Consider the following 115,343-nt stretch of genomic DNA (forward strand, 5'->3'; position numbering starts at 1 on the left):
GGATATGAATAACTTTGACGCCAGCGATGACCCCACCTATCAGGTCATGGCGGTCGAGGTGTTCAACCCCGCCAATGACGGTGTTGGGTCCGGTCAGGTTTGGGATGCGACAGAACGGTAAAGTCTATATTGAGCAATGACAACTTCGAACCCGTCGACATTCAAAGCCAAACTTCAACGCCCGGCAAAGCCGGGCGCTGATGCTTCCTGGACTTTCCTCGTGTTACCCAAAGCGGTCAGCGACACGCTGCCTCGGCGCGGGCGGACGTCGGTGTACGGCACCCTGAATGGTCATCCTTTTCAGGCGAGGCTTGAGCCGGATGGGCAGTTGAGCCATTGGCTCAGGATCTCTCTGGCATTGCGAGAGGCGGCGGGTGCAGAAGTGGGCGACACGGTAACGGTGACCTTGGCACCCGTTGAGGTGGAGCCCGAACCCGAGCTGCCGGGTGATCTTCAAAACGCCCTTGCGGCGGCTCCGTCGGCAACGGAAGCCTGGGAAAGTACTACCACTCTGGCACGAGTAGACTGGATACACTGGGTCGAGTCGGCCAAGCAGGCGAAAACCCGGGCGCGGCGGGTAGAGAATGCCTGCGACATGTTGGCCTCAGGTAAAAAGCGGGTCTGCTGTTTTGACTCGTCGGGGCATTACAGCAAAAGCCTGAGTGCACCCGAGGCCGATCAATAATGACCGAGACGTCTTATTGCTGTCCCTCGCCTTGTTCGCTCCGCTGCTCCCTGATGTAAGTCATTAACTGCTCGACCTGGTCGGACCTCAGTATGCGGTTCAATCGTGATTCCAGAACAATATCGGAATAGACGGTTGTAGCGCTGATCTCTTCCTGCGGCGGCAGGGTTTCGCTCAACTCCTGTAACGCCTCGTCCGCTTTTTCCCTATCTTCCCGGAACTGATTCATTACCTCCATGACGTCGTTACGCCGACGCAGGGTCAGGTCCATCTGTTGGAAAATATCGTCCAACTGGATGTTTTCGTAGAGGTCGCCGTGATTGTCAGCCAGGGCTTGGGGCAGCGATAGCGCGATGAACAGGGCAGATACAGAGAATAGTGCACGAATCATGACGTTTTTCCTCAGGGCCTGTGGTTGGTTCGGTATCCGAGGAAGCCATTGGCTTCGCCTTAGTTACAGTATTGATCATGGCGCACTGTTTTGGGGCCGGTTATGGTGGATTTATAGACGATTTGGTTTGTGGGCGGTGACTGCTTATTGCGTTTGGGGATTTAGAGAGGGGGGGACCGTCGCAGACGGCTATTCTGCGACGATCTCGTTGATCGGTTTACTGGTAGACCCGCACGTAATCGATATACATGCGCTGGGGGAACTGGCTGGTGCCGTCGGGTTCGCCGGGCCAGCTTCCGCCAATGGCAATGTTTAGCAGAAAGAAGAAGGGGTGATCGTACACCCAGTTGCCGTATTGTTCCACCTCCGAACGAGTCACACTGTAGAAGTTGATGTCGTCCACATACCAGTCGATGCCGTTTTCATCCCACTCCACAGCGTATACATGGTAGTTGGCGTCGGCGGACTCGCCCAGGTCGTGGGTGCCGTTGATCGGGGTGTCGCCGGAGTAGCCCGGGCCGTGCAGGGCGCCGTGGGTCAGGTTGGGCTCGAAGCCGACATGTTCCATGATGTCGATTTCGCCATTGTTGGGCCAACCGACCTGGTCAAAGTCATTGCCCATCATCCAGAAGGCAGGCCAGATGCCCTGGGTTTGGGGTAGCTTGATGCGGGCTTCCATGCGCCCGTACTCGAACTCCTGCTTGCCTTTGGAAATCATGCGGGTTGAGGTGTAGCTGCAGTAGCCATACCAGCACTCGTAACCTTGCGGGTTTTCCTGGCGGGCCTCCAGAACCAGTACATTGCTGTCCACGTCGGAGTCGTACTGAATAAAGGCGTTGTCGCCGCCGGTATAGTACTGCAGCTCCTGGTTGCCCCAGCCCCAGCCACCGGTCTCAAACGTCCAGTTATTGCTGTCGATAGTGTCGAACTCATCGCTCCACACGGGCTGAGGGGCTGGATCGGTGCCGCCACTGCCCGGTTCGAAACGCACCCAATTGAGGTTGAAGTTTCCGCTTTGAACCTTGACCCGCACGGTGTGCTGCCCCGCCGGCAGAGCGATGGGCCAGGAGGTCAGGGTAGTCCAGCTTTGCCAGCCACTGGTATTGCCGACGTTCTGGGTACCAACGATTTCAGAGCCGTTCAGGTCGATGGTGAACTGGCCACCGCCGATGTCCGAGGCGACGCGGGAGCTCACTGTGTAGGTGTCGGCGTCCAGGTTGATGGTGTATTCCAGCCATTCCCCGGCCTCGATCCAGCCGACATTGTAGCCGCCACCGTCGTCGGTACTGGCTTCAATGTCGACATCGCCGCTGCGATAGGCGCCACCCGTGTTGCCTGCCGTGGTGTCGTAGGCGTTGATATAATCTTCGGCCTGCAGTGTTTGCACGCTGCCTGCCCCGCCGCTCTGGCCGTAAATTTCCAGCTCCCAAATGGAATAACCCCATTCATTACCAGCACTGCGGCTGATGCCGTTCATGCGCACGTAGCGGAAGTTGCCCGCGACATTGATGGTATCCGTTCGGTCTCCGAATGTGCCGCCGGTTTCTGTGGCCAGCGTCGTCCAGTTACCTCCGTCGTTGGAGCCAAGTATCTGGTAGGTGTCCGCGTTAGCCGCTTCCCAGTGAATGACGACGCTGGACAGGGTGTACTGTTGTCCGAGGTCGATGGTGATGTGGGACGGGTCAGTCTGCGCCGCTGAAGCCCAACGGGTGTTGGGGTCGCCATCAATAGCGTTGCTGGCCGCTAAATCCTGGGTGCTGGCGGAAGCAGTGGCATTTTGTGCCAGGTTGTCGTTTTGTGCCTGAACGCTGACGCTGATCATGAGTAGCAGTGCGCTGAAAAGCGCGGGAAGGTGTCGATACATCATTATTATCCTCGCTGTGCAAGTGAGTTTTATTGAGATGGCCGTTGAACGGCATTGCCAGCTAAGCACAGGCGGGTGATGTGGGTATCTCACTTTGGGGGCGGGGCGTAAAGTGGGACGGGGAATCTGGTCAGTTTGTGGGGTGGATCACAGGATGTGGTGTGGTGGATATCGGTGGATGACGCTTCGCTCCGAAACGTCGGACCGATCTACCCGACAGGGACTCGGCAGTTGCTGCCGGGTTAGTAGGGTGGATAAGGGGCCAAAGGCCCCGTCATCCACCGCTTTCCATCGTTCAGCTTAAAACTCGCTGGTGCAGGTCTCGCCACGGAATGCCTGAGCGACGCCTTCGAGGGCGGGCTTGGCAGTCAAGTCGGCGTTGAACAGCAGAGGCCAGACATCGTCGTAGTCATTGCCGGTGGCGTTGGCGAACTGGTTCATCAGCCAGCTTTCGTCATCGGTAAGGCCCCAGACGGTGAAGCCGCCGCGTAGTTCTTCCGGAACAACCTCCAGGTAAACTTCGGCGATTTCACAGAACCGCAGCTTCTGGGCGCCTGCCAGTTCGGCGTCATAGGTCAGGGTGTCCGGCGCATTGCCACCGTAGGGATTGACCACGGCAACGTCCAGTTCGGTGACTTTCACTTTCAGGTCCATGTCCACCACGTCCTGGAACGCGTCCCGGAAGTTGGTGATGCTCGGGTAGTCCATGTACACATGCATCTGGAAGCCGACGCCATCGATGAGGCCCAGGCCGTCGAGGTGCTCGGCAATTTCCAGGGTCTTGGCCAGGCGACCGGCATTGGCGGTGTTGTCGTAATCGTTGTAGTACAGATCAACGTCCGGCTGGGTATCCCGTGCGGCCTGGTACATCACTTCAATATACTCGGGCACTTCACCTTCAGCAGGCGGTGCGTAGTTGTAGAACAACGAATGGCGCCATCCGTCTTCCGTACCGGTATCTACCGCTTCGTTGACCACGTCCCAACTGACCACCACTTCGGGGTCGAAGTGGTTGAGAATGCCTTCGACGTGGGCGGTCAGCATGTCTTGCCAACCTTCGCCGTAATCCCGCATAAACTCGGGCACCTGATAGTCCGGATGCCAGAGCAGGGCGTGGCCGTGTACGGTCATACCGTTGCTCTGGGCGAAGTTGACCAGCTGATCGGCATCACCGAAGGTGAAATTGTCTTCGGTCGGATGCAGGTAACTCATCTTCATGATGTTGCCAGCGGTAAGCTGGTTGAAGTGAGTGGCGATGACATCCTGACGTTCAGTAGCATCGCTGTGGTTGAAAATACTGTAGTTCTCGTTGGCGGCCGAAACGGCGACGCCGACGGGGAAGCTGGTGGGTGCTTCCGCATACAGGTTGTAATCAGCAGTCACGCTGAAAACACTAGGTTCGCTACTGCTGCTGGAGCTTTCGCTGCTCGATTCACTGGATGAGGAACTGGAAGAACTCGAGGAAGAGCTTGAAGGCCGGTCGGGAAATTCCAGTTCGGGTCCGCTGTTGCCGCCGCCGCAGGCGGACAGGCCCAGCGCCAGCAGGGCGGTGGTGAGCAGAGTAAAGCGGTTTTTCATTGCGATTGGCATGGGATCACCTGGTTATGGTTATTGAATCGGTCGGGCTCTGATCGCTTTATCGGCCCGTTGTAGTCAAATATACCACAAGAGTTCAGGTTGACCAATGGCTGTTGAGTGGACGCACAAAAAAAGGGGCGCAGCCGCGCCCCTCAAGGGTTTCAGCGCAATAATCTGCCTAGGGGGCGCTCACCCCGCAATTTGATAACGCTGTCCATTGCCCATTTTGGTAGCAGGTGTTGCCGCCGGTCATGGTCAGGTCGGGGGTCTGAGCGCCGCCATTGTCGTTGAATACAACATTGAGGTCGGTGAGCTCAGCGCCGGTGTCGTAGCAGTAAAATCCATTGTTGGCTTCCAGTGCGACCCCGGGCCAGTTGCTATCCGCCAATACACCGCTGGGGCTGGCATTCCAGAAGTGCATGTGCGGGTTGCTGTAGCCGTTGGCGTTGTCATAGCAGACGTAGGTGCTCTCGCTGGGCGAGGGGCTCGTCTGAGTGCCGTCGTCGACCGTAAAGCCGCACTGCTCCAGGCTCTGCCACTGGCCGTTGCTGTAGCAACCGTCGCCGGTGTAAGTCAGGTCGGAGGTCTGGGCACCGCCGTTGTCGTTGAACACGATGTTCAGGGAGCTGAGTGCCGCGCCCGGATCAAAGCAATGGTAGTCACCCTGGGCAGTCATGGCTTCGCCGGGCCAGGTCGTGCTGGCCAGGGCGCCGCTGGGGCTCGGGCTCCAGTAGTAGATGTGCGGATTGCTGTAGCCTGTCTGGTTGCTCAGGCAGATGCTGTTGGCGTTGATGGTGTCAGGTTCCGGCTCGGGTTCCGGTTCGGGATCGGTACCCACGCGCGCATCGCGGTGGATGGCGGCGGCGGTCATGCCGTCCAGGCTGACGTCCACCTGACCCTGAGCGTTCACCCAGAGGATTTCGCCGGAGCAGCTACCGTTGTCGAAATCGCCGTCGATCACGTTGCAATACTCACCTTCCGGCAGGTTGGTGCTGAAGGTGCGAGTCAGTTGGTTGCCTTCCCGGTTGATGATGACAAAGCCGGCATCGCCACGCCCGAAGGCAATCTGATTGCTCCCGTTATCCCACCAGTTGTTGACCGGCTGATCGCCAACGGCGGAGCGGAAAGCCACCATGTTGGCGATGGGGCGCCAGCGGTGTTCGCACTTCCAGTCGGAGCCATAGCAGTTCAGGTTCCCGTTGTTGTGCACCGGCGCGCTGGGCGGGCCCGCCTCGCTGTCCGAGAAGTCAAAGCTGGACATGACTTTAGGGTAGCCATAGGGCCAGGCGAGCATGAAGACGTTGCTCAGGTCGTACAGTGAGCCGTCTTTATAGGTCAGCACATTGCTGCCGCCGGCACCGTGGCCGCGCTGATTGTCGTGATTGTCGGTAAAGACCACCGCGGAACCACCGCTGATAAAACCCCAGCTCTCGCCGAAGTTCTGCAGCCAGTTCAGTTGGCCGTTTTTAAATTGATTACCCAGCTCGGCGCTGTACCGGAATTCGGTCACGTCGCCGCCACTCAGGTATTCACCGGCACTGACCGCTTCGCCGCCCAGATCAATCACTTCCTGAAAAATATAGGGGTTGCCATTGAGGCGGCTGGTGATGGCGTTAATGTCCGTCGGGCTCATATGTTTGGACGCATCCAGACGAAAGCCTTTGACGCCGATGTTGATCAGGTTATTCAGATAGTTGGCCAGGGTTTGCCGGACGTACTCTGCTCCCGTGTCCAGGTCCGGTAGGCCTACCAGCCGACAGTTGCGCACCGCCCAGGCATTGCTCGCGTAATCGCTGCCGCTGATGTCGCAGGGTGCGTGGAAGTCGTTGGTGGAAAATTCCGGGTAGCTGGTGCCGTAGGAATAATTGCTGCCGTTGGTGCCTACGCCGGAGCCTGCAGCGGTGTGGTTGATCACGGCATCGACATAGATATCCACGCCGACAGCGTCACAGCGTTGCACCATGTCGATAAATTCAGCGCGGGTGCCACTGCGGCTGTTGTCGATGGTAAAACTCACCGGTTGATAACGGGTCCACCAGGCGTCGCCCTGGATGTGTTCCTGGGGTGGTGATACCTGGATGCCCGCGTAACCTTTTGGGCCCAGGTGCTGTTCACATTCGGTGGCGATGTCGCTCCAGCGCCATTCAAACAAGTGGACGAAGGTGTCGCCGGGGGCGGGCTGGGCAAAGGCGCCAGAGATACTGAATAAAGTGATCGACAGGGCACCGGCGAGCCAGTGACACAATCGCGGAAGTAAGGGGTTATTGTGGTTTTGCATAAAACCTCCATTCTCGAAATGTCTATTGGTGTTATGGTTTTTTTAACTTGCCACATCGCGCAAGTTCGGGAGGTTGGGATGACATCAGCGACTGATTATTGTGGTCTGTGTCGCTCAGTTTCATTGGAAAGCCTTTTGGGTCGCCTGGGCAAGATGAATACGTATGCAGATTCGGGACGATGGGATGTAATCGACCTCAATGTGCACTGCATCACGTTGGGTGAATCGTCCGTTTGACGGAGGTCTGCCGGGAGGCGGTGGTTTCGTTTTTACATGTAAAATTTCTGTGGTATCTTTGAGCGATAATTTGCACTCAGGAGTGACCATGGCCAAGCCTTCTACCGCACAGGATTCACCGGGTAGCAGTTCCAATGATGAAACCGAACGCAAGTATCGTGCACCGGCCCTTGAAAAAGGTCTGGATGTGCTCGAGTTGTTGGCGCGTGAGGGCGTACCGCTGACGACCTCTCAAATTGCGTCGCAGTTGGGACGTTCGGTGAGTGAGTTGTTCCGGATGGTGTTGACGCTGGAGTATCGGGGTTACATCGCCCAGTCTGAAAACGGGGAAGGTTACGAGCTTACCAATCATCTTTTCACTCTGGGTATGGCTCAGGCGCCGACTCGCACCTTGCTGGATGTGGCATTGCCGATTATGAAGGAGTTGGCTCAGGACGTGGGGCAGTCCTGCCATCTGGTGGTTGCCTCGGGTGATCAGGTAGTGGTGGTCGCACGCATTGAAAGCCCCCGGGATCTGGGCTTTGCCGTGCGCCTGGGGTATCGACGCCGGGTCATTGAGGCGGCGTCGGGGCTGTTGCTGTACGGATTGCGCTCGGAGCAGGAGCGGGACGCCTGGCGCCCCGCGCTGGAGGCGTCGGACGAACAGGGGCGGAGAATGCCGTCGTTTTTGGCTGAGGCTGAGCAAGCGGCGGCTCAAGGCTATATGTGTCGGGCCAGTGATTTCGTGGATGGCGTGACCGACGTCGCCTGTCCGGTGATGGGGCGGGAAGGCCCGGTGGCCGCACTGATCGTGCCGTTTATTCAGTGCAAGCCCTTACCCTGCACACAGGAAGAAGTGTTGGAGCGGCTGAAAAACGCCACCCATCGCATCGGCAGTCAACTTGGCGGCGTATAGAGCCGCCGGTCGCGTTTATCAGGGTGGCTTACGCCCAGAGTTTTCCGGCCTGAACCAGTTCGCTGAGGAGTGCGATATCCTGCTCGGACTGAGCACTGGCTTTCAGCTCACGGGTTTCCGGTGCAATGTCAGCGCACAGGCATTCAGCCAGTGCACGTGAACAGGCATACTGTTCTCCATCCACATAGAGAGTCGCCTGATCGCCGTCGGCGCAGTAGGCAAAGCGACTGGCCGGGTGCCGCTCCAGTTGCGCTGTGTGGGTCCAGCCCTGTTCGGTGTCATCGGGAGCTTCCGTTTCCAGGTCGGGATATTTGGGAGCGGTCATATACCGGCCGAACCAATCCTGAATGGCCTCGGGCGTCAGGTGGCTCTGAATCAATGCGTCCAGTGCGTTCAGGGTGTCCGCCGGAATTTCGCCGGGGTTTTCCGCAGGGGCCAGTGCCGGGTCCCGGTACCGTTGGTCGTTTGTCAGCCGGCTGGCGATATCCTGGCTCAGCTCAGTAAAGATATCCGCCACGCTCGGAGCGCGAAAGCCGATGGAGTAGGTGATGCAATCGTCGCCTTCCGCGGTACCCCAGTGAGCGACACCGGGCGGAATATAGAGCATGTCGCCCGGTTCCAGCACCCAGTCTTCCGTGCCCTCAAAGTCTTGCAGAATATTCAGCGCGGTACCTTCCACCTTGGGACTTTGGCTGTCGCACGTCTGCCCGATGCGCCAGCGGCGCTTGCCGTTTCCCTGTAGCAGGAAAACATCGTAGTAATCGAAGTGCGGGCCGACGCTGCCCTGATCCACCGCGTAGCTCACCATGATGTCATCCAGCCGCCAGTCGGGCAGGAAGCGGAAGTGGTGCAGCAATTCCTGAACCTCCGGCACCCATTGATCCACGGCCTGAACCAGCAGAGTCCAGTGGCTGGGGGGCAGGGCAGCGAAGTCGTCTTCCTCGAAAGGCCCCTGGCGGAGTTCCCAGGGCGTTTTTCCCTTTTCCAGCACCAGGCGCGATTCCACCTCGTCTTCCAGTGCCAGGCCGGCGAGTTCATCGCCGTCCAGGGGCGATTCAAAATCCGGAAAGGCGTTGCGGATCAGTAGCGGTTTCTGTTGCCAGTAATCGCGCAGGAAAGTTTCGACGGGCATATCGCCCAGGTGGGTCAGGGGCATGGTGGGGGAGACCGTTGTTGTGCAGGGTTGATGGTTGGGTTACGGAGTTTGGTTGCGGCGGATGCGGGTTATACCGCTGCGCTCGGCTCCGCCCTACGCAACCTCTGTGCTATACGTAGGGCGGATAAGCGAAGCGCATCCGCCGTTACCTGAACTAGATTTTCTTCGCCTGCGCCTCGGCATTCCCAATGTAATTCCCCGGCGTCAACGCCCGCATGGCAGCCTTGGCGTCTTCGGGAATATCCAGCCCGTCGACAAAATCATTCAACACCTGCTGGTTGATGGTCTGCCCGCGAGTCAACGCCTTGAGCTTCTCGTAAGGCTCTTCAACGTTATAGCGACGCATGATGGTCTGGATGGGCTCGGCCAGCACTTCCCAGGCGTTGTCCAGATCCGCTGCCAGGCGGGCGCGGTTGATTTCCAGCTTGCCGATGCCTTTGAGGGTGGAGGCATAAGCGATAAAGCTGTAACCAAAACCCACACCCATATTGCGCAGGGCGGTAGAGTCGGTCAGGTCGCGCTGCCAGCGGGAAATTGGCAGCTTCTGCGCCAGGTGGGTAAACACCGCGTTGGCCAGGCCCAGGTTGCCCTCGGAGTTTTCAAAGTCGATGGGGTTCACCTTGTGGGGCATGGTGGAGGAGCCCACCTCACCGGCGATGGTTTTCTGCTTGAAGTAACCCAGGGAAATATAGCCCCAGACGTCCCGGTCGAAATCGATCAGGATGGTGTTGAACCGGGCGATGGCATCGAACAGCTCAGCGATGTAGTCGTGCGGTTCGATCTGGGTGGTGTAGGGGTTCCAGGTCAGGCCCAGGCCTTCGACAAAGGTCTGGGCGTTGGCGGCCCAGTCGATGTTCGGGTAGGTAGCCAGGTGGGCGTTGTAGTTGCCCACGGCGCCGTTGATTTTGCCCAGCAGCTCGACCTGCTCAATCTGCTTGATCTGACGGCGCAGGCGCGCCACCACATTGGCCATTTCCTTGCCCACGGTGGTGGGGGAGGCGGTCTGGCCGTGGGTGCGCGAGAGCATGGGGTCGGCGGCGTAGTCGTGGGCCAGCTTGGCGATGGCATCGGTGATCTGCTGTGCCTGAGCCAGCATCTGTTCGCGACCAGCCTTGAGCATCAGGGCGTGGGACAGGTTGTTGATGTCTTCACTGGTGCAGGCGAAGTGCACGTACTCCAGTACCGCTTCCAGCTCCTTGTTGCCGGCGAACTGCTTTTTCAGAAAGTATTCCACGGCTTTCACGTCGTGGTTGGTGGTCCGCTCGATCTCTTTGATCTGCTCCGCTTCGGCCTCGCTGAAATCGGCCACAATGGCATCCAGCTGCTGATGGGTCTCTTTGCTGAAGGCCGTCACTTCGGCGATGTCGGGGTGTTCGCTCAGGCGCTGCAGCCAGCGCACTTCCACCGCCACTCGGCAGTGAATCAGGCCAAATTCGCTGAAAACCGCGCGCAGATCAGCGGTTTTGCTGCCGTAGCGGCCATCGATGGGGGAAACAGCGTTCAGGGGCGTGAGTTGGTCGAAGGTTGCGGATGCCATGGGAGTCTCTTGCTTGGGTTCAAACGGATTGGAAAAGGCGGGCATTGTACCGGAAAATGGGTGGTTTTGCGCGTTGTATGGGCCGAGCGCAATGGTGACGGCGGATGCGGCGGGGGTTGGTTACGGCGGATGCGGCCTTTGGCCTTATCCGCCCTACGCGACCTGCTGTGCTATCCGCATTCGCCGTTACCCATACTAAACGGTCAATGCAACTCCGCCTTTGCCTCACGCAACAACCGGTCAACCGTCTGGGCCAACTTTTTGCGCTGAAAAATCAACTGCCACCGGCTGCCACCCACCTGCCGCCACAAGGTGGCCGAACGGATGCCCGCCAACAACAGGGCGCGGACCTGATTGGCGATACGGGCCTGTTGCAGATACCCCTGATCCCCGGTTACCTGAATGCGAAAGCGGAAGGTGCTGATGGTCTCCTTGTACAGGTCCCCCAGGTTACCGATCACATTCTCGTGGGTGCTGGAGAACAGCTCAGCCTGTCGGGCGGCCTGCTTCAGACGTGTGCCCAATACGCCCAGCATGTCCTTGCGCGCACTGAGTTTGCGCTGCAGGTGCAGTACCCCAAGGCTGTAACGCAGGGCGTCTTTGTGTTGCTGGTTGCCGGGCTCCAGGGTGGCCTGGAGGATTTCCAGCCCGGGAATGAGGTGGGCGAGGGTGTTCCCGTACACCGCCCGGGTGTTGGGCGGGTCCATGGCGAACAGGCTCTCGATGGTGCAGCGATAGGCGTCGCTGGGTACGTAGCCGGTTTTGGCCAGTTGTTCCACGAGGCCGGCGGCCTGGAAGAGGCCCGCCAGGGCGATGGTGGCGTTTTCGAGCTTGTCAGTCACGGGGGTGTTGGGTCCTCGTTGGTGGTTAAAATGGTAAACGCATCATTTTTGGTGGTTGTTTGGGGTGTTGGTTGCGGCGCGTTGGGTTACGGCGGATGCGCTTCGTTTATCCGCCCTACGCATACCTCGGTGGTTCGCGACAACCCGCGATCGGTGCGGGTCCCGCCCACTGCGGGTCGCGTAGGGCGGAGCCGAGCGCAGCGGTATGACTCCCATCCGCCGCTCCCCAAACGCGAATTACACCGCCCGCTCAATCACCGCGCCCCCCAGGCACACATCGCCATCGTACAACACCACCGACTGCCCGGGGGTAATGGCCCGCTGAGGTTCACCAAAGGCAATACGTAACCGGTCGCCCTCAACGGTGACCTCACACGCCTGGTCGGCCTGGCGATAGCGGGTTTTGGCCGTGCAGCGGAATACCGGTGCGGGCGCTTCGCCGTTGATCCAGTGAATCTGGCTCGCCTCCAGCCCGTCGTTGTACAGCAGCGGGTGCTCGCCCTGCACAGCAATCAGCACATTGCGCTCCAGGTCCTTCTGCGCCACAAACCAGGGCGCTTCGCTCGCACCGGCCACGCCGCCAATACCCAGGCCCTGGCGCTGGCCGATGGTGTAGTACATCAGGCCGGCGTGCTCGCCGATGACCTGGCCTTCGGGCGTCTCGATGGTGCCGGGCTGGGCGGGCAGGTATTGCTGCAGAAAGTCCTTGAAACGGCGCTCGCCGATAAAGCAGATGCCGGTGCTGTCTTTCTTCTTGGCGGTGGCCAGGCCGTGTTCTTCGGCAATGCGACGCACCTGGGGCTTCTCGATATCCCCCAGCGGAAACAGGCTGCGGGCAAACTCGGCCTCACCGACCGCGTGCAGAAAGTAGCTCTGGTCCTTGTTGGGGTCCAGGCCTTTCAATAAATAGGTGCGCCCGTCCCGGTCCTGACGGCGCACATAGTGACCGGTGGCGATCAGTTCACCGCCGAGCATTTCGGCGTATTCAATAAAGACTTTGAACTTGATTTCCCGATTGCACAGGATATCCGGGTTGGGAGTACGTCCGGCTTTGTATTCGGCCAGGAAGTGCTCAAATACATTGTCCCAGTACTCGGCGGCAAAGTTGGCGGTGTGCAGCTTGATGCCGAGCCGGTCGGCCACGCGCTGGGCGTCCGCCAGGTCGTCCTTGGCGGTGCAGTATTCGGTGCCGTCGTCTTCGTCCCAGTTTTTCATAAACAGGCCCTCGACCTGATAGCCCTGCTGCTGCAGGATCAGGGCGGTGACCGAGGAGTCGACGCCGCCGGACATGCCGACGATGACGCGGGGTTTGGTGTCTGCTGTCATGAGAATCCGGTGTTGTTCAATCAGTTGTGCTGCTGACGGTGCAGAAGCTCCAGCGGATAGCGTTTGCCGCTGAGGTACTCGTCGACGGCGTCCAATACCATGGGGCTGCGCCACTGGGCTTTACAGGCCAGAAGCTCATCCCGGGTCAGCCAGCGCGGCTCAATGATGCCGTCATCCAGGGGTTGCTCGGGAATTTCCTTCAGGGCCTCGGCCACAAAGGTGTGCCTCAGGTAGGTCACGCCATTGGCCGGCGCATTGTACAGGCTGATACTCAGCAGGGCGGTGGGCTTCACCAGCCAACGGGTTTCCTCAAGGGTTTCCCGAATCGCCGCCTCGACCAGACTTTCCCGGGGTTCCAGATGGCCGGCCGGTTGGTTGTAGACATCGCGCTCATCGGCGTGTTCATACACAAACAGGAAACGGCCGTCCCGCTCCACCACAGTGGCCACGGTCACGTGGGGTGCCCAGGTCATAAGAATCCTTGTCGTCGGGGAATTTGCAAGCGAAAGGCACAGTTTACCGGATTTGACGCCCGGCGGCACGGGGGCGAGTCAGGTTGATGGATGGGGAATCGGTAAGGGCGGGTAACCGCGAAAAGTGAAAAGACGGGTAAAGTCCTTGGGACCTTGCGGTTGGAACCGCTAATATCCAAGTATAAAAACACATCCATTAACAATAATTACGATGACAACAAGGTGAGAGAGATGATTCGCATGACCCGAACTCAGCTACTTCGGTGGCTGGTCGTACTGCTTTCCGTGTACCCGCTGTCCGCACTGGCCGACGCCCCATCCCGTTCCGAAATTGAAGCGACCATGAAAGACGCCACCCGCTTTATGCGCGAGGAGGTAAGTTTTCGTGGCGGATACCTCTGGTCCTACCTGCCGGACTTCTCCCGGGTCTGGGGGGAGCTGGAGGCCAAGCGCACCATGATCTGGATTCAACCTCCGGGCACCGCCACAGTGGGGCATCTCTACCTCGATGCCCTGGCCGCAACGGGGGACCGCTATTACTACGAGGCGGCACAGGAGGTGGCCAACGCCCTGATCTGGGCACAGCACCCCTCCGGCGGCTGGAACTATGTGGCGGACTACGCCGGGGAGGAATCCCTGAAGCACTGGTACAATACCGTGGGGAAGAACGCCTGGCGGCTGGAGGAGTTCCAGCATTATTACGGCAATGCCACCTTTGATGACGCGGGCACCATGGAGTCGGCGAAGTTTCTCCTGCGCCTGTATATGATTGAGCGGGACCCACGCTATCGCCCGGCTCTGGAACGGGCGATCCAGTTTGTCCTCGACAGCCAATACCCGATCGGTGGCTGGCCCCAGCGCTATCCCCTGCGTTACGAGCACTCCAAAGATGGCCAGCCGGATTACACTTCGTTCCTGACTTTCAATGATGATGTGGCCCAGGAGAACATTGAGTTCCTACTGCTGTGCTATCAGGCCCTGGGCCGCTCGGACTTGCGCGAGCCGGTAATCCGGGCCATGAACAGCTTTCTGGTCACCCGGATGGGGCCGCCCCAGCCGGGCTGGGCCATGCAGTACACGCTGGAGTTGGAACCGGCCGGGGCACGCACCTATGAGCCAAAATCCCTGTCGCCGGGTACCACGGCAGCCAATGTCTATCAGCTGATCAAGTTTTACCGTCTGACCGGTGATACCAAGTTTCTGGCGCCGATCCCCGCCGCGCTGGATTGGCTTGATCGGGTGCGCCTGCCCGAAAGTGAGCAGCGAGATGGACGCACCCATCCCACCTTTGTGGAAGTCGGGACCGGAAAAGCCCTACACACCCACCGGCGGGGCTCCAACGTGACCAACGGCGAGTACTATGCCGATTACAGCCCGGACGGCGCTCTCTCCCATTATCGCTCCACCCGGCATATCGATGTCGAGGCGCTGTGGTCCCTCTATCGGGCGGTCAAAATCATGCCCCGGGAGGAGGCCACCCGAGGCTCACCGTTGCTGGAGCCCCAAAGCGCCGACTTGCCCCGCTTTTTCACTCTGGGCAATGTCAGCGTGTCCGACCTCAATACCCGGGCTCAGGAGGCGGTGGATACCGGTGACCTGGCCGCCGATGCGGCCCGGGTGCGCGCCGGCCTGAACGACCAGGGCTATTGGCCGACGCCCCTGCGCTTTACCTCCAACCCCTATATCGGGCCGGCCCCGGAAGCGGTTGCGGCGGGCGATTTTGGCAGCCGACACGTGGGGGATCAGTGGGATACATCACCCTATCGGGCGGAGGAGCCGGTCATGGGAATTTCCACGGGGGCGTTTATCAGGAACATGGGGGTGTTGATTCGCTACCTGGAGGCGCAGAGCGAGTGATGGCGCGGCTCGCGTCATTTGCGCGTACAGGGAAACTCTGGCAAGGTTGACGACCTTAATGATCTCGGCCCGCGGGCCAGCCGTAGCAGGCGTAGGTCGGGTTAGCGAACCGTAACCCGACAGACAAAAGTAAGTCGGATTAGTGGAGCACAACCCGACGAACCACCGCCTTGTGCCTTTTTGTCGGATTACGCGCTGTGCGCTAATCCGACCCACTGGCGGGCCGGGTAAAAAAAGGTTTGCAATTGGGGCCGGTTTGGGCAAAATTGCGCGCCTTTCGCACATCTTCTCCCTCCGGCTCCCGGGGGTCTCGCCAACGTTAAACAGAGGTAGGTTGCTGCATTGACTGAATCCAACGAATCCCAGGCCTGGTCGGCACGCCATTCATCTGAATTGTATGGCATCGAAGAGTGGGGAGGCGGCTATTTTGGCGTCTCACCCGAGGGTGAAGTGGTGGTACGCTCACCCAGCAATGGCCAGGCGGGAGCGACGGTATCCCTGATGGATATCGCCCACGGATTGCAGCAGCGCGGGCTGGAAATGCCGGTTCTACTGCGGTTGGAAAACCTGGTGGACAGTCGGATCAGCATCCTGAACGAATCCTTTGCCCAGGCGATGGAAACCACCGGCTACCAGGGCTGCTACCGCGGTGCCTTCCCGATCAAGGTGAACCAGCAGAGCCATATCGTGGCGGAAATTGCCCGCTTTGGCGAGCGCTACAACCACGGGCTGGAAGCGGGCAGCAAGGCCGAGCTGATGATCGCCCTGTCGACCCTGCAGAACCGGGAAAGCCTGATCATCTGCAATGGCTATAAAGACGCCGAGTTTATCGACCTTGGCCTGCAGGCCCGCAAACTGGGCTTCAAGTGCTTTTTCGTGCTGGAAACCCCCGCCGAAGTACCGCTGATCATCGAGCGCAGCCGCGCCCTGGGCGTTGATCCGCTCATCGGTGCGCGCCTCAAACTCTCGACCAAGGTCGAGGGACATTGGAGCGAGGACAGCGGTGATCGCAGCCTGTTTGGTCTCACCGCCATCCAACTGGTGGAGGTGGTGGATAGCCTGCGCGAAGCGGGCCTGTTGCACTGCTTTCAGCTGCTGCACTTTCACCTGGGCTCCCAGATTCCCAATATTCGCAGCATCCGGGCCGGTGTGTTCGAAGCCTGCCGCTATTACATCGACCTGGTAGCCGAAGGCGCGCCGCTGGGCTATATGGACCTCGGCGGCGGTCTGGCCATCGACTACGACGGCACCTGCAGCACCAGCGGGCACAGCCGGAACTACTCCGTTCAGGAGTATTGCGTGGACGTGGTGGAAGCCATCCAGCAGGCGCTGGACCCTCACGATATTGAGCACCCGGTGATTGTCACCGAATCCGGGCGGGCCACCGTGGCCCACACCTCGGTACTGCTGTTCAATATTCTGGATGTCGGACATTTTGACCCGGCGCCGCTACCGGAACACCTGCCGGAAGACAGTCATGCCCAGTTGGCCAACCTGTGGCACGCCATTCGGGTGATTGCGCCCAACAACCTGCAGGAAAGCTACAACGACGTCACTTATTACCGGGATCAGATCCGCGATATGTTCCACCGGGGCGAAATCAGCCTGCGGGAACGAGCGTTCGGGGAAAACCTGTACCTGGCCGGTCTGCAGAAAATTGCCGCGCTGCTGCCGGAGCTCAAGCGCATCCCGGCGGAGCTGGAAACCCTTCCGCAGCAATTGGCCGATATTTACTATGGCAATTTCAGCGTATTCCAGTCGCTCCCGGACTCCTGGGCGATTGAACAGGTGTTTCCGGTCATGCCGATTCATCGGCTCAATGAAAAGCCCACGCGCCAGGCAATCATTGCCGATCTGACCTGCGACTGTGATGGCAAGCTGGATCGCTTTGCGGGTCCGCACGGCAATACCGAAACCCTGTCCGTGCATCCGGTCAAAGCCAGCGAAGAATATTATCTGGGGGTGTTCCTGGTGGGCGCCTATCAGGAAACCCTGGGCGACCTGCATAACCTGTTTGGTGACACCAACGTGGCGAGCATTCGCATCAACAACGAAGGCGGCATGGAGTTTGTGCACGAGCTGCACGGCGACAGCATATCCGATGTGTTGAGCTATGTGGAATACGACCCCCAGGCGATGTTCAAGCAGTTCCGCGCCACCGCCGAACAGGCCGTGCGCGACGGGCGCATTACGGTATCCGACCGACAGGAAATGTTGGCGGCGTTTACCGATAGTTTGCGGGGTTATACGTATTTTGAGCGGTAGCTTAAGGTAACGCCGGGTGGTGTAGGGTAGCGGCGGATGCGCTTCGCCCTCTGATGCGTCGGACCGACCCGCCCTACGTTCGCTACTGTGGTATTGGCGGTGTATCTGGGGTTTGGTTACGGCGGATGCGGGCTTCGCCCTTATCCGCCCTACGCGGGTTTATACCGCTGCGCTCAGCCGTAGGGCGGATAAGCGAAGCGCATCCGCCGTTGCCACAAGATCTTCCTTCTCGACAATTTGAATATTGCTTTCAGGAGCCAACACTATGGCAAAAGTACTCATCATTGGCGCCGGTGGCGTCGGCGGCGTGGTTACCCACAAATGCGCCCAGGTCCCCGAAGTGTTTGAAGAGATCGTGCTCGCCAGCCGCACTGAAGCCAAGTGCAAGGCCATTGCCGAGCAGCTTGATCGGCCGATCAAAACCGCCCAGGTGGATGCGGACAATGTCCCCGAATTGGTGGCACTGCTGAACCAGGAAAAGCCGGACCTGGTGATCAACGTGGCCCTGCCATACCAGGACCTGACCATCATGGACGCCTGCCTGGAAGCCGGTGTGCACTACCTGGACACCGCCAACTACGAGCCACCGGGCGAAGCCAAATTCGAGTACAGCTGGCAGTGGGCCTATCAGGAAAAATTCGTCAAAGCGGGCAAAATGGCACTGCTGGGCTCGGGGTTCGACCCGGGTGTGACCAACGTCTATACCGCCTATATCAAAAAGCATCATCTGGATGAGATTCACACCCTGGATATCATCGACTGCAATGCGGGCGATCACGGTCACCCCTTTGCCACCAACTTCAACCCGGAAATCAACATCCGGGAAGTGACCGCCAAGGGGCGTTACTGGGAAAATGGTGGCTGGAAGGAAACCGATCCGCTGAGCGAAAAGCGCTCCTTTGATTTCCCTCACGGCATCGGACCGAAAAACTGCTACCTGATGTACCACGAAGAGCTGGAGTCCATCACCAAGCACTTCCCGGAAATCAAGCGGGCCCGCTTCTGGATGACCTTTTCCGACAACTACCTCAAACACCTGGAGGTGCTCGAGAACGTCGGCATGACTTCCATTGAGCCGGTCAACTTCGAGGGCAAAGAGATCATTCCGTTGCAGTTCCTGAAGGCCCTGCTGCCGGACCCGGCCAGCCTCGGCCCTCGCACCAAGGGCAAAACCTGCATCGGCTGTCTGGCGCAGGGGATGAAAGATGGCAAGCCCAAGACCGTTTACATCTACAACATCTGTGATCACGAAGCCTGCTACGCGGAAGTGAAGTCCCAGGCCATTTCCTACACCACCGGTGTGCCCGCCATGATCGGTGCCAAGATGATGCTGGAAGGCAAGTGGATGAAAGACGGGGTGTGGAACATGGAGCAGCTGGATCCGGATCCGTTTATGGATGACCTGAACCAGTACGGTTTGCCTTGGCAAGTGGAAGAAGTCACCCAGAAAACGGGCATGGAAGACTGATGACGGCGTCGTTCAAACACTTTGATCCTCAGCGCGTTCCATCCCCCTGTTTCGTGGTGGATGTCGCCGCGGTGGAGGAGAACTTGAAGCTCCTCAATCGTGTGCAACGCGAGAGCGGGGCCAAGGTGCTGGCGGCGCTCAAGGCGTTCTCCTGCTGGCGCCTGGGGGACCTGACCGCCCGCTACCTGTCCGGCACCTGCGCCAGTGGCCTGCATGAAGCGCGCCTGGGACGGGAATACTACGGCGGTGAGGTGCACACCTACTCGGCGGCGTTCCGGGAGTCGGATCTGAAGGAAATCCTAGAGATCTCCGATCACGTGGTGTTCAACTCCTTCAGCCAGTGGCGCCGGTTCCGCGATCTGGCCCTGGCCGCCCAGCAGCGTCGCCCGGAGCTGCGTTTTGGTCTTCGGATCAACCCGGAACACTCGGAAGGGGAAGTCCCGCTGTACGATCCCTGTGCGCCGGGCTCCCGCATGGGGGTGCCGGCCAGTCGCTTTGAGCCTGAGCTGCTTGAGGGGATTTCCGGCCTGCACTTTCACACCCTGTGCGAGCAGGATCTACCGCCCCTGGCGCGGACGGTCAAAGCGGTTGAGGAAAAGTTTGGCCCCTGGTTGGAGCAGATGGAGTGGGTGAACTTCGGCGGTGGCCATCATATTACCCAGCCGGGTTATCAGGTGGACGCCCTGATTGAGCTGATCAAGGACTTCAGTCGTCGTCACGATGTGCAGGTCTATCTCGAGCCCGGCGAAGCCGTGGCAATCCACACCGGTGTGTTGGTAGCCGAGGTTCTGGACATCACCTGGAATCAGCTGGACCAGGCCATTCTGGACACCTCGGCGACGTGCCATATGCCGGACACGCTGGAGATGCCCTACCGCGCGGATATCTGGGGTGCCGGAGAGCCCGGCGAGCTGGCCCATACCTATCGATTGGGTGGCATGACCTGCCTGGCGGGGGATGTGATGGGGGATTACAGCTTCGCCGAGCCGCTCAGGGTAGGGCAGCGGTTGCTGTTTGACGATATGTCCCACTACACCATGGTGAAGACCACCACCTTCAATGGCATTCCGTTGCCATCAATCGCCTTGTGGGACTCCCGCACGGATGAGCTGGAAGTGGTGCGTCAGTTCGGCTACGAGGATTTCAAGACCCGCCTGTCCTGATGGGCTCGGCGGGTCTGTGATCCGGCCTGTTACTCGTTGTCGCCATCCATGGTGTCGCGCATTTCATCGGCCGCTTCACGGCTCTTTTCCTTGGTGGTTTCCCAGCCTTCCTGCATGGTGTCACCCGCCTCTTCTGCACCTTCGCGAATAGCGTCTCCGGCCTCGTCAGCCTTCTCCTTGGTGGCTTCCCAGGCATCGCCGGTCGCTTCCTTGGTTTCGTCCCAGGCTTCGCGGGTGGTTTCGCGGGTTTCCTCGGCCGCTTCTTCCACGGTATTCTCGGCTTCTTCCTGTGAGCAGCCGGTAACCACTGCGGCCATCAGGGTCAGACTGGTGAGCCAGATAAGGGTTTTCATAGCATCAACTCCTGTGATTGGGTTCTTGTTGGACGTGGTTTTACCGGAAGCGCGACATCGCGCCCCCGGACAGTGTGACGACGCTGAACCACAAGCGTTCCGTCGGTTTGTGTGAACTGGCCTGCAAAAGCGGCCAATAGCCGCGAACAGGCTTATTGAGTGTAGTTCCTCCGTTGCGGCTTGCAAGCCTTTGCTATCGGTAGCGGCGTTTTTTTTATACAATGTCGCCAGTCAATAGATCGGTCATTTGAGGTGTTTTCAGGTATGACGATTGAGCAGTTTGAAAGTTGGTCACTGGTGCTGGGAATTGGTGGCCTGATTCTGTTCATGCTATTTATCGTCTGGGACCTGGCCAAAGAGTCCAAAGCGGGGCGGTTCGGCACCTTCATCCTCTTCCTGGCCCTGGCACTCGGGTTGGCCGGTTTTCTGATCAAGACCATTCTGGTTGAAGTCATCAATCCATAATATCGTTCGGGAAGGTCGCGCATGCTGCAACTGTTCGTTCCCACCTCCAAAGTCCAGAAAGACCGCCAGATCATGCGCGACACCGATGCCCGGGTTGCTAAGTACAGCCGTCGCGGGCTGGTGCTCAACTTTATCGTCGCGGTCTCCTGTCTGGTGTTTGGTGACTTTTTCCAGAACTACCAGAATCTGTCGATTGTCCTGATCGTCGGCCTGCTGCTGGTCACCTTGCTGCGCGCTTATTACCTGTTCCGCTTTGACACCCTCTACGCCCGGGCGCCGGCGCGCTGGCGCAATCAGTATTTCTTCGCGTCGTTTCTCGGCGCCGGTTGGTGGGCCTTTATCCTGGTCAGCCTGACCTGGCTGAACGGGATGCGGGATGAAACCCTGATCATGTGGCTCTACTCGGTGGTGTTCTACTCCAGCGTGGCCAACGTGTTCGCGCCCTATCGGCGTTTCCTGACCACCTACCTGTTTATTGGTCAGGTGCCCGCCGCCCTGACGGCGGTGTTGTTGTTCAGTGTCGAAGGTTACCTGTACGGCAGTATTATGCTGGTGTTTTACACCATGCTGAGCCACCAGGCCAAAGTGACCTCCAATACATACTGGGAGCGGCTGGAAGCCAACTACGCGCTGCGCGAGCGGGCCAAAGGGCTGGAGTTCGAGCAGCGCAGTTCCAAGGCGGCCATCGAGCTGAAGAACGAATTTCTGGTCAACCTGGGGCAGGAGTTTCGCTCCTCGCTCAACGACATTCTGGGCACTCTGGCTCTGGTGGACGACGAGCAGATGTCCGAGCGCCACCGGGAACTGTTGTTGCTTGCCAGCAAGGCCGCCGAGCGGCAGCTGGATCTGGTGAACAATGTGGTGGACTTCTCCAAGATCACCACCAAATCTCTCGAGCTGGAAAAAGTGCCGTTCAATCTACGCCGCCTGTTGGAAAAGCTGGTTCAGGACTTTGCTCTGGAGGCCCACCAGCAGGGGATTGAGCTGAACTACGTGTTTGACCAGGAGTTGCCTCGGCGAGTCGAGGGCGATGCCACCCGGTTGGGGCAGATTTTCGGCACCCTGATGACCTATGCGGTCAAACATTCGGGTATGGCACAGATCTTCGTGGAGGCAGTGTTTCACCCCGGTGAGAATGAATCCGGTGAGCTGCAACTGGTGATCAGTGATGCCTCCCGGACCGCACATGATGAGGACACTGACGAGCGCTCCGATCAGAATCTGCGCGGTATCGGTCTGTCCATCTGTAAAGGCCTGGCCGAATGCATGGGCGGCAGTGTCAATCTGGTGGAGAACCGGGAGTCCGGCAAGCGCATTGTCATCAATGTGCAGTTGGACGTGGTGGCCTATCAGGATGTTGGCCAGCAGGAACAGCGCCTGCGCGGCAAGAGAATCCTGCTGGTGGATATTCCGGAAGTGGTGGCGCTGGATCTCGTGGACCAGCTTGCGCGCTGGGGCATGAAATCCACCCGGGTGTATGGTCACACCCAGGCGATCAAGCAGTTGAAAGCCAGCGCACAGAGCGAGCAGCTTGAAGACCTGGTACTGATCTACAACAAGCTCGACAGCTTCGATGGCCTGGTCCTGTCTCGGAGTATTGCCACCGAGCCGGCCCTGAGCGGTCTGGCCCAGATCATTGCGATGAGTCTCCTGCAGCGAGACAGCGACGAAACCAAGAACCACTTGCACGAGTATCCGCAGGTGAGTTGTATCGAAAAACCCATCATGCACCGCAAGCTGTACGAAACGCTGGTACACCGGCTGCTGAGCCACGATACCTCCGAGGCCTTGTTGGCCGAAGAGGAAGACGATGGCATCAATCCGGTGGCGGGGCGCCGCGTCCTGTTGGTGGAAGACCAGCGGGTCAGTCAGATGGTGGTATCCGGCATGCTCAAAAAATTGGGTTGCCAGGTCCATGTGGCGAGCAATGGCAAAGAGGCCTTGTCGGCCATTGGGAAAGAAAAGTTTGATTTGGTATTGATGGACTGCGACATGCCGGAGCTGGACGGGATAGCGGCCACCGAGCGTATCCGGGAGGCGGAGGCGGATGACGGTGGCCGCCACCTGCCGATCGTTGCCATGACTTCATTCACCGCCGACGAAGACCAGGACCGCTGCCGCGCGGCGGGTATGGATGATCACATCAGCAAGCCTCTGCGCTATGAAGCGCTTCAGAGTCACCTGGAACAGTGGCTGGGGAAGGGGAGGTAAACCTTCCCGGTATCGCGGTCAGTCCGGTAACGAAGGCGACTCGGGCGGCGTGTCCGTCTCAGGGACCGGCACCTCTTTCGAAGACTGGTCCGCCGGTACCAGGCTCAGCAGCACTGAGCCACTCTCTGGTGTTTCCTCCCGTCCCGCCACAAAGGGGCGCAAGTCCCCATCTTCACTGATGCTGAACAGCAGCAAAGTACCGCGGGTTTTACTCTTCTTGAAGGCCTCGAAGGTGAACTCCTCGGTCAGCCGGGTAACCCGAACTTCAGCGCCCTCGCCAATCAGGCTGGCGAGCTTGGCGTAGGTGGCGCGCTCGGTGAACAGGGTAGCGCCTTTGAGGTCGTCGGCCACGTGATGCTTCTCCGCCTTGTGATTTTCAGACGTGTGGCGAATGGTGTAGACGTTCTCGCGCCCGAACTCGTTGCGATAGTGCATACAGGCGATCACGTTCAGTTCACGCAGTGGTGACAGAGCCAGCAGTTGTCCAATGCCAGTCAGTTCCAGACGCTGGCTGGCGTATTCCGAGGTGGGGTTGCCGTAAAAGGTGCGCAGCCCGGCCATGCGGGCGGTGCGGATATTCTCCCAGTTGGAATCGCACACCATGACTGGCAGCTTCTGTTCCATCAACGCTTTGCCGATGGTTCGCGCCACGGCGTTGGCACCGAGAATCAGCACGCCCCGCGGTTCCGGTTCCACCGCTTTGAGGGCGCGGGCCAGGGGGCGGGCAGTGGCACTCTGGAAGACCACGGTGCCGAGAATGATGGCAAAGGTCAGAGGCAGCAGCCAGTGCGCATCCGGGTGTCCCTGCTCCTCCAGGCGCAGGGCAAACAGGGCGGACACCGCAGCCGCCACAATACCCCGCGGGGCGATCCAGCTGAGCACAATGCGCTCGCGCCAGTTGACCGGTGAGCCCAGGGTGGCGAAAGCCACCGACAGTGGCCGTGCAACAAATTGAATGACCAGCAACAGGAGCAGTGGCGCCAGGGTAAAAATACCAATGAGCTGTTCCTGGGGCAGGCGGGCGGCCAAGATGATGAACAGCCCGGAAATGAACAGAATAGTCAGGTTTTCCTTGAAGTTGAGGATGTTGTGAATGCGCACATCCTTCTGGTTTCCGAGCCACATGCCCATCACCGTAACCCCCAGCAAACCCGACTCGTGTGCCAGGTGATTGCAGAAGGTAAACACCATGAATACCAGGCTGAGCGTGGCAAGGTTGTGCAGATACTCCGGCAGCCACTGACGGGCCAGAATTTTACCCAACAGATAACCGGCCGCCAGCCCGATTACCATGCCGACCACAATGATTTCCAGAAACAGCAGTACGCTGTGGCCAAAGGCGGCCGCCTGGCTTTGAGTGGCAATGAACTCGTACACCACAACCACCAGCAGGGCACCCACCGGGTCGATCACAATCCCTTCCCAACGCAGAATGTTGGCCACCCGCTCGGAGGGCCGGACACTGCGCAGTAGCGGCGTGATGACCGTAGGGCCGGTCACCACCATCAGCGCCCCGAAGAGAATGCTGAGATCCCAACCAATGCCGAACAGATAGTGGGTGGTGACCGCGACAATGGCCCAGGTGATGGGGGCGGCGACCGTGATCATGCGGCGCACCACCGTGCTCAGACTGCCAAGCTCGCGGAAGTTGAGGGTCAGGCTGCCCTCAAACAGAATCACCGCGACCGCGAGCGACACCAAGGGGAACAGCAGGTCACCAAAGAGCGCGTCCGGGTCCAGCCAGCCGCCGACCGGGCCCAGAATCAGGCCGGTAACCAGCAGAAACAGAATCGCCGGCAATCGGGCCTGCCAGGCCGCCCACTGGCAAAATAAAGCGACGATCCCGATCAGGGCAATCGCGAGTCCGGCGTTTTCCATAGTGGCTATCCTTTTGTTTTTTTGGCCTTTTAAATCGGGCCTTCAGTGCTTTGGGCGTGGTCGTCCGCGATCAGGGTTTGCAGTTGTTCTTCAGTCAATGAGGAAAGCCGAGCCCGCAAGCGGGCCTCAATGTCGGGCAGGCTGGCCTGTACCACTTCCTCAATCAGAGCTGCGCGGGATAGAGGTCGGTCGGTAGGAGACTCGGTCCGGGGTTGCGCAGGCGGGTTCGCCGCGAGCTCCTCCACCAGCGGCGGTGGCCGGTTGCCGTGCAGGCGGGCCCGGATATGCTCGGGCAGAAAAGGGTTTTCGCCCGTGGCCCGGGTAATGCTGGCCGGACGGGGTTTAGCCGAGTGCACACCGGTTGCGTTGGAAGACTGAAACAGCGACGGCTGCCGTGGGCGATCCGCCGGTAGCGGCTCAATGGCCTCGATCACCTCGCTGAGTATGGGAATATCATCTTCGTCTTGCAGCAGTCCCTTGATGGATTCCAGCTCATCCAGGAGCGTATCTTTGGTATCGCCTTTGCGCTCGGCCATGGCTGTACGCTCGATTACAGTTGTTGGTGGCGAACAGGATAACCCCGGGACTTGTAAAAACTGAAGTGCTCCCGGGTGGTTTTGAGTACCTCCGGCGCCTGAATCACTACTTCGGCCAGTCGTTCAAACTGCTCAAAGTGGGAGGGCACAGCGGTACGCAGGTTGATCAACACATCGCGATGATCACCGCATTGCTCGGAGTCGGTGATTTCCACGGGCGCCGCAGGCGCGTCGGTATCCCCGAGACGCCGGTGGGGCAGAAAGCTGTCCTCCGGTTGCGCCCACAGGTGCTCGTCCAGGGCCTTGGCCTGCTCGGTATTGTCGACGGCAATCAGCACCCGGTGCCCGAGACGCGAGGCCTTGTCGGCCAGGCGGCCGACAAAATGCCAGCGCGCCTCGGGCGCGTCCGACGGCAGAATGTAAAAATCGATCCGGTTCATGAGGCCTGACTGAGCAGGTAGTGCATCAGCAGCGGTACCGGCCGACCGGTTGCGCCTTTGGCCGCACCGGAGCGCCAGGCGGTACCGGCAATGTCCAGGTGCGCCCAGGCATACTTGCCGGTGAAACGGGACAGAAAGCAGGCGGCGGTGACACTGCCGGCTTCGCGGCCACCGATATTGGCCATATCGGCGAAATTGCTGTCCAGCTGCTTCTGGTACTCATCCCAAAGGGGCAAGCGCCAGGCGCGGTCGCCGGCGGTTTCACCGGCCGAGAGCAGGGCTTCCGCCAGTTCGTCCCGGTTGCTGTACAGGCCGGTGGCGTGGTTACCCAGCGCAATAACGCAAGCGCCGGTGAGCGTGGCGATGTCCACCACGGCCTTGGGCTTGAAGCGCTCCACATAGGTCAGTGCGTCGCACAGCACCAGACGGCCTTCCGCGTCGGTGTTCAGCACTTCAATGGTCTGGCCCGACATGGAGGTGACGATATCCCCGGGCTTGGTGGCGCCGCCGCTGGGCATATTTTCGGCGGCGGCCACTACCGCGACCACATTGAGTTTGGGTTGCAGCTCGATCAGCGTCTGCATACAGCCGAACACGCTGGCCGCGCCACACATGTCGAATTTCATCTCGTCCATACCGGCGCCGGGCTTCAGGCTGATACCGCCGGTATCGAAAGTGATGCCTTTACCTACCAGTGCCACCGGCGCTTCGGTTTTGGCGGCGCCCTTGTATTCCATGACAATCAGCTTGGCCGGTTCGTCGCTGCCAGCGGAGACGGATAGGAGCGAGCCCATGCCCAGCTCTTTCATCTGTTTTTCATCGAGCACTTTCACACTCAGCTTTTTCTGGTTGCGCGCCAGCTTGCGCGCCTCGGTGGCGAGGTAACTGGGAGTGCAGATGTTACCGGGCAGGTCACCCAGCTCGCGGGTGAAGTTGGTGCCCTTGGCCAGGGCGACGCCTTCGCTCAGGCCGGCATTGATTTCCGCCGCCTGGGATTTTTTGGCGCAGCCGAGTGTCACTTTGGTGGGTGCGAAGGGCGAGGCCTCACCTTTCTGGCTTTTGCAGCGGGTAAACCGGTACTGGCTCAGCCCCAGCGTGTAGGTTACCTGACGGGCCGTCCAGCGCAGATCCCGGTCCTCGACGGTCACGCCGTTGAGGCACAGGGTCAGGGATTTTGCTGGTGTGGTTTTCAGTGCCTCCACCGCTTTGCCCAGGGCGCGCTGGAAGCTGGCGGCCTTGGGGGCTGCACTGCCCAGGCCGAGCACCAGGACGCGTTTGGCCGTCGTTCCCTCCGGTGTGGGCAGCAGGAGCGTTTCGCCCTCCTTGCCCTTGAAGCCGTCGCGCTTGCACAATGCGGCCAACTGCCCGGCCTGCTTCTCCAGCGCCTCGGCGGCGGGAGACCACTGCTGATTTTCGAAAGCGGTCACAATCAGGCAGTCACTGCGGTCGGTAAGGGCATTGACGACTTTGGCCGTGGTTTGCATGGCGGTACTCCATTGCGTTGGGGGTCGAGACAAATGCGGTCGAGTAGGGGATAATGCCACCCCTCGGAATCGGCCGCAGGCTGATGTCTCAAGTTTACGCGATCCGCGACGCAGGGCAAATTGTGTCGGGCGGGTTGCCGATCTTTTTTTCGCGGTCGCTCATGGCGAGAGTGACCGCTTGAGCGACAGACGGGATGCGTGTGTGATTATTTTTCGCTATCTCAATCGTGAGATTCTGGTGACCACTCTGGCGGTCAGCAGCGTGCTGCTGCTGATTTTCATGAGTGGCCGCTTTGTCAAATACCTGGCCGATGCGGCCGCCGGTGAGCTGGCGGTGGATGTGCTGTTTACCATCATGGGCTACCGCCTGCCGGGCTTCCTCGAGCTGATCATCCCGCTGGGCTTTTTTATTGCCATCCTGTTGGCCTACGGTCGGCTCTACACCGACAGCGAGATGGTGGTGCTGTCGGCCTGTGGTATCAGTCAGGCGCAGTTGGTGGTCATTACCCTGATTCCCGCCTTCATGCTTTCTTTGTTGGTGGCTCTACTCAGCCTCTGGATCAGCCCCACCGGCGCCCGCGCCACCGAAACCATCTTGGCCGAGCAGCGAACCCGCAGCGAGTTCGACACCATCCAGCCCGGGCGCTTTCAGGCGCTCGGTGATTCCAACTCCATGGCCTACATTACCGAAGTCAGCGATGATCGCACCCGATTGCAGACGCTGTTTGTGGCCCAGGGCGGCCGGGAAGCGGGGGCCGAACGGCACTCGGTTCTGGTGGCGGAATACGCCGAACAGGCCATGCACCCGGAGTACGAGCAGCGCTACCTGTACCTGCACCAAGGCCGTCGCTACGAAGGGCAGCCCGGCGCGGCGAACTATGAAGTGACCGAGTTCGAGACTTTCGCCCAGTACATGAAGCCACCGAATATCGAAGCGAGCATGCGCGGCGAGTCCGACACCTGGAGCACGGCGGAACTGATCGGGGCAGAGGACCTGGAACGACGCACCACCCTTCAGTGGCGGCTGTCGCTGCCGGTGCTGGTATTGGTGGTGGCCCTGATGGCGGTGCCTTTCAGCCGCACCGATCCGCGCCGCGGTCGCTACGCCAAAATGTTGCCAGCCATTGTGCTGTACATGTTGTACCTCGGGACGCTGAGCGGTTTGCGTGGCGCATTGGAATCCGGTAGTTTCCCCTTGATGCCCGGGTTTTGGCTGGTACACGGGGTGTTTCTCGCCATTGCCCTGCTGATGCTGAGCTGGCAGAACCTCAAACTGGGGCGTCAGAAACGGCGGTCAAGGAGGGCAGCACATGCGTAAAATCAGTCGCTATATCGCCCGGACCGTATTCGCGGCCATCGCTCTGGTCCTGCTGGTGGTTCTCTCGCTGGATCTGATCGGTGGCTTTATCGACGAAGTGGCCGACCTGCGGGCGGACTATGATGTGTCCGAAGCGCTGATCTATATCGCGCTGACCATGCCTGGGCGCATCTACGAATACATTCCCTACGCCAGTCTGATCGGCTGTCTGGCCGGCCTCGGTCTGCTCGCAAGCTCCAGTGAACTGGTGGTGATGCGGGCCGCCGGTGTATCGGTGGTCCGCATCACCTGGTTGGTACTCAAGCCCGTATTTGTGTTTATTGCCATCGGGTTGATGCTGGGCGAGTACGTGACCCCCTACACGGATCAGGTGGCCGAGAGCCGGCGCGCGGTCGCGTTGGGCGGGCAGCGGGCCCTGAATACCGAGCGCGGCCTCTGGCACCGTGAGGGCAACGAGTTTCTGTATTTCAACGCGGTACAACCGAACGGGATCCTGCACGGCGTCACCCGCTACCGGTTTGATGATGAGCGGCAATTGGAGCAGGCCAGCTACGCTGAGCAGGCAACGTTTCAGCAGGGGTACTGGCAGGAAGAGGGCGTGTCGGTCACTCACTTCGAAGAAGAGGGCACCCGGGTGGACGCCTACGCGCTGCGGCGCTGGAAGACTGACCTGACCCCGGATCTGCTGAATATCATCGCCTTGCCACCGGAGGGGCTGTCGATCCGCAATCTGGTTTATTACGTGGATTATCTGGCGGAGCAACAACTGGAAAACAGCGAATACCGGTTGGCCTTCTGGGAAAAAGCCCTGCAACCTCTGGCGACCATCAGCCTGGTGTTGGTGGCGATTTCGTTCATCTTTGGTCCGCTGCGGGAGGTGACCATGGGTCAGCGTATTTTTACCGGGGTGGTATTCGGTATTGCCTTCCAATTGACCCAGAGCCTGCTCGGGCCTTCCAGCCTGGTGTTCGGCTTTCCGCCGCTGCTGGCGGTGCTGATCCCCATCGCCGCCTGCGCGGCCTTCGGCCTGTTCCTGCTAAGCCGCACCCGATAGGCACCTATAGTCACTTTGACTTTTTCTGGGTCGAAGGTTAGGCTCTGAACCGCCATGGAGGGCGGTCGTGATCCATGGCACCAAAAATTACATGACAGAAGGACTCGGCATGCTAACTCTACGTATGATACCCACCTCCTGGTTCTGCGCGTGGTTGATTTGGTCAACTCTTTTGTTGACTTTGATGGCCTGCGGTCATCAAGCGCCCATTATTGTCGATAAAGGCGCCAACGATCCCCGCGAGTATCGCTACCTCGAACTGGATAATGACTTGAAAGTCCTGTTGGTGCAGGCGCCGGACACTGAAGTGTCTGCCGTATCGCTGTCGGTCAACGCTGGCAGCTACCACAATCCCGATACGTTTCCCGGCCTGGCCCACTATCTGGAACATATGCTGTTCCTGGGTACGGAGGCCTACCCAGAGCCCAATGCTCTGCAAGAATACCTCGAATCGAATGCCGGTTTTGCCAATGCTTACACCGCAAGCGATCACACCAGTTATTTTTTTCAGGTGCCCAATGACCACCTTGACCCGGCGCTAGATCGTTTCAGCCACTATTTCAAAACCCCGCTGTTTGATCGCGAATACAGTGACAAGGAACGTACTGCCATCCACAACGAGTGGTCCATGGGCAAAAGCCAGGATTCACGCATTCTGCATCAGCTCATGGGGTTGACCGCCAATCCCGAGCATCCGGCGGCGCGCCTGAATGTCGGGAATCGAGAAACCCTGCCTGGCGATCCGGATAGCGGCCTGTATGAGGCGATGTTGGCATTTTACGAGCGTTACTACGGCGCACGGAATATGACCCTGGTCTTGGTGGGGCATAAACCGCTAGAGGAGCAGGAATCGTTGGTCCGCCGTCATTTTGCTGCGGTGCCCCAAGGAGACGCAGTGGATATGTCAGTTGCGGTGCCGGGTTTGCCACCGACGACCCACGGTAAGCACATTTACTATCGGCCCCAGAAGGATCTGAAGCAGTTGGTCATTGAGTTTCCTATCGATAATAATATGGATCGGTGGCGCTCAAAACCCAATGAATACCTGATTAATCTGATCACCTCGGAAGAGCCGGGCACGTTAGGGCACTACCTGCGAGAGGAGGGGCTGGCGAATGTTCTGACCGCCGGTGCTCAGCCAAATTTCTATGGCCCGGATGGTGTCTTGCGTATCAATATTGATGCCACCGAACGGGGCATGGAGCAGCGTGATCGCGTGATTGCTGCGACGCTTGCCTATCTGGCACTCATCGAGCGCGATGGCTTGCAGGAGCACTACTACGAGGAGGCCCGGCTGCTAGCCAAGCGGGAGTTTGCTCGCCAGTCGCCACCCCAGCCCATGCAGCAGGCGGTGCATGCCAGCGCCCTTATGCACCGGTTCCCGGTTCAGTACGTCAATAGCCTCGGGGCCCGCTATGCTGATTACCAGCCGGAATGGATTCGTGCGGTACTCGCGCAATTGACGCCCGAACGCATGCGCCTGTGGCACATCAGCGACGGTGAGCCGGTTGATACCGACATTCCTCACTATGTTGGCCGTTATGCCGTGCGTGATATCACCCCAACAGATCTGACACGCTGGCACGAAAAGGCACAGAACATTGAGCTAACGCTGCCACCAGCCAATGAGTTGGCTCTGGGGGACGACAGTGAAGACATCAGTCATGACATTCAACGCTTCACTCATCTGATTAGTGAGCCCGGCGTGGACGTCTGGTTCCGCCATGCCGAACATCACCAGGATGGTAACGGACTACTGCACTATGTGTGGAATACGGACCTGGGAATGACCGATGCACATCACTACGCGCTGGGCGCCTTGGTGAATGGATTGCTCTCTGAAATGAGCACCAGTCTGGTCGATAGGGCCGGGCGCGCGGGTATTCATATAAAATTCGACCGCTCTGAAAACAATATGCAGACGCTGACGTTACGCGGGCCTACCGAAAAGCACCCTGAGCTCGCCAATCAGCTGGTCGACAATATGGCGGCGCTGGACTTTACCGAGAGTGACCTGGAGCGCGAGCGTGATCGACTGCAGGAATGGCTACGCGGCGATCAACAAGATCCGCCCATGCAGCAAGTTCAGCGTTGGCTGGGCTGGCAGGTGCGTACTCCGGAGTGGGACCGTGACGAGATACTGGTTGCCAGCGAGTCGGTCACGGCTGAGCAGGTGCGCCAGTACCTACAGACAGTTCGTCGGGTGAGTACTCTGCGGCTGTATGCCTACGGCCATTACACCCCTGCGCAGGTCAAGACTCTGGCGCGCCACGCTGAGCGGGCTCTCGGGCCGGATCGACAGCCGGGGCCGGTCTACGTGCAAACCGCTACACCCCCTGAGCCAGGTGAGCGCATGTCAATCAAACGGGAAATTCCCCACAACGATGTTGGCTGGTTGCGTGCCTTTATCAGTAGCGATACCGATATGGAAACCCGGGCATCACTGTTGCTATTGAATCAGTTCATCAACAACCCGCTGTACACTCAATTACGTACCGAAGAGCAGTGGGGCTATGTGGTAGGTGCGGGCATTACGGTGTTTGCGGAGCATCCCGCTCTGATGGTATTGGTGCAAAGCTCGGATAAAGCACTGCCCGAGATTCAGGCTCGGGTGGAGCGCTTTCTGGTGGAATTCGAGCCGACGTTGGCCCAGGTACAGCCATCGCAATTGGAGGCGCTGCGCAACTCCATTATTGCGCAGGTAACCCAGAAACCGAATGACTTTGGCACTGAGGCGGGTCGTTACCTTGGAGACTTTTATCGCAATGATGGACGTTTCGACACCATCGACCGGCTAGTAACGGCCCTGAACTCGATTGACGTGGAGCGTCTGCGGGAGGACTACCGCACACTGGTTCTGGAAGAAGGTGCCGGTGTCGTTACCGTTCAGGCCAAGGGCAGTGGTTTCACTGACAGTGACTTTGCAGCCCCTTAGGATTTGGGCTCTTTGGGCATCAACCAAACGCGGGTGCCACTCAGGCGCCCGTGCAGGGTGTGGCCTTTCGGGTCCACCCACAGCCAGAAATAACCCAGCCCCGCAAGAAATAGCGACAAGGGCGCAAGCAGTCCTCGCATCAGCCGTTGCCGGGGCTCTGGCAACTGACCGGAAACCGCGTCGGTCAGCTTTAACCGCCAGGCCCGCATCCCCAGCGTCTGCCCTGAACGGCCCCAGAAGTAATAGAAAAAGCCCACCCATACCGCAATCAGTCCGATGAACACGGGAAGTCGCCAATAACCCCACTCAATGGCTTCGCGCTCGGCCGGCGCGCCCTGAATCAGCACGTTAAGCAGCGTCACCAGCGCACCGTAGGCCAGCCCCACGGCAATTAACAGCAGGCTGTCATACACCATGGCGGCAAAACGGCGAAGCAGTCCGGCGGGGCGCGGTGTGTTTTGGGAATCGGTCACGATGATAGGGTCCGGCGGTCGATGAATGTCAGGTGATTGGAGTTACAGTCGGTAGTGAATCAGCCATTCACCGGCGCGCTCCGCCGGTTGTCCGATGGAGATGGTGCCCGAACCGAACAACGGAAACTCTTCCCGTCGCAGGTACATTTCCGGCTGATCCGGGCCCGAGACGTAGGTGCCGTTGGTACTGTGATCCACCAGCACGAACTTGCCGCGCCGGAAAATCACATGGCAGTGATCCCGCGAGGCCAGCCCGGACTGAATGTGCAGGTGAGCCTTGATCGGGTCTCGGCCGATAATATAGGGCGTCTGCTCGGGGTGAATGGTCAGTTCTTCATTACCGAGTGTCAGGTGTAGTTGGTAGCGGCTCATTTTTCCGGCGATCTCTTCGATCGACATCACCGTGGTGGCGCTGTGGCTCTGGGTCGGGGTTTCCCACTGCAGGCGGTAAATCAGGCTGTGCCGGGTTTCGCCCTTGACCGCCACGCGGTCAAACTCCTGACAGTGCTCCCGGGTGACCCCCTGAAGCGCATCCACCAGCGTCTGGGTGAGCACAATCTGGTTGGCCCGGGCCACCTTGGCGACAAAAGCCGCGTCGTTGACCGCCTCCCCAAACACATCATTGTCATCCAGCAGGGCCGGACCAAAGGCAATACCGATACGTAGCGCCACCCCGGCATGGCGGGCTTCCCGCTGCATGGCAACGGCAGCGTCGCAGGCGGCCTGAGCGGTATCGAAGCGGGCCATCACCTCGTCCCCGAGGGTTTTGACCACATGTCCCTGATAGCTCTCGGTCACGTGCGTCATGATGTCGATGGCACCGTCCACTGAGCGCTTCGCTAACAGGTTGCCAAGACGCTTATACAGGGCTGAACTGCCCGAAACGTCGGCAAACATGATGGCTAGTGTCCGATTGATGGCGGTCATGAGACGGTAGGCTTCTCCAGTACGACTCGTAAAGGTGAATGATAACGCCTGGCGCCCCGAAAACACAGGTACCCGGCAAAATCCCTACCCATCCACCGGATCCAACCTCACCAACCCGTCATCATGCAACCCAACCAACAGGGGCTCGCCTTCCTCATTCACTCGAAACCGCCCATAACGGGCAGCCTCATAACGCTCGGCCTGTCCCTCCTGAAAAAAGAAGGCATTGGTGGCAAACAGAATCCGCCCATTGCGGTGCCGAAAGAACAGGGCTCGCTGATTGTCCTCAAGCGCTGTGTTCGAAGCGGCGAGCCGAACAAAGTGCGCCACACCCCGTTCATCCAGACGCACCACCGCATAACCCTCGGAAATCTCCTCCCGCTCACTGTCTGCCGGGCCATTGGAATCGACGGCGTCACGTATCTGATTGCCGATTTCAAAACGGAGGGTCATGTAATCCCCCTGCATCAGCGAGCGCGGGTCCACCGGGGCGAGCTCGAGATACATGATTTCACCCTGGGCCAGGTGCTGCTCCTTCTCATAAATGGAAAAATTGACGAGCACCAATATGGCCACGGCGGTGACCAGTGCTATTCCCCTACGCATCGGTTACGTCTCCAGGGTGGCTGGCCGACCAACGGTTCAAGCCATAACGCACGGCGAGAAAAAACAGTCCGAGAACCAGCAAAGTGAAAGATTTTTCCAGTAGGGTCAGGTCCAGACGGTAATAGTAAGTGGAAATGGAAAAAAGCAGAGACAGTACGCCCAGCCCCATCACGATCCGGTGGCTGATGGCAAACCCCAGCGCAATCAAGGCCGCGCCCTGTGTCAGACCGAAAGCATAAGATGAGGCCAGACAAAGAAGCACCAAGGTGACCGCACTGATAACCAATGCGCGTCCAGTCAGCGCCATTGGGTTCACGCGGATCACCCGGTAGGCCAGATAGCCAAGCGCGGCGTCGGTCAGCCACTCGCCCAGCCAGTGGGGAAACCAGGCGATTGCGAGGCTGTCTTCCACCAGCTCGGGAAAACGGATCAGGTACTGCATAACCAGCAGCCCGAGCGTCAGTCCCATGGCGATGCTTTTCAGGGCGTTGCGGTGCTGAGGGTAGTGAAATTCGTTCAGCCAAAATACACAGGTGATGCCCAATACGACGGGCGGAATACCGTACACGGCTCCCGTTTCCACGCCGATAAAAAACAGGGATAAGCCCGCAAACAACGCAGAAAATATTCGGTGCAACTGACTCGCCATCAGCACGGCAAGAGCCGAATGCAGGATCAACATGCCAACCCAGAACAGGGCGTTGATGTCATCAAGCCAGTAAGCGATCGCATAGGCGACCAGCAATTGACCCGCGAGGCTGGAGGCCAATACCAGTTGCTCGAGGAAAACACTCTGTCGGTGAAGCAATAACCCAAAAGCGCCACCGATCAGCAGTAAACCCAGCACCAGGGCGATGATCGGCTTATCCAGCGCCTGAATGAATCCCAGGCCGAGAAAACCCAGAAGAAACAGCGCGGCCAGCCAACCACCGATTCCCTGAAGAACAAGCAGATACCAGGGAATCACCGGCCCTTGATCATTGCCCGGCTTAAGGTCGATACCGGCTTCGGCGAGGCGGCGCTTTGCGTCAGTGTTCTGGTTCATGGTGCATAAGCCGGTTCAGATGAATCAGCCACTTCACCAGGGCCGTGGTCGAGCCGATGGTGATGGCGCTAAGCAGAAAGAAGACACCGTCTTCCTGCAGGTCGGTGTGCGCAATGAACAACCCGTCGATGACCACAATCACGGAGAGGCAGCCGCCGGCTAGCATAAACAGGTCAGGTTTGAGGTGCCGGTAAACGCCGTAAATGGCCGCTAACACCAGCGCGTAGATCAGTAGCTCGGCACTGATCAGGGTGTCCGAGCTGCCTATCAACGCCAATATGGTGGCCGCCATCCCGACGCCGGCGGCAATCAGGCGCTGAGCCCATCCGGTATCGAGCCAGGTCAATCGGCGGGCCGCCAGCTCCCACCCAATCAAACTCAGGGTATTGATCACCAGCAACGCCCAGGCCAGGCTGGTTTCCCCGGTCAGAATCCAGACTGAGCCGAAGGTCCCGTGATAGAGCATCGTGCCCAGGTTCCAGAGCCCGGTCACCAATACCCAGAGTGCGGGCAACCGGGCAATCAGCGCCCAGGGCAGAATCATCAGGCTCCAGGTAAAAAACAGCTGCCAGGGGTCCGCGCCGGTCTGATAGGTCTGACCAAACAGGGCCAGTAAACCACCCACCACCAACGCCGCGGCAAACAGTGCCGCTTTCGCCACCAGCCCTCGTCCACCTTTCCAGACATAAGCGCTCACGGCGATAAGCAGCGCCAGCTCAACCAGCGCAAACCTACCCAGATGACCCAGCTCGGTCCAGTTGTAAGCAATAAAAAACAGCAGCGCAAAGCCAAGCGCCAAAGCGCTGAGCCAGAGCAGAAGATGATCGAGGAAACGTCGCCAGCGGGGCAGGGAAGGATATAGGCCGAGCAACGTGGCCGCGTGCTGGTAATCAGCAGGAGCGAGTTCCTCCTGCTCAATCAGATGATCCAATTGTCGGCGCGCCGTATCCATGAAAGCAGGTCCGTGTTCGTTTTCAGGCAGTATCCACAAGCCAACCAACACCGTCAAGCACCCATGCCGCCCGTTGTCCATCGTGCGGCTAACACCCGAAATCTGCGTAGGGCGGATAAGCGCCCAAAGGCGCGCATCCGCCGTAACCCACCCCAACCACATCCACCGCCCCCTCGTAGGTCGGCTTAGCGCAAAGCGCGTAAGCCGACAATCTCCCACCCAAACCCTGCCACCCAGCGGCCGTCATCTCCAAACCCTATGGCAACCCATGCAACTTAGGTACACTCTCCACTCGTTATAAAATGCTCGCTTGAACCGACAGGGATCGCCCCATGCCCCGCTTTCTCCACACCGCCGACTGGCAGATCGGCCGCCAGTACAGCCGTTTCGCCGAAGAGGACGCCTCAATCCTGGCGGACGCCCGCTTCACCGTCATTGAGACGCTGGCTGCACTGGCCACCGAACAGGCCGTGGATGCCGTCCTGGTCGCCGGGGATGTGTTCGATGCTCAGAACTTATCGGATCGGACCATCCACCGCACCTTTCAGGTTATGGCCGGCTTTACCGGCCCCTGGCTGCTCCTCCCCGGCAACCACGACGCCGCCCTGGCGGAAAGCGTCTGGACTCACGCCCAGCGCCTGAGCGCCGTGCCGGACAATGTCGATCTGCTACTGACGCCGGAAGTCCGCGTCTATCAGGACCTGGGCTTTGCCGTACTGCCCGCGCCCCTGACCCAACGGCAGACCTACAACGACCTCACCGAATGGTTTGATCGTGCCGACACCCCCGAAGGCCTGCTACGCATCGGCCTCGCCCACGGCAGCGTCGAGGGCCAACTGGCCGAAGAAATCGACTCCACCAACCCCATTGCCGCCGACCGGGCCGCCACCGCCCGGCTGGACTATCTCGCCCTGGGGGACTGGCACGGCTACAAAACCATCGACGCCCGCACGCGTTACAGCGGCACGCCTGAGCAGGAGCGATTCAAAGACAATGGCGCCGGCCAGGCCTTGATTGTCGATATTGAACGGCCCGGTGCTGAGCCTCAGGTACAGGCCCACACCACCGGCCAGTTCCAATGGATAAAGCACCAGGGCACCCTGGCCGCAGGTGTCGCCAGCGACCTGGATCGGCTGATCGCCGAGCTGGACGCTCTGCCGCCGCGCTCGGTGGTGGACCTGACGCTGGATGGCGAAGTTGACCTGTCCGGCTACCAGACGCTGCTGCACTACCTCGGTGGGGCCGAGGCCCGCCACCGCAGCTTTCAGTCTCACCTGTCCGGGCTGAACCTGATCCCCACCGAGGAGGATATCGCCGCACTGCACGCGGACGGTTACGTGGGCGAGGTTATTGGCGAGCTGCGCGAGCGGCAGGAAGGCCAGGGCGAGGAAGCCGACACCGCCCGCACGGCCCTGGCGATACTGGCCGGCATGCTGCGTGAAAATGGCACGACTTCCGAGAGCGAACAGGTGGAGAGCGCCCAATGAAGTTGACCCGTCTGCGTCTCGACCAACTCAAACAGTTCCGCCAGCCCCTGGAAATCCGCGATCTCACCGACGGCATCAACCTTTTTGTCGGCCCCAACGAGTCTGGCAAAAGTACCCTGGTGCGCGCCATCCGAGCCGCCTTTTTCGAGCGCTACAAATCCAGCAGCGTGGACGACCTTCAGCCCTGGGGCGACACGTCGGCCACCCCGGAAATTGAACTGGAGTTCGACTGGCAAGGCAAACACTGGACGCTCAACAAGCGATTCCTCGGCAAAAAACGCTGCGACCTCAAAGTCGGCAGCCAACACTTCAGTGGCGAAGAGGCGGAAGAAAAACTCGCCGAAATGCTCGGCTATCAATTCCCCAAACGCGGCGGCAGCAAAGCCGAACACTGGGGCATTCCCGGCCTGCTGTGGGTAGAGCAGGGCGCGGTGCAGGACATTCAGGGCCCGGTCAACCACGCGGGCGAACACCTGCAGTCGGCACTGGGCCAGAGCCTGGGCGAAGTGGCCAGCACCGGTGGCGACGAGCTGATCGCGCGGGTGGAAAAAGAGCGCGCCGAACTGCTGACCACCACCGGCAAGGAAACCAAAGACTACAAAAAAGTACTGGAGGACTACCGGCACAGCCAGGAACGCCTCGACGCCCTGAACCAGTCCGTCGAGCAGTATCGCCAACAGGTGGATCAGCTCGGCGTATTGATCGAACAAAAGCAGACCGTAGATGCCGCCCGCCCCTGGGAAGAGCAGCGCCGAAAAGCCGACGCTGCAAAACGCCAACTGAGCGAAGTCCAACGCTGGCAGAGCGAACAGCGACAGGACCAGCAGGCCCTGGACACCTGCCGCCAAAGCCAGGCGGTGTATCGCCAGCAACTGCAAGACTTTGAAAACCAGCAGCACCAACTCACTCAGCGCGCCGAAGACAAAGCCAAAGCCGAAGCCCAGTTGCAGGAATGCCGCGCCCGCCGGCCCCAGTTGGAAAAACGCCGCGCCGACGCCGAGCAAGCCTATGAGCGGGCACGGAGCTTGCGCGAGCAAGCCCGCCACCAGGCGGAACGCGCCCGGCTGCAACAGCAGATCGACGAACTGGCCGAACGCCAGCGCCAACAAGCGGACGCGCTCAAACAGGCCAACGAACTGCAAGCGGCCTTAAAGGAACTGCATACTCAGCAGCCCGCCAAAGACATTGACCCGACCGCGCTGGCCCAACTGAAACGCACCGAGCAGGCGCTGGCGGAACTGGTCATCCGACAGAAAGCCCTCGCGACCCGCTTGAACTACGAACTGGAACCGGAACAATCCATCACCGTCGGCGAAGAGACCGTCACCGGTGAGGGTGAAACCCTGCTGGTGGAAGCGACCGAGCTGCACATTCCGGGCATCGGCCGCTTGCGCATTCAACCCGGCGGCACCGACGTCGCCGACCTACTGCGCCAGCAGGAAGCCCTGCAATCCGAGCAGGCAAATTTACGGCGGCGTCTCGACGTTGCGAGCTTCGAAGAGGGCGAGCAGCGCGCCGCTGAAAGCCAGCGGCTGGCGCAAGCTATCAAGCGCGAACAGGCGCGGCTGGACATTCTCGCCCCCAAAGGCGTCGACGCCTTACGCACGACCGCCGAGCAGGACGTCGCCCGCCTGGAAGCACTGCGCGCACAGTGGGCGCAATTGCCCGAAGTGCAAGCCGACGTAACCTCCGAAGAAAACGCCGAGGCCGACCTGGAAGCGGCCCGCGCCGAACTCAAACGAGCAGAAGACGCCCTCAACCAACACCAACAGCAACAGTGCTTGGCCGAGCAGGCCAGTGCCAACGCCCACGCCGAATGGGACAAACTCAACGCCGAACTGCAAGCGCCGGATCGCAAGGCACGCGAAGAGCGCGCCAATAAGGAACTGACCGAGCTCAAAGCCCGGGAGCATCAACTCACCGCCGCCATCGACGCCCGGCAAAAGCAGATTGATGCCGCGCAGCCTGAAGTGCTTGAGCAGGACATCGAACGCTTTACAAAGTCCGCAAATGCGATGGAAACCCAGGCGCGAGAGCGGGCGCAAAGCATCCGCGACCTGCAAGTGCGCCTGGAAGAGCAGGGCGCCCAAGGCCTGGAAGAAAAGCGCGATGAAGAAGCGCAGATCAACCAGCGCCTGGCCCAGCGCCGGGATGAACTGACCCGGCGCGCCCGGGCGCTGGACCTGTTGCTCAACCTGCTCAAAGACAAACGCCAGGCGTTGACCCGTCAGTTGCAGGCGCCCCTGCAGAAACACCTGAACCACTACCTGAAATTGCTCTTCCCCCAGGCCCACTTGAGCGTGGACGAAAACCTCATGCCCACCACCCTCACACGCCCCCAGGGCACGGGAGAAGAGCAGGGTGATCTGCCGTCCCTAAGCTACGGCGCCCGGGAGCAGATGGGCCTGATCAGCCGCCTGGCCTACGCCGACCTGCTGCGCGAAGCCGGCAAACCCACCCTCATTATCTTGGACGATGCCCTGGTCCACAGCGACGCCCAGCGCCTGGACCAGATGAAACGCATCCTGTTCGATGCCGCCCGCCGACATCAGGTGCTACTGTTTTCCTGCCATCCGGAGAATTGGAGGGATTTGGGGGCTACGCCGAGGGATTTGCAGGGGTTGAAGGTGGGCGATAGTCTTTAGCCTGGCGGAGGCAGCGGGCAGGTTATAGGAGTGTAGAGGACGGGCCTTTTCTTTCAATCGTAAGGCCTGACCCATGATTTGATAAAAGGGAAGCGGCTGTTGGTATTACTGACTCCCGGAATAAAAAGGGAATTTTCTATAACTAATAAATCGTTGTCATATGACAACAAAAAAGCTTAAATAACCCTCGGAGGCAAAGGATGGCAAGACCAAAACACCCGAAACCGGCCATTGAAGCGGCGATCCAATACGCGGAGGGCCGTGGTTGGCGCTATAAGCCGTCAGGGAAAAGCGCCCACGCTTGGGGTGCGCTGCTGTGCCCTCATAATGACGGCGACTGCCGGTGTGGGCGCTTTTGCCGGAGCAGCATCTGGTCGACGCCCAAAAATCCCGAAACGTTTGCCCGACAGGTTCGCCAATGGGTCGATAACTGTATTCACGCGCACCAAGGTTCAGACGATGAAAACCTATAACTTTGTTCTGCATTTCGACTTGCCGAACGCCAAAGCGGACCCGGAAGGCTACCTCGATGCGCTGTTCGAGGCGGGCTGCGATGATGCGCTGGTTGGCACGGGTGAACCCGGTGTCATTGCCCTGGACTTCTGTCGCGAGGCCGAAGACGCAAGCTCGGCGTTGGTCAGCGCGGTATCGAACGTACTCACGGCCATTCCGGGCGCGCGATTGACCGAGGCGGGGCCGGACCTGCTTAACCTGTCGGAAATCGCCGAGTGGATATCAGAACAAGTGCAACCGGTCACCCGGCAAGCGATCAGAAAATACGCCAAGGGGGCCCTGGCCAAAACCACGGTACGATTCCCGGCACCAGCGGTAAGCAGTAGCTCGCCCGTATGGCATCTGGCCGACGTATTGGTCTGGATGAAAGAGAACAACAAGGTCGATGTATTAAAAGCAGCTCCATTACTGGAATCGACCCAGGTCATCAAAACATTCAATGCGGCCGTCTTAGCGTCATCGCTGGATAAAGCACGTGATGCCCGCCTGATAGAATTGGCGCACCGCGTCGCTTCGTAGGGCACCCACGCGGTCCACTTTATTAGAGCTAAAATACCGGAACTTTCGACAGCCTACTAGCTTGTTTCTCTCGACTGTTGGGGGCGCGATAAAAAGGAGCGAAAACGATGAGCCGATTCATGATTGGACTCGCGGCATTGGCTGTCGCGGGATGTGGGACAAACGTGCTTTCCGGCGGCGATGCCTTGACGGTCAACAACGCCTGCTCGGCAATGACCAATCTTGACATGGCGAACACCGAAATCACCAGCGCCGAGGAAAAACCGGTCGGTTCATTCAACTTCGGCGACGGCCCCGCCAGCACGACGGTGGAGCTGCCGGATCACTGCTATGTCGAGGGCATGAGCAATGAGCGCGAGGGCGCTGACGGCAAGACTTATGGCCTCGGTTTCGCGCTGGCCATGCCGGTGGACTGGAACGGCCGCTTCCTGTTTCAGGGCGGTGGCGGACTGAATGGCACCGTGCACCCGCCGCTTGGCGGCAATGCGGCCGGCGACACGCCGGCCCTGGCGCGCGGTTTTGCGGTGATTTCCACCGATGGTGGGCACAAGGGCGAGCACGGTTTCGATGCGTCCTTTATGGCCGATCAGCAGGCTGCGCTCGATTTTACCGGACAGTCCGTGGCCAAGGTGACCGAGCTGGGCAAGGAAATTGTGAAGGCGTATTACGGGCAGGCGGCGCACCATACCTATATTTCCGGCTGCTCGACCGGTGGTCGCGAGAGCATGCTGGCCGCGCAGCGCTACCCCATGCTGTTCGACGGCGCCGTGGTCGGCGCGCCGGCCATGCGCACGGGCAACTCGAATTTCGCCCTGCGCAAGGCGGTGGTGGCCTTTAACGAGATAGCGCCCCGTGACGAGGAGGGCAATCCGCAAGTTGGCCGCGCCTTTTCTCCGGCAGAGCGCCGCGCGGTGCATGACGGGCTTCTGGCGCAATGCGACGGTCTGGATGGTCTTGAAGACGGGGTCATCGCCAATGTCCGTGGCTGCGACTTCGACCCCAACCGGCTTGTCTGCGAGGAAGAGGGGGACGATTCGTGTATCTCACAGGCGCAGGCGGACGCGCTCGACAAGGCCTTCGCGCCGCTGGTCAACAGCGCCGGCTACGAGATCTATCCCGCCTTTCCCGTCGATACCGGTATGATCGAGGGGAGCATGACCTATATTCCCGGTGAGAACTTCTTCTCGCCCGGCGCCAGTGCCCAGCAGACCGAGATCGATATCGATGCCGAAGATGCGCAGCTGCGCAATGATCCGATGCAGTCGCGCACCGACAGTTACGGCTGGACCAACTTTTCCACCTTCATCAATCGCGGTGGGAAGATCCTCTTCTATCACGGCGTCAGCGATGCTTGGTTCTCGGCCTACGACACGCTCGGGTTTTATCAGCGGGCGGGTGAAGCCAATGAAGGCTGGAGCGAAGCCAGCCGTTACTACCACGTACCCGGCATGGGCCATTGCGCCGGTGGGGCCAATACCTACGATTCCGTTGATCTGCTGAGCGTAGTCGTCGACTGGGTGGAAAACGGCGAAGCGCCGGAGGATGTCATCGCCTCCCGTGAAAACCCGGAGCCCGCCAGCCGAAAGCTCTGCGCCTATCCGGAGCATCCGCACTATATTGGCGGTGATGAGGCGTCTGCCGATAGCTATGAGTGCCGGTAAAGGGTAAGCGTTGGTTGTGATGAAAAGAGCTCTGGCAACGCTACTGCTTCTTCCCCTCGGTGCCGTTGCCGGCGATCTTCAACCCTTTGAGACCGATGGGTGTAGCTCCTTTCCGGACGGCACAGTCCAGAATAACGAACTCTGGTTATCCTGCTGCATCGCCCATGACTATGCCTATTGGCAAGGCGGTACCTACAGGGACCGTATGGATGCGGATAATGAATTGAAGCATTGCGTTGCCGACGTAGGTGAGCCAGAAGTCGCGTTGCTTATGCTGGCAGGGGTCAGAGTCGGTGGTACGCCCTTTCTGCCTACCGGGTTTCGCTGGGGGTATGGTTGGCCGTATCTGAGGGGTTACAAAGCGCTGACTGCGGAAGAGTTGGGGCAGATACGCGCACTGGAAGGGGAGGGCGAACCCTTGTAGCCCCAGACGGCTGGCTCTGCCCCTCTCCGGAGCATCCGCACCAGGCTCTGGTGGAGCCTTCACATTTCAGCGACGTTTTAGTCACATTGACGCTGTTAACCTCCGAACGTTTCATCTACCCATTACGGTCGATTCTCGGAGGGAAGGCAATATGAGCAGGCGATATAGCAGTATAGGCAGGCGTTTGAGACAGGTATTGTGGTTGACGCTGTCGGTGTTCCTGATGGGGTTTCCACTTCTGACCCACGCCGCCGAGGCCCCCGGTGCGCTGACGATCGTTGTGAAAGATCAGACTGAGCGGCCGCTCTCGACTGTTCAGATCACGCTCACGGAGCGGGAAACCAACGCCACGCGATCAGTAGAAACCGACGCACAAGGTCGTGTTGTCGTTGAGCAGCTCGACCCCGGCCTCTACACGGTAAACGTCGCTAAAGGCGGGTTTGCTACCGCGTATGAACCCAGCATCCGTGTGATTACGCGCAAAAATGTCCAGATTGGCTTCGAACTCAGGCCGCAGACGATTGAGGAAGTGCTGGTTCGAGCACAGCAAGCGGATAGATCCGCCGTTGCCTCAGCGTCCAGCACCTATCTCGATAGAGAGGCGTTGCGCAGTGCGGTTGGCGGTGGCGCCGATCCGCTCCTCTCGCTGGACGGGTTGCCAGGCCTGGCATCCACCGGTGAATTCGCCAACTTTAGCGTACGCGGCCGTGGCCCTAGAGATAACCTGCTATTCGTAGATGACTTCCCGTTCGATAAGGCGGTGCACTTTGATGCATCGCTGGGTGAAGACGAAGATGTCGGAGGTGGCGGTCGTTTCTCGATCTTCGCGCCGAACGTGATCAGTGGTGCCGAGTTCTCACCGGGAGGGTGGGGGCCAGCCTATGGCGGTAAGGCGGCATCGCTACTGAAGCTGGAAGTGGCCGATGGCAATCCAAGCCCTTCAGCGAGTCTGCGCCTTGACCTTGCGGGCTTTGAAGTTGGCTACGACGGCCCTACCGGTATCACTGAAGACTCTACGATGCTCGTTTCGGCCCGACGACTGGATTTTGGTGCCTTATTTGAAACCATCGAAGAGCTGGATATTGGCGATCCTGTCTTGAGAGACATCATCGTCAAGTCGGTTGTACCCATCAACGAGAATCATACGTTCGAAGTTCTGTTGATGGATACCCACGAAGACTATACTCGCGGCGTCACCCATGTTTTTGAATCGCCCAACTTCGAGGATGCGGCGCTTCAGGATTCTGAACAGGACAGTGATCTGTACGGACTGACATTGCGGTCTTTGATTGGTGAAGACGCCGTTCTGACCAATAAGGTTTACTACCGAAAAAGCGACAAAATCAGTTCAGAGGGCGAAGCATTTCCTGATCAAGTGCCTGAGGGATCACCGGCGTCCAGCTTTCCGGTGCGCGAGGACATTATTACCATCGGTGAAGGTGAAACGGAGACCGGCTGGCGAAGCGATTTTGAGACCGTGAATACATGGGGTCTATTCAGTGCGGGTGTTCGGCTGACGCAAATTGAACTCGATTACAACACTGTCCTCGATGGTGACTGGAGCCGGTTTGTCTACGACAGCGATGATTTCCGGCCAGACCCTGAACAGCGCTATATTGTGCTGACTCCCGAGAATATCAACTCTTCAGTCAATCGGAAAGAAACGAGCTATGCGGGCTACGTGGATCAGGTTTTTGAAGTCGGTGATTGGGATTTTGGTACCGGCGTGCGGGTCGAGCGGGACGGATTTTCTGATGACAGCTTCGCCTCACCAAGGTTCAGCGTCAACTGGCGGCCGAATAAAACGGTTCGGTACTTTGCGACCGCAGGGCTCTTTCATCAGTCGCCGCGGTTCCTGGAGCTTGCCGCCAACGAGTCAAACGATCTTGAGAACGAAGAAATTACGCACAGAAGTATCGGTGTCAAGTATTTCCTGAACAATAATTGGTCGGTGTTGACGGAGGCCTATTATCAGAGTCTCGATAACCTGGTGGTCGACCAGGATCGCACAAGCGGTGTCTTTACCAATAGGGGGGAAGGCACATCGTACGGCGTTGATTTCGTGGTGAACGGTACCCTTCGTGAAGGTATTTACGCGACCGCAACCTACTCGTACAACGATATAGTCATAGACCGGAAGGATGGTCGCGGTGAAGTGGCCGCCGACTTCAGCCGAAAGCATGTTGCGACCTTCGGCCTGACCTGGGAAATCAGCGACCGCTGGAAGGTCGCCGGGCGCTATAAATACCTTTCGGGCCGGCCAGACGAAGAGTATATTATTCACTCAGACGTGCTGGGACCCGGACAGCCTCTGCGATACTCAAAAGAGATCACTGAGCGTAATGTTGGTCGTAAAGACGATTACAGCCTGGTGAACGTTCGCGTTGACTATCGGCGTGCCTTTGTCCCCATAGATGTGACATCTTTTCTCGATGTCATCAATGCAACGGCCGCGTCTTCGAGTGACGAGGCGGAGTTTGACTACCGCCGAGGCGTTGAAGTAGAAGACAGTAGCGAAGCCGAGCCGCTGATTGGTCTGCGGCTGGACTATGCTTGGTAAATGGGCCTGGTAAATAGCGCCAGGTAGCGGAGGGAAAAGATGGTACGCCAATTGGGTGAAGTGCCGATCAGAGCGCTGATTGTCGAAGACAACCGCGATATTTGCGGGAACATTGCTGCGTACCTTGAAAAGCATAGCTACGTCCTGGATTTCGCCTATGACGGTATAAGAGCCATGAACCTGGCGTTATCGAATACCTACGACGTGATTGTTCTGGACTTGATGCTGCCAGGGATGGATGGCCTGAGTTTCTGCCAGAAACTGCGAGCTGACAGCTCAGTAGGAACGCCTGTGCTTATGCTGACCGCGAGAGACACGCTGGACGATAAGATCAAGGGGTTTGAGGCTGGAGCCGATGACTATCTGGTCAAGCCATTCGCATTGCAGGAGTTACATGCGAGACTTCAGGCGCTGTACAAACGCAGTCACCGGCATACGGATAACCTGTTGACCGTAGGTGATCTGACGATGAACAGGTCTACGCTGCAAGTGCATCGGGCGGGGCGTCGCGTCGACCTTACGCCTGCCGGGATGAGACTACTGGAGCGATTGATGGAAGAGGCCCCGGCTGTTGTGGCTCGCGATGAGCTCGAAACGTTATTGTGGGCTGACGAGCGCCCCGATGGTGATGCGCTTCGCTCGCACTTCTACCGGCTTAGGCAGGCTATCGATGGCCCGTTCGACACCCCGCTGATTCATACGGTGCATCGCATCGGGTATCGAATTTCGGAGCGCGATCACTGATGTACCGGCAGAGCTTGCGCAAGCGTGTCGCCATTGCCTTTGCGATATGTGTTGCTACGCTCAGTGTGGTCTGGGGCTTGGCTTTCTTCGCTGCGATCAGGCTGAGCGAAGATCGTGTACTGGTGAATCAGTTACAGCGTGCCGCCGATAACTATCCAACTCTGATGGCGAACCCTCGCGGATACGATGATGCCTCTGGTTTGCCGGAGTCACTACGGGAGTGGGGGCAGACAAACCCCTCTGAGGGGTTGTACGAGTTCACTGCGGAGGAATTGCATGTCGCGGTAGTGTCTGCTGGCAATGAACAGAACAACGCATTTGTGGTATTGGACGTTGCCGGGATAGAGGCGGCATCGTCAGAGGACTGGTGGTGGCTGCTCCTTATCACGAGTGTTGTGGGTGCGCTCGGTGCTATCGGTTTCGGGCTGGGAATCATTGTGATGCGCAGGGCCGTTGCCCCTGTTTGGCAACTCGCCAAGATGGTCGAGGACATCGACCTGGAAAATCTATCGGCTGGAGATCATAAACGTATAGAGGCTAGCCGGTTCGGCGATGATGAGGTCGGCGTGCTCGCTGAGACCATAGAGAAGACGCTTGAGCGCATCAGCGCTTTTGTGGCGAGGGAGCGATACTTTACCAGCTCAGCCAGTCATGAGTTGCGCACGCCGATCACCGTGATAACAGGCGCGCTGGAGCTTCTGGAGCAAAGCGATCTGTCGACGACCGATGTGGAGGTGCTGGATCGAATAAGGCGTTCGACACTGGACATGAAAACCACGATTGAGATGTTTTTGTGTCTCGCTCGCGAAATCGACGACGGGCTGTACGAGGAGCAGTTTTTGGTGATGCCACTGGTAAGGCAAGCGATAGACCAGCAGCGCTACCTGTTGAACGGTAAGTTCGTGGATGTTGAGATCGACTTTATCGATGTTGAAATCGGTGATCTATCAAGATCAGTAGCCTGCGGACATGCACAGGCTTTTTCTATCGCGGTCAACAATTTGGTGCGTAATGCGTTCGAGCACACGCTCGACGGACAAGGGCCGGTCACGATTCACGTCGAGGAGCGAGTGCTATTTATCACCAACCAGGTACGCAGTGACGCTGATGAACAGCATACGCCGACCGAGGCGTCGTCGCCAAACGGGTATGGTTTAGGGCTGGGTATCGTTCAACGGCTGTGTGAGCGCTACGGCTGGTCGTTTTCATTGCGCGCTGATGAGGTGAGTGTGGCCGCCCGCCTTTCGTGGTGACGATGGTGGGGCCAATACCTACAATTCCTTGTGAGCGCCGGGGCGGCAAAAGCGCCCCGGTTACCGGCTTGGTTAGTCGGTCGCATCATCTACGGCATCGCCAGCATCATCGGCGGCGTCATCAATTGCCTCACCCGCTTCTTCTGCCGGCCCTTGCTCGCAACCAGTTATCAATCCGCCGCCGAGCAACATTAACAAAACCAAAGCCCAAACCTTGGGCTGTGTGGAAGACTTGATCGTATCTAGCATAAATAAGCTCCATTATTAAGTGAGCCGACACAATAAGTACAAAATCACGCAGTGGCAATAACCCAGGTTAAGAGCCAGCGGGACAACGTGGCCAATCCACCAGGGAGTCCAGGTACGTCCTGTTAAACCCGGAGAAGTCCACCATGGCATCCAGATCATTAATGGTGACCACGCCGTCGGAAAAATGCATCCACTGATTTTGCCGAAGCTCTTTCAGGGTTCGGCTGACATGCACTGAAGATAGCCCGAGCGCATCGCCGATGATGGTTTGAGTCAAAGGCAATTCAAACTCGTCGTCAAACTGATTCAAATGCACTTTCATTTCGAGGATAAAATGTGCCAGTCTCTGCGCCGCCGGGCGACGCCCCAGGTTGATCACCCGTTCTGTCAGCATAGCGTGCTCCAGGCCAAGAACCAGGAACAGCAAGTCGGTCAAACGGGGAGACTCGGCAAACACTTCGGTAATCCGTCGTTGGGGGAACGGGCAGGCTTCGACGTCGGTCAATGCAATGAAGTCCGACAGGGAACGGTTGAAGCCAATGTCGCGCACGCCCATCAATTGCCCGGGTAAAAAAATGTCTAACACCTGTCGCTGGCCGTCAGCCAGAACCCGGGTAGAGTAGGCCCAGCCTGATTGCAGGGTGAAAAAGCAGGTGGTTGAGCTGCCCGTCTCACAAATCAGATCGCCACTAGCGTAGTGCTTGGGGTCTTTTTCCAGAGTTCTGAGCAGGTTTTTTTCTTTGTCGGTTAAGTCAACAAGTCGACCAAACTGCTCAATAATGCAGCTAGAGTTGCTGTTCAACGCTCTTTCTCCCTTCTATGAGATCACTCACAAATAACCTGGCTTGTTTTCTACTCACTTAACGTAGGTTAACGCGCCCGACTGGACCCCGCCGTAGTATGGAAATACCACTTACGCAATACAAGGATACTAACTATGTTGTCATGGGCTTTAACATTTTTAATCATCGCGTTGATTGCCGGGGCATTGGGTCTGAGTGGCGTGGCGGGTGCTGCCACCAATGTCGCCTGGATCCTGTTCGTTGTTGGCCTCGTGATCGCCATAATATTTGCGATTTCCGGCCGTCGGCCGCCCGGTTGACTAAGGCCTCCAAGCTCGGCCAATTAAGCACTGGCAAGAGTGATTGTCAAATTGACGGGGGACGGCATCGGGCTGGTAGCCGTAGCCGGTCGCGTGGTGTTCGCCTGTTGTGAGCCTATTCACAAAACGGTAACCGGCGGCCACGCGCAACTAGCGGCTTCTCAGCCCGCTGATTAGACTTCGGTCTGGTTTCAAAGTCTGACCAAGGACGATGCGTATATGGACGACGCGCCACAACTCTATCTTTCCGGCATGGGCATGGTAAACGCCATTGGTGGCTCCGTTTCCATGGTCTGGGCGGCGGCCGGTGCCGGTATCAACCGATACACGCTCTCCCGCTTTGTCGACGATAGCGGCAACCCCATCCGGTTGGCGTCTGTGCCCGATGAAGTGTTTGACCACCCGGGCTGGGCGCTGGATGAGGGAGACTTTCACAGCGAACCGCAAGATCATGCCATCAAAATGGCGCTCCATGCCTTGGGGCAGGTGGCGGAGCAGGGCGCCTTTCCCGAGCAGGCGCCGCTGATTCTGGCCATGAACGAGCCCGAGCTGTGCGCCGACTGCCTTCCCCTGGATAAATTCAAAACCAACCTGGCTCTGGCAGGCCACGATTGGCTGCTGCCGGAATTGTTGCGAAGCCGGCACACGGGCCGTGCGGCGGGTCTGGAGGCCGTGGCCTTCGCCTATGACTACCTGGCGGAGGCCTACCCGCAAGGCATGGTCATTGGCGCCAGTGATTCACCGAATAATTACACCCGCCTGCGCATACCGGAACAGCAAAATCGGCTCCTGACCCTGGGCCCAAACGATGGCTACGCGCCGGGGGAGGGCGCGGCGTTTGTAGTGCTGACCGCAGACCCGGCGAGGGCTCTGGAGGAGAACGGGCAAATTATCGTCGTGCATCCGCCGGGTCTGGCACGGGAGATCGGACATTGGTTCAGCGACGAACCCTATCGGGGCGAGGGGTTGGACGTCGCGTTCAAAGCGGCGCTGGCGGACTACAACGGCCCGGCCATTCACAGTATTTACAGCAGCATGAACGGCGAGCGTTACTGGGCCAAAGAATACGGCGTGGCCATGACCCGCAGCGGGGACCGGCTGGGCGATGACGTCCAGCTGGTGCACCCCGCCGAGTATTACGGCGACCTGGGCTGCGCCACGGCCCCTTCGCTGCTGGCGCTGGCGGCAGTTGATCTGCTGAAGAACACCAGGGCGCAAAGCCATCTGGTGTACAGCTCGTCCGATGCCGGCCTGCGTGGCGCACTGATCGTGGAGAAACGCCCCAAGGCAATGGAAATCAGCAAAGGAGGAGCGATATGACACAGGTGGGCGAGGGCGTGTTTGTGCCCCAGCCGCCCATTAGCGGCGGCGATGAGGGTGACGAGGGCAAGAAAAAGCTCAGTGTTCGGCTGCTGTTGTTTTTTGATGGGACGGCCAATAACCGCACCAATGTGGAGGAGCGTGAAAATAACACTGAGGTGTATCAGGAGCTCCAGGATCAATGGCTTGGGCTGAAAGCCTACCAAAGCTACAACAATGGAAGGTCCAATATTGCTCTGTTGGAAGCGCAGGTTGATGACAGGACGCCACCTAAAGGTTTCGACTATGCCCGGAAATTGTATGTCGAAGGTGCTGGCACCGAGGATCGTGAGGCGGACCATCGCAAGGGGTTGGCGATGGGGACCGGCTCTACGGGTATAGAGGCGAAAGTTACAAAAGGGATCCGACTTGCCGTTGGAAACATACGTGAACTGTTTCAGAACTCCGGGGAGGACTCAACTCTGAAACAGTTGACCATTGATCTATATGGTTTTAGTCGTGGGGCTGCGAGCGCCCGCTATTGTATCCATAAGCTCATGGACGCAGGTGGTGAGCCCATATCCGAGCAGCTGGAGATTGAGGGATTCCCTGCCGATCAAATCGAAGTCAATCTGGTCGGGCTCTTTGATACTGTTTCCTCCCATGGGATGTCGTTCAATAACGATGTGAACGCACTCAAGCTGGACTCGATTCGTAGAGCCAAACGCGTTGTTCAATTGGAGGCTTCGGAGGAGTACCGGAGTAACTTTTCCCTGACTACCATTGATAGTGCTGGAGGGAAAGGGCAACGCATATGTCTGCCCGGCGCCCATAGCGATGTGGGTGGAGGCTACCGGTCTGGTCCCGAGGCTCAGATTGTCTATCGGGGGCATCAGCGGGACCGCCACAGCGATCGGGACTGGCTTCTGGCGCAAGGCTGGTATCGCCCGGAGGAGCTGGGGCTACCCACTTCCCGCAATACGTTGAGCCACGTTATTCATGCCGAGCGGGAACTGGTGAAAACCAGCTATAGCAAAATCCCGTTGGAACTGATGGCGGAGTTTATTCAGGATGAGGGGGTGAGTATGAATGAGCAGAAATTTCCGGAGCTCGTTGATTTGAGCGAAGAGTCTGACGAATTGCGGGAGCTGCAGAGTCGCATACAGGCTTACGTGGCATCGGGTAGTGAGTCGAGACCGGAACATTGGCAGGGTCGTGACCCTTTGCTTCGTATTATTCGCCATCAGTATCTGCATCTTTCTGCGCACTATTCGAGTGTGGGTATGGCGCCCAGACTTCACGAGGGCCAACGTAGGCGAAAATACCATGAAGGTTAAAACCCGGCGCCGATATACTCTGTTATCGGCACTGTTACTGTTACTCGGTTGTGAGGATTCTATGACCAAAGCGGAGTGGCTGGCGTCCGAGTCGGCGCCCAATGATTATCCGATGGAGGTGATCTCCGGAACTTTTCTGTATCCAGGCGAAGATCACGGACTTTACGTCCCCGACGGTAAAACGGTTTATCACGGTTGGGGAATGCCCGTATCTACCCACGTGACAGGGACGGATCAAAAGCCATTGCCGGATCGTTTGCGTATTACTTATTACTCCTACCTTGAGGACCAGTTCTATCGGGGTGAGTTTGATCTTCCCTATGAAGCTATTGTGAGGGGTTTCAAAGAAGGGTACAGCGACCATAAAATCCCGGCCGGCCACTTGACGTATCGGCGCATAACGGTGGGTATGGCGCCTGGCGGGAACGTCGCGGTTTGGCTGGTCGGTATTGGTAAAACCAAGGAAATATTTTTTGGAAAAGCTGAGCCCATTGATTACGACTGGAAGAAATACTGGTCCGACGCTTTTATGAGCGATCATCCAAAGCCGAGAGAGCAATATTTCGAGAAGTCACTGACGGTATTCCTGACGCCAGAGCAGCGAAAACGCCTCGAAACCGAAGGCATACCCTTCGACAAATGGGAGCGGATGCGCACCCGCTACCATTGGCGTCCCGAGTTCTTCCGTATGGCGGGGCCGGATTCCCCGGGAACGATCAATTACCTCAACGGCGAGCTCTATCACTTACGTTACCCCCTCAGCGAGGAAGACGCCGCAAAGCCCAGGCCCTTACCCAAGCGCATGAGTTTTCACAGCGGCAAGTATCTTTTCATCATCCATTTCGATGAAGACGAGATGCTGAACGTGTTCGAAAAGATGGCGGAAGGCGATAACCCGCTCTACCTGGATATCGCGCCGGGAATCCCCCGGTCAGAAACCGCCATCCGGGTGAGAAACCGGGACGATGAGCATATTGACCTTGAGAAGTTTACCGTAGAAGAAATCAACTAGCCTGAGGTTGGTCTCTTGGCACGCAATGCGTGCCCCGCGGCATGGGATTACGGCGGGTGGGCTATGGATAGCACCGAGGCCCGCGTAGGGCGGATAAGCGTAGCGCATCCGCCGTAACCCAACTATGATGATCCCTAGCAGAATCTTAACTGAGTTGTACCTTGGAGGCTGATCATGAGTAAGCCCAAAGTTTCAAAAGAAGAGCAGGAATTGCTTGACGCCGTAGAAGCTGGCGAGTTCGAATCAGTGTTGACCGAGTCTCGCAGAGAAGAGCTGGAGGCTGTTGCAGATAACACTTCAAAAAAAGACAAGCGAATCAATATCCGGATTTCCAATAGAGACTTGACGGCCATTCAGTCGCGGGCGTTGAGAGAGGGAGTTCCGTATCAGACCTTCGTGTCCAGTATCATCCATAAGTATATTTCTGGCTCCCTGAAAGATCTCACAGCGGACCAGCCTAAAAAACGGACGCATCGATAGTTGGCACCGCATGGGTACTTTACGGGATAGGAGTTGAGGTAGAGCTATCAAGAAGTGGTACCAGAGGCCGGACTCGAACCGGCACACCCTCGCGGGCGGGGGATTTTGAATCCCCTGCGTCTACCAATTTCGCCACTCTGGCACTGTCTAAGCCGCTATGTGCTTTAGTGCGGGTTTCAGGTCTTTACCAGCGCGTTGCGCTGGCCCTGCGGTCGCTCTCGGGCTCCTGCCCTTCGCGACATTTGTACATCCTGTACGGCATCTACCAATTTCGCCACTCTGGCACAGGTTTACTGCGTTGCGGGGCGGGATTATAGCAGCGTGCGGGGGTTCGTCAACCAAGGATTTTGGTGGTGGAAGGTTTGGGGCTTTGGGTTGCGGCGGATGCGGGCTTTGCCCTTATCCGCCCTACGCGAGGCTTCGGAGGTTGCGTAGGGGCCGAGCGCAGCGGTATTAATAAGCCCGCATCCGCCGTAAAGGCCCGTGATTTTGTGGCCAAATTCGGGGTTTTCCGGTACCCTTGCGGGCTTTTGAACCTGCCTGAATACACGTCTTATGCGCCGCCAGGATTTTTACTACGATCTGCCCGAATCCCTGATTGCCCGTGAACCGGCCGCCGAGCGACGCGGGAGTCGCCTGCTGGGGCTGGATGGCCCGACCGGGAAGGTGACCCACGGTCAATTCCCGGACCTGCTGGAGCAGGTCCGGCCCGGGGATCTCATGGTGTTCAACGACACCAAGGTCATTCCCGCCCGCCTGTTCGGGATGAAAGACACCGGCGGCAAGGTCGAGATTCTGGTGGAGCGTCTGCTCACCGATGCCCGGGTGTTGGCCCACACCCGGGCGAGCAAGTCCCCCAAGATTGGCAGCCTGATCGTGCTGGAAGACGGCACCCGCCTGGCGGTGACCGGGCGGCGCGACGACCTGTTCGAATTGAACTTCCCGCCGGAGGAAGCCGCGCTGTCGGTGTTGGAGCGTCTCGGGCATATGCCGCTGCCGCCCTATATCGATCGGGAGGACGAGGCCCTGGATCGGGAGCGTTATCAGACGGTGTATGGCCGAAAGGCCGGCGCGGTCGCCGCGCCCACCGCCGGTCTGCACTTTGATGATGACCTGCTGGCCCAGTTGCAGGCCAAGGGCGTCAATCTGGCCTTTGTCACCCTGCATGTGGGCGCCGGAACCTTTCAGCCGGTGCGGGTGGACAATATTGCCGAGCATAAAATGCACAGCGAGGTCATGGACCTGAGCGAACAGGTGGCCGAGCAGGTGCGCGCCACCCGTGCGACCGGCGGTCGTGTGATTGCCGTGGGCACCACCAGCGTGCGCTGCCTGGAAACCGCCGCCGCCCGTGCCGAACCGGGGCAGGGCATGGCCGCCTACCAGGGCGAGACCGATATCTTTATTACCCCCGGCTTTGAATACAGGGCGGTGGATGCGTTGCTGACCAACTTCCACCTGCCCGAGTCCACGCTGATGATGCTGGTGTCCGCCTTTGCGGGTTACCGGCACATCATGGACGCCTATCGCGAAGCCGTGGCTCAGGAGTACCGCTTTTTCAGTTACGGCGATGCCATGTTTATCACCCGCAACCCGGCCGCTCCGCGCGACCTTCCGGGTAGTCCTTCCGAGGGATAACAGATGTCTTCCTTTATGCAGTTTGAACTGGACCGGGAAGACGGCCTGGCCCGACGCGGCCGGCTCAAGTTCCCCCGGGGCGTGGTGGAAACCCCAGCGTTTATGCCCGTGGGCACCTACGGCACGGTCAAGGGCATGTTGCCCCGGGATATTGAAGCGATTGGCGCTCAAATAATCCTGGGGAACACCTTTCACCTGATGCTGCGTCCGGGCACCGAGGTGGTCAAGGCCCATGGCGATCTGCACGATTTTATGCAGTGGTCCGGCCCGATTCTGACCGACTCCGGTGGTTTTCAGGTATTCAGCCTGGGGGATATCCGCAAGATTACCGAAGAGGGTGTGTCGTTCCGCTCGCCCATTGATGGCAGCCCGGTTTTTCTCGGCCCTGAGGAAGCCATGCAGGTCCAGCGGGATCTGGGCTCGGACATTGTGATGATCTTCGATGAATGCACCCCGTACCCGGCCACCGAGGACGAAGCGCGCAAGTCGATGGAGCTGTCCCTGCGTTGGGCCAAGCGCTCCAAGGACGCCCACGGCGACAACTCGTCCGCGCTGTTCGGCATTGTGCAGGGGGGCATGTACGAGTCTCTGCGCCGGGAATCGCTGGCGGGCCTGGAGGAAATCGGCTTTGACGGCTATGCCATCGGCGGCCTGTCGGTGGGCGAGCCCAAAGAAGATATGGTGCGCGTACTGTCGGCCCTGACGCCCCATATGCCCAAAGACAAGCCCCGCTATCTGATGGGTGTGGGCAAGCCGGAGGATCTGGTGGAGGGCGTGCGCCGAGGCGTGGATATGTTCGACTGCGTGATGCCCACCCGCAACGCTCGCAATGGCCATCTGTTCACCCACGAGGGGGTGATCAAGATCCGCAATGCCAAGCATCGCCACGATACCGGCTCTCTCGATCCGAAGTGTGACTGTTACACCTGTCAGAACTTCAGCCGCGCCTATTTGCATCACCTGGACAAGTGCGGCGAAATCCTCGGCGCGCAGCTGCAGACCATCCACAACCTGCGCTACTACCAGCTGGTGATGACCGGGCTGAGGGAGGCCATTGCCGCCGGCGAGTTGGAGGCTTTCGTGGCCGACTTCTATCGGGCCCTCGGTAAGGACGTGCCGCCGCTGACGCCATAAATTACCGGGCGGGGTGCGGCTGCGCCCTGTTCATTACCCTACTTTCATTGTTGTCTTGGGGGAAATCGGTATAATCCGGGCCTTCATCCGTATCCGATACCGTCGAATAAGCCACGGAACCGTTTATGCATAACCGCTACCCGCTCTGGAAATACCTCTTGATTCTGGGGGTTGTTACCCTGGGATTCATTTACGCGCTGCCTAACCTCTATGCGCCCGACCCCGCCGTGCAGATCTCCGGTCAATCCGGTGCGACCACCATGGATGCGTCCACGGTAGAGCGGGTAAAAGAACAGCTTCAGTCCCAAGGCATTGAATACACCGGCGTTGAGCTGGGCGAGAATGCCGTTCTGGTGCGCCTGGCCAGTGAGGACGAGCAGATGACCGCCCGTCGCACCCTGCAGGAATCACTGGGGGGTGATTTTGTGGTCGCCCTGAACCAGGCGCCGACCACACCGGATTGGCTGGTATCTCTGGGTGGTACCCCCATGCGCCTGGGGCTGGATCTCTCTGGTGGTGTGCACTTCCTGCTGGAGGTGGATATCGCCTCTGCCATCGAAACCCGTCAGGAAATCACTGCCGACGAAATGAAGGGTACGCTGCGCGAAGAACGTATCCGCTATAACGCTCTGGAAGTGGATGAGGATCTCAGCATTGTGGCGCGTTTCCGCTCGGCGGAGCTTCGTGACCAGGCCCTGGCCCTGCTGGAAGATGAATATGACACGCTGGTATTCCAGACCGAAGATGCCGGGGAAGAGGACTTCCGCTTTACCGCGCAGTTGAGCGAAACGGCGATTTCTGAAATTGAAGACTACGCCCTGGGCCAGAACCTGGTGACCCTGCGCAACCGGGTGAATGAGCTGGGTGTGTCCGAGCCGGTCGTGCAGCGTCAGGGTGGCAACCGGATTATCGTACAGTTGCCGGGGGTTCAGGACACCGCAGAAGCCAAGCGGGTGATCGGCAAAACCGCCAACCTGGAATTCCGCCTGGAGGCGAGCCCGGATACGCTGGTATCCATGAAAGAAGAGTTCCCTTACCGCAGTGAGGCAGATAGGCAGCGCTTTGGCGGTGCCGAGCTGGAGCGTCAGATCATCCTGACCGGCGATCACGTCGCCAACGCCACCAGCAGCTTCGATGCGGAAACCAACATGCCCCAGGTGAACATCACTCTGGACGGCCTGGGCGGTACCAAAATGCACCGCGCCACCCGGGACAATGTCGGCCGACGCATGGGTGTGCTGTTTATCGAGCACAAAACCCGCACCGAGTTTGAGACCAACGAAGCCGGTGAGCAGGTGGAAGTGCGGGAGAACTACGTCGAGCGGGAAATTATCAGTCTGGCCACCATTCAGAGTGCGCTGGGCAAGCAGTTCCGGATTACCGGCCTTGAGTCCCCGGCGGAAGCCTCCGAACTGGCGCTGCTGCTGCGCGCCGGTGCCCTGGCGGCGCCCATGTACTTTGTGGAAGAGCGCACCATTGGGCCATCTCTCGGGGCGGAAAACATTCAGACCGGCCTGAACTCGGTTGTGCTCGGGCTGGCGCTGGTGCTGGTCTTTATGTTGGTGTACTACCGGGTATTCGGCATTTTTGCCAACCTGGCGCTGGGGGCCAATGTGCTTCTGCTGGTGGCGGTCATGTCCCTGCTGGGTGCCACTCTGACGCTGCCGGGTATTGCCGGTATTGTGCTGACGGTAGGTATGGCGGTTGACGCCAACGTTCTGATTTTCTCCCGGATTCGGGAAGAGCTGAAAGAAGGCGCTTCGCCTCAGTCCGCCATTTACAGCGGTTATGAACGGGCCTTCGTCAGTATTCTGGATGCCAATATCACCACCTTGCTGGTGGCGGTCATTCTGTACGCTATTGGCACCGGTCCGGTACAGGGTTTTGCGGTTACCCTGTCCATCGGTATTCTGACTTCCATGTTTACCGCGATCATGGGCACTCGGGCGCTGGCCAATCTGGTGTACGGCCGCCGTCGCAACCTGAAGAAGATCTGGATCTAAGAGAGCGCCACTATGCTACCGGAATCAAAAGTGATCAATTTTATGGGCTGGCGCAAAACCTGCGCCGCCATTTCCATCGTGTTGCTGCTGGCTTCCATCGTCTCTCTGGCGACGCGTGGTCTGGAGTTTGGGTTGGACTTTACCGGCGGTTCCCAGGTCGAGCTGGGCTTCGATCGCCCAGCGGACCTGTCCACTATCCGCTCAGTACTGGATGAGCAGGGTCTTGAGAACCCCGTGGCGATTCTGTTTGGATCGGACTCAGAAGTTCTGATTCGCACCCAGGATGCTCTGAGTGACGGTGTACTGGAGCAGTTGGAAGAAGATCTCGCGTCCCTGTCCGATAGCGCGACCATTACCGAGGTGCGCAACGCCGCCAGCGACCAGACCCAGTTTTCCGAGGTGCTGGTTTTCAGTGGCGTCAGTGAGTCCGCGCTGCGTTCGGCGGACCTGTTTGACCCGCGCTACTACGGTCGCACACAGATCGCCACCGAGGGCGAGGCGGTCACCGTTGCCGTTGAAAATGCCCTGGACAATGTCTACTCCCAGTTTCTGATTGACGCTCTGGAAGAGGCGACCGGGGCGAGTATCAATCTGCGGCGCAGTGAGTTCGTCGGCCCTCAGGTGGGTGAAGAACTACGCGATCAGGGCGGGCTGGGCATGCTGTTCGCCCTGGCCGTGGTGATGATCTACGTGGCGATTCGCTTCCAGTATAAATTCTCCGTCGGCGCGGTACTGGCACTGGTTCACGATGTGATTATTGTCCTCGGTGTGTTCTCGCTCTTGCGCCTGGACTTCGACCTGACGGTTCTGGCGGCAGTGCTCGCGGTTATCGGTTATTCTCTGAATGACACCATCGTCGTGTTTGACCGGGTGCGGGAAAATTTCCGTAAAATGCGCCGGGGCACCACCAACGAGGTGATCAACACGTCCCTGACCCAGACGCTGGAGCGCACCCTGTTGACCTCCTTGACTACCTTGCTGGTGTTGGTGGTGCTCTACTTCTTCGGTGGTGAGTTGATCAGCGGCTTTGCCTTTGCACTGATTGTCGGTGTGGTGGTCGGTACCTACTCGTCGGTCTATGTCTCGGCCAATATTCTGGCGGCGATGCACCTGACCAAGGAAGACCTCATGCCGCCGCCGAAAGAGGGCGAGGAGCAGGAAGAGTTGGCTCCCTGAGCCTCGTGAACCGCTGAAAAAGTGCGGATACCAGTGGTGAGGGTATCCGCCCGATCGATGAGCAGAGCTTATGTCGAAAGGCATCACCATCAGCGATGAAGAACTGAATCAGGCCGACAGCGAGCAGCTGCGCGACCTGGTGGAGCGCTATCGCCGGATTTTCAACGGTAGCGGCTACGGCTTTTGGGAATGGGATCTCACCTCCAACCGTATTGACTGGTCCGGCGGTTTCTGGGAATCACTGGGGTTCAACGACGAAGATAAAATCCGCATCAGCGACGCTACAGCGCTGCCGGATTATATCCACCCCGACGATCGGGACCACATGCTCGAAGCCGTGCGCGAACACCTGCGCAGCGGCGAACCTCTCAACACCGCTTACCGGATCCTCACCAAGCGCGGCAACTACGTCTGGACCCAGGCCCGAGCAAATTCCATTCGCGACAAGTACGGCCGGGTCATGTACATCTCCGGGGTCAACTTCGACATCACCGAGCTGAAAAATGTCGAAGCGGCCCTGCGTGAGAGTGAAGCGCGTCAGGCTCGTATCATCCAGGCGTCCAATGACGGTATCTGGGAATGGTATGCGGACCGCAAGGGCTTCCACTTTTCCAATCGTTGCTGGGAGCACGCCGGCTACGACGAGAAAGACGATGTGGTGATCCGTGGCCAGAACCGCCTGTCGGTCTGGCGCTCTCACATTCACCCGCAAGACCTGCCCAAGTTTGACCAGACCCTGGCGGACCATATGGCCGGGCGGGCACCGTTTGATATCGAGTACCGTATTTTCGGCAAAGACGGCGATATCCGCTGGATTCGCGCTCGAGGGCGAGCCAGTTTTGACACCGAAGGCAACCCGGTGCGTATGTCCGGCACCAACATGGATATCACCGATATCAAGCGCGCCGAAGAGCGGGTGGTGCAGGCGAAGGACGCAGCGGAAAAGGCCAATCAGGCCAAGTCCGATTTCCTCTCCAGCATGAGCCACGAGTTGCGCACGCCGCTCAATGCCATTCTGGGGTACGCGCAGCTGTTTCAGTATGACGACAACCTCACCGACAGTCAGATGGATAACGCCCGCGAAATCCGCAAGGCGGGCGAGCATCTGCTGCAACTGATCAATGATGTGTTGGACCTGGCCAAGATCGAGTCCGGCCGAATGACTTTCTCCCTGGAGCCGGTGTTGGTGTCCCGGGTGGTGGCCGAGTGCTTTACCCTGATTCAACCTCAGGCCGACGCCGGTGGCGTCAAGCTCAGTGCGGATCTCAAACGGTTGGAGAGCACCTACGTGGTGGCCGACAACACCCGCCTGAAGCAGGCGGTGCTCAATCTGGTCAGCAATGCGGTGAAATACAATCAGGTCGGTGGTGAAGTGGCCGTGAGCCTTTCGGAGCGGGACGATAATCGCCTGCGCATTACCGTTCGCGATACTGGCCAGGGCATACCGGCCAGTCGTCAGCACGAAGTGTTTCAGCCCTTCAATCGCCTGAACGCCGAGTACTCAAAGGTCGAAGGGTCCGGTGTTGGCCTGGTGATCACCAAGCAGTTGGTCGAAATGATGGGCGGTAAGCTGTCCTTCGAGAGTACCGAAGGGGTGGGCACCGAGTTCTGGGTGGATTTGCCTCTGTCCACCGAGTGGAATCAGGACCTGGTGGTCAACCGCCGCGAGCATGACCCGGCGGCGGATGAGGAGCCGGAAGCGCTGGTGCTTGAAGAGCCGCGGACCATTCTGTACGTGGAGGACAACCCGTCCAATATCCGCCTGATGCAACAGATTCTGAGCCGCTACCCCATGTTGACGCTGGAAGTGGCCGAAGAGGCGTTCCTCGGGATTTACAAGGCTCGCAGTGAGCGGCCGGATGTGATCATTCTGGATATCAATCTGCCGGGGATGGATGGTTACGAGGCGCTGTCGGTGTTAAAGCGTGACCCCGTGACCGCAGATATTCCGGTGGTGGGGCTGTCGGCCAACGCCATGGCCTACGATGTGGAGCGGGGCCGCAAGGCGGGGTTTTTTGATTATCTGACGAAGCCGGTGGAGATCAATCACCTGGTTCGAACGCTCAAGAAGCTTTTGGCTTAGGTGACGTTAGGTAACGGCGGATGCGCGCTGCGCGCATCCGCCGTTACCACTCCCAACCGCATCCACCAGCTTTTAACTCAAACGTGCCCCAAATGCTTCTGTACCACCTGCAACACCGGCTTGAACACCTTCGGTGTACCACACACGATGTGGCCGGTATCCATATACGAGGTGCCGCCGCGGAAGTCGCTGATCAAGCCGCCGGCCTCTTTCACCAGCAGCACACCCGCCGCGAAATCCCACTCGTTCAGATGCATTTCCCAGAAGGCGTCATAGCGTCCCGCCGCCACATAGGCTAGATCGAGCGCCGCTGAGCCCGCGCGGCGGATGCCGGCGGTCTGGCCGGCGAGTTCACTGATGCAGGCGAGGAAGGGCTGGATTTTGGCCAGGGCCGGGCCATCGAACGGGATGCCGGTACCCAGCAGGGCGCCTTCCAGGCCGCGACGGGTGGACACCCGGATGCGGCGGCCGTTGAGTGACGCGCCGCGGCCGCGGCTGGCGGTAAATTCTTCGCGCTTGACGGGGTCGAGTACCACGGCGTGCTCAACCTGTCCTTTGTAAAAGCAGGCGATGGAGACGGAGAAATGGGGCATGCCGTGCACGAAATTGGTGGTGCCGTCGATCGGGTCGATCACCCAGACATAATCCGGGTTCTTGCCCTGAGTGGTCCCGCTTTCTTCGCCGCGGAAACTGTGGTCCGGGTAGGCCTTGCGCAACACCTGAATGATCGCCTGTTCGGCTCCCCGATCCACTTCGGTGACGAAGTCGTTGGGGCTTTTGTTTTCAACCTTGATGGTGTCCGGGCGTTCGTAGGCGCGTTCAATCAGTTCTGCCGCCTTGCGCGCCGCGCGCAAAGCCATCGTCAACATGGGTTCCATAGGGCAATCAGTCTTTTCGTGAAAAATGGGAAAGAACGGGGCGAGGGCAGGCCTCGCGAAGGCCGCACAGTATAACGGCAAGCGCGCCGGCTCGCCAGCGCCATGGCGCAATTGCCCCATCCTGGCCGGGAGGGGCCGCCGGGAACCCGGGTCCGGTGGTTCATGATAGAATGCGCCGCTTTTACGCCCACGTATCCGCTATCGATCAAGAGACCGTTATGACCGCCAACCCTTTTGACAATATCCGCATCGTTCTGGTGAATACCTCTCATCCGGGCAACATCGGTGGTGCCGCCCGGGCCATGAAGAATATGGGGCTGTCCCGCCTCTATCTGGTGGAGCCCAAGGAGTTTCCCTCGGAAAAGGCCGTCTGGCGGGCTGCCGGGGCATTGGATGTGCTGGATAAAGCCGTGGTGGTGGAAACGCTGGATGAGGCCATTGAGGGCTGTGGCCTGGTGGTCGGCACCAGCGCCCGCGAGCGCCGGATTCCCTGGCCGCTGGTGGATCCTCGCCAGTGCGGCGAGCGGTGCTGGCAGGAGGCCGGCGAGCACGAGGTGGCCCTGCTGTTCGGGCGCGAGGACCGGGGGCTGACCAACGAGGAGCTGCACAAGTGCCAATACCATGTGCATATTCCCGCCAACCCGGAATACAGCTCCCTGAATCTGGCCACCGCCGTGCAGGTGCTGTGCTACGAGCTGCGCATGGCCCACCTCTCGCAGCAGGACGGCGGCCCGCTGGGCAAAACCGAGTGGGATATGCCTCCCGCCAAAAGCGAGGCCCTGGAGCGGTATTTCGAGCATCTTCAGCAGACGCTCGAAACCCTGGACTTCCTCAACCCGGATAACCCCCGCCAGACCATGACCCGGCTGCGCCGCCTGTACCACCGCATCCGCCCGGATGAGATGGAGCTGAGCATTCTTCGCGGGGTGCTGACGGCCACGCAAAACTACATTTACCACACGGATAAACGCCTGAAATCCCTTCAGGCGGCGCCCGAGAACGAAAAGCCCTTGGATAATGGCGAATAGTTGAGTAAAATACTTGGTTATAGACGGGTGGATTTCCGACAGTTCGGTACCCACCCTCCACCAAGGCTAGAGGCGACAATCCGGGCATGAGACTGACTACCAAAGGTCGATACGCGGTCACCGCGATGCTGGACCTGGCTCTGCACAGTGAGCAGGGGCCGGTGAGCCTTGCGGATATCTCCAATCGCCAGGGTATCTCCCTGTCCTATCTGGAACAGCTGTTTGCCAAGCTGCGTCGGCAGAAGCTGGTGAGCAGTGTTCGCGGCCCCGGCGGCGGTTACCGCCTGGCGGAGCGCCTTGAAGCCATTTCGGTGGCGCAAGTGGTGGATGCGGTCAGTGAGTCCCTCGATGCCACCCGCTGTGAGGGCAAAGGGGACTGCCAGAACGGCAAGGTGTGCCTGACGCACCACCTCTGGGAAGATCTCAGTGCCCAAATTCATCAGTTTTTAAGTGATATCAGCCTGGCGGATCTGGTCGAGCGGCGCGACATTCAAGCGGTTCGGGCCCGTCAGGACCACCATCAGCAGCTCTCGGCTGAGCAGATTCTGTGCAGCCAGTTGTAACGCCGTTCCGGTATCGCCAAGCAACGAGGTTTGAGTAATCGATGACGTTGAGCGCTCCACGTCAGCCCATTTATCTGGACTATGCCGCCACCACGCCGGTCGACCCGGCGGTGGCCGAGCAGATGGCGGCCTGTCTGACGCGGGAGGGCAATTTTGCCAACCCGGCCTCGCGCTCCCATCTGTATGGATGGCAGGCGGAAGAAGCGGTGGAGAATGCCCGTCAACAGGTAGCGGACCTGATCGGCGCGGATAACCGCGAAATTGTCTGGACCAGCGGCGCCACCGAGGCGGATAACCTGGCGCTCAAAGGCGTCTGGGAAGCGCGCCGCAGGGCAGGGTTGCCCGCAGGCCACCTGATCGTCTCCGCGATTGAACACAAGGCGGTGCTTGATCCTGCTCACTGGTTGGCGGAGCAGGGCGTTGAGGTCACTTATCTGGCCCCCAATACCAGCGGACGGATTGAGCCGGAAGTGGTACGCGCCGCGCTGCGGGACGATACGTTTCTGGTCAGCGTGATGCATGTGAACAATGAGCTTGGCAGCGTCAACGACATTGCCGGGATCGGCGCCATCTGCCGGGAACAGGACATCCTGTTTCACGTTGATGCAGCCCAGAGTGGCGGGCGGCTGGCGTTGAATGTGGCGGAACAGAACGTGGACCTGATGTCCCTCTCGGCGCACAAAATGTACGGCCCGAAAGGCATTGGTGCTTTATATGTTCGCCGTGATCCGGGGGTGAAAATCAGCGCCCAGATTCACGGCGGTGGTCACGAGCGGGGCATGCGCTCCGGCACCTTGCCCACCCATCAGTGTGTGGGCATGGGGGCGGCGGCCCAGTTGGCTGCCGATCGCCTGGCGGAGGATCCGCCGCATATTGCCGCCTTGCGGGACGAATTGTGGCAGGGCATTGCCGATCTGCCGGGCATCCAGTTGAACACGGACCTGGCTCACACGGCCTGCGGTCATCTGAATGTTGCGTTTGGCGGTTGCGATGGTGAAATGCTGCTGCTGTCGCTGCGCCAACTCGCGGTGGCGACCGGCTCGGCCTGCACCTCGGCGAGTCTGGAGCCGAGCTACGTGCTCAAGGCGATTGGCCTGAGCAACGATCTGGCCCAGGCCTCTTTGCGTATCAGTCTGGGGCGCTTGACCACCAGGGACGAGGTGCAGTTCGCGATCCAGCACATTCGCGACGTGGTGCCAAAGCTGCAACGTAAGGTCAGCGCCTAAATAGGCGGACGTCGGATTACGGCCTGCGGCCTTTTCCGACCTACGAGAGGGTGATCACCAGTACCGAACAAAACAAGTAGGTCGGATTAGCAAAGCGTAATCCGACAAAACGCAAAGGATGCGGAAACAGGGCACCAAAGTACCCGTAGGTCCGATTAGCGAAGCGTTATCCGACAGAACAACGCGAACAATCGCGGAATCGAACAACCGAATTTTAGCTAACTCACTCCGAATGCGGAGACAGAGGTGAAGTGATGGCAGAGCAAGAAGTTGAAAAGCTGATCAAGCGCGAGTACGCCGCCGGCTTCCATACCCAGATCGATACGGATACCTTGCCGCCCGGTCTGAATGAAGACGTCGTCCGGTTTATCTCCGCAAAAAAAGGTGAGCCCGAGTGGATGCTCGACTGGCGCCTGCAGGCCTTCCGTGCCTGGGAGCAGATGGAAGAGCCCAATTGGGCTCACGTACATTACCCCAAGGTCGACTTCCAGGCGCTGTCGTACTTCTCCCAACCCAAGAGTATGGAAGATCGGCCCAAGAGCCTGGATGAGGTCGATCCCGAGCTGTTGCGCACCTACGAAAAGCTGGGCATCCCGGTCCACGAGCAGGAGATGCTGGCGGGCGTGGCGGTAGACATGGTGTTCGACTCCGTGTCCGTGGTGACCACCTTCCGTGAAAAGCTCAAAGAAGCGGGCGTGATTTTCTGCTCGATCAGTGAGGCGGTACACGAGTACCCGGAGCTGATCAAAAAGTATCTCGGTACGGTAGTGCCCCAGAAAGACAACTACTATGCCGCGCTCAACTCGGCGGTTTTCTCCGATGGTTCGTTTGTGTACATCCCCAAGGGCGTGCGCTGCCCGATGGAGCTGTCCACCTACTTCCGGATCAATGAGCAGAATACCGGGCAGTTCGAGCGCACGCTGATCGTCGCCGAAGAAGGCGCTTACGTCAGCTACCTGGAAGGCTGCACCGCGCCCATGCGCGATGAGAACCAGTTGCACGCCGCAGTGGTTGAGCTGGTGGCGCTGGACAACGCCGAAATCAAATACTCCACTGTGCAGAACTGGTATCCCGGCGACGAACAGGGCAAAGGCGGTATCTACAACTTCGTGACCAAGCGCGGCCTCTGCCACACCAATGCCAAGATCTCCTGGACCCAGGTGGAAACCGGCTCGGCCATTACCTGGAAGTACCCCAGCTGCATTCTGCGCGGGGACAACAGCGTCGGTGAGTTCTACTCGGTGGCGCTGACCAACAACTACCAGCAGGCCGATACCGGCACCAAGATGATTCACATCGGGAAGAACACCCGCTCGACCATCATCTCCAAGGGTATTTCCGCCGGGCGCAGCTCCAACGCCTATCGCGGGCTGGTGCGTATGAACCCCGGTGCCGAGGGTGCACGGAACTACACTCAGTGTGATTCCCTGCTGATCGGCGATCGCTGTGGGGCGCACACCTTCCCGTACATCGAGAGCAAGAATCCGAGTGCGGTGGTGGAGCACGAGGCGACCACCTCCAAGGTGAGCGACGACCAGATGTTCCTGTGCCAGCAGCGCGGTCTGGATCCCGAAAAAGCCGTCTCGATGATCGTGAATGGCTTCTGCCGGGAAGTGTTTAAAGAGTTGCCGATGGAGTTTGCGGTGGAAGCCGGCAAGCTGTTGGAAGTGAGCCTCGAAGGGTCGGTGGGTTAACGGTGAGGCTACGGCGGATGCGGCCTTCGGCCTTATCCGCCCTACGCGAACTCGGTGAGTTAATCGCCGGATTATGGCGGATGGCACGGAAGCTCGCGTAGGGCGGATAAGCGAAGCGCATCCGCCGTTACCCAAACCAACGCCGCCACCCAAACTCGAAACCACCGCACACGACGAACCGAATTTACGTTATATGAAACTGGAAACCGACACTATGCTGACCATCAAAGACCTGCGCGCCAGCGTCGAGAATGAAGAAATCCTCAAGGGCCTGAGCCTGGACATCAAACCCGGCGAAGTGCACGCCATCATGGGCCCGAACGGTTCGGGCAAGAGTACCCTGGGCAATGTGCTGACCGGCCGCGAAGGCTACGAAGTGACCGCCGGCAGTGTGCAGTTCAATGGCAAGGACCTCTTTGAACTCGAGCCCGAAGAACGCGCCCGCGAGGGCCTGTTCCTGGCCTTTCAGTATCCGGTGGAAATCCCCGGTGTCAGCAACATGGAATTTCTGAAAGCGGCGGTGGACGCGCACCGTGAACACCGCGGTGAAGACCCGATTTCCTCGGTGGACTTCCTGAAGTTGGCCCGCGAGACCTGCAAGTCGGTCGACCTGGACCCGTCGTTTCTAAAACGCGGTGTCAACGAAGGTTTCTCCGGTGGTGAGAAAAAGCGCAACGAAATTCTGCAGATGATGCTGCTCAAGCCCACCGTCTGCATTCTGGATGAAACCGACTCCGGGCTGGATATCGATGCCCTACAGGTAGTGGCCAATGGCGTGAACGCCATGCGGGCCGAAGATCGCAGCTTTATCGTGGTCACCCACTACCAGCGGCTGCTCAACTACATCGTGCCGGATAAGGTTCACGTATTGGCCGGTGGCCGCATCGTGAAGTCCGGCGGTAAAGAACTGGCGCATGAGCTCGAAGAGAAAGGTTATAGCTGGCTCGAAGAAGAGGTGGTGTAAGCGATGAGTGATTTTCAGCAACAGGCGTTGCAACTGGCCGGGCAGCAGGACAGCCCGGACTGGCTGTCCGAGCTGCGCACCAGCGGCGCCCGGCAGTGGCTGAAAACGCCCTGGCCAAACCGCAAAACCGAGCAGTGGAAATATACCCCGCTCGCGCCGCTGCAGAAAACCGAATTTGCGCAGTGGGCCGAATCCACCGCCCAGTGGCAGGACCAGATCGAATGGTTGGAATTGGACGCGACGCGCCTGGTGTTTGTCAACGGCGTGTTCGACCCCGAGGCGTCGGACGCCCTGCCCGCGGAAGTGGTTCGCTTTGGTGATGCCAATGCGGAGCAGCAGGCGGTCATCGGTCAGCACTTGGGCAAAATTGTCGACAGCGAACACCATCTGTTTGCCGCACTCAGCAACGCCTGGGCGTCTGAGGACGGTGTGTTGGTGCACGTCCCGAAAGACACCAAGCTGGCCAAGCCGCTGTACGTGGTGCAGGTGTCCACGCCGGGCAGTGCGCCGGCCACCGCCAACCAGCGGTTGCTGGTGGTGCTGGAAACCGGCGCTCAGGCGAGCATCATCGAGCATTTCGCCTCGACCGATGCCGAGCAGAACGGTTTTGTAAACAGCCTGACCGAAATTGAAGTGGGCGAGAACGCGTTCCTGCACCACTACCGGATCAATCTGGAAGAAGAGAACCTGCTGCACGTGGGCGGCATTCACGCCAACCTGCAACGCAGTTCGCAGTTGCGCGGTTTTACCGTCGCCCAAGGCAGCAAGCTCAAGCGCATTGATTACCAGATCAATCACTGCGGTGAAGGCGCGCACTTGGATCTGCAGGGCGTGTATGTTCCGCGCAACAAGCAGTTGATCGATTACCACACCAATGTGCAGCACAAGGTGCCGCACTGCACCAGTAACGAAGTCTTTCGGGGCATTATTGGTGACTCGGCGCACGCGGTGTTCAATGGTCGCATCCATATTCACCAGGATGCCCAGAAAACCCTGGCGGAGCTCAGCAACAAAAACCTGCTGACCTCGCCCAAGGCGGAAGTGGACACCAAGCCCGAGCTGGAAATTTACGCGGATGATGTGAAGTGTGCCCACGGTGCCACCGTGAGCCAGTTGAATAAAACCGCGCTGTACTACATGCAGGCCCGCGGCATTTCGCGGGAGGAAGCGCAGGTCATGCTGAACTTCGGCTTTATCAACGAGCTGTTGCAGGATGTCGCCGAGCCGGCCGTGCGTAACTACCTCGGCCCGCGCCTGGCTCGCCTGTTCAGCAGTAACAGCGATCTTCTGCGACACATTCAGAGCGAAGAGGCCTGATCCTCACCATGAACAGACCGGAAGCACTACAGAGCACCGCCGGCTTCGATGTGGAAGCGGTACGCCGGGATTTCCCGATCCTGCAGGAGCAGGTGAACGGGCATCCATTGGTGTATCTGGATAACGCCGCGACCACCCAGAAGCCGCGGGCGGTGATTGATGCGATCAGTCACTACTACCTGCACGACAACAGTAATGTGCATCGTGGTGCCCATGCGCTGGCGGAGCGGGCGACGGCAAAGTTTGAAGGTGCGCGGTCAACGGTGGCCGAGTTTCTCAACGCACCGCATCGCGAACAGATTCTGTGGACGCGCGGCACCACCGAAAGCATCAACTTGGTGGCGTTCAGTTGGGGTCGCAATAACCTCAAGGCGGGTGATCGGATTCTGGTCTCGGCGATGGAGCACCACTCCAACATTGTGCCCTGGCAGATGGTGGCTCAGGAAACCGGCGCGAGCGTTGAGCCCATTCCGGTGGACGACACCGGTACTCTGCAATTGGCGGCGCTGGAAACGCTGCTTGAGCAGGGTGGGGTGCGGATAGTTTCGGTTGGGCATGTGTCCAATGCTCTGGGGACGGTGAACCCCATTGACGAGATCATCGCCCTGGCGCACAAGCACGGCGCACTGGCGCTGATCGATGGCGCCCAGGCGGTAAGTCACTGGCCCATCGATGTTCAGGCGCTCGATTGCGACTTCTATGTGTTTTCGGCCCATAAACTGTTTGGTCCCACGGGATTCGGCGTGCTGTACGGCAAACGCGACCTTCTCGAAGCCATGCCGCCGTATCAGGGCGGTGGCGAGATGATCCAGTCAGTGAGCTTCGCCGGCACGACGTACAACCAGTTGCCGTACAAGTTTGAGGCGGGCACCCCGGATATCGCCGGTGCCATTGGTCTGGCCGCTGCCATTGACTACCTCAATGGGCTGGACCGGGAAGCCGCCGCCGCGCATGAGCGGGCGCTGCTGGCCTATGCGGAAGAGAAGGCGTTTGCGACCGCGGGTATCACTCTGGTGGGCACGGCGGCGCACAAGGTCAGCGTGTTGAGCTTTCTGGTTGAGGGCACCCACCCGAACGATCTAGGGTTTCTGCTGGATCAACAGGGTGTGGCGGTGCGCACCGGACACCACTGTGCGCAACCGATCATGGAGCAATACCATATTCCGGGTACGGTGCGCGCCAGCTTTGCGTTTTACAACACCTTTGATGAGGTGGATCGGCTGTTCGAGGCCCTTGAAAAGGCTCGGCAGTTTTTTTGAACAACACAGGAGTAGAGTGAGATGGCAGTAGAGTCATTTGATCCCACTCGGCAGGCCGTTGCGGTCACTCCGGCTGCAGTGGAACACTTCCGGCGTCAGTTGGGCCTCAACCAGGAGGCGCAGGCGGTACGTCTGAGCGTGAAAGAGAGCGGTTGTACCGGTTTTATGTACGTGGTGGACCTGGTGGCCGACGGGCGCGAGAACGATGTGTGCTATGAACTGGCGGACGACGTCTCGCTGTATATCGACCGGGACAGCCTCAATGTGGTCAGCGGTACCGAGATCGATTATGTCATTGAAGGCGTCAATCGCCAGCTCAAATTCAATAACCCCAATGCTCAGGATTACTGCGGCTGCGGGGAAAGTTTCAGCGTTGTGAATGCTTCCTCCTAGACGCCCGGGGCCCCGATGAGTGAACGACGTATGGTGGTGGCCCAGGCGGACTGCCCGGCCCGCCGGGTGCCCGACGGCACGCACCTGACCATTCCCAAAGACACCTTCGTGACGATCACCCAATCTCTGGGTGGCAACTATACGTTGACCTATCACGGCCAGATGGTGCGGGTAGATGGCACCGACGCGGCCGCCCTGGGCCTGGAGGCCCAGGAGCTCAACTTTCCGCCGCCCGCCGATCAGCGCATCAATGAAGATCAGGTCTGGGAAGCGCTGGGCACCGTGTATGATCCGGAGATTCCGGTGGATCTGGTCAATCTGGGGCTGATTTACGCGGTGGACGTCGACCAGAGCGAACAGCGGGTGAGCATCAGGATGACCCTGACGGCGCCCGGCTGTGGTATGGGGCCGGTGCTGGTGGGTGATGTCGAGCGGCGGGTGGCCAAGGTGCCCAACGTCGATTACGTGGCGGTCTCCCTGGTGTTCGATCCGCCCTGGAGCCGGGAGATGATGAGCGAAGAAGCCCAGCTCGAGACCGGAATGTTCTTTTAAGGTTTAACCCTCAGGATTCAGTGGTATGTCCCAATTCGGAACCGACATCAGCGCCGACGATATCGTCGAGACCCTCAGCTTTTTCGATAGCTGGGAGGATCGCTACAAGTACATTATTGACCTGGGGAAAGAGGTGCCACCGCTCGACCCGGCCTACCAGACCGAGGCGTACCTGGTACGTGGCTGTCAGAGTCAGGTGTGGCTGACGTACAGGGAAGAGGGGGGCAAGCTCTGGTTTGACGCCGACAGTGACGCCTTTATCGTCAAAGGCCTGCTCGGGGTGGTGCTGGCGGCCTATAACGGCAAAACCCCTGCCGAGGTGCTGGATTTTGATATTGAAGGCTATTTCAACGAGCTGAATCTCCTGAAGCACCTCAGTCCCACCCGGGGCAACGGTCTGCGTGCCATGGTGGCCCGGATCCAGGATATCGCCCGCGCCGCCTGAACCGCCGGTGCCGCTTGATCTTCAGCCCGGTTTCCAGAGGCGTCGATCGGCGCACAGTTTGTGGTCAATCGCGCCTGCCGGGGTGGCTTATAGGCGCAACCCGCGTATAATTCCCGCATTTCTCCGCCCCCGAGGGGGCGGGGCAGATCCGAGACCTTTTTGCGCGACTGACACTGGAGCCTTCGATGCCCGAACAACAGACCCTCTCTATCATCAAACCGGACGCGGTACGGAAAAACCTGATCGGTGCCATTGAGAGCCGTTTCGAGCAAGCTGGCCTCAAGATCGTGGCACTCAAGATGATTCAGCTCAGTCGGGCCCAGGCCGAGGGCTTCTATGCCGAGCACCAGGGCAAGCCGTTTTTTGAGGGGTTGGTGGACTTTATGACCTCCGGCCCGGTCTGTGTACAGGTGCTGTCCGGTGACAACGCCATCGCCCGTAACCGCGAGTTGATGGGGGCGACCAACCCGGAAGAAGCCGAACCGGGCACCATTCGCGCGGACTACGCTGAAAGCGTGTCCATCAACGCGGCGCACGGCTCGGATTCGCCCGAGTCCGCCGCACGGGAAATCGCCTACTTTTTCGAACCCGGGGAAATTTTCGCCCGCAGCTGATGCGGACGCCGAGATTCCCGAGCTCATTTCGTTCATACAGGTATTCACATGACCGCTGCACCCGCTGCCAACACCGCTGACCCGTCCAAGACCGAGCGGACCAATCTGCTGGGCCTGCCCGAGGCCAAGCTGGTGGCTTTTTTCGAGTCCTTTGGCGAGAAGCGCTTCCGAGCGACTCAGGTGCTGAAGTGGATTCACCAGCGCGGCGCGGAAAACTTCGACGAGATGACCAACATCAGCAAGTCGCTGCGGGAGAAGCTCAAAGAGGTGGCCGAAATCCGGGCGCCGGAAGTCATCCAGCAGTTGGACTCGTCCGATGGTACCCGCAAGTTCCTGATTCGCGTGACCGGCGGCAGTATTGTCGAGACGGTATTTATTCCCGAAGGCGATCGGGGCACCCTGTGTGTCTCCTCCCAGGTGGGCTGCTCGCTCGACTGCAGCTTCTGCGCCACGGGCAAGCAGGGCTTTGACCGGGACCTGACCGCAGCGGAAATCATCGGTCAGGTGTGGATTGCGGCCAAGTCCTTCAATCAGCTTCAGCCCAATGGCCCGCGCAAGGTCACCAACGTGGTGATGATGGGCATGGGCGAGCCGCTGTTGAATTTCGACAATGTCGTGGACTCCATGAACCTGATGATGGAGGACAACGCCTACGGCATCTCCAAGCGGCGGGTGACCCTGAGCACCTCAGGCGTAGTGCCGGCGCTGGATAAGCTGGGGCAGTACACCGACGCCTGCCTGGCGATTTCCCTGCACGCGCCCAACGATGAGCTGCGCAACGAGCTGGTGCCGATCAACAAAAAGTACCCCATCGCCGTGCTGCTCGATTCCGCCAAGCGCTACATCGCGGGTTTGCCCGATACCCATCGGCGCATTACCATCGAGTACACCATGATTGATCATGTCAACGATCGCCCGGAGCACGCCCATCAATTGGCGGAACTGCTTCAGGATGTACCGGTAAAAATCAATCTGATCCCGTTCAACCCGTTCACGCTGTCCGACTACAAGCGGGCCAGTAACAATGCGATTCGTCGGTTCCAGACCATTTTGATGGAAGCGGGCTATATCACTACCATCCGTACCACGCGGGGTGAGGACATTGATGCCGCCTGTGGTCAACTCGCGGGCACGGTCAACGATATGACCAAGCGCAGTGAGCGGTACCGGGCGAAGTTTGACGAACTGCAAACCGTAAAAATAATTGCGCCGTCTCCCTGACGAGCGTCTGTGACCAAGAGGTAAGGGTGATGATAAAAGCACATAGAAACCCGCGCCGAGTATGGCGTTCAATGGCCGCGCTGGGATTGCTGGTGTTGCTCGGGCTGGGCGGCTGCGTGACCCAGACCAGCGGCCCGCAAGTGGACCGCGAGGCAGCCCTGGACACCCACTATCGATTGGCCATGGCATACATCGACAACCGTAACCGGGACTCGGCTCGCCACCATATTGAGAAAGCGTTTGAACTCGATGATGACTCGGCCAAAGCCTACGCGGCACAGGCCATGCTGCTTCAACTGGAAGGGGAGGTGGAGCGTGCTGAGGACAGCTTCAAGCGGGCGCTTGGTGAGGACCGGAGTTTTTCTCAGGCCCGTAACAACTACGGCGCTTTTCTATTCAGACAACAGCGTTACGAAGAGGCCTATGAGCAGTTCTCAATCGTCAGTGAAGATCTGAGCTACGACAATCGGGCTAGAGCGCTGCTCAGCCTGGGGCGCACCGCCAAGCAGTTGGGGCGTGAAGAGCGCGCCCGAGCGGCGTTTGAACATGCGTTTACCCTGGATCCACGCCTGGCGCCGGTCCTGTTGGAGCTGGCAGACATCAGTTTCCAGGACAAAGAATACGCGCAGGCTAAACGCTACCTGGATCAGTACGGCGAGGTGTCTCGTCAGTCGGCCCGTTCGCTGCTGTTGGGTATTAAAATCGAAAGGATCTTCGGCAACCAAGACAAAGAAGCCAGTTATGCACTGGCATTGAAAAATCGCTTTCCTTATTCCGATGAGTATCTGGAATACAAACGCGAAATGAGTCGTTGAGGTCCTGATGACAACTGAAGAACAACCCGCCGGGGCCGAGGTTCCGGAGCTCGCCCCGGAGGCGTACCCAGGCGCGCAGCTTAAAGCCGCGCGGGAAAAGGCCAAGCTCAGTGAAGAGGATGTCGCCCGCGAGCTGCGGATGACCGTCAGCAAGGTGCGTGCTCTGGAGGCGGACGATTACGATCGGCTGCACTCCGATACGTTCATTCGCGGTTATCTGCGTACGTACGCGAAACTGCTCGGTCTGGAGCCTGAGGACCTGCTTCAGGCCTACAAGCAGGCTCGGCGTCAGGCTGGGTTGGCGGATGATCCCGAAGAAAGCCCGTTGAAAATCAATGTGCCCGAGCCGACCCGGTCCCTGTGGAAATTTGTGCTCTGGATTCTGGTGTTGCTGGCGGGCATCTGGGCACTGTCGGTCTGGTTTCTGGGCAACCGGCAGGATCCCGTGGCGGATAGCGCCATGGTGGACCCGATCAGTGAACTGAAGGCGCCAGCTCCGACGTCGCCCCTGACTGAGGAGCCGGCAGTTGAACAAGAGGCGGTAGCGGGCAGTGTGGACGATGGGGCCGAGGAAGCGACTGAGGCAGCGCCGATCGCAAACGCCGAGACGAACTCGGCTGCGGCACTGACCGGGTCTGAGCCTGCTTCGGCGTCCAACAATGCCGTGGAGCCTCTGGCGGCCACGGAAGTGAGCAGTCCCGGTGTGTCCTTGAATGACCCGGAGAACCTCGATCAGTTGCGCTTGACCTTCTCGGAAGAATGCTGGGTAGAAGTGACCGACAGCCGTGGGGATGTACTCGAAACCGATCTGCTCCAGCCCGGCCGGGAATTGTTGCTCTCCGGTGAGGCGCCCTTTACGGTGAAGCTCGGCAATGCCGGCGCGGCCCAGGTTGAGCTCAACGGTGAGCGTTTTGATTTTGTTCCGCCGGTCAGTGGTCGCCTGATGACCCTGACGGTCAATTGATACCCCTGAACCGAACCATCACAGGATCGCATCATGCACAGTGAGTCGCCCATTGTACGCCGTCAGTCCCGCCAGATTATGGTTGGCAATGTGCCCGTTGGGGGCGGAGCGCCGATCTCCGTGCAGAGCATGACCAACACCGAAACCACCGATGTGGCCGCGACCGTCGATCAAATTCAGCGCCTGCAGCTTGCCGGAGCGGATATCGTGCGCGTCTCGGTCCCGAGCATGGAGGCCGCCGAAGCCTTCGGAGCCATCCGCAAACAGGTGGATATTCCCCTGGTGGCCGATATCCACTTTGATTACCGCATTGCCTTGCGGGTGGCGGACCTGGGTGTGGATTGTCTGCGCATCAATCCCGGCAACATCGGACGGGAAAAGCGCATTCGCGCGGTGGTGGACAAAGCGCGGGATATGAATATCCCGATCCGCATTGGCGTCAACGCCGGCTCTCTGGAAAAAGATCTGCAGAAAAAGTACGGCGAGCCTACTCCGGATGCGCTGGTCGAATCGGCCCTGCGGCATGTGGAGATTCTCGATCAACTGAATTTTTACGACTTCAAGGTCAGCGTCAAGGCCTCGGATGTCTTTATGGCGGTCGCCGCTTACCGCAAGCTGGCCCGGGAAATTGATCAGCCGCTGCACCTCGGCATCACCGAAGCCGGCGGTCTACGGGCGGGTACCGTAAAGTCGGCGGTCGGCCTGGGCGCGCTGTTGATGGATGGCATCGGCGACACCGTGCGCATTTCCCTGGCAGCGGATCCGGTGGAAGAGGTTAAGGTCGCCTGGGATCTGCTCAAGAGCCTGAAGCTGCGTAACAAGGGAGTGAACTTTATTGCCTGCCCAAGCTGCTCCCGGCAGAACTTCGATGTCATCAAGACCATGAACGAGCTGGAAATGCGCGTGGAAGACATCACCGTGCCGTTGGACGTTGCGGTGATCGGCTGCGTGGTCAACGGCCCGGGTGAGGCCAAAGAAGCCGACCTCGGGCTCGCCGGCGGTACCCCCAACAACCTGGTGTATATCGACGGGGCGCCGAGTCAGAAGCTCGCCAATGACACGCTGGTGGACGATCTGGAGCGGCTGATCCGCGCCAAGGCCGAGGAGAAAAAAGCGCGCCTTGAAAAAGAGGAAGCGAATCTGATTGTGCGGGGATAGACCCGGTGACGGCGGATGCGCTTCGCTCCGAAGCGTCGGACCGATCCGCCCTACGCCTACGCGACAATTTGGTTTATCGTCGGGGTTGGGTTACGGCGGATGCGGGCTTCGCCCTTATCCGCCCTACGCAACCTCCGCAGCCCGGCGTGGGACGGACCGGTCCGACGCTTCGGAGCGAAACGCATCCGCCACCCAAGCCCAAAAAACGGCAAAAACACGCGTAGGGCGGATAAGCGAAGCGCATCCGCCGTAACAAAGGCTCGACGACTCGGATCAAAGCGCATCCGCCGCAACCCAAACTAAAGCATCAAACACCAAAGAAGATTTTAGGAACCCACTTTGAAAAAACTGCAAGCCATTCGAGGAATGAACGACCTGCTGCCGGATGAGAGCGGACAGTGGCAGTACCTGGAAAATACCCTCAAGTCCATCCTCCAGCAGTACAGCTATCGGGAAATCCGTTTCCCGATTGTAGAGAGCACCGAGCTGTTCAAACGCTCCATCGGTGAAGTGACCGACATTGTGGAGAAGGAAATGTACACCTTCGATGACCGCAATGGCGATAGCCTCACCCTGCGGCCCGAAGGTACCGCCTCCTGTGTGCGCGCCTGTGAACAGCATGGTCTGCTGTACAACCAGACCCAGCGGCTCTGGTACATGGGCCCCATGTTCCGCCACGAGCGCCCCCAGAAAGGCCGCTACCGTCAGTTTCACCAGCTGGGGGTCGAAGTGTTCGGCATGACCGGGCCGGATATTGATGCCGAAGTATTGCTGCTCAGTGCACGCATGCTGCGCGCGTTAGGTGTGGCCGACCAGGTCACGCTGCAGTTGAACAGCCTGGGCAGCAGCGAGGCCCGCGCTGCCTATAAAACCGCGCTGGTGGATTATCTGAACCAGTACCGCGAGCAACTGGACGAAGACAGTCAGCGTCGCCTGACGTCCAATCCGCTGCGCATCCTGGACAGTAAAAACCCCGACACCCAGAAGATTCTCGATGGTGCGCCGGTACTGCTTGAGCACCTCGACGAAGCGTCCGCCGCCCACTTCGAGCAGCTCAAAGCCATGCTGACCGAAGCCGGCGTCCCCTTTGAGGTCAACCCCCGGCTGGTACGCGGGCTTGACTACTATGGCAAAACCGCCTTTGAGTGGGTGACCGACGCTCTGGGCGCCCAGGGTACGGTATGCGCCGGTGGCCGCTACGATGGGCTGGTCGAGCAACTCGGTGGTAAGCCCACGCCAGCCATCGGGTTTGGTATTGGTCTGGAGCGCCTGTTGTTGCTGCTTCAGGCCACCGGGCAACTGCCCGAGGGCCTCGATCGTCGCACTCAGGTCTATCTTGTGGCGGTGGGTGAGGTACAATCCTCGGCCATGCGTTCGGCTGAGCGGTTGCGCGATGCGCTGCCGGGGCTGCAGTTGTTGGCCCACTGCGGGGGCGGCAGCTTCAAGAGCCAGATGAAAAAGGCGGACAAAAGCGGCGCTGACATTGCGTTGATTCTGGGGGAGGACGAAGCCCGTAATGGTCAGCTCTCACTCAAGTATCTGCGTGAGGATCGGCCCCAGGAAACCCTGTCGCTGGACCAGACTATCGAGCAGCTCCGGGCTTACTGGCCCGCGCTGAGCAACCTCTGAAACGAATTTTGACAATAACAGGAGTACAACGTGAGCGATCATCTGACTGAAGAAGAACAGCTTGAGGCCCTCAAGCGGTGGTGGAAGGAAAATGGCAAGTGGATTGTGACCGCCGTGGTGATTGCGGTGGGCGGCTATTTTGGCTGGAATACCTACCAGGACCAGCAGCAGGCCAAGGCCGAAGCGGGCTCGGCGATATATTCTGAACTGTTGGAAACTTTGGCGGTCGAGGAAGGCAGCGCCGTTTCGGAAGACGATCGTGCGCGGGCTGGCGAGCTTGTTGAGCAGCTCAAAACCGAGCATGCCAACAGTGCCTACGGCGCAAATGCGGCGCTGATTCGCGCCCGCTGGGCCGTCGATGAGGGTGACCTGGAAACCGCTGAAAGTGAGTTGCGCTGGGTTCTGGAACAGGAAACCGCTGAGGCAATCCAGCAGCTGGCTCGCCTGCGGTTGGCCCGGGTTCTGTCAGCTCGCGGACAACTCGATGACGCGCTGGCGACCCTGGAGGCGGGCACTCCCGCCGACAGCATTGCGGCGGAATACGCCGAAGCTCGCGGGGACATTCTGAGTGAGCAGGGTGACAACGACGGGGCGGCTCAGGCCTACCAGAGCGCACTGGACTCGCTTGACGCGCAGCAACAGAACCGCGTTCTGCTGTTGCAGATGAAACTGGATAACGTGCAACCGGCCACGGCGGACGATACGTCGGGCTCCGAGGAGAATGCTTCATGAGGTTATGCGCAGTAGCGCTTTGTGCTTTGCTGTTTTCCGGCTGTGCGCTGTTTTCGAAAGAAGACGGTACAGAGCCGGTGGAACTGGTGGATTTCGAACCGACGGCGGAGCTGGATATTGTCTGGCGTAGTGGTGTTGGCTCGGGCACCGACAAGGCGGTGGTCAAATTACAGCCGGCACTCGATGGCGACCGGATTTACGCCGCCGATGTCGACGGTCGCGTGTTCGCCTTCGATCGCGCTAATGGCAAACGCCTCTGGCGTCAAGAAACCGAAGATGCCATTACCGGCGGTGTGAGCAGCAATGCCGGTGTGCTGCTCTACGGCACGGGCAATGGCGAGGTGGTCGCCCTGGCCAATGAGGACGGTAAGGAGCTGTGGCGGACCGCGTTGAGCAGTGAAGTGATTTCCGTTCCCCAGACCAACGGCACCGTGGTGGCCGCCCAGACCATGGATGGCCGACTGCATGCGTTGGACGCCGAGACCGGAGAAACCCGCTGGGCATACGATAGCCCGCCACCGGTGCTGACGCTGCGGGGTACTGCTTCGCCGCTCATGACGGATTCGGCGGTGATTGCCGGCTTCGCCACGGGCAAGGTGATGGCTTTCAACCCGGATAATGGCCTGGTTCTCTGGGAGCGCCGCGTGGCCTTGCCGCAAGGTCGCTCCGAAATTGAACGCATGGTTGATGTGGATGCCGCTCCGCTGCTGCATCAAGGGGTGGTGTTTGTCGCGTCTTTCCAGGGCAACGTGACTGCTTTGGGCCGCAACAATGGCCGGCCCGTGTGGAGTCAGGAAGCCTCGACCCATAAGGATCTGTCCGCAGAGGGCCGCACCCTGTATCTCTCCGAGGCCGACAGTGTGGTCAAGGCGTTCAGTACCGCCACGGGTGAAATGCGCTGGCAGAACGATCAGTTGCTGCGCCGCCTCATCAATGGCCCCCAGGTCGTTGGTGACTACCTGGCGGTGGGGGATTATGACGGCTACCTGCACCTGCTCAAGCGCGATGATGGCAGCTTTGCCGCCCGCCGCCGCCTTGATCGGGGCGGTATTTCCGGCACCATGGTCACCGATGGCGACACCCTGTATGTGCAGACCGATGGCGGACGCCTGGTAGCACTTGAGGTCAAGCCCCGGGACTGATTGTCCCCTCGTTAACTGCCTCGCCGCCGACCTCCTGACCGGGGTTTCGGCGGCGATCTCGTTTATGGCTGTATAAAAAGTCCCCAATCCGCTATCCTAGGCGCCTTTGCGTTCTACCGATCTTCGATGCCTCCATTATGATTCCAGTTATTGCCCTGGTGGGCCGCCCCAATGTGGGCAAATCCACGCTGTTCAACCGTCTGACCCAATCCCGGGATGCGCTCGTGGCGAATTACGCCGGGCTGACCCGCGACCGGAAATACGGTGAAGGGCAGGCGGAAGGCCGCCGTTTTATGGTGATTGATACCGGCGGTATCAGCGGCGAGGAAGAGGGCATCGATAGCGCCATGGCGGGCCAGTCCCTGCAGGCGATCCAGGAAGCGGACATTGTGCTGTTTATTCTGGATGCCCGGGCCGGACTGACCGCGGCGGATGAAATGATCGCCCGGCATCTGCGGGTGCAGAACAAAAAGACCTATCTGGTCGCCAACAAGATTGACGGTGTAGACCCGGACCTGGCCCTGGCGCCGTTTTACGAGTTGGGGCTGGGCGAGATCTTCCCGACCACGGCCACTCATGGCCGGGGCGTCAAGTCCATGATGTCCGATGTGGTGGCCGAGCTGCCGGTTGAGGAGGTGGTCCCGGCCCCGACCAATCAAGGCATCAAGATCGCGGTGGTGGGCCGACCCAATGTGGGCAAATCCACGCTGGTCAACCGGATGCTTGGTGAGGATCGGGTGGTGGTCTATGATCAGCCGGGTACCACCCGGGACAGCGTCTATATTCACTACGAGCGGTTTGAGAAGCACTATACCCTGATCGATACTGCCGGGGTTCGCCGGCGCAAAAACGTGTCCGAGTCGGTGGAGAAGTTCTCGATCGTGAAAACCCTCCAGGCCATTGACGATGCACACGTCGCCATTCTGGTGATGGACGCCAGTGAAGGCGTGGTGGATCAGGACCTGCACCTGATGGGCAACGTCCTCGACGCCGGTCGAGGCCTGGTGATCGCGCTGAACAAGTGGGACGGCCTGGATGACGGCCACAAGCAATATGTGCGCAACGAACTCGAGCGTCGGTTGCGCTTTGTGGACTTTGCCAAAATCCATTTTATTTCCGCCTTGCATGGCACTGGGGTAGGGCACTTGTATGAATCCGTAGAGGGGGCCTACAAGTCCGCCACGGACAAGTTCTCCACCAATTTCCTGACCCGCATCCTGCAGGATGCGGTGCGCGAGCATCAGCCTCCCATGGTGCAGGGGCGCCGTATCAAACTGCGCTACGCTCACCCCGGTGGTCACAACCCGCCCATTGTCGTGATTCACGGCAATCAGACTGAGGCGGTGCCCAGTCACTACGCGCGCTACCTGGAAAAGACCTTTCGCCAAGTGTTGAAACTCGAGGGAACGCCGGTACGGATCGAATTCAAATCCAGCGAAAACCCCTTCGCCGGACGCCCCTCCAAACCCAAAAACCAGGGTGGGCGAGGGCCGGGTAACCGCGGTCCGGGCAGTAAAGGCGCCAAAGGCAAGTCGCCTTCCGGCCCCGGAAAAGAGCGCAAGGCGCCGCGTGGTCGACGCCCTTGATGTGTGCGGCGTGACATCATTCCCGGGGTAGACGAATGAGTAACCTGCTTCTGATTCTGGCGTGTCTGAGTATCGGTCTGCTATTGCAGCGATCGAGCCGGATGCCCCGGGATGCGGCCAGTGCGCTCAACCTCTACGTCTTGTATGTCGCGCTGCCGGCAATGATCCTCACCGAAATTCCCAAACTGACCCTGGATCAACGGGCGCTGTTGCCGGTGATCAGTACCTGGGTGGTGATGGCATCGACCGCCACACTGGTCTGGCTGACGGCGCGCGGGTTCGGCTGGTCCCGTTCGGTGACCGGCGCCTTGATGCTGGTGATCGTGCTGGGCAATACCTCCTTTGTCGGTATTCCCCTGATTCAGGCACTGCTCCCCCCTGAAGCATTACCCTATGCACTGCTTTACGATCAGACCGGCACGGTGATCGCCCTGAATACCTACGCGGTCATTGTGGCGGCCTGGTATAGCGGGCAGGACACCTCCTGGCGCAAGGTCAGCCGCACCATCTTTACCTTTCCGCCGTTTGTGGTGCTGCTGCTCGCCTTTGCGACCTTCCCGCTGGATTACCCGCATTGGTTCACCTACGCCACCGGACGGATTGCGGAGAGCCTGGTGCCGGTGGTGATGGTGGCGGTCGGGCTGCAGTGGCAGTTGAAATTGGATAAGGAACACCTGCTCCCGCTGACCGTAGGTCTGGGATATAAGTTGGTATTGATTCCGGCGATTGTGTTTGCGGTGTTCGCCGTGCTGAATCTGCACTCCGTGGCGGCGCAGGCGGTCGCGCTACAGACGGCGATGCCGGCGATGATTTCGGCGGGGGTGGTGGCCATGGCCCATGGCTTGGCGCCGAGGTTGGTGTCGACCATTGTCGGTTACGGTCTGTTGCTGTCGCTGGTGACCGTGCCGCTTTGGAGTCAGTTGCTGTAAGGGTGTGATTGTCGGCTTACGCGCGGTGCGCTAAGCCGACCTACTCGTGGCTCAGGAAGACCGTTCCGTAGGTCGGCTTAGGCCAAAGGCCGTAAGCCGACAACTCTCCTCCATTTACGCCTGATGCCAAAACGGCTGCCCGATGGTCGGCGTGCTGGGGCTGGCCGTCTGCCGGCGGGTCATCAATCCGGCTTTGAAGGCTTTTCGGCCCGCATCAATCGCGTCGGCAAACGCCTCGGCCATCAAGGGCGGGTTGTGTGCTTTCGCCACTGCGGTGTTCAGCAGCACACCATCAAACCCCATCTCCATCGCTTCGGCGGCCTGAGAGGGTGCGCCCAAACCGGCATCAATGATCAGCGGTGTATCCGGCAAGCGCTCGCGCAGCGTTCTCAGGTTGTAGCGATTGAGCAGCCCCTGACCGGTCCCGATGGGAGAACCCCAAGGCATCAACACCTCGCAGCCCACATCGAGCAGGCGCTGGCCTAAAATCAGATCGTCGGTGCAATAGGGCAGCACGTTGAAGCCTTTCTGAATCAATTGTCCGGCGGCATCGACGAGTCCAAAGGGGTCCGGCTGCAGATTGTAATCATCGCCGATGACCTCCAGCTTGACCCATTCGGTGTTGAATATTTCCCGGCTCATTTCCGCCAGGGTCACGGCTTCCTTGACCGTTTTACAGCCGGCGGTGTTGGGCAGTAATCGACAGCCGCTGCGCTGAATCATTTGCCAGAACGCATCGCCGCTGCCCTCGGTCGGGTTTTGCCGACGCAGCCCCAGAGTGACCACCTCGCAGCGCCCGGACTGAATCGCGTCCAGCATGCATTGTGGTGAAGGGTAGAGAGCGGTCCCCAGCAGAAACCGGCTGTCGAACGATTCGCCGTATAAAACCAATTGATCCTGAGACATGATCAGCCTCCTCCCACGGGCCGAACCACATCGACCTGATCGCTGTTTTGCAGAACCACCTGCGGGTACTGTGCCCGGGGTACAAATTCACTGTTGATGGCAACTGCCACTGGCTGGTCAGCATACTGCCACCGCTGCAGAGCGTCGCTCAGGGGCGTGTCGGCGGGCAGCTCAACCCGCTCGTTGTTCAGACTGACTATTATCATTGAGAGCGTTCCGGGAGAGATTCAATAAATGGGGTGCGAATTCGGTGTCGGCGCCTTCGTCGATCATCGCCATCACCTGATCGACCACCGCCGGTGCCAGCAGATAGCCGTGCCGGAAGAGGCCGTTCACCCGTAGCAGGCGATCTTCTCGAGTGATCCCAGGGTTATTGTCCGGCAATGCGGGACGCAGATTGACGGACTGCTCGACGATTCGCGCTTCGGAAAAGGCCGGCGCCAGGGTGTACAGCGCGCTGCTCAATTCCAGTGACGACTGCAGCGACATGGGCGAGCGGTCTTCACTTTCTATCTGGGTGGCGCCGATCACAAAATGATGGTCGGGTTTGGGGACGACGTAGAGCTGGTAGCGCGGGTGCATCAACCGAACCGGCCGGTTCAGTGTCAGGTCCCGGGTCTGCACCTGTAATATTTCACCGCGCACACCGCGCAATTCCGGGAAGCCGGACTTGGCGCCCATGCCCCGGCAGTCAATCACCTGATCGAAACGGCGTGGGCCCGATGGCGTGTGTATCAGGCCGGACTCCAGCTCCACCTCGCAATCAAAGACGCAGTGACCGCCCAACTCCCGCAGGGCATTCCCGAGCGCGGTGAACAGGGTGCGATTGTCCAGGTGCCCTTCGTTTTCCAGGAGAAGCCCATGCTGGAACTGGTCGTTCAGATCTGGCTCCAACGAGTGAAGCGCGGGGCGGGTCAACCACTGGTAACCCTGGGTGTCGCCGGTGACGTGGTACAGGTCCCGGTAAAACTGGGTCAGTTCTGACTGATCCTGGGGATGGGCCACCACCAGGCTGCCATTGAATTGCCACAGCGGGCGACGGTGCGCTGGTAACTGTTTGACCCACTGCGGCCACTGACGCAGGGCGTAGCGGCCCATATCGTAGATAAACCGGTCGGAGACGACCGCTTCGCTAAGCGGCGCGACCATGCCCGCCGCGGTCCAGGCGGCGGCCTGGGTGCCGTGTTCCGGGCCGCGATCAAACAGCATGACGCGGTGCCCTTTGCGGAGCAGCTGCCAGGCGATCAGCCGCCCGAGCAGGCCCGCACCGGCAATACCGATGGAAAGTTTTGCATGACTCATAAGACCTCAAACACAAAGGTAAAGCGTGTGAGATCAGGAGTTTGAAGCAGGGGAAGGGGGCCAGACAGGGCCAGGCTCGCTTGTTTCCTCCGCAGGCATCAACCTGATCAGGTTCAACGGGTTTCGGTGTGACCGATCTCAGCCCTTTACGCAGGGCACCCCGACAAGTTCTTATTTATAGTAACCAGAGCGAAAGCCAGAATCAACGGTTACGGCGGATGCGTAGCGCGTGGTTACGGCGGATGCGGCCTTTGGCCTTATCCGCCCTACGCATACCACGGGGTCCGCGTAGGGCGGATAAGCCGAAGGCGCATCCGCCGTAAAACAAACCGCTACTCCTCCACCCGACTGAGAATCTCCCCGGCCGCCACCCGCGTTCGAATCCGCTCCCCGGGCTTCACCTGCGCCGCATCCCGAATCACTTCACCGGCGTCGTTGTGCACGATGGCATAACCGCGCTCCAGCGTGTTCAGCGGACTCACCCCGTGCAACAATCGCCCGGCTTCGCTCAGTCGCTGGCGCTGCTGCTTCAAGGTCTGTTGCATCTGTCGGTTCAGCCGCTGGCGAAGCTGCTCGATGCGGGTTTGCCATTGGCGAAGTTGTGGCTCCGGCCGCTGCGCTTTCTGGCGGGCCGCGAGATTGTCCAGGCGCTGGCGTGCCTGCCCCAATCGCTGCTGCATGACGCGACGCAAACGCAGCTCCAGGCTGTCCAGACGCTGGCTTTGTTGCTGCAAACGCTCCCCGGGATGACGCAGGCGCTTGCTAAGATGTTGCAGATGTTGTTGCTCGGCCTGCAGGCGGCGGCGCGTCAGCTGGGTCAGGCGCTGCTCGTAACTGCGAAAGCGGACCAACCACTCGCTGGCGTCGGGCACCACCAACTCCGCGGCGGCGGAGGGGGTTGGCGCGCGCAGGTCGGCGACAAAATCGGCGATGGTGACATCCACTTCGTGACCCACGGCGCTGACCACCGGTAGGTCGCTGGCGGCAATGGCCCGGGCCACCACTTCCTCGTTAAACGGCCACAGGTCCTCCAGAGAACCACCGCCCCGGCCCAGAATCAGTACATCAAACAGCCCCGATCGGTTGGCCAACGACAGGGCCTCAACAATCGCGGGAGCGGCCTCTTTGCCTTGAACGGGTACCGGCACCAGGGTGACCGGAATGCTCGGGAAGCGGCGCTGCAGGACGGTGAGAATATCCCGTACCGCCGCGCCACTGGCGGAGGTGATCACACCAATATGACGGGGCAGGGCGGGAATGGGCCGCTTGCGGGCCGGATCAAACAGACCTTCCTGGGCGAGCTTGTGTTTGAGTGCCTCAAAGGCCCGCTGCAGCGCGCCGGCGCCGGCCTCCTCCATGTGTTCGGCAATCAGCTGATAATCGCCGCGGTTCTCATACAGGCTGACCCGGGCCCGTAACAGTACTTGCTGGCCCTGCTGCGGATTGAAACGCACCTGCTGGTTGCGGCCGCGAAACATGGCACAGCGCACCTGGGCCTGATCGTCCTTCAGAGTGAAGTACCAGTGGCCGGAGGAGGGGCGGGCAAAGTTGGAGATCTCCCCCTCGACCCAGATCAGGGGCAGGTGGGTTTCCAGCAACTGCTTGGCGCGCCGGTTGAGTTGGCTGACGGAGAAAATCGGCCGTTCGGAGGTGGTTGAGGGGTCATTTTCAAACATGCCGGCATTATACCGAAACTGTGGGATACTTATGACGAAAATGACTGGCAAAACAATGACTTTTAACCGGTGATGGCAGTTTACCCACAGGCGTGTGGGCGGTATAATTGACGGTTTACTTATCTCAGGATAAAGGTTGGCTGTATGTTGCGTATTGCTGAAGAAGCCCTCACGTTCGACGACGTTTTGCTCCTGCCGGGCTATTCAGACGTCACGCCCAAAGACGTCTCACTGAAAACCCGGTTGACCCGCGGCATTCAACTGAATATTCCGCTGATTTCCTCCGCCATGGATACCGTCACCGAGGCGCGCCTGGCCATTGCCATGGCCCAGGAAGGTGGCATCGGTATCATCCATAAAAGCATGAGCATCGAAAAGCAGGCTCAGGAAGTCCGCCTGGTCAAGAAGTTCGAGGCCGGCGTGGTCAAAGATCCGATCACCATCGACTCGAACGCCACCATCAGCGACCTGCTGGCCCTGACCCGGCAGAACAACTTCTCCGGCCTGCCGGTGCTGGACAACGGTGATCTGGTGGGTATCGTCACCGGTCGCGACGTGCGCTTTGAAACCAATCTGGAGGCCAAAGTCTCCAGCATCATGACGCCGAAAGACAAGCTGGTGACCGTCAAGGAAGGGGCCAGCAACGACGAAGTGCGCAGCCTGTTGCACAAGCACCGTATCGAAAAAGTCCTGGTGGTCAATGACAACTTCGAGCTTAAAGGCCTGATTACCGTCAAGGACATCAACAAAGCCGAAAAATACCCCAACGCCTGCAAAGACCCGGAAGGTCGCCTGCGCGTGGGCGCCAGCGTCGGCACCAGCCCGGACACCCCTGACCGGGTCGCCGCCCTGGTTCAGGCCGGCGTGGACGTGATCGTGGTGGACACCGCCCACGGCCACTCCAAAAACGTGATCGAAGGCGTCCGTCGCATCAAGAAAGATTACCCGGAACTGCAGGTCATCGGCGGCAACATCGCCACCGGCGACGCCGCCAAAGCACTGGTTGAAGCCGGCGCCGACGCGGTGAAAGTGGGCATCGGCCCCGGCTCGATCTGCACCACCCGCATCGTCAGCGGCGTGGGCGTACCGCAGATCAGCGCCATCGCCAACGTCGTGGACGGCCTGAAAGGCATTGACATCCCCATCATCGCCGACGGCGGCGTACGCTTCTCCGGCGACCTGGCCAAAGCCATCGTCGCCGGCGCCCACACCGTCATGATGGGCTCCATGTTCGCCGGCACCGAAGAAGCCCCGGGCGAAGTGGAACTGTTCCAGGGCCGCACTTACAAAGCCTACCGCGGCATGGGTTCCATGGGCGCCATGTCCCAGACCCAGGGCTCCAGCGACCGCTACTTCCAGGACGCCAGCCAGGGTGCTGAAAAACTCGTTCCGGAAGGCATCGAAGGTCGCGTACCCTACAAAGGCCCGCTCAACGCCATCGTCCATCAACTGATGGGTGGCCTGCGCGCCGCCATGGGCTACACCGGCAGCCACAACATCGACGAAATGCGCACCCAACCGCAATTCGTCCGCGTCACCTCTGCCGGCATGGGTGAAAGCCACGTTCACGACGTACAGATCACCAAAGAAGCCCCGAACTATCCGGTAGGGCGGTAACACATACCACCAAAACATGGGGCTCTGATCGATTCAGGAGTCCCACCAAAGGTAGGTCCGGTGTGGGGTACAGCGGTTGAAGACTCTCTGAGGCATGGATGCCGATGAGAAGCCCCCAGGGAAGGGTTCACGGCGGGTCTTCAACCGCTGTACCCCACACCGGACCGGCTACGAAGTTCCCTAATTTGGTGAATCAAGCCAAGAACCTGACAGCAAGAGCCCCCATGACTCAAGACATCCACGCCCAAAGAATCCTCATCCTCGACTTCGGCTCCCAATATACCCAGCTCATCGCCCGAAGAGTGCGCGAAATCGGCGTATTCTCCGAAATCCGCGCCTTCGACATGAGCGACGAGGAAATCCGGGACTACAACCCCAACGGCATCATCCTCGCTGGTGGCCCCGAATCCGTCCACGCCGAAGGCAGCCCGAGAGCACCTCAAGCCGTCTTCGAGCTCGGCGTGCCCGTACTCGGCATCTGCTACGGCATGCAGACCATGGCCGAACAACTGGGCGGCTCCGTACAGGGCTCCAAAGTCCAGGAATTTGGCTACGCCCAAGTCAAGGTTCACGGCCAGACTCAACTGCTACACGACATCAAAGACCACCTCGACCACAACGGCGACTCCCTGCTGGACGTCTGGATGAGCCACGGCGACAAAGTCATCAAACTGCCGCCGGACTTCGACATCATGGCCTCTACCCCGAGCTGTCCGATCGCAGGCATGGCCAATGAAGCCAAAAAATTCTACGGCGTCCAGTTTCACCCGGAAGTCACCCACACCCTCCAGGGTAAGCGCATCCTCGAGCACTTCGTGTTCGAACTCTGCGGCTGCGAAGCCCTCTGGACTCCGGCCAAAATCGTCGACGACGCCATCGAAAAAGTGCGCGAACAAGTGGGCAAGGACAAAGTCCTGCTCGGCCTGTCCGGTGGTGTGGACTCCTCGGTGGTGGCGGCCCTGCTGCACAAAGCCATCGGCGATCAGCTTACCTGCGTGTTCGTCGACAACGGCCTGCTGCGCAAAGACGAAGGCGACCAGGTCATGGAAATGTTCGCCCGAAACATGGGCGTGAAGGTGATCCGTGTCGATGCCGAAGACCAGTTTCTTGGCAAGCTTCACGGCGTGGATGACCCCGAAGCCAAGCGTAAAATCATCGGCAACACCTTCATCGATGTGTTCGATGATGAAGCCACCAAACTCAAAGACGTCAACTGGCTCGCCCAGGGCACCATCTACCCGGACGTGATCGAATCCGCCGCCGCCAAAACCGGCAAGGCTCACGTGATCAAATCCCACCACAACGTGGGCGGCCTGCCGGAAACCATGAAAATGCAGTTGGTGGAACCGCTGCGTGAATTGTTCAAAGACGAAGTGCGTAAAATCGGTCTGGAACTCGGCTTGCCCTACGATATGGTCTATCGCCACCCCTTCCCGGGGCCGGGCCTGGGCGTGCGCATTCTGGGTGAAGTGAAAAAAGAGTACGCCGATATTCTGCGCGAAGCCGATGCCATTTTTATTGAAGAGCTGCACAACGCCGACTGGTACCACAAAACCAGCCAGGCCTTTGCGGTGTTCCTGCCGGTCAAATCCGTCGGTGTCGTCGGTGACGCCCGTCGCTACGAGTGGGTCATTGCCCTGCGCGCGGTGGAAACCATCGACTTCATGACCGCACGCTGGGCGCATCTGCCGTACGAGTTGCTGGAGAAAGTCTCCAACCGTATCATCAATGAGATTTCCGGTGTGTCACGGGTGACTTACGATGTATCCAGTAAGCCACCCGCGACCATCGAATGGGAGTAGGCCGTCTCTTGACGGCCGTGCATGAATAACAGATAAACGAACCCGGTATTCACCCATGGGCAGAGCCTACCAGAACCGCAAAGAATCCATGTCCAAAACCTCGGACATGAAATCCAAAATTTACAGCCGTTACAGCCGCGAGATTTACATGTGCGCCAAGTCCGGTGGCACCGAGCCGACCGGCAACCTGGCGCTGGCTTCTTTGCTTGAAAGGGCAAAGAAAGAGCAGGTGCCCGCTCATGTGATCGATAAAGCGATCGCCAAGGCCGAGGGTGGCGGCGGAGAAGACTTTGCGGTAGCGCGCTATGAAGGGTTTGGGCCCGGCAACACCATGATCATTGTCGACTGCCTGACCGACAATCCCAACCGGACCTACGGCGATGTGCGCACCTGCTTCAACAAGGTGAAAGCCAAGCTGGGTGCCTCGGGCGCGGTCAGTCATTTGTTCGACCACAGCGCGATTTTCCGCTTCTCCGGGCCGGACGAAGACGCGGTGCTGGAGGCTCTGGCGGACGCCGATGTCGATGTCACCGATATCGAGGCCGAGGAGGGCATCATCACGGTATTTGCCCCGCAGACCGAATACGCCAAAACGCGCAACGCCCTGAAGGAGGCCTTCGAAGGGATCGAGTTTGACGTTGAGGATGTGCAGTTCATCCCTCAGATCACCACCGAGATCGCGGGTGAGGACGTCGAGCAGTTCGAGAAAATGGTCGAACTGTTGAACTTTCTGGACGATGTTCAGCGCGTTTTCCACAATGCGGAGTATTGAGGCGCGGTAACCGCGCATTCAATCAGCAAGAGGAGAAAGACGTCACATTCCTCTCTGGCCCCCTGTGCTACGCTTTCCGGATTGACCGGCACAGACAGGGGGCCCTATGCCGTACATTCACCATCAGCTCAACGGTGCCAGCGTCGGCTACTACGAGCTCAGCAACGAAACCCTGACCATCGGGCGCAGCGCCGATAATCATCTGGTTGTGGATGATGCCACGGTCAGTGGGCACCACGCCGTCATCGAGGCGACCGCTCAGGGTTTCCGCATCCGGGACCTGAACAGCACCAACGGCGTCTGGGTGAACGGTCAGCGGGTGCCCGAGGCGCCCTTGAGGGTGGAAGACAGAATTCGGATCGGAACCCATGAGCTGCAGTACGCCGAGCAGATTTCCGACGAGCTGCAGCGCACCCTGAAAATCAAGAAAAGCTGGATTCCCGGCGTTTACTACACCGCTGAGCAATAACCCTCTTCTATGAGCGCTACCTTCACGGAACGATTGGCCGACGGACTGAGCCTGCGCGTGCTGGTATTGTTGCTAGGCGGCTGGCTGATCCTGCTTCCCCAATCCCTCCCATCGCCCTCGTGGCTTGATGCGAAGCTCTTTGATGCCTCCTTGGCATTGACCCCCGAGCGGGTTCGCTACACTCATCCGGCCTCCCCGTCATCGGTTGGCGAATGGTATTCGATCTGGCCGGAGGCTACCGCCCGCTGGGCAGAGCAGGGCCTGTCCAGGCATTCCGGGGCGCTTCTCAATGGCGGCTACCGGACGCCCTGGTGGTTCTACCCGGCCTTCTCCGGTCTGATTCTGGCTCTGGCGGTTTATCTACTCTGGTTGACCCCGGTCATGGGCAGAGTGGCCGCGTTATTGATGACCGGGCTGCTCACCATAGGCCTGGTTGCGGGGCAAATCGGTGCCCATATCAGTCAGGGCTTGTATCTGCCACTCGGGCTGGCGGTTCAGTATCTGTGGGTCGGACTGTTGCTGATCGGTGCGTCTTGGCACCAGCGTCGCTGGTATCGCCAGGCGCAGTATCTGCGTCGTCAATTGGGCATTGAGCGCTTTGATAACGGTCACTGGAAAGAAGCGCTGACCGCCTTGAAAGCCTGCCCCACCTCGGAGTCTATTCTGGATCTGCTCTACGACCAGGCCAGAGAGCACGAACGCCGACAGCGCCGCCAGGAGGCGCTGGCCTGTTACCGGGAGATCGCGCAGCGCAAGCCCATGTACCGTGACGTAGCGCAACGGGTCAAGGCGCTGGAGGCTCGGCAGGGGGCCACAGGCACCGCGAACCTGGCACAGACCCAGGTGCTGGAGGAGTTCGCCGTGCCCCAGCAGTTGGGGCGCTACCAGATCGAGCGGGAGTTGGGGCGCGGCGCGATGGGCATCGTCTATCTCGGGCGAGATCCCCATATTGCCCGGGAGGTGGCCATCAAAACACTGAATGTTGCGCCCTTCGATGCCGATGAGCGCGAGAGCCTGAAAAAACGGTTTTTCCGGGAAGCGGAAGCGGCGGGGCGGCTGCGGCACCCGAATATTGTGACGGTATACGATGTGGGGCAGGAGCATGAATTGGCCTTTATCGCCATGGATTACGTCCGCGGCGAGCCGCTCAGCGAACGCACCGCCCAATCCCGGCAGCTTCCGCTCGCCAAGGTCTATGAGCTGATGGCCACGGTCGCGGAGGCGCTGGCCTATGCCCACGAGCAGCAAGTGGTTCACCGGGATATCAAGCCGGGGAATATTCTCTATGACCCGGATGAAAACCGGGTGGTGGTGACCGATTTCGGAATCGCCCGGGTGGCCAACAGCGCCCGGACCCAGACCGGCGAGATTATGGGGAGCCCTCTCTATATGTCCCCGGAGCAGCTCAAGGGGGCACGGGTAGGGCCGGCGAGTGATATTTTCAGTCTGGGCGTGACTCTGTACCAACTGCTGACCGGGGCGCTGCCATTTCGGGGCGATACGATTGCGGAGCTGAGCTATCAGATCGTGCAGAGCCGGCACCGGCCTCTGCGTGAGGTGCGGAAGGAACTGCCGCGCAGTGCCACGCGGATTGTGAACAAAGCGCTACAGAAGGAGCCGGAAAAACGCTATGCCAACGCAGCAGAAATGGCCAAGGCATTGCGCTCGGCACTGGAGAAAGAGTTCTGATGTTTGCGGACAGTCCGCTGTGGCATCAAGTCCGGTCTACGACGGGGTATACCGTTTCAAGACACGCCGTACATACGTCCCTGTAGGCTCGGATCGCGGGTCCCCCGCTCTACGGTCTTGAAACGGTATACCCCGACGTAGACCTCAGTGCCATCTTTATCCCATATTTAAAAAGGTACCCTACAATGGCTTGGTTGATTCAACTCGTAGACGATGTCGCGGTTCACAAGTTTGAACTTGTGGGTGGTGAATTGACGCTGGGGCGTCACCCCGAGTGTGACGTGCTGATTGACGATAGCGCGGTCAGCGGTCGTCACGCCCGCATGAGCGTGAAGCCCAATCCGGATTTCCCGCAGTTTCGGGAGTATTACCTGGAGGATCTGGGGAGCACCAACGGCACTTTCGTGAATGACCAACGAGTGGCGCAGCGATTGCGACTCCACCATAACGACAAGATCCGACTGGCCTGGAATCAGTTCAAGTTCGTGGACAACGACGAGCAGGACCTTGAGCGCACCCGACATATGGTATCGAGCTGATCAATCCACGAAACACGCTCAGTAGGTCGGATTAGCGCAACGCGCGTAATCCGACATGCTCACTCGATGTGAAGCTCGCGGTTGTATCGAGTCCGATCCGGGGTGGGGTGGACCTTTCAAGACACGCCGTACATACGGTTCCCTTCGTGCTCCAGGCGCTTCGGGACACTTCCCACATCCATGTGGGGCGTCCACGAAGGCTCGGATCGCCGGTCCCCGGCTCTACGGTCTTGAAAGGTCCACCCCACCCCGGATCTAAGTGCCAGATTTGGTTTCTGGTCGCTTTTGCTTTCGCTGATGTTCAAATCTGGATTTTACTGCTTGAATTGTATTATGATATTCAAAATACCAATGATTTCATAACAATGGCAAGCAGGAGAACACCATGTCGACATCTTTCAAGCGCACTCTGGGCGCCACCCTGATGGGTCTCGCCGGTGCGGCGGGCGTTCAGGCGGATAACCCCATCATCACCGAACGCTTCAGCGCGGATCCGGCCGCCCTGGTCCACGACGGTAAGGTCTACCTGTATGTGGGCCACGACGAGGCCACAGTGGATGGCGACTTCTTTGTCCTCAAGGAGTGGAACATCTACTCTTCAACCGACCTGGAAAACTGGACCCTCGAGGGCGAGGTGCCGCGCACCATTTTCGAGTGGGCCGATGGCGATTCCGCCTGGGCTGCGCAGGCGGTTGAGCGCGACGGCAAGTTCTATTGGTACACCACCGTGCGTATGCCAGTGCCCGAAGAAGGCGATTGGCAGGGCGGCTATACCCTGGGGGTAGCGGTGTCCGACGATCCGGTCACCGGCTGGAAAGATGCCCTGGGCAAACCGCTGATCGACCCCAACGACACCGAGCCGGCGCCTCACATGATCGAACACAGCCACAGCTGGGACGACATCGACCCGAGCGTGTTCATTGATCACGACGGCCAGGCCTATCTGTACTGGGGCAACTCCCACCTCTACTACGCCAAACTCAAAGACAACATGATCGAGTTCGACGGCGAGGTCCACAAAGTCGAGTTCGACATGCCCGGCACCTTCACCGAAGCGCCCTGGGTGCACGAGAAAGATGGCAAATACTACCTGACCTACGCCATGAACTACCCCGAAGAGCTGGCCTACGCCATGAGCGACAGCCCGGAAGGCCCCTGGGAATACAAAGGCCTGCTGATGGACGTGCTCGAAGACAGCGGCACCAGCCACCAGGCGATTCTGGAATACGAGGGTGAAGACTACTTCATCTACCACACCTCCGCACTGCCCACCGGCGGCAACTTCCGCCGCTCCGTCTCCATGGAATTCCTGGAGTACAACGCCGATGGCACCATCAAGAAACTGACCCCCACCGCCTCCGGCATCACCCACGCCGCTCAGGCGCTGCAGAGTCATGCAAATACCGATGAATACGTGTGCTACGGCGACGGTGAAGAAACCACCTTGGCCGAACTGAACGCCGCCGATCACTGGCAGTACAAATGGCATGTCGAACCCCTGGTAGAGCAGGGCGGCAACACCGTCTCCTTCCAGCCGGAAACCCGTATGGGCTACTACCTGGTGGCGCAGGATGGTGAAGTTGCTATTGTCGAGCACGACGGTACCGACGAATTCGCTCGTGCGGCGACCTTTGAGCGGGTGAGCGGTCTGGCGGGAGAGGGTGCGTCATTCCGTTCGCTGGAAAATCGTGAGCATTACCTGATGGTGAATGGCGGTGTGTTGACCTTGGGGCAGCCGGGCTCGGCGTCTGAGCGTAAAGCGGCGACGTTTGATGTTATTCCCACCGAATAAATTTGTCGTGATTAAGGTGGCGTAGGGCGGATCGGTCCGACGCATCGGAGGCGAAAGCCGCATCCGCCGTAAATACCCGTGATGCCTCCACAATAACTTCCTGTAGTCACCTCAACGCCTGGGTAACGGCGGATGCGCGCTTCGCGCTTATCCGCCCTACGCGACCTGAGGCGAATCTGGCACGGAGGTCCGTTATGAGGTCTGGCCTTCGGAGACTCTCGGAGGCAGGGAGCCGACGAGAAGCCTACAGGGAAGTATTCACGGCGGGTCTCCGAAGGCCAGACCTCATGACGGACCGGACTCTCCAGTAACCACCACTCATCAAGAAGCCATTTTCAGAATGTACTTCCATTCCTTCGCCGTGACGGGCTGAATTGACAGGCGGCCCTGCTTCAGCAGCACCATCTCACCTAACGGCTCCTGCTGCTTGATGATTTTCAACGGCACCACCTCATCAAACGCCGACTCAAACTGAATATCCACACAAAACCAGCGCGGAGTCTCCCTCGTCGCCTTCGGATCAAAATAATCACTCGCCGGATCAAACTGCGCCGGGTCCGGATAAGCCGCCTTCACCACCTTGGCCGTGCCCGCCACACCCGGCACCTTGCACTGACTGTGATAAATCAACACACCGTCACCGACCGCCACCTCATCCCGCAGAAAATTGCGCGCCTGATAATTGCGAATCCCGTTCCAGCGGCCCACACCGTCCCGCTCCTTGCGCAAATCCTCAATACCGTACTCATCCGGTTCCGACTTAAACAACCAGTAATTTGCCATGTCGCTTACTACCTCTCTATAATGCCCGTTTTACGCCGTTCCGGCCCGCTCCCCATCCTGGAGCCGCCCGCCGGAGTCAAAACGCACGTGGCCTTTGGTAGGGGTCACCACTGACATCAAGGATACACCATGCCTGTCATTACACTGCCCGACGGTTCCAAACGCGAATTTTCCCAGCCGGTCACTTTGATGCAAGTCGCCGAAGACATTGGCCCCGGTCTGGCCAAAGCCACCGTGTGCGGCCGCATCAACGGAAAACTGGTTGACGCCTGCGAGCTCATTGAGGATGACGCCGAGGTCACCCTGATCACCGGCCGCGACCCGGAAGGGCTCGAAGTCATTCGGCACTCCTTCGCCCACCTGGTGGGTCACGCCGTCAAACAACTGATCCCGGAGGCCAAAATGGCCATCGGTCCGGTGATTGAAGACGGGTTCTATTACGACATCGACGCGCCGCACCCCATTACCACCGAGGAGATGGAGGCCATCGAGAAGCGCGTTCAGGAGCTGATCAAGAAAGATTACGACGTCATCAAAGAGATGACGCCCATCGAGCGGGCCCGTGAAGTGTTCGCCAACCGGGGTGAGGACTTCAAAGTCGAGCTGGTCGATGACCTGATCGCCGCCGGTGAAAAGGCGGTCGGTCTGTATCACCACGAAGAATACGTCGACATGTGCCGCGGGCCTCACGTGCCCAACACCCGCGTGATGCGCTACTTCAAGCTGATGCGGGTCTCCGGTGCCTACTGGCGGGGCGACTCCAGCAACAAGCAGCTGCAGCGCATCTACGGTACCGCCTGGAACGACAAAAAGGCGCTCAAGGCCTATATCCAGCGCCTGGAAGAGGCGGAAAAGCGCGACCACCGCAAGCTCGCCAAAAAGCACAACCTGTTCCACACCCAGGAAGAGGCGCCGGGTATGGTGTTCTGGCACCCCAAGGGCTGGACCATCTACAAGACCCTGGAAAACTACATGCGCGACATGCAGCATCGCCATGACTACCAGGAAATCCGCACCCCGCAGGTGGTGGATATGACCCTGTGGCAGAAATCCGGCCACGCGGACAAGTTTGGGGATGGCATGTTCACCCTCAAGTCCGAAGATCGGGATTTTGCCGTCAAGCCCATGAACTGCCCCTGCCATGTGCAGGTGTTCAATCAGGGCCTGAAAAGCTACCGGGATCTGCCCTTGCGCCTGGCGGAATTCGGCTCCTGTCACCGCAATGAGCCCTCCGGCTCCCTGCACGGCATCATGCGGGTGCGCGGTTTTACCCAGGACGATGCCCACATTTTCTGCACCGAGAATCAGATTCAGCCGGAAGTGGCGGATTTTATCGACTTCCTGCACGAGGTTTATCGGGATTTCGGCTTTGACGAGATCATCTACCGCCTGTCCACCCGCCCGGAAGAGCGGGTTGGCAGTGACGAGAGCTGGGACAAGGCCGAGCAGGCTCTGGCCGAGGCCCTGAACGCGAAGGGGCTGGATTGGGAAGAGTTGCCGGGGGAGGGCGCCTTCTACGGACCCAAGATCGAATTCTCCCTGAAAGACTGCATTGGCCGGGTCTGGCAGCTGGGTACCATTCAGGTGGATTTCTCCATGCCGGGCCGTCTGGACGCCCAATATGTGGCCGAAGATGGCTCCCGTCAGGTGCCGGTCATGCTCCACCGGGCCATTTTGGGGTCTTTTGAGCGTTTTATCGGTATTCTGATCGAACATTACGAGGGAATTTTCCCCGCCTGGCTGGCGCCGGAGCAGGCGGTGGTGATGAATATTACCGACAATCAGGCCGAATATGCCCAAAAAGTGGAAAAAACCTTGCGAGATAAAGGGTTTAGGGTCATTTCGGACTTGAGAAACGAGAAGATCGGCTTTAAAATCCGCGAGCACACCCTTCAGCGGATTCCCTATTTGCTCGTGATCGGCGACAAGGAGATGGAATCCGGGGCTCTCGCCGTGCGCACGCGCGGGGGCGAAGACCTGGGGGTAATGAGCGTGGAAGACTTCGCCGAACGCCTGGCGGCCGATGTGGCTCAGCGCGGACGGAGTCAGTCCCAGTAACGGCAGGGCCCAGGCCCGCTCGTTGCAGACGGACGGGCCAGCTCAGATTTTCAACAAACAGGAGATAACAGCTATCAAACGACCAGCGCCTAAAGGCAAGTCCAAAAAAGCTCGGATTAACGATCAAATTGAAGCCAGTGAGGTGCGCCTGATCGGCCCCAATGGCGACCAAATCGGTGTTGTACCCTTGGCTGACGCGCTCGAGGCGGCACAATCCGCGGACCTGGATCTGGTGGAAATATCGCCCGATAGCGACCCCATCGTCTGTAAAGTGATGGATTACGGGAAGCACCTGTTTGAAATCAAGAAGACCAAGGCGGCTGCCAAGAAGAAGCAGAAGCAGCAGCAGATCAAAGAAATGAAATTCCGTCCAGGGACGGAGGAAGGGGACTACGAGGTCAAACTACGCAACCTCGTGCGTTTCCTGGAGAACGGGGACAAGGCCAAGGTAACCTTACGGTTCCGCGGCCGGGAAATGGCTCACCAGGAACTGGGGATGGATGTCATGCATCGCATCGAACAGGACCTGATTGAGCTGGGCACCGTCGAGCAGAAGCCGAAGATGGAAGGCCGGCAGCTCACCATGGTGATCGCCCCGAAAAAGAAGAAGTAGCTGGGCTTTTTAGCTGCCTGAGTTACTGTTTATTTACCTATGAATGCGGAGTTTTTATCCCATGGCAACAAAAGCTAAAGTACACAGTGGCGCCGCCAAGCGCTTCAAGAAGACCGCGGCTGGTTTTAAGCACAAGCACGCTTTCAAAAGCCACATCCTCACCAAAATGACCACCAAGCGCAAGCGTCAGCTGCGTGGCACCAGCATGCTGAATGCAGCTGATGTCCCGGCCGTCAAGCGCATGTTGCGTTCCAACTGATCGGTTGCAACCGGAAATTTTTTGAGGAGTAAATAATGGCTCGAGTAAAACGTGGTGTGGAAGCACGCCGTCGTCACAAGAAAGTTCTTAAGGCTGCAAAAGGTTATTATGGAGCCCGTTCACGGGTATTCCGCGTAGCCAAACAAGCGGTTATCAAGGCCGGTCAGTACGCTTATCGCGACCGTCGCAACAAGAAGCGTAACTTCCGTCAGCTGTGGATCGCGCGTATCAACGCCCAGTCCCGCGCTGAAGGTCTGACTTACAGCAAATTGATCGCCGGCTTGAAGAAAGCCAACATCGTTCTCGACCGTCGCGTTCTGGCCGATCTGGCCGTTCACGACAAAGCGGCGTTTGCCGTCGTTGTTGCACAGGCTAAATCAGCTCTGGCTGCTTAATCGTCAACAACGTCTGACACGGTAACGTGTCTGAATGAGCGCGATAAGAGGGGGGACTGGTTTCAGTTCCCCTTTTTTATTGAATAAACCAAAGAATTTGGGTTTTTGACTGATGGAAAATCTCAATGCGCTGACCGAAGCGGCGCTCAAGCAGGTACAAGACGCCGATGACCTGGCCAGCCTGGACAAAGTCCGGGTCGAGTATCTGGGCAAGAAAGGCAGTATCAGTGCCCAGATGAAAAGCCTGGGTAAGCTGTCCGCTGAAGAGCGGCCCGCCGCCGGGGCGAAAATCAACGAAGCCAAGAATCAGGTTCAGGACGCGCTGAACGAGCGCAAAGCGGCTCTGGAAAAAGCGGCCATCGATGCTCAGCTCGCCGCCGAGACCCTGGATGTGACCCTGCCGGGCCGCGCCAACCAGACCGGTGGTCTGCACCCGGTCACTCGCACGCTTGAGCGCATCGAAGCCATTTTTGCCGCGGTGGGTTACACCGTCGAAGAGGGCCCGGAAATCGAAGATGACTATCACAACTTCGAAGCCCTGAATATTCCGTCCCATCACCCCGCGCGGGCGATGCACGACACCTTTTACGTGGATGATACCCACGTGCTGCGCACCCATACTTCACCCGTGCAGGTGCGCACCATGGAAAACCAGAAGCCGCCCATTCGCATCATCTGCCCGGGGCGGGTGTACCGGTGTGACTCGGATCTGACCCATACCCCCATGTTCCATCAGATTGAAGGCCTGGTGGTGGACAAGGGCATCAGCTTTGCCGACCTGAAAGGCACAGTGGACGAGTTCCTGAAGTCGTTTTTCGAGGCCGATGTGCCCGTGCGCTTTCGGCCGTCTTATTTCCCGTTTACCGAGCCCTCGGCAGAAGTGGACATCGGTTGTACCCATTGCGGCGGCAAGGGGTGTCGGGTGTGTAAGCAGTCCGGCTGGATTGAAATCATGGGCTGCGGCATGGTGCACCCCAACGTTCTCAGCGCCTCTGGCGTCGATCCCGAAGTCTACAGTGGCTTCGCCTTTGGGCTCGGGGTGGAGCGCATGGCGATGCTCCGCTACGGCGTGAACGATCTGCGCCTGTTCTTCGAAAACGACCTGCGTTTCCTGAAACAGTTTTAAGAGTCCGATTATGAAAGTAAGTGAATCCTGGTTGCGGGAGTGGGTAAACCCGGCCATCACCACCGATGAATTGGCCGCTCAGATCACCATGGCGGGCCTGGAAGTGGATGCTGTTGACCCGGTTGCGGGCGAATTCACCGGCGTGGTGGTTGGCGAAATCGTCTCGGTCGAACAGCACCCGGACGCGGACAAGTTGCGCGTGTGTAAAGTAGCGGGCGAGGGCGATGAACTCCGGCAGGTGGTGTGCGGTGCGCCCAACGCCCGTGAAGGCATCAAGGTGCCGTTCGCGACCGTCGGCGCCAAGCTTCCCGGCGACTTCAAGATCAAAAAAGCCAAGCTGCGCGGCGTAGAATCCTTTGGCATGCTCTGCGCCCAGACCGAACTGGAAGCCGGCGACGATGACGACGGCCTGTGGGAGCTGCCCGTCGATGCGCCCACCGGCACCGATCTGCGCGAGTATCTGGGGCTGAACGACCAGATCATCGAAGTCGATCTGACCCCGAACCGCAGCGACTGCCTGAGCATCAAGGGCATCGCCCGGGAAGTGGGCGTTCTCAACCGCCTGTCGGTCAATGAGCCCGAGATCGTTCCGGTCAAACCGGTCAACGACGAGACCCGGCCGGTGACCCTGAGCGCGCCGGAAGGCTGCAGTCGCTATGTCGGTCGCGTGGTCCGGAACATTGATATCAGTCGCCCCAGCCCCCTGTGGCTGCAGGAGAAGCTGCGCCGCGCCGGTCTGCGCAGCATCGATGCGGTGGTGGATGTCACCAACTACGTGCTGCTGGAGCTGGGCCAGCCCATGCATGCGTTCGACCTCGCCAAGCTCAGCGGCGGTATCGACGTACGCCTGGCCGAGGCGGGTGAAAAGCTCGTCCTGCTGGACGATCAGGAAGTGACCCTGACCGAGGGCACTCTGGTGATTGCCGACCAGGAAAAGCCCCTGGCCATGGCCGGCATCATGGGCGGTCGCGACAGCGCGGTTGGCCCCGAGAGCCGGGATATTTTTCTGGAAAGCGCTTTCTTCAATCCCATCGCGATCGCCGGCAAGGCGCGCAGCTACGGCCTGCACACTGACTCTTCCCACCGCTTTGAGCGGGGCGTGGACTATCAGTTGCAAGAGCAGGCCATGGAGCGCGCTACCGAGCTGCTGCTGAGCGTTGTCGGCGGCGAGCCGGGTCCACTGGTCAAAGCCTGGGATGAAAATCATCTGCCGGGCGATCGCACCGTCAGTCTGCGTCGCGAGCGCGTGACCAGTGGTCTGGGTCTGGAATTGCCGGATGAAGACGTGGAAGCCATCCTGACCGGTCTGGGGCTGACCCTGACCGAACAGACCGACGCCGGCTGGACCTTCGCGGTGCCCAGCTACCGGTTTGATCTGGCCATCGAAGCGGATCTGCTCGAAGAGCTGGCCCGTATTTACGGCTACAACCGCCTGCCGACCCGCAGTCTGGCCGCGGCCATGAGCGTTCCGGCCCGCCCGGAAGGGCGCCTGTCCCTGGAACGTATTCGCCGGGAGCTGGTGGCGCGGGATTATCAGGAGACGATCACCTACAGCTTCATTGAGCCCAAACTGTCCCGGCAGTTTGCGCCGGATATCGAGCCCGTCGCCCTACGCAATCCCATCAGTGCTGATATGGCGGTCATGCGCCCGACGCTGCTGCCCGGGTTGGTGTCCACCCTCCAGCACAACCTGAACCGCCAGCAGGAGCGTGTGCGCCTGTTTGAGAGCGGGCAGCGGTTTGTCCCCGGTGCAGACGGCAAGCTGCGTCAGGAGCCCATGCTGGCCGGCCTGATCTATGGCAGTCGTCAGCCCGAGGGCTGGGCCAACGCCAAAGAGCCCGTGGACTTCTACGACCTCAAAGGTGACCTGGAAGCAGTGCTGGCACTCACTGGTGCCGGTGACGAGTTCCGCATGGCGCCCGGTGCCCACCCGGCCCTGCACCCGGGCCAGTCCGCCGCCATTTACCGGGGCGAGACCCAGGTGGGCGTGATCGGTACCCTGCATCCGCAGCTCCAGCGTGGTCTGGACATCCCTGGAGCGGTATTTGTGTTCGAGCTGGCCCTGTCGGCGCTCAAGTCCGCCCGCAAGCCGGCCTTTGAGCCGCTGTCCCGCTTCCCCAGTGTCCGTCGGGACCTGGCGCTGCTGGTCGACCGGGGCGTGGCGGCCCAAAGCCTGTTCGATTGCGTCAAAAGCCACGCCGGTGAGCAACTGCGAGACTTAAAGGTCTTTGACGTGTATGTGGGCAAAGGTATTGATCCGCATAGAAAAAGTGTCGCTCTGGGCTTGACCTTTCAGGACGCTTCGCGCACTCTTAACGAGGAAGAGATCAACGCCTCGGTCGAGCGGGTAGTGGAACGCTTGAAAGAGGAGTTTGGTGCCACCCTCAGATAGGAATAAGAACTATGTCGGGCGGGGCTCTCACAAAAGCCGATCTAGCCGAAAAACTCTACGACGAGCTTGGCCTCAACAAGCGTGAGGCCAAAGAGCTCGTGGAGCTGTTTTTTGAGGAAATCCGGCGGTCACTGGAAAGCAACGAACAGGTAAAACTGTCCGGATTTGGTAACTTTGACCTGCGAGATAAAAGCCAGCGCCCGGGGCGCAACCCGAAAACCGGGGAAGAAATCCCCATCAGCGCCCGCCGGGTGGTCACCTTCAGACCAGGACAAAAACTCAAGGCCAAAGTAGAAGCCTATGCTGGAACCAAGCCATAACGACGAATTGCCGGTAATTCCGGGCAAGCGCTACTTCACCATTGGTGAGGTCAGCGAGCTTTGCGCCGTGAAACCCCACGTACTGCGCTACTGGGAGCAGGAATTCCCCCAGCTCAAGCCGGTCAAGCGTCGGGGTAACCGCCGGTACTATCAGCGCCAGGATGTGCTCACCATCCGCCAGATTCGGGCCCTGCTGTACGACCAGGGCTTCACCATCGGCGGCGCCCGCCAGCAGATGGAGGGGGAGACGGCCCAGCAGGACGCCAGCCAGTTCAGCCAACTCGTCGGCCAGATGATCGCCGAGCTGGAAGAAGTCCTGGAAGTGCTGAAAACCCGCTAAATCAGGCGCTTGCAAAATCACAATTTTGCGGTATCATGCCCATCCCTGTGACGGACAGCCCCAACGGCACCGCTCACAGCCAGCCAAAATCGGAGCGTAGCGCAGTTTGGTAGCGCACCACACTGGGGGTGTGGGGGTCGCAGGTTCAAATCCTGCCGTTCCGACCAAATACCAACGTTTAAGCCCTTGATTCCCAAAAGGAATCAGGGGCTTTTTCGTTTCTCGCTCCTAAATAAACCCCTTGCCATCGCAGCTGCTTCCCCGTGCACCCCTTAAATCCTTCCACACGCAACATATTTCCCCGCCACCTAAACTCTGGCACACTTAGCCGTAATCAATGAACGCTTTCTCTGAATGTCGCTGGGTGAAGATTTATGAACAAAAAAATTGAAAAGTACGGCGTGAAAGTCGTTGCCAGACCGAAGATTAAGGCAACAAAAAAGCTCGATTTGTCTGGGGTGTCTGGTAAGCAAATCATAGTATCTGAAACAAAGCTAACACTGAGAACACATAAAAAAACCTTCGATAAGTTGGCTGATATGTAATGGATTTAATTAAATTTCCTTTCGAGAGAGTCGTTGAAATAAACACCTTCATCCTAGAGCATGAGCCGGGAATGAAAGGCGCTGTAGACGTGGCAAAATTACAAGGCGCTCTTGGCCGGATAGACAATGCGATTGCGTATGCAGGCCTTGATGATGTTTTTGAGATAGCAGCTCGCTATGCTTCCAGTATTGCAAATGCGCACTCTCTGCCAGATGCCAATAAACGAACAGGTCTTGCGGTTGCATTGGAGTATCTCTCACTGAACGATTATGAGTTGGTATCTGACAATGATCTTTTGGCGGACGCTGTGAGAGATCTGGTTCTAGGTGAGATCGAGGAGCAAGATTTTGCGGATTTGCTCTATTCTCAGTATTTTTCAGGGCTGGGTGAGTTATGACCAGTAACGGAGCCAGTACCTCTCGCAGGGACGGTTGAACGAGATCACCAACGGGTTACTCTAAGCAACCAACTACCCCCGACCACTTTTCCTCAAGCGACGGTCCACCCAGGCGTGATAGCTGCGGGACAATAACCCGCGAATGCCGGGTAGGCCGATCAGCCACGCGACAGGGCGCAACAACCGAGTTTTTCGCATCAGCAGGATGTAGGCATCCAGCTCCCGGTGTATCTGTCCCTCGCCATCCTGCACATGCAGTTCCCGCAGGGCCCTGTCGGGGTCTATTCCACGCTGTTTCAGCTCGTCATCGCGGCCGGTTATATCGACCCATTGGACGGCTTCGCCCGCGCGGCCCGCCAGGCGCTCATAGCGCTGGCGGTCGGCCACGCAGCGGGGGCAGGCGCCGTCGTAGTAAACGATAAGGTGGTCGTCGTGGTTGCTCATGGTAAGAACCTGTCTGTGGCTGAGCGTGGGTGACGATTTGTATGATGTATACCGTATAATGACGGTACCATAAACGACCTATGTCTAACACAGAGAGTGGAGCGACGGATGAAAAAAATAATGACGATTGGATGGGCGATGCTGGTTCCGGTGTTGCTGGCGGCAGGCTGTACCACTACGGAGACCTCAAAGGGCTTCGAGTACCCTTTGGACATTGCTCAGGTGGGCGCTGATCCGGCCAAGGCGGCAGAGATTGATGCGCTGCTGAAATCCTTTGTGGAGGAGAAGAAAACCAACAGTGTGGCGGCGTTCGTCGCCCGGGACGGGAAGGTACTGTATTCCGAGGCCTTTGGCTGGAGGGACATGGAAGCGGGCGTGCCGGCCAGTGTGGATGATTACTACGCGCTTTTCTCCCAGACCAAGGCGGTGACGACTGTCGCGTTTATGACGCTGGTGGAGAAGGGACTGGTGGATATCCATGATCCTGTCTCCAAGTATTTTCCGGGTATTCCGGATCAGGTCATTACCGAGCTTCACGACGACGGTCGCTATGAGACCCGACCGGTTGAGACGCCGATGACTTTTGTTCATCTGATGGCGCATACGGCGGGTTTCGATGCCCATCTGGCGGGGGAGCTCCGTAAGCAGCACAGTGGGGAGCCCATGGGGTTTCTCGGTTTTGGCGGAAAGGAGCCTGATTTCGTGCCCATCGGTCAGCATACCTCGGGTGGGGATTTCAGCGCAGAGTATCTGGAAGAGGAAATGCTCGCCTTGGCGGAGTACCCGTTGGGCTTTGATCCCGGCGCGGAGTGGCACTATCACCTGAGCACCAACATGCTGGGTTACCTGATTGAGCGGATTTCCGGGCAGCCGCTGCGTGACTACGTGAAGGAAAACGTGCTGGACCCATTGGGTATGGACGATACCGACTGGTTTCATGCACCGGAAGATTTTGATCGCTTCGTCAAACCTTACCGTGCAATCGACGGTGAGTTGGTGCCGGGTACGGAGCTGTATATCAAGGGTGCCGTCACCGAACAGCAGACCTACGCGGAGGGCGCCATTGGTCTTAATGGCCCGATCGAGGATTACGCGAAGTTCTGCCAGATGCTGTTGAACAAGGGCGAGTTTAACGGCCAGCGGATTCTCGAACCGGAAACCGTGGAGCTGATGACCACGGTGAATCGCCTGCCGCAGGCGAGCCAACCGTTTGAGTTTGGTCTGGGTTTTGAGCTGTACAACGATGAGAAGGAGCCGGTACCGGCGGTATCCGACTCCGCTTACGCCTGGGGCGGACTCTTGGGCACGGCCTATATTATCGACCCGGATAAGAACATGATCGCGCTCTTTTACCGAAATATGTATGAGCGCGAGGAGCTGTACCCGCAGTTCCTGGAAAAGGCCTATGAACTGATCGAGTAAGTCGGGTCATCAAGGCGTTTCATTCACTCTGACGGTTTCTGTGGCCGAGCGGCCGAAAGTTTCCGGTTGGTACATCTCTTCGGCTTTGGCCGGTGGCACCACGAACTCACCGGGCGTGGTGGCCAGCGCGGTGTATTCGTAGTGATACACGCCGGGTTCCAACTGGGTGCTGAAGGCTTCGGCGCGGTCGTCGCGCAGTTGCTGGTGGTTGTACCAGTGCCCGGGTCGGATTCGGCTGCCCATGATTCCTCGTTCGTTCTCCCGGATCGGCGCACTGGTTTCCAGGGCGGGATTGAGTGCTTCGAAGCCCGCCGGCAGGCGGTCGGTCAGGGCGACGTGGTGGCGCCGGGTGGGAACCGTGAGGGTGAGCGTCACACGCACGGCGGCGCCGGCTTTGATGTTCCAGGTGCCGTCGTCGGCCTGTGTGACATCGTCAGGATCATTGACGGCTTCATAGTGGCGCGCCACCTGAAACCCGTGTCGGGCGGCATCCAGTTGTAAATCCGCCGGGGCGTATTCCATTCCGATTCGGTAGTAGAGACGACCTTGTCCCTCGTGTTGTAGTGCCAGAGTGGTTGTGGGTTCGCCGCTTTGCAGTTCACTCATTGAAACCCCGGTGCGGGTGGGCTTGCCGCCCCGGCCCTGAAAGGATTGCTCACCGAGGTAGCGATCGCCCAGCCAGGCCTGAGCGGTCAGGTCGGGCTCGTCGGCTTCCCGGGCCTGGAAGTAGTTTTTCAGGGCGAGCAGGGCGAAGACGTTTTCCTGGGTGTTACCCCAGTGACCATTGCGGCGATGATTGACCAATCCGCGGGCGAGTTTTTCGATCAGGTCACTGTCGGGTCGGGCGCTGAGCAGTGCGTCCAGAACCACCGCGTCGGTGCGTCGACTGCCGTGCAGCACCCAGTGCCCGCCACCGGCATAGTCTTCCACAAAAGAGGCGGTGGCCGCAGTTTCTCGCAATTGATTGGTCAGGTGGCGCAGGATGTTTTCGTGCAGCGGCTTCGCACTCGGCTCGTTGGCCGTGGCGCTCAATAACCAGCCCATGGCTTCAAGGCTCAGCTCGCTCTCCGTCTGCCGGAAATGATCGATGGCAGCGGAGGCAACTGAGTCACCCGCCAGGGCCTGCACATAGATGCTGTAGGCAAGCACGCTATTGCCGGGTTTTTCCGCCATGGATTTGGGGAGTTGCTGGGCGACGGAGCGGGTATAGCTCAGCGCCGACTCCAGAACCCTGGCTGGAACCTCGTAGCCCGCTTCCCGGGCTCGCAACAGGGCGTGGGTGACGTGGACTGACAGATACGCCTGAGACGTCTCATTGCGCACCCAGAAACCCCAGCCGCCATCGTGATTCTGCAGCTCTTCCAATCGGCCCAGAAGGTCGCCAACACTTTGTTGTATGGCATCCTCACCCGGTAAGCCTTCCGCATTGAATGTGCCCAGTAATTCATTCAGGCTGGCAATGGCCATCAGGCGTGAGGCCAGTTGTTCGGCACAGCCGTAGGGGTAGTCGTACAGGTACAGGAAGGCGTCCTGCAGGGATTGGAACTGGGTGCTGCTGGTAGTCAGGCTCAGGCCGCCAAAATCCGGATAGACGTTTTCGGGGATGCTGACTTGTAAGAATTTGTTGCCCCCGGTCAGGCTGCCGTATTGCGCAAAGGCTTCGTCGGTAGCCGGGCGTTGAACAGGAACGGCGACCTCGGCCGCGTCCTGTCGCTCGCCGGAACGGACGATCACCTGCACGCGGGCTTCACCCACCTGAATCGGTTCAGCACTGAAGCGGACCTCGCGCCGGTCGTTGGCGGGAACGGTCAGCCGTCGTCCGGGGGCGCCACTCAGTGTCAGGTTGCTGGCCCGCAGCGCGAGCTCAACGGTCATGGCCTGGTCGGTGGTGTTCTGTACCACGACGGGCAATTCGGCCCGGTCGCCCAGGTTCAGAAAGCGCGGCAGGGAAGGGCGGACCATCAGTGGCAAGCCAACGTCGATCCGGGCATCCCCGGCACCGAACTGCTGCTCGGTGTGGGCCACCGCCATTATGCGATAGCGGGTGAGGTTGTCCGGTAGCGTGAAGGAGACATTTGCCTCGCCTTTTGAATCCAGGGTAACCGTGGATTCAAAGGTGGCCAGGGCACTGAAGTTTTGGCGCAGTGTGACTGCAGGATTCGAGCTTTCGTTGGGGCCGCGGCCCAGAGCCATCGCATGGAATTCCGTGGCTACGATTTTTTCGACCAAACCGTCGTTAGCGTCTTCTGGAACCAGAGGCATCTCAGCCCGCGAACGGTATTCGATGACGCCATCCATGACCGCGCGATACATTTCAGTCAATGGATCGGGCAGGGTGTAGCCCGCCATATCCAGTACCGCCTGATCAACGGCATAAAGCGTGACTTCCGCGTCCGCCGCCGGTGCGCCTTGCGGGCCGGTTACCCGGGTGGTCACCTCAATCGGGTCGCCGGGTTTGAAGGCTTCCGCACTCGGGCTGACCTCGACGTTCAATTGGCGATGGGTGTTACTGACCGGCAGTGTCAATTCTCCGACCGCGATCTGGGGCAATGATTGGCCCTCGGCAGGTGTCCCGCCAATTGCTTCGGCGGTGACCACCAACTGGGGCAGGTAGTTGTCCTTGATGGGTACTTCCAGCGTATGGGTACCGTCCTCCAGGTAATGATAGTCCACCTCGACCAGCCCCTGGCGCTGCACGGTCACCAGCGTGTGCGCCTCGGTGAAGGGTGTCTGTATTTGAACGTTGGCGGTATCACCCGGGGCGTATTCATCCTGATCGGGGATCAGTTGGACGCGCGGTTGCTCCTCATAGGTGGGCCCGATGTCGTTTATGGGGCCGGCGACCCAAAGGTGAATCTGTGACCGGTTTGGACGATCTTTGGCGTCCGTCACCGTGGCGGAAATCCGATACTGCCCGCTGTCGGCGGGGCTGAATTCACAGGTCTGTTTTTTATCTGACGGCGTGCAGTTGAGGGTGTACTGTGTCTGCCAGTCGCCGTCTTCCCAGGTCAGGCGTTCCACCTCAATGTCGGGCGCATCCGTGGTCACGGCGTTGCCGTCGATATCGACCGTCACCCACTGAACGGTGATGGTGTCTTCGATATGTGCGAAGCGCTTTTCGGTACGCAGTCCAACGTAGAGATTGCCCGGGTGCACAAGTGAAGTGTCGTTGGTGCTCCACTGTTGCCGATTGACGTCGGTAACGGTCGTGGTCACATCCAGTGTATGGGGAAACAACAGATCGGAAAAATCCAACGCCTTGTTGGGTGCAATGCTCAACCGATGTTCGCCTTCGGTATTGGTTTGCCCCGAAGCCTGGTGCTGCCAGCGGGCTTCCTCGGGTTGGGGCCAAAAGCCGTGCCGCCACATTGGGGGGACGCGACCAAAATGGTAATCGGACCAGCCCGGCGGTGCATAGCGAGCCGTATTCAGGGTCAGTTGCCAGTCCACCGGAGCGTTGGGCAGTGGGCCACCGGCATAGTAGCTCGCCCGGGCCGTGGCCTGTAAGGGCGCTTGTGCGATAGGGCGTTCGGCGCTGAAATTCAGGTCGACCTTGTATTCGGGGCGGCGGAAGGTCTCGATGCGGAAGCTGTGGCCACCAAAATATTCATCTATTTCATTCTTACCGCGGAACAGGCGCAGTTCAATTGCGGCCGAACCGGACGCGGCGCTACTGGGCAGCGGTAGAGAGAGGTCAAAAGCGCCGGACTCGTTCAAGGATAGCCGCCCCTGGTCGAGTTCATTGCGTTGACCATCGTAGGCCGTCCACTCCAGATGGGTCAGACCCTCGGGGTAGTGTAGGTCGCCCTCGACGCCGAACCCGCGCTCGCGGATAAGGCCTTTCAGGTGGACGGTCTCGCCAGGTTGATAGAGTTGGCGGTCGGTGAAGGTGAACGTCGGGTAACGATAGTAGTTGTATTCGTCCCGGTAAAGCGGCGACAGGCTGTGCGCCTGAAACAGAGCCTGATCGGACTGGCTCTCAACCATCAACGACGAATGATCTTCTCTGTCCGATAACGGCAATGAAGCCAGTCCATTGTCATCGGTTGATGCGCTGATCGCTCCGACGTGTACCCGCGCATCCGCAATGGGCGTGCCCGTGGTCAGGTCGGTGACCCAGGCGGTGACCCGATCGCGTTCCGCGTAGGTGCTTACTCCAAGATTGGTGACTTGCAGCCATTGACCAGATTGGGCCTGGTTATAGCGGTATCGGCCATTGTCTTTGTTGTCCATTTCAGGGGACGACGCAAACACCAACAGGTGGCCAAAGCCCTCCTCGTTCAACCACGAATCCAGCGAAAGGCGTGTGACCGTCATTGTGTTCGCTTCGGCATCCAGTGTCAGGGTGTGGTTTTCCAGTAATGTGCCGGGCTTCTCCGGCTTTTCCTTATCAACTGCTCGACGGTAGTTCAGGCGGTAGCGCTGGAACTCGGACCAGTCGTCCGGTGTGACCCGGCGGACTTCAATGTTCAGTGTCTGGATATTCCGGCTGACGATGGGCAGCGTGGCAAAGGCCCCGGGCAGGGTAATCAAATCTTGACCGGGCAGGGTGAACATCGGAGGGTAGGAGGCGATAGTGACCTTCGTGACCAGGTCTTCTTCCAGCGCCCGACCAAACTCGTCTGTCGTGCCAGCGGGTAGTGTCAGTGTGTATTCGGTCTCCGGCTGAAAAGAGCCGCGCAATTGGATATAGGTGCCGTAGTGAGAAATCTCCAGCCCGTCCACGTCGGGGGATACCTCAAGCCGGGATTTGTCCCAGTCTTCGGAAAGACGATGGCTGAATTGTAACGAAACCCCTTCATCGGGTGTGCACTCGCGCACGGCACAGTCATTACGCTCGATCCGCAATGGGCCGGCGGTGCGAAAGGAAAATGCTTGGTCGGCTTTGGTCAGCCGGTTGCCGGCCTTGGCCGGAGTGCCTTGCGCCAAGGTCAGTGAAAACGTCTGATTCCAGGGGAGTGGTTCGGAGGGTGTCAGGGCCAGCCACTGTTCGGCCGGCACGTCGTCAATCAATGCCTTGTATTCGTCCTGCGCCAGGGAATCCGGGTCGACCCGTTTCAGTGCGTGGGTGTGTTGCTTATCTTTCAGGCTCACATGCTCAAGCAATTGGTTTTTGTCGATGGCCTGATTGAAGATCAGGACCAGAACGGGTTGCTTGCCAGTGACGGCGTTGTCTCCGGGGTAAAAGTCGGTGACAGCCAGGGGCGCGGTCGCAAATTGCCACTGTGCGGTGGTGGCCAGGGGGACGCCGGCGGCGGAGGTAAAACCCTCCTCAAGGGTCACGGTGTAGTCCGTGGCCATGGGCAAGGCATCACCGGTGGGCTCGAAGACCAGGCTTTGGGTATCCAGCCAGCGCCACTGCCCCTCAACCTCGGGGGTCAGGGTAACGGGAATGTCTTTTTCCAGCGTCTGCTCCAGGCGGGTGAGCGGCACCATGGGTTCGGAAAACGTGAGGCTGACCAATGCGGCCCGCTCGATTTCACCCTCCGGCGCATAGCGCACCAAGTGCGGAGCTGAAGGGTTCTCGTCCGGTGTCAGGTCGTTCGGCCTGGGGAAAGCAGGCTCGGCGGTCGGTCCGGTCGGTGGGGCGGGCGTATCGGCCGTGGTATCGGTTTTTGCGGGCCCGGAAGCGGCCGGCAGTGGCGGTAGCGATTGCAGCAGCGCGGCGGTCTCCTGTTCGCTCAGGGTTTGGTCTTCGCTCAGCCCGCCGGGCTGGCAGCCGGTGAGCGCCAACAGGCCAAGGCCAAAAATAAGAGGGGAGATGAGTCTGGCCGCCCGCCGGCGTTGCTCTTGAGTATCCATGCTTGATCCTTTCAATCCGATGTTATCCGCTGTGCCCCTGACCGGGGGTCCCGAGGGTGCTGATTGTGCAATCTGAGAGCTCAGACAGTAGACTGTAGCAAATAATCCCCCTACCGGATTGAGAGGATCACTATGCGCGCATTTCTGTGGGGCTTGTCACTGATGTGTCTGTCCATCGCCGGTTGCAGTCAGGACGGCTCCGAGAGTGACAATTCCCCGGCGGGCGAAAAGGTGCCCGATACCCCAGATGGCTATGTCGAGACGGGTGATCTCGACGCGCTGAAATCCCGGGGGCAATTCCGGATTCTGGTGCATCGGGCCGCAGATGAGTATTTGCCGCGGGCCGGCTATCCGCTGGATGTGGAGCGGGAGATGGCCAAGCGGTTCGCCCGGGAACAGGGGCTGGAGCCTGTGGTGATTTCGGTTCCCGAGTACGGAGACCTGTTGGCGCAGCTGTTGGCCGGTCGGGGCGATATGGTGGCGGCCAACCTCACGGTGACCCCCGAGCGGGCCGAGCAGGTGGGGTTTACTCTGGGGATTGATCAGACCCGGGAAGTTCTGGTGGGACGCAGCGGAGAGCCCGCTCCCGAGGGTGTCGCGGACCTGAGTGGCCGGCGGGTCGGGGTCATGCGCGATACCAGTTTCTGGGAGTTGGCCGAGTCCTACTTTGCCGAGGTGCCGGATATAGACCAGGACATCGAAATAGTGCCGCTGCCCTCGACCATGACCAGTGACGAGGTGCTCGATGGCCTGGTGGCGGGCGAGTACGATTTTGCGCTGCAGGACAGTAATGTCATGGACGTGGTCCGTACTTACCGGGACGATGTACAGGTGCAGCTCACCCTGGGGGAGCGACGCCCGCTAGCCTGGGCGATTCGCCCCTCCAATACCGCGTTGCTTGAGCAACTCAATCGCTTTCTGACCCGCGAACGCCTGACACGCACCGATATCCGGGCGCATACGGACGATCTGACGGGCATCAAGGAACGCAAGGTGTTGCGGGTGATTACCCGGAACAACGGCGCTACTTATTATCTGTACCGGGGGGAGTTGGTCGGTTTTGAGTACGAACTGGCCAAGCGCTTTGCTGACAGCCTGGGCGTGCGTCTGCAGATGGTCGTGGCCGACAGTGACGAGGCGATGATCCCGATGCTCAACGAGGGGCGTGGGGATATGATTGCCGCCTTCATGACGCGCACGGACGAGCGCGCGGATCGGGTGGCCTTTTCCCGTCCCTACCACTACGCCACCGAGACGCTCGTCGGTCGGGCGGACGAGCCGGCCATTGACTCGCTCAAACAACTGGCGGGCCGTACCCTGCACCTGCGCCGATCCAGCAGCTATTGGTCAACAGCCGAGTCGATCCGGGAGCGGGGGGTGGATGTAACCCTCGCGCCGGTCTCTTCCACCATGGAAACGGAGGATATTCTGGCTCGCGTGGCCGATGGCACCTACGACCTGACCATTGCCGACAGTCATATACTGCAGTCGGAGCTGACCTGGCGGGACGATATTCAGGGGCTACTGCCCCTGGGTGATCCCACCAACCAGGGCTGGGCGGTGCGCCCGGAGAATCCGGAGTTGCTGGCGGCGGTGAATGCGTTCTGGAAAAAGGAATACCGTGGACTGCATTACAACATTCTGTACAAACGTTACTTCGAGGACGACGCCCGCATCCGTGAGCAGCGGGCCGGACGGGTGGATGTGTCGGAAACGGGGGCGCTTTCACCCTGGGATGAACTGGCCCGGTCCTACGCAGAGCAGTATGGCTTTGACTGGCGCTTGATCCTGGCGCAGATGTATCAGGAGAGTCGGTTTGATCCGGCGGCGGTGTCCTGGGTGGGCGCCAAGGGTTTGATGCAGGTCATGCCCCGTACCGGCAATGAGTTGGGGTTGTCTCCCCTGGATGATCCGGAGGTCAGTGTCCATGCCGGCGTCAAGTACATGGACTGGCTGCGCTATCGGTTCCCGGAGCGGCTACCGGTGGACGAGCAGATGTGGTTTTCCCTGGCGGCGTACAATGCCGGCGTGGGCCACGTGCGCGACGCCCGCCGCCTGGCGGACCAACAGGGGTGGGATCCGGACCAGTGGTTTGGTCATGTGGAAAAGGCCATGCTATTGCTCACCCAGCCGCGCTATTACCAGAAGGCCCGATTCGGTTTTGTGCGCGGCCATGAGCCGGTGAATTATGTGCGCCACATTCGGGATCGCTACCGCGCCTATGCCCGCCTGACGGAGTAATGGCGAGCCTGCTACGTTGGGGGTACCGCCTGTGCGTCGTTGACTTTCCCGCGGCGCTCGCCTACATTGCCGCCTCGACACAGGGTGCCTGCTGCCCCCGACTCCTATCGAGGCTGAGCAGGTTAAACGGGAAGTCTGGACAATCCAGCGCTGCCCCCGCAACGGTGATCAGGGTGAATCATGGCCCTGTAAGCCCGATACCGGCCCTCTGTCGCGTTCTATGATGGAGCGGAGGGCTACCATCCGGCAATCCTTCACGTGCTGCCCCGCGCAGCCGCGTCGCTTTGCGTTTCCTCCCTCCCCATGTTGTCTTTGATCAAACATAGGGGATTACTGTGTTTAAAACATCTGTACTCAGTGCAGCGGTCTTCGCTGCCTCGGTCCCGGCGCTTGCCGTGGCTCAATCATCCGATTCAACGTCGATTACTTCACCGCTGGAAACCTTGGTGGTGGTCGCTTCCCGTACCGAAACACCGCTACGCCAGTTGGGTAGCTCGGTCGCCGTGCTGGACAAACAGGATCTG

The 115,343-nt window shown here is 59.2% G+C and carries 99 protein-coding genes, 2 tRNA genes and 2 riboswitches (2 of these 103 running past the window's edge); of the genes, 71 read left to right on the forward strand and 30 right to left on the reverse strand.

Annotation, left to right across the window (positions count from 1 at the left end; translation table 11 throughout):
* Together N645_RS0101785 and N645_RS0101790 are read left to right on the forward strand one after the other, a co-directional pair.
* On the forward strand, positions 1-121 hold the 3' portion of the coding sequence (locus N645_RS0101785; protein ID WP_024459798.1) for a glycoside hydrolase family 11 protein. The gene continues 692 nt to the left of window position 1, outside the view; 121 of the gene's 813 nt are visible here — the last part of the coding sequence; its start codon lies off the left edge, out of view; its stop codon occupies positions 119-121.
* Positions 122-136: 15 nt separating this feature from the next.
* Positions 137-685, forward strand: a complete 549-nt coding sequence (locus N645_RS0101790; RefSeq protein ID WP_024459799.1) for a YdeI/OmpD-associated family protein — start codon at positions 137-139, stop codon at positions 683-685.
* 13 nt (positions 686-698) lie between these two features.
* Here N645_RS0101790 and N645_RS0101795 read toward each other — a convergent pair whose 3' ends face one another.
* From N645_RS0101795 to N645_RS17340, 4 genes are all read right to left on the reverse strand, one after another.
* The gene (locus tag N645_RS0101795; protein WP_024459800.1) at positions 699-1,076 is read right to left on the reverse strand and encodes a hypothetical protein; all 378 of its coding nucleotides are present in this window, start codon (positions 1,074-1,076) and stop codon (positions 699-701) included.
* Between the two features lie 217 nt (positions 1,077-1,293).
* Positions 1,294-2,943, reverse strand: coding sequence for a family 16 glycosylhydrolase (locus N645_RS16475; RefSeq protein ID WP_081665794.1), 1,650 nt, complete (start codon positions 2,941-2,943; stop codon positions 1,294-1,296).
* 297 nt (positions 2,944-3,240) lie between these two features.
* Positions 3,241-4,530 carry an endo-1,4-beta-xylanase gene (locus N645_RS16480; protein ID WP_081665797.1) on the reverse strand — a complete coding sequence of 430 codons (1,290 nt, stop codon included), beginning with the start codon at positions 4,528-4,530 and terminating at the stop codon, positions 3,241-3,243.
* 166 nt (positions 4,531-4,696) lie between these two features.
* Positions 4,697-6,796, reverse strand: a complete 2,100-nt coding sequence (locus tag N645_RS17340; protein ID WP_024459803.1) for a starch-binding protein — start codon at positions 6,794-6,796, stop codon at positions 4,697-4,699.
* Between the two features lie 325 nt (positions 6,797-7,121).
* Between N645_RS17340 and N645_RS0101815 the strand changes: the two genes are divergently transcribed.
* Positions 7,122-7,928, forward strand: a complete 807-nt coding sequence (locus tag N645_RS0101815) for an IclR family transcriptional regulator (protein WP_024459804.1) — start codon at positions 7,122-7,124, stop codon at positions 7,926-7,928.
* Between the two features lie 28 nt (positions 7,929-7,956).
* Here the strand turns inward: N645_RS0101815 and N645_RS0101820 are convergent, their stop codons facing one another.
* The 5 genes from N645_RS0101820 to N645_RS0101840 form a co-directional block, all read right to left on the reverse strand.
* Positions 7,957-9,084 (reverse strand): cupin domain-containing protein, encoded by a 1,128-nt coding sequence (locus N645_RS0101820; RefSeq protein WP_024459805.1) that lies wholly within the window; start codon positions 9,082-9,084, stop codon positions 7,957-7,959.
* 154 nt (positions 9,085-9,238) lie between these two features.
* Complete coding sequence (purB, locus tag N645_RS0101825; protein ID WP_024459806.1) at positions 9,239-10,621, reverse strand: adenylosuccinate lyase; 1,383 nt, start codon at positions 10,619-10,621, stop codon at positions 9,239-9,241.
* Positions 10,622-10,824: 203 nt separating this feature from the next.
* Positions 10,825-11,463 carry a high frequency lysogenization protein HflD gene (gene hflD, locus N645_RS0101830; RefSeq protein ID WP_024459807.1) on the reverse strand — a complete coding sequence of 213 codons (639 nt, stop codon included), beginning with the start codon at positions 11,461-11,463 and terminating at the stop codon, positions 10,825-10,827.
* 237 nt (positions 11,464-11,700) lie between these two features.
* The gene (gene mnmA, locus N645_RS0101835) at positions 11,701-12,789 is read right to left on the reverse strand and encodes a tRNA 2-thiouridine(34) synthase MnmA (protein WP_024459808.1); all 1,089 of its coding nucleotides are present in this window, start codon (positions 12,787-12,789) and stop codon (positions 11,701-11,703) included.
* 20 nt (positions 12,790-12,809) lie between these two features.
* Positions 12,810-13,262 carry an NUDIX hydrolase gene (locus tag N645_RS0101840; RefSeq protein WP_024459809.1) on the reverse strand — a complete coding sequence of 151 codons (453 nt, stop codon included), beginning with the start codon at positions 13,260-13,262 and terminating at the stop codon, positions 12,810-12,812.
* A gap of 240 nt (positions 13,263-13,502) precedes the next feature.
* On the opposite strand from N645_RS0101840, the gene N645_RS0101845 reads away from it, so the two are divergent.
* The 4 genes from N645_RS0101845 to nspC all read left to right on the forward strand — a co-directional run bounded on the left by N645_RS0101845 (position 13,503) and on the right by nspC (position 20,015).
* Positions 13,503-15,119: a pectate lyase gene (locus tag N645_RS0101845; RefSeq protein WP_036160046.1), complete on the forward strand. Its 1,617-nt coding sequence runs from the start codon at positions 13,503-13,505 to the stop codon at positions 15,117-15,119.
* Positions 15,120-15,461: 342 nt separating this feature from the next.
* Positions 15,462-17,384, forward strand: coding sequence for a biosynthetic arginine decarboxylase (gene speA, locus N645_RS0101850; RefSeq protein WP_024459811.1), 1,923 nt, complete (start codon positions 15,462-15,464; stop codon positions 17,382-17,384).
* 265 nt (positions 17,385-17,649) lie between these two features.
* The gene (locus tag N645_RS0101855) at positions 17,650-18,852 is read left to right on the forward strand and encodes a saccharopine dehydrogenase family protein (RefSeq protein ID WP_024459812.1); all 1,203 of its coding nucleotides are present in this window, start codon (positions 17,650-17,652) and stop codon (positions 18,850-18,852) included.
* Positions 18,852-20,015 (forward strand): carboxynorspermidine decarboxylase, encoded by a 1,164-nt coding sequence (gene nspC, locus N645_RS0101860; protein WP_036159780.1) that lies wholly within the window; start codon positions 18,852-18,854, stop codon positions 20,013-20,015. The genes N645_RS0101855 and nspC overlap by 1 nt, the downstream gene beginning before the upstream one ends.
* A 29-nt stretch (positions 20,016-20,044) precedes the next feature.
* Here nspC and N645_RS16490 read toward each other — a convergent pair whose 3' ends face one another.
* Positions 20,045-20,368: a hypothetical protein gene (locus tag N645_RS16490; protein WP_024459814.1), complete on the reverse strand. Its 324-nt coding sequence runs from the start codon at positions 20,366-20,368 to the stop codon at positions 20,045-20,047.
* Positions 20,369-20,632: 264 nt separating this feature from the next.
* Here N645_RS16490 and N645_RS0101870 point away from each other — a divergent pair, with 264 nt between their 5' ends.
* Together N645_RS0101870 and N645_RS0101875 are read left to right on the forward strand one after the other, a co-directional pair.
* Entirely contained in the window at positions 20,633-20,833 is a 201-nt protein-coding gene (locus N645_RS0101870) for a DUF2788 domain-containing protein (protein ID WP_024459815.1), read from the forward strand.
* A 21-nt stretch (positions 20,834-20,854) separates the two neighbouring features.
* Entirely contained in the window at positions 20,855-23,044 is a 2,190-nt protein-coding gene (locus N645_RS0101875) for a response regulator (protein WP_024459816.1), read from the forward strand.
* Between the two features lie 18 nt (positions 23,045-23,062).
* Here N645_RS0101875 and N645_RS0101880 read toward each other — a convergent pair whose 3' ends face one another.
* From N645_RS0101880 to N645_RS0101895, 4 genes are read right to left on the reverse strand one after another with little or no spacing between them, the layout of a single operon-like run.
* Positions 23,063-24,922, reverse strand: coding sequence for a sodium:proton antiporter (locus tag N645_RS0101880; RefSeq protein WP_024459817.1), 1,860 nt, complete (start codon positions 24,920-24,922; stop codon positions 23,063-23,065).
* A 29-nt stretch (positions 24,923-24,951) separates the two neighbouring features.
* On the reverse strand, positions 24,952-25,458 hold the full coding sequence (locus N645_RS0101885; protein ID WP_024459818.1) for a hypothetical protein: 507 nt from the start codon (positions 25,456-25,458) through the stop codon (positions 24,952-24,954).
* Positions 25,459-25,472: 14 nt separating this feature from the next.
* Positions 25,473-25,898, reverse strand: a complete 426-nt coding sequence (locus tag N645_RS0101890; protein WP_024459819.1) for a DNA polymerase III subunit chi — start codon at positions 25,896-25,898, stop codon at positions 25,473-25,475.
* Positions 25,895-27,382 carry a leucyl aminopeptidase gene (locus tag N645_RS0101895; RefSeq protein WP_024459820.1) on the reverse strand — a complete coding sequence of 496 codons (1,488 nt, stop codon included), beginning with the start codon at positions 27,380-27,382 and terminating at the stop codon, positions 25,895-25,897. The genes N645_RS0101890 and N645_RS0101895 overlap by 4 nt, the downstream gene beginning before the upstream one ends.
* Positions 27,383-27,584: 202 nt before the next feature.
* Here N645_RS0101895 and lptF point away from each other — a divergent pair, with 202 nt between their 5' ends.
* The 3 genes from lptF (at position 27,585) to N645_RS0101910 (ending at position 32,689) form a co-directional block, all read left to right on the forward strand.
* Complete coding sequence (lptF, locus tag N645_RS0101900; protein ID WP_024459821.1) at positions 27,585-28,700, forward strand: LPS export ABC transporter permease LptF; 1,116 nt, start codon at positions 27,585-27,587, stop codon at positions 28,698-28,700.
* On the forward strand, positions 28,693-29,754 hold the full coding sequence (gene lptG / locus N645_RS0101905) for an LPS export ABC transporter permease LptG (RefSeq protein WP_024459822.1): 1,062 nt from the start codon (positions 28,693-28,695) through the stop codon (positions 29,752-29,754). Before lptF ends, lptG begins: the two co-directional genes overlap by 8 nt.
* Before the next feature lie 172 nt (positions 29,755-29,926).
* Complete coding sequence (locus tag N645_RS0101910; protein WP_193744939.1) at positions 29,927-32,689, forward strand: insulinase family protein; 2,763 nt, start codon at positions 29,927-29,929, stop codon at positions 32,687-32,689.
* Here the strand turns inward: N645_RS0101910 and N645_RS0101915 are convergent.
* From N645_RS0101915 to N645_RS0101935, 5 genes are all read right to left on the reverse strand, one after another.
* Entirely contained in the window at positions 32,686-33,162 is a 477-nt protein-coding gene (locus tag N645_RS0101915) for an RDD family protein (RefSeq protein ID WP_024459824.1), read from the reverse strand. The genes N645_RS0101910 and N645_RS0101915 overlap by 4 nt on opposite strands.
* 42 nt (positions 33,163-33,204) lie before the next feature.
* Positions 33,205-34,089: an adenylate/guanylate cyclase domain-containing protein gene (locus tag N645_RS0101920; protein WP_024459825.1), complete on the reverse strand. Its 885-nt coding sequence runs from the start codon at positions 34,087-34,089 to the stop codon at positions 33,205-33,207.
* Positions 34,090-34,173: 84 nt separating this feature from the next.
* The gene (locus N645_RS0101925) at positions 34,174-34,695 is read right to left on the reverse strand and encodes a GDYXXLXY domain-containing protein (protein WP_024459826.1); all 522 of its coding nucleotides are present in this window, start codon (positions 34,693-34,695) and stop codon (positions 34,174-34,176) included.
* Positions 34,688-35,740: a DUF4401 domain-containing protein gene (locus N645_RS0101930; RefSeq protein WP_024459827.1), complete on the reverse strand. Its 1,053-nt coding sequence runs from the start codon at positions 35,738-35,740 to the stop codon at positions 34,688-34,690. The genes N645_RS0101925 and N645_RS0101930 overlap by 8 nt, the downstream gene beginning before the upstream one ends.
* Positions 35,724-36,692 (reverse strand): DUF2157 domain-containing protein, encoded by a 969-nt coding sequence (locus tag N645_RS0101935; RefSeq protein WP_024459828.1) that lies wholly within the window; start codon positions 36,690-36,692, stop codon positions 35,724-35,726. Before N645_RS0101935 ends, N645_RS0101930 begins: the two co-directional genes overlap by 17 nt.
* 332 nt (positions 36,693-37,024) lie before the next feature.
* Here N645_RS0101935 and N645_RS0101940 point away from each other — a divergent pair, with 332 nt between their 5' ends.
* The 8 genes from N645_RS0101940 to N645_RS0101975 all read left to right on the forward strand — a co-directional run bounded on the left by N645_RS0101940 (position 37,025) and on the right by N645_RS0101975 (position 48,498).
* Positions 37,025-38,179 (forward strand): DNA repair exonuclease, encoded by a 1,155-nt coding sequence (locus N645_RS0101940; RefSeq protein WP_024459829.1) that lies wholly within the window; start codon positions 37,025-37,027, stop codon positions 38,177-38,179.
* Positions 38,176-40,824 (forward strand): ATP-binding protein, encoded by a 2,649-nt coding sequence (locus tag N645_RS0101945; RefSeq protein WP_024459830.1) that lies wholly within the window; start codon positions 38,176-38,178, stop codon positions 40,822-40,824. The genes N645_RS0101940 and N645_RS0101945 overlap by 4 nt, the downstream gene beginning before the upstream one ends.
* A gap of 459 nt (positions 40,825-41,283) precedes the next feature.
* Positions 41,284-41,856, forward strand: coding sequence for a hypothetical protein (locus N645_RS16495; RefSeq protein WP_024459831.1), 573 nt, complete (start codon positions 41,284-41,286; stop codon positions 41,854-41,856).
* A 341-nt stretch (positions 41,857-42,197) separates the two neighbouring features.
* Entirely contained in the window at positions 42,198-43,517 is a 1,320-nt protein-coding gene (locus N645_RS0101955) for a DUF6351 family protein (protein ID WP_369755115.1), read from the forward strand.
* Positions 43,518-43,536: 19 nt separating this feature from the next.
* Positions 43,537-43,941, forward strand: coding sequence for a hypothetical protein (locus N645_RS0101960; protein WP_152521630.1), 405 nt, complete (start codon positions 43,537-43,539; stop codon positions 43,939-43,941).
* Between the two features lie 202 nt (positions 43,942-44,143).
* Positions 44,144-46,501, forward strand: a complete 2,358-nt coding sequence (locus tag N645_RS0101965; RefSeq protein WP_238559181.1) for a TonB-dependent receptor — start codon at positions 44,144-44,146, stop codon at positions 46,499-46,501.
* Positions 46,502-46,567: 66 nt separating this feature from the next.
* Complete coding sequence (locus N645_RS0101970) at positions 46,568-47,245, forward strand: response regulator transcription factor (RefSeq protein ID WP_202960768.1); 678 nt, start codon at positions 46,568-46,570, stop codon at positions 47,243-47,245.
* Positions 47,245-48,498: a HAMP domain-containing sensor histidine kinase gene (locus N645_RS0101975; protein WP_202960761.1), complete on the forward strand. Its 1,254-nt coding sequence runs from the start codon at positions 47,245-47,247 to the stop codon at positions 48,496-48,498. The genes N645_RS0101970 and N645_RS0101975 overlap by 1 nt, the downstream gene beginning before the upstream one ends.
* Positions 48,499-48,570: 72 nt before the next feature.
* On the opposite strand, the gene N645_RS18140 is transcribed toward N645_RS0101975, so the two are convergent.
* Both N645_RS18140 and N645_RS0101985 read right to left on the reverse strand, forming a co-directional pair.
* Complete coding sequence (locus tag N645_RS18140) at positions 48,571-48,747, reverse strand: hypothetical protein (protein ID WP_193744940.1); 177 nt, start codon at positions 48,745-48,747, stop codon at positions 48,571-48,573.
* A gap of 67 nt (positions 48,748-48,814) precedes the next feature.
* Positions 48,815-49,549, reverse strand: a complete 735-nt coding sequence (locus N645_RS0101985) for a Crp/Fnr family transcriptional regulator (protein ID WP_024459837.1) — start codon at positions 49,547-49,549, stop codon at positions 48,815-48,817.
* A gap of 135 nt (positions 49,550-49,684) precedes the next feature.
* Between N645_RS0101985 and N645_RS17670 the strand changes: the two genes are divergently transcribed.
* From N645_RS17670 to N645_RS0102010, 5 genes are all read left to right on the forward strand, one after another.
* The gene (locus tag N645_RS17670) at positions 49,685-49,849 is read left to right on the forward strand and encodes a DUF1328 domain-containing protein (RefSeq protein WP_024459838.1); all 165 of its coding nucleotides are present in this window, start codon (positions 49,685-49,687) and stop codon (positions 49,847-49,849) included.
* Positions 49,850-50,068: 219 nt separating this feature from the next.
* Positions 50,069-51,169, forward strand: a complete 1,101-nt coding sequence (locus N645_RS0101995) for a hypothetical protein (protein ID WP_024459839.1) — start codon at positions 50,069-50,071, stop codon at positions 51,167-51,169.
* A complete protein-coding gene (locus N645_RS0102000; protein WP_024459840.1) occupies positions 51,166-52,485 on the forward strand; it encodes a phospholipase effector Tle1 domain-containing protein in 1,320 nt (439 codons plus the stop codon). Before N645_RS0101995 ends, N645_RS0102000 begins: the two co-directional genes overlap by 4 nt.
* A 61-nt stretch (positions 52,486-52,546) precedes the next feature.
* Positions 52,547-53,497 (forward strand): DUF2931 family protein, encoded by a 951-nt coding sequence (locus N645_RS0102005; protein ID WP_024459841.1) that lies wholly within the window; start codon positions 52,547-52,549, stop codon positions 53,495-53,497.
* A gap of 174 nt (positions 53,498-53,671) precedes the next feature.
* Positions 53,672-53,977, forward strand: a complete 306-nt coding sequence (locus tag N645_RS0102010; RefSeq protein WP_024459842.1) for a CopG family antitoxin — start codon at positions 53,672-53,674, stop codon at positions 53,975-53,977.
* A 55-nt stretch (positions 53,978-54,032) separates the two neighbouring features.
* Here the strand turns inward: N645_RS0102010 and N645_RS0102015 are convergent.
* Positions 54,033-54,119 (reverse strand) — tRNA-Leu (locus N645_RS0102015).
* A 413-nt stretch (positions 54,120-54,532) separates the two neighbouring features.
* Between N645_RS0102015 and queA the strand changes: the two genes are divergently transcribed.
* The 5 genes from queA to N645_RS0102040 all read left to right on the forward strand — a co-directional run bounded on the left by queA (position 54,533) and on the right by N645_RS0102040 (position 62,008).
* Positions 54,533-55,612: a tRNA preQ1(34) S-adenosylmethionine ribosyltransferase-isomerase QueA gene (gene queA, locus N645_RS0102020; protein ID WP_024459843.1), complete on the forward strand. Its 1,080-nt coding sequence runs from the start codon at positions 54,533-54,535 to the stop codon at positions 55,610-55,612.
* Between the two features lie 15 nt (positions 55,613-55,627).
* Positions 55,628-56,746 carry a tRNA guanosine(34) transglycosylase Tgt gene (gene tgt, locus N645_RS0102025; RefSeq protein WP_024459844.1) on the forward strand — a complete coding sequence of 373 codons (1,119 nt, stop codon included), beginning with the start codon at positions 55,628-55,630 and terminating at the stop codon, positions 56,744-56,746.
* Positions 56,747-56,871: 125 nt separating this feature from the next.
* Positions 56,872-58,749, forward strand: a complete 1,878-nt coding sequence (gene secD / locus N645_RS0102030; protein ID WP_024459845.1) for a protein translocase subunit SecD — start codon at positions 56,872-56,874, stop codon at positions 58,747-58,749.
* Positions 58,750-58,761: 12 nt separating this feature from the next.
* Positions 58,762-59,925, forward strand: coding sequence for a protein translocase subunit SecF (secF, locus tag N645_RS0102035; protein WP_024459846.1), 1,164 nt, complete (start codon positions 58,762-58,764; stop codon positions 59,923-59,925).
* 70 nt (positions 59,926-59,995) lie between these two features.
* Complete coding sequence (locus N645_RS0102040) at positions 59,996-62,008, forward strand: PAS domain-containing hybrid sensor histidine kinase/response regulator (protein ID WP_024459847.1); 2,013 nt, start codon at positions 59,996-59,998, stop codon at positions 62,006-62,008.
* Between the two features lie 77 nt (positions 62,009-62,085).
* On the opposite strand, the gene N645_RS0102045 is transcribed toward N645_RS0102040, so the two are convergent.
* On the reverse strand, positions 62,086-62,886 hold the full coding sequence (locus N645_RS0102045) for an inositol monophosphatase family protein (RefSeq protein WP_024459848.1): 801 nt from the start codon (positions 62,884-62,886) through the stop codon (positions 62,086-62,088).
* Between the two features lie 218 nt (positions 62,887-63,104).
* Between N645_RS0102045 and trmJ the strand changes: the two genes are divergently transcribed.
* From trmJ to N645_RS0102145, 20 genes are all read left to right on the forward strand, one after another.
* On the forward strand, positions 63,105-63,914 hold the full coding sequence (gene trmJ, locus N645_RS0102050) for a tRNA (cytosine(32)/uridine(32)-2'-O)-methyltransferase TrmJ (RefSeq protein WP_024459849.1): 810 nt from the start codon (positions 63,105-63,107) through the stop codon (positions 63,912-63,914).
* A gap of 86 nt (positions 63,915-64,000) precedes the next feature.
* Entirely contained in the window at positions 64,001-64,477 is a 477-nt protein-coding gene (gene iscR / locus N645_RS0102055; protein WP_024459850.1) for a Fe-S cluster assembly transcriptional regulator IscR, read from the forward strand.
* Positions 64,478-64,518: 41 nt separating this feature from the next.
* A complete protein-coding gene (locus N645_RS0102060; protein ID WP_024459851.1) occupies positions 64,519-65,703 on the forward strand; it encodes an IscS subfamily cysteine desulfurase in 1,185 nt (394 codons plus the stop codon).
* Between the two features lie 254 nt (positions 65,704-65,957).
* A complete protein-coding gene (sufB, locus tag N645_RS0102065; protein ID WP_024459852.1) occupies positions 65,958-67,397 on the forward strand; it encodes a Fe-S cluster assembly protein SufB in 1,440 nt (479 codons plus the stop codon).
* Positions 67,398-67,611: 214 nt separating this feature from the next.
* On the forward strand, positions 67,612-68,361 hold the full coding sequence (sufC, locus tag N645_RS0102070) for a Fe-S cluster assembly ATPase SufC (RefSeq protein WP_024459853.1): 750 nt from the start codon (positions 67,612-67,614) through the stop codon (positions 68,359-68,361).
* Between the two features lie 3 nt (positions 68,362-68,364).
* Positions 68,365-69,678 carry a Fe-S cluster assembly protein SufD gene (gene sufD, locus N645_RS0102075; RefSeq protein WP_024459854.1) on the forward strand — a complete coding sequence of 438 codons (1,314 nt, stop codon included), beginning with the start codon at positions 68,365-68,367 and terminating at the stop codon, positions 69,676-69,678.
* A gap of 8 nt (positions 69,679-69,686) precedes the next feature.
* Positions 69,687-70,937: a SufS family cysteine desulfurase gene (locus N645_RS0102080; protein WP_024459855.1), complete on the forward strand. Its 1,251-nt coding sequence runs from the start codon at positions 69,687-69,689 to the stop codon at positions 70,935-70,937.
* 21 nt (positions 70,938-70,958) lie between these two features.
* Positions 70,959-71,330, forward strand: coding sequence for an iron-sulfur cluster assembly accessory protein (locus N645_RS0102085; protein WP_024459856.1), 372 nt, complete (start codon positions 70,959-70,961; stop codon positions 71,328-71,330).
* A gap of 15 nt (positions 71,331-71,345) precedes the next feature.
* Positions 71,346-71,882, forward strand: coding sequence for a putative Fe-S cluster assembly protein SufT (sufT, locus tag N645_RS0102090; protein WP_024459857.1), 537 nt, complete (start codon positions 71,346-71,348; stop codon positions 71,880-71,882).
* 25 nt (positions 71,883-71,907) lie between these two features.
* Positions 71,908-72,327 carry a SufE family protein gene (locus tag N645_RS0102095; RefSeq protein ID WP_024459858.1) on the forward strand — a complete coding sequence of 140 codons (420 nt, stop codon included), beginning with the start codon at positions 71,908-71,910 and terminating at the stop codon, positions 72,325-72,327.
* A gap of 185 nt (positions 72,328-72,512) precedes the next feature.
* Positions 72,513-72,941, forward strand: a complete 429-nt coding sequence (gene ndk / locus N645_RS0102100) for a nucleoside-diphosphate kinase (RefSeq protein WP_024459859.1) — start codon at positions 72,513-72,515, stop codon at positions 72,939-72,941.
* Positions 72,942-72,989: 48 nt separating this feature from the next.
* Complete coding sequence (gene rlmN / locus N645_RS0102105; protein ID WP_024459860.1) at positions 72,990-74,162, forward strand: 23S rRNA (adenine(2503)-C(2))-methyltransferase RlmN; 1,173 nt, start codon at positions 72,990-72,992, stop codon at positions 74,160-74,162.
* 71 nt (positions 74,163-74,233) lie between these two features.
* The gene (pilW, locus tag N645_RS0102110) at positions 74,234-74,977 is read left to right on the forward strand and encodes a type IV pilus biogenesis/stability protein PilW (RefSeq protein WP_024459861.1); all 744 of its coding nucleotides are present in this window, start codon (positions 74,234-74,236) and stop codon (positions 74,975-74,977) included.
* Between the two features lie 7 nt (positions 74,978-74,984).
* Positions 74,985-75,941 (forward strand): RodZ domain-containing protein, encoded by a 957-nt coding sequence (locus tag N645_RS0102115; RefSeq protein WP_024459862.1) that lies wholly within the window; start codon positions 74,985-74,987, stop codon positions 75,939-75,941.
* 33 nt (positions 75,942-75,974) lie between these two features.
* Positions 75,975-77,099, forward strand: a complete 1,125-nt coding sequence (ispG, locus tag N645_RS0102120; protein ID WP_024459863.1) for a flavodoxin-dependent (E)-4-hydroxy-3-methylbut-2-enyl-diphosphate synthase — start codon at positions 75,975-75,977, stop codon at positions 77,097-77,099.
* A gap of 339 nt (positions 77,100-77,438) precedes the next feature.
* Entirely contained in the window at positions 77,439-78,728 is a 1,290-nt protein-coding gene (gene hisS / locus N645_RS0102125; RefSeq protein WP_024459864.1) for a histidine--tRNA ligase, read from the forward strand.
* A 30-nt stretch (positions 78,729-78,758) separates the two neighbouring features.
* Positions 78,759-79,460 carry a tetratricopeptide repeat protein gene (locus tag N645_RS0102130; RefSeq protein WP_024459865.1) on the forward strand — a complete coding sequence of 234 codons (702 nt, stop codon included), beginning with the start codon at positions 78,759-78,761 and terminating at the stop codon, positions 79,458-79,460.
* Complete coding sequence (gene bamB, locus N645_RS0102135; RefSeq protein WP_024459866.1) at positions 79,457-80,602, forward strand: outer membrane protein assembly factor BamB; 1,146 nt, start codon at positions 79,457-79,459, stop codon at positions 80,600-80,602. Before N645_RS0102130 ends, bamB begins: the two co-directional genes overlap by 4 nt.
* A 137-nt stretch (positions 80,603-80,739) precedes the next feature.
* Positions 80,740-82,188 (forward strand): ribosome biogenesis GTPase Der, encoded by a 1,449-nt coding sequence (gene der / locus N645_RS0102140; protein ID WP_024459867.1) that lies wholly within the window; start codon positions 80,740-80,742, stop codon positions 82,186-82,188.
* 35 nt (positions 82,189-82,223) lie between these two features.
* A complete protein-coding gene (locus N645_RS0102145) occupies positions 82,224-83,117 on the forward strand; it encodes an AEC family transporter (RefSeq protein ID WP_024459868.1) in 894 nt (297 codons plus the stop codon).
* A gap of 114 nt (positions 83,118-83,231) precedes the next feature.
* Here the strand turns inward: N645_RS0102145 and N645_RS0102150 are convergent, their stop codons facing one another.
* The 4 genes from N645_RS0102150 to xseA form a co-directional block, all read right to left on the reverse strand.
* On the reverse strand, positions 83,232-84,023 hold the full coding sequence (locus N645_RS0102150) for a thiazole synthase (protein WP_024459869.1): 792 nt from the start codon (positions 84,021-84,023) through the stop codon (positions 83,232-83,234).
* 2 nt (positions 84,024-84,025) lie between these two features.
* Complete coding sequence (thiS, locus tag N645_RS0102155; RefSeq protein ID WP_024459870.1) at positions 84,026-84,229, reverse strand: sulfur carrier protein ThiS; 204 nt, start codon at positions 84,227-84,229, stop codon at positions 84,026-84,028.
* Positions 84,195-85,325 carry a glycine oxidase ThiO gene (gene thiO, locus N645_RS0102160; RefSeq protein WP_024459871.1) on the reverse strand — a complete coding sequence of 377 codons (1,131 nt, stop codon included), beginning with the start codon at positions 85,323-85,325 and terminating at the stop codon, positions 84,195-84,197. The genes thiS and thiO overlap by 35 nt, the downstream gene beginning before the upstream one ends.
* A 67-nt stretch (positions 85,326-85,392) precedes the next feature.
* Positions 85,393-85,498: riboswitch (TPP riboswitch) on the reverse strand.
* A gap of 159 nt (positions 85,499-85,657) precedes the next feature.
* Positions 85,658-87,001 carry an exodeoxyribonuclease VII large subunit gene (gene xseA / locus N645_RS0102165; protein ID WP_024459872.1) on the reverse strand — a complete coding sequence of 448 codons (1,344 nt, stop codon included), beginning with the start codon at positions 86,999-87,001 and terminating at the stop codon, positions 85,658-85,660.
* A 144-nt stretch (positions 87,002-87,145) separates the two neighbouring features.
* On the opposite strand from xseA, the gene guaB reads away from it, so the two are divergent.
* From guaB to N645_RS0102200, 7 genes are all read left to right on the forward strand, one after another.
* Positions 87,146-88,618, forward strand: coding sequence for an IMP dehydrogenase (guaB, locus tag N645_RS0102170; RefSeq protein ID WP_024459873.1), 1,473 nt, complete (start codon positions 87,146-87,148; stop codon positions 88,616-88,618).
* Between the two features lie 224 nt (positions 88,619-88,842).
* Positions 88,843-90,420: a glutamine-hydrolyzing GMP synthase gene (guaA, locus tag N645_RS0102175; RefSeq protein WP_024459874.1), complete on the forward strand. Its 1,578-nt coding sequence runs from the start codon at positions 88,843-88,845 to the stop codon at positions 90,418-90,420.
* 55 nt (positions 90,421-90,475) lie between these two features.
* Positions 90,476-91,192, forward strand: a complete 717-nt coding sequence (locus N645_RS0102180; protein ID WP_024459875.1) for a YebC/PmpR family DNA-binding transcriptional regulator — start codon at positions 90,476-90,478, stop codon at positions 91,190-91,192.
* Between the two features lie 106 nt (positions 91,193-91,298).
* Positions 91,299-91,661: an FHA domain-containing protein gene (locus N645_RS0102185; RefSeq protein ID WP_024459876.1), complete on the forward strand. Its 363-nt coding sequence runs from the start codon at positions 91,299-91,301 to the stop codon at positions 91,659-91,661.
* Positions 91,662-91,670: 9 nt separating this feature from the next.
* A complete protein-coding gene (locus N645_RS0102190; protein WP_024459877.1) occupies positions 91,671-93,350 on the forward strand; it encodes a serine/threonine-protein kinase in 1,680 nt (559 codons plus the stop codon).
* A 185-nt stretch (positions 93,351-93,535) separates the two neighbouring features.
* A complete protein-coding gene (locus tag N645_RS0102195; protein WP_024459878.1) occupies positions 93,536-93,889 on the forward strand; it encodes an FHA domain-containing protein in 354 nt (117 codons plus the stop codon).
* 385 nt (positions 93,890-94,274) lie between these two features.
* Positions 94,275-95,681: a family 43 glycosylhydrolase gene (locus tag N645_RS0102200; RefSeq protein WP_024459879.1), complete on the forward strand. Its 1,407-nt coding sequence runs from the start codon at positions 94,275-94,277 to the stop codon at positions 95,679-95,681.
* 321 nt (positions 95,682-96,002) lie between these two features.
* On the opposite strand, the gene N645_RS0102205 is transcribed toward N645_RS0102200, so the two are convergent.
* The gene (locus N645_RS0102205; protein ID WP_024459880.1) at positions 96,003-96,464 is read right to left on the reverse strand and encodes an EVE domain-containing protein; all 462 of its coding nucleotides are present in this window, start codon (positions 96,462-96,464) and stop codon (positions 96,003-96,005) included.
* Between the two features lie 129 nt (positions 96,465-96,593).
* On the opposite strand from N645_RS0102205, the gene thrS reads away from it, so the two are divergent.
* From thrS to N645_RS0102260, 11 genes are all read left to right on the forward strand, one after another.
* Positions 96,594-98,522: a threonine--tRNA ligase gene (gene thrS, locus N645_RS0102210; protein WP_024459881.1), complete on the forward strand. Its 1,929-nt coding sequence runs from the start codon at positions 96,594-96,596 to the stop codon at positions 98,520-98,522.
* 64 nt (positions 98,523-98,586) lie between these two features.
* Positions 98,587-99,135: a translation initiation factor IF-3 gene (gene infC / locus N645_RS0102215; protein WP_036160067.1), complete on the forward strand. Its 549-nt coding sequence runs from the start codon at positions 98,587-98,589 to the stop codon at positions 99,133-99,135.
* A 61-nt stretch (positions 99,136-99,196) separates the two neighbouring features.
* Positions 99,197-99,394, forward strand: a complete 198-nt coding sequence (gene rpmI, locus N645_RS0102220; protein ID WP_024459883.1) for a 50S ribosomal protein L35 — start codon at positions 99,197-99,199, stop codon at positions 99,392-99,394.
* Positions 99,395-99,429: 35 nt separating this feature from the next.
* Complete coding sequence (gene rplT / locus N645_RS0102225) at positions 99,430-99,789, forward strand: 50S ribosomal protein L20 (protein ID WP_024459884.1); 360 nt, start codon at positions 99,430-99,432, stop codon at positions 99,787-99,789.
* A 112-nt stretch (positions 99,790-99,901) separates the two neighbouring features.
* Positions 99,902-100,915, forward strand: a complete 1,014-nt coding sequence (pheS, locus tag N645_RS0102230) for a phenylalanine--tRNA ligase subunit alpha (protein ID WP_024459885.1) — start codon at positions 99,902-99,904, stop codon at positions 100,913-100,915.
* A gap of 10 nt (positions 100,916-100,925) precedes the next feature.
* Positions 100,926-103,307, forward strand: a complete 2,382-nt coding sequence (gene pheT, locus N645_RS0102235; protein ID WP_024459886.1) for a phenylalanine--tRNA ligase subunit beta — start codon at positions 100,926-100,928, stop codon at positions 103,305-103,307.
* 11 nt (positions 103,308-103,318) lie between these two features.
* Positions 103,319-103,627: an integration host factor subunit alpha gene (gene ihfA / locus N645_RS0102240; RefSeq protein ID WP_024459887.1), complete on the forward strand. Its 309-nt coding sequence runs from the start codon at positions 103,319-103,321 to the stop codon at positions 103,625-103,627.
* Positions 103,608-103,967 (forward strand): MerR family transcriptional regulator, encoded by a 360-nt coding sequence (locus N645_RS0102245; protein WP_024459888.1) that lies wholly within the window; start codon positions 103,608-103,610, stop codon positions 103,965-103,967. Before ihfA ends, N645_RS0102245 begins: the two co-directional genes overlap by 20 nt.
* Before the next feature lie 90 nt (positions 103,968-104,057).
* Positions 104,058-104,134 (forward strand) — tRNA-Pro (locus tag N645_RS0102250).
* A 207-nt stretch (positions 104,135-104,341) separates the two neighbouring features.
* On the forward strand, positions 104,342-104,512 hold the full coding sequence (locus tag N645_RS0102255; protein ID WP_024459889.1) for a hypothetical protein: 171 nt from the start codon (positions 104,342-104,344) through the stop codon (positions 104,510-104,512).
* On the forward strand, positions 104,512-104,910 hold the full coding sequence (locus N645_RS0102260; RefSeq protein ID WP_024459890.1) for a type II toxin-antitoxin system death-on-curing family toxin: 399 nt from the start codon (positions 104,512-104,514) through the stop codon (positions 104,908-104,910). The genes N645_RS0102255 and N645_RS0102260 overlap by 1 nt, the downstream gene beginning before the upstream one ends.
* Positions 104,911-104,982: 72 nt before the next feature.
* Here the strand turns inward: N645_RS0102260 and N645_RS0102265 are convergent, their stop codons facing one another.
* Positions 104,983-105,354 (reverse strand): thiol-disulfide oxidoreductase DCC family protein, encoded by a 372-nt coding sequence (locus N645_RS0102265; RefSeq protein WP_024459891.1) that lies wholly within the window; start codon positions 105,352-105,354, stop codon positions 104,983-104,985.
* A 120-nt stretch (positions 105,355-105,474) separates the two neighbouring features.
* Between N645_RS0102265 and N645_RS0102270 the strand changes: the two genes are divergently transcribed.
* Positions 105,475-106,776, forward strand: a complete 1,302-nt coding sequence (locus N645_RS0102270; protein ID WP_193744941.1) for a serine hydrolase — start codon at positions 105,475-105,477, stop codon at positions 106,774-106,776.
* Between the two features lie 9 nt (positions 106,777-106,785).
* Here N645_RS0102270 and N645_RS0102275 read toward each other — a convergent pair whose 3' ends face one another.
* Positions 106,786-112,578, reverse strand: a complete 5,793-nt coding sequence (locus N645_RS0102275) for an Ig-like domain-containing alpha-2-macroglobulin family protein (RefSeq protein WP_024459893.1) — start codon at positions 112,576-112,578, stop codon at positions 106,786-106,788.
* 132 nt (positions 112,579-112,710) lie between these two features.
* Here N645_RS0102275 and N645_RS0102280 point away from each other — a divergent pair, with 132 nt between their 5' ends.
* The gene (locus N645_RS0102280) at positions 112,711-114,819 is read left to right on the forward strand and encodes a transporter substrate-binding domain-containing protein (protein WP_024459894.1); all 2,109 of its coding nucleotides are present in this window, start codon (positions 112,711-112,713) and stop codon (positions 114,817-114,819) included.
* A 65-nt stretch (positions 114,820-114,884) separates the two neighbouring features.
* A riboswitch (cobalamin riboswitch) is annotated at positions 114,885-115,043 on the forward strand.
* Between the two features lie 171 nt (positions 115,044-115,214).
* Positions 115,215-115,343: the start of a TonB-dependent siderophore receptor gene (locus N645_RS0102285; RefSeq protein WP_024459895.1), read on the forward strand. The gene runs 1,647 nt beyond the window's last position; only the first 129 of its 1,776 coding nucleotides appear in the window; the start codon lies at positions 115,215-115,217; its stop codon lies beyond the right edge, outside the window.

Origin of the sequence: Marinimicrobium sp. LS-A18 (assembly GCF_000463525.1) — a bacterium.
GTDB classification, from domain to species: Bacteria; Pseudomonadota; Gammaproteobacteria; order Pseudomonadales; family Cellvibrionaceae; genus Marinimicrobium; species Marinimicrobium koreense.

Bases quoted from the DNA above. Each gene is read 5' to 3' on its own strand.
- N645_RS0101790 (WP_024459799.1), top strand. From the start codon at position 137: ATGACAACTTCGAACCCGTCGACATTCAAAGCCAAACTTCAACGCCCG.
- N645_RS0101795 (WP_024459800.1), bottom strand. From the start codon at position 1,076: ATGATTCGTGCACTATTCTCTGTATCTGCCCTGTTCATCGCGCTATCG.
- N645_RS16475 (WP_081665794.1), bottom strand. From the start codon at position 2,943: ATGATGTATCGACACCTTCCCGCGCTTTTCAGCGCACTGCTACTCATG.
- N645_RS16480 (WP_081665797.1), bottom strand. From the start codon at position 4,530: ATGCCAATCGCAATGAAAAACCGCTTTACTCTGCTCACCACCGCCCTG.
- N645_RS17340 (WP_024459803.1), bottom strand. From the start codon at position 6,796: ATGCAAAACCACAATAACCCCTTACTTCCGCGATTGTGTCACTGGCTC.
- N645_RS0101815 (WP_024459804.1), top strand. From the start codon at position 7,122: ATGGCCAAGCCTTCTACCGCACAGGATTCACCGGGTAGCAGTTCCAAT.
- N645_RS0101820 (WP_024459805.1), bottom strand. From the start codon at position 9,084: ATGCCCCTGACCCACCTGGGCGATATGCCCGTCGAAACTTTCCTGCGC.
- purB (WP_024459806.1), bottom strand. From the start codon at position 10,621: ATGGCATCCGCAACCTTCGACCAACTCACGCCCCTGAACGCTGTTTCC.
- mnmA (WP_024459808.1), bottom strand. From the start codon at position 12,789: ATGACAGCAGACACCAAACCCCGCGTCATCGTCGGCATGTCCGGCGGC.
- N645_RS0101840 (WP_024459809.1), bottom strand. From the start codon at position 13,262: ATGACCTGGGCACCCCACGTGACCGTGGCCACTGTGGTGGAGCGGGAC.
- N645_RS0101845 (WP_036160046.1), top strand. From the start codon at position 13,503: ATGACCCGAACTCAGCTACTTCGGTGGCTGGTCGTACTGCTTTCCGTG.
- N645_RS0101855 (WP_024459812.1), top strand. From the start codon at position 17,650: ATGGCAAAAGTACTCATCATTGGCGCCGGTGGCGTCGGCGGCGTGGTT.
- nspC (WP_036159780.1), top strand. From the start codon at position 18,852: ATGACGGCGTCGTTCAAACACTTTGATCCTCAGCGCGTTCCATCCCCC.
- N645_RS16490 (WP_024459814.1), bottom strand. From the start codon at position 20,368: ATGAAAACCCTTATCTGGCTCACCAGTCTGACCCTGATGGCCGCAGTG.
- N645_RS0101870 (WP_024459815.1), top strand. From the start codon at position 20,633: ATGACGATTGAGCAGTTTGAAAGTTGGTCACTGGTGCTGGGAATTGGT.
- N645_RS0101875 (WP_024459816.1), top strand. From the start codon at position 20,855: ATGCTGCAACTGTTCGTTCCCACCTCCAAAGTCCAGAAAGACCGCCAG.
- N645_RS0101880 (WP_024459817.1), bottom strand. From the start codon at position 24,922: ATGGAAAACGCCGGACTCGCGATTGCCCTGATCGGGATCGTCGCTTTA.
- N645_RS0101885 (WP_024459818.1), bottom strand. From the start codon at position 25,458: ATGGCCGAGCGCAAAGGCGATACCAAAGATACGCTCCTGGATGAGCTG.
- N645_RS0101890 (WP_024459819.1), bottom strand. From the start codon at position 25,898: ATGAACCGGATCGATTTTTACATTCTGCCGTCGGACGCGCCCGAGGCG.
- N645_RS0101895 (WP_024459820.1), bottom strand. From the start codon at position 27,382: ATGCAAACCACGGCCAAAGTCGTCAATGCCCTTACCGACCGCAGTGAC.
- lptG (WP_024459822.1), top strand. From the start codon at position 28,693: ATGCGTAAAATCAGTCGCTATATCGCCCGGACCGTATTCGCGGCCATC.
- N645_RS0101920 (WP_024459825.1), bottom strand. From the start codon at position 34,089: ATGACCGCCATCAATCGGACACTAGCCATCATGTTTGCCGACGTTTCG.
- N645_RS0101925 (WP_024459826.1), bottom strand. From the start codon at position 34,695: ATGCGTAGGGGAATAGCACTGGTCACCGCCGTGGCCATATTGGTGCTC.
- N645_RS0101930 (WP_024459827.1), bottom strand. From the start codon at position 35,740: ATGAACCAGAACACTGACGCAAAGCGCCGCCTCGCCGAAGCCGGTATC.
- N645_RS0101935 (WP_024459828.1), bottom strand. From the start codon at position 36,692: ATGGATACGGCGCGCCGACAATTGGATCATCTGATTGAGCAGGAGGAA.
- N645_RS0101940 (WP_024459829.1), top strand. From the start codon at position 37,025: ATGCCCCGCTTTCTCCACACCGCCGACTGGCAGATCGGCCGCCAGTAC.
- N645_RS0101945 (WP_024459830.1), top strand. From the start codon at position 38,176: ATGAAGTTGACCCGTCTGCGTCTCGACCAACTCAAACAGTTCCGCCAG.
- N645_RS16495 (WP_024459831.1), top strand. From the start codon at position 41,284: ATGAAAACCTATAACTTTGTTCTGCATTTCGACTTGCCGAACGCCAAA.
- N645_RS0101955 (WP_369755115.1), top strand. From the start codon at position 42,198: ATGAGCAATGAGCGCGAGGGCGCTGACGGCAAGACTTATGGCCTCGGT.
- N645_RS0101960 (WP_152521630.1), top strand. From the start codon at position 43,537: ATGAAAAGAGCTCTGGCAACGCTACTGCTTCTTCCCCTCGGTGCCGTT.
- N645_RS0101975 (WP_202960761.1), top strand. From the start codon at position 47,245: ATGTACCGGCAGAGCTTGCGCAAGCGTGTCGCCATTGCCTTTGCGATA.
- N645_RS18140 (WP_193744940.1), bottom strand. From the start codon at position 48,747: ATGCTAGATACGATCAAGTCTTCCACACAGCCCAAGGTTTGGGCTTTG.
- N645_RS17670 (WP_024459838.1), top strand. From the start codon at position 49,685: ATGTTGTCATGGGCTTTAACATTTTTAATCATCGCGTTGATTGCCGGG.
- N645_RS0101995 (WP_024459839.1), top strand. From the start codon at position 50,069: ATGGACGACGCGCCACAACTCTATCTTTCCGGCATGGGCATGGTAAAC.
- N645_RS0102000 (WP_024459840.1), top strand. From the start codon at position 51,166: ATGACACAGGTGGGCGAGGGCGTGTTTGTGCCCCAGCCGCCCATTAGC.
- N645_RS0102005 (WP_024459841.1), top strand. From the start codon at position 52,547: ATGACCAAAGCGGAGTGGCTGGCGTCCGAGTCGGCGCCCAATGATTAT.
- N645_RS0102010 (WP_024459842.1), top strand. From the start codon at position 53,672: ATGAGTAAGCCCAAAGTTTCAAAAGAAGAGCAGGAATTGCTTGACGCC.
- queA (WP_024459843.1), top strand. From the start codon at position 54,533: ATGCGCCGCCAGGATTTTTACTACGATCTGCCCGAATCCCTGATTGCC.
- tgt (WP_024459844.1), top strand. From the start codon at position 55,628: ATGCAGTTTGAACTGGACCGGGAAGACGGCCTGGCCCGACGCGGCCGG.
- secD (WP_024459845.1), top strand. From the start codon at position 56,872: ATGCATAACCGCTACCCGCTCTGGAAATACCTCTTGATTCTGGGGGTT.
- secF (WP_024459846.1), top strand. From the start codon at position 58,762: ATGCTACCGGAATCAAAAGTGATCAATTTTATGGGCTGGCGCAAAACC.
- N645_RS0102040 (WP_024459847.1), top strand. From the start codon at position 59,996: ATGTCGAAAGGCATCACCATCAGCGATGAAGAACTGAATCAGGCCGAC.
- N645_RS0102045 (WP_024459848.1), bottom strand. From the start codon at position 62,886: ATGGAACCCATGTTGACGATGGCTTTGCGCGCGGCGCGCAAGGCGGCA.
- trmJ (WP_024459849.1), top strand. From the start codon at position 63,105: ATGACCGCCAACCCTTTTGACAATATCCGCATCGTTCTGGTGAATACC.
- iscR (WP_024459850.1), top strand. From the start codon at position 64,001: ATGAGACTGACTACCAAAGGTCGATACGCGGTCACCGCGATGCTGGAC.
- N645_RS0102060 (WP_024459851.1), top strand. From the start codon at position 64,519: ATGACGTTGAGCGCTCCACGTCAGCCCATTTATCTGGACTATGCCGCC.
- sufB (WP_024459852.1), top strand. From the start codon at position 65,958: ATGGCAGAGCAAGAAGTTGAAAAGCTGATCAAGCGCGAGTACGCCGCC.
- sufC (WP_024459853.1), top strand. From the start codon at position 67,612: ATGCTGACCATCAAAGACCTGCGCGCCAGCGTCGAGAATGAAGAAATC.
- sufD (WP_024459854.1), top strand. From the start codon at position 68,365: ATGAGTGATTTTCAGCAACAGGCGTTGCAACTGGCCGGGCAGCAGGAC.
- N645_RS0102080 (WP_024459855.1), top strand. From the start codon at position 69,687: ATGAACAGACCGGAAGCACTACAGAGCACCGCCGGCTTCGATGTGGAA.
- N645_RS0102085 (WP_024459856.1), top strand. From the start codon at position 70,959: ATGGCAGTAGAGTCATTTGATCCCACTCGGCAGGCCGTTGCGGTCACT.
- sufT (WP_024459857.1), top strand. From the start codon at position 71,346: ATGAGTGAACGACGTATGGTGGTGGCCCAGGCGGACTGCCCGGCCCGC.
- N645_RS0102095 (WP_024459858.1), top strand. From the start codon at position 71,908: ATGTCCCAATTCGGAACCGACATCAGCGCCGACGATATCGTCGAGACC.
- ndk (WP_024459859.1), top strand. From the start codon at position 72,513: ATGCCCGAACAACAGACCCTCTCTATCATCAAACCGGACGCGGTACGG.
- rlmN (WP_024459860.1), top strand. From the start codon at position 72,990: ATGACCGCTGCACCCGCTGCCAACACCGCTGACCCGTCCAAGACCGAG.
- pilW (WP_024459861.1), top strand. From the start codon at position 74,234: ATGGCCGCGCTGGGATTGCTGGTGTTGCTCGGGCTGGGCGGCTGCGTG.
- N645_RS0102115 (WP_024459862.1), top strand. From the start codon at position 74,985: ATGACAACTGAAGAACAACCCGCCGGGGCCGAGGTTCCGGAGCTCGCC.
- ispG (WP_024459863.1), top strand. From the start codon at position 75,975: ATGCACAGTGAGTCGCCCATTGTACGCCGTCAGTCCCGCCAGATTATG.
- bamB (WP_024459866.1), top strand. From the start codon at position 79,457: ATGAGGTTATGCGCAGTAGCGCTTTGTGCTTTGCTGTTTTCCGGCTGT.
- der (WP_024459867.1), top strand. From the start codon at position 80,740: ATGATTCCAGTTATTGCCCTGGTGGGCCGCCCCAATGTGGGCAAATCC.
- N645_RS0102145 (WP_024459868.1), top strand. From the start codon at position 82,224: ATGAGTAACCTGCTTCTGATTCTGGCGTGTCTGAGTATCGGTCTGCTA.
- N645_RS0102150 (WP_024459869.1), bottom strand. From the start codon at position 84,023: ATGTCTCAGGATCAATTGGTTTTATACGGCGAATCGTTCGACAGCCGG.
- thiS (WP_024459870.1), bottom strand. From the start codon at position 84,229: ATGATAATAGTCAGTCTGAACAACGAGCGGGTTGAGCTGCCCGCCGAC.
- thiO (WP_024459871.1), bottom strand. From the start codon at position 85,325: ATGAGTCATGCAAAACTTTCCATCGGTATTGCCGGTGCGGGCCTGCTC.
- xseA (WP_024459872.1), bottom strand. From the start codon at position 87,001: ATGTTTGAAAATGACCCCTCAACCACCTCCGAACGGCCGATTTTCTCC.
- guaB (WP_024459873.1), top strand. From the start codon at position 87,146: ATGTTGCGTATTGCTGAAGAAGCCCTCACGTTCGACGACGTTTTGCTC.
- guaA (WP_024459874.1), top strand. From the start codon at position 88,843: ATGACTCAAGACATCCACGCCCAAAGAATCCTCATCCTCGACTTCGGC.
- N645_RS0102180 (WP_024459875.1), top strand. From the start codon at position 90,476: ATGGGCAGAGCCTACCAGAACCGCAAAGAATCCATGTCCAAAACCTCG.
- N645_RS0102185 (WP_024459876.1), top strand. From the start codon at position 91,299: ATGCCGTACATTCACCATCAGCTCAACGGTGCCAGCGTCGGCTACTAC.
- N645_RS0102190 (WP_024459877.1), top strand. From the start codon at position 91,671: ATGAGCGCTACCTTCACGGAACGATTGGCCGACGGACTGAGCCTGCGC.
- N645_RS0102195 (WP_024459878.1), top strand. From the start codon at position 93,536: ATGGCTTGGTTGATTCAACTCGTAGACGATGTCGCGGTTCACAAGTTT.
- N645_RS0102200 (WP_024459879.1), top strand. From the start codon at position 94,275: ATGTCGACATCTTTCAAGCGCACTCTGGGCGCCACCCTGATGGGTCTC.
- N645_RS0102205 (WP_024459880.1), bottom strand. From the start codon at position 96,464: ATGGCAAATTACTGGTTGTTTAAGTCGGAACCGGATGAGTACGGTATT.
- thrS (WP_024459881.1), top strand. From the start codon at position 96,594: ATGCCTGTCATTACACTGCCCGACGGTTCCAAACGCGAATTTTCCCAG.
- rpmI (WP_024459883.1), top strand. From the start codon at position 99,197: ATGGCAACAAAAGCTAAAGTACACAGTGGCGCCGCCAAGCGCTTCAAG.
- rplT (WP_024459884.1), top strand. From the start codon at position 99,430: ATGGCTCGAGTAAAACGTGGTGTGGAAGCACGCCGTCGTCACAAGAAA.
- pheS (WP_024459885.1), top strand. From the start codon at position 99,902: ATGGAAAATCTCAATGCGCTGACCGAAGCGGCGCTCAAGCAGGTACAA.
- pheT (WP_024459886.1), top strand. From the start codon at position 100,926: ATGAAAGTAAGTGAATCCTGGTTGCGGGAGTGGGTAAACCCGGCCATC.
- ihfA (WP_024459887.1), top strand. From the start codon at position 103,319: ATGTCGGGCGGGGCTCTCACAAAAGCCGATCTAGCCGAAAAACTCTAC.
- N645_RS0102245 (WP_024459888.1), top strand. From the start codon at position 103,608: ATGCTGGAACCAAGCCATAACGACGAATTGCCGGTAATTCCGGGCAAG.
- N645_RS0102255 (WP_024459889.1), top strand. From the start codon at position 104,342: ATGAACAAAAAAATTGAAAAGTACGGCGTGAAAGTCGTTGCCAGACCG.
- N645_RS0102260 (WP_024459890.1), top strand. From the start codon at position 104,512: ATGGATTTAATTAAATTTCCTTTCGAGAGAGTCGTTGAAATAAACACC.
- N645_RS0102265 (WP_024459891.1), bottom strand. From the start codon at position 105,354: ATGAGCAACCACGACGACCACCTTATCGTTTACTACGACGGCGCCTGC.
- N645_RS0102270 (WP_193744941.1), top strand. From the start codon at position 105,475: ATGACGATTGGATGGGCGATGCTGGTTCCGGTGTTGCTGGCGGCAGGC.
- N645_RS0102275 (WP_024459893.1), bottom strand. From the start codon at position 112,578: ATGGATACTCAAGAGCAACGCCGGCGGGCGGCCAGACTCATCTCCCCT.
- N645_RS0102280 (WP_024459894.1), top strand. From the start codon at position 112,711: ATGCGCGCATTTCTGTGGGGCTTGTCACTGATGTGTCTGTCCATCGCC.